We start from the raw sequence: 90,622 nt of genomic DNA, 5'->3' as shown, positions 1-90,622 counted from the left end.
GGGCATCGGCGACACCATCCGCGTCTCCCTGTCGGCCCCGCCCGCCGAGGAGGTCAAGGTCGGCATCCAGATCCTGGAGTCGCTGAACCTCCGCCGGCGCGGCCTGGAGATCGTTTCCTGCCCGTCCTGCGGCCGGGCCCAGGTCGACGTCTACAAGCTCGCCGACGAAGTCAATGCGGCGCTGTCCGGCTTCCCGGCGCCGCTGCGCGTGGCGGTCATGGGCTGCGTCGTCAACGGCCCCGGCGAGGCCCGTGAGGCCGACCTGGGCGTGGCATCGGGCAACGGCAAGGGGCAGATCTTCGTCAAGGGGGCGGTCGTCAAGACCGTCCCTGAATCGAAGATCGTCGAAACACTGATCGAAGAGGCCATGCGTATCGCCGAGGAGACGGGGATCGACCCCCTCGGCAGCGAAGGCGTTCCGGGCTAAGAAACCTGAGGGGGAAACATGCCGTCTGCACCACGCCGAATCCTGCTCGCAGAGCCGCGCGGTGCCTGCGCCGGTGTGCACAGGGCCGTTGAGACCGTGGAACGGTGCGTCGATTCGGAGACCGAAGTACCGGGCCAGAACCGGCAGAACGCGGTGAAGGCGATCGCCGGGCGCAGCGACCTTGTGCTCATCGTCGGGTCGGCCGACTCGAGCGACTCGGTCCGGATGGTGGAGATCGCGCAGGCCGCCGGAGCGCAGGCCCGGCTGTTGTCCGACCCGGACCAGCTGAACCCCGAGTGGCTGGCCGACGTCCGTACCGTGGGGTTGGGCTCCGGCGAGGGCGTGCCCGAGGTGCTGGTCGAGCAGGTCGTCGAGCGGCTCGGGACCCATGGTTTCACCGACATCGAAACCGGGGCAGCCGCCACCGAGGACGTCGTGTTCAAGCTGCCGCCGGAGTTTGAGCGGCCGGCGCAGAGCGGTGCCGGCGACGGCGATGCCGACGAAGCCTGCGCCAGGTTGCTCGCCCGGGCCAGCGCGCTCATCGACGACCTGCTGAGCGCCGAGTCCGCACGCTGGGGGGCCGTCGACGCCCGCGTGGCGGTGCCGGTCGAGGCGATCGCGGAGCTCGTCACGGCGGGCGGCAAGCGGCTGCGCCCCACGTTCTGCATCAGCGGCTATCTGGCGGCCGGCGGTGCGCTGGACGATGACGCGGTCGTCGCCGCGGCTGCCGGGCTGGAACTGCTGCACGCCTTTGCCCTTATCCACGACGACATCATGGACAACTCGCCCACCCGGCGTGGGGTGCCGACCGTGCATGCCAAGCACACCGGCCTCCATGCGGAGCGCGGCTGGGCCGGTGAGCCCCGCCGGTACGGAGAGGGTGTCGCCATGCTGGCCGGCGACCTGGCGCTCGGCTACGCCAACCGGCTCACCAGCAGGCTGCCCGGCCCGGCCATGGAGATCTGGACGGACCTGGTCACCGAGATGATCATCGGCCAGCAGCTGGACATCGCCCTTGCCGCCGAGCTGGTGCCGGACCCGGACCTTGCCCGCTGGGTCGCGGTCTGCAAGTCCGGTCGCTACACCATCCACCGGCCCCTCGCACTCGGAGCGTCCCTCGCCGGGCGGCCCGAACTGCAGGCGCCGTTCGAGGAGTACGGCATCGCGGCGGGCGAGGCGTTCCAGTTGCGCGACGACCTGCTCGACGCCTTCGGCGATTCCGCGGCGACCGGCAAGCCCGCCGGCCTGGATGTCAGTGAACACAAGATGACCTTGCTGATCGCCCTGGCGGCGGCCAAGGACTCCCGGGTGGCCCGCCTGGTGGCTAACGGCCGGAACGGCGACTGGAACCCGGCCGAGTTGCGCGACGCGTTGCTCGCCTCCGGCGTACGCCAGGAGGTCGAGGAGCAGATCGACCGGCTCGTCACGACTGCCCTTGCGGCACTTGAGAAGGCGCCACTCGCGGACGACTGGCAGCAGCGCCTGGGCAAGATGGCGGAGCAGGTCGCCTACCGCGACCACTGACGGCACGACGGGATTACGCGGTTGCCCGGCGCCGCGTCAGACGGGGTCGGACCTTTTCGGGTCCGACCCCGTTTTCATGGCGGTGCTCAGAGGCCGCCGAAGTCGGTGCTAGTCCACAAACCGGATGTCGACCACCGCGGGGTCGTCCTCGGGGCGATCGGGGTCGGCCGGGCGGGGCGCGGACAGGACATAGTTGAGCCGGCTGACGTTCAAATGACCCGCCCAGTTGGCGATGGTCACGGCGGCGACCGCGTTGGCGATCAGGTTGGTGACGGCCCGGGCCTCCGACATGAGCCGGTCGATCCCGACGAGCAGTGCGACGCCCGCCATCGACGGGGCATGGGTGATGGACACCGTGGCCACGAGCGTGACGAAGCCCGAACCTGTCACGCCCACCGCGGTCTTGGAGATGATCATGGCCAGGACCAGCAGAAGCATTTGCTCACCGAAGGCCAGACCGTCACCGGTGATCTCCGCGATGTACGCGGCCGACATGGTGAGGTAGATGCACGTGCCCACCAGATGCAGCGAATATCCGCCCGCCAGCAAGGGCGCACCCGTCGCACGTGGCACACCGGCCAGTTCGAGCTTGCGCAGCACCCGCGGAAAGACGGGTTCGGAGGACGAGGTGGCGACCGTGATCAGTATCTCGTGGCGCAGGAACCTGACCAGCTTGAGCAGAGAGAACTGGTTGGCGCGGGCGAGCAGTGCCAGTCCCACGAAAACCACCAGGGCGCAGACCAGATAGAAAGCGACGACCAAGTACAACAGGGCGCTCAGCGGCACGAGTCCGAAACGGCCGATGGTGTAGGCGGCGCCGCCGAAAGCGGCCAGCGGCGCACCGACGGCCAGGATCCGCACCGCGCAGAAGAGTACGTGTCCGAGCCGTTCGAACTGGTCGATCAGCGGGGCACCCCGTTCCCCCGAGCGCATCAGCGCCGCGCCGAAGAGAACGGCCACGACGAGGACTTGGAGCGGATGGCCACCCGTGAAGGCGGACACGAAGCTGTCGGGGACAAAGCCCTGGATGCTCAGCGCATCGTTCCGGGCCGACTCGGCCTGCTTCATGATCGGCCCCAGGTCGGCGGAGCCGTTGGTGAGATGACTGCCCGAGGGTGACAGTCCCAGCAGGTCACCGGCGAGGAGTCCGACGCCGAGTGCGAGGGTCGTGGTCAGCTCGAAGTAGACGAACGCCTTCACGGAGAGGCGACCGAGGCGGTGGACACTGCCGACGGTGGCGATCCCGGTCACCACCGTCACGAAGATGATCGGGGTGACCAGCATCGACATGAGTGAGATGAAGGCGTCCGAGAGGAAACCCATCCGCGCCGCGTCCTTGCGGTCGACCAGCCCGAACGCGGCGCCGGCCAGGAGGCCGCACACCACCCAGAGGGTCAGCCTGCCGCGGAGTGAGTTCCGACGCGATTCCCTCGCCACTGTGTCCTCCACGTCGATCCGGGGAAGCACGCGTCGCTCCCAACTGCCCTTGTAACAGTGGAACAAGATTAGACATTGTCATCCAAAGGACTGTGCCGAGATTGACAGGGAGACGTGAGGACTCTTCAAAATCGATCCTTGTCCGCCAACAACTTTCACATAAGATGACGGAGCCAACGCGCAATGCGGAAGTTGCATTAGCAAGGCAACATGAGCAACGGGGGAGATTTTGAAGGCATTGCTCGTAGAGGACGACCCTGACGTCGCCAGCGCGCTGATGGAGAGCCTGGAGCAGTACGGCTGGGACGTGGAACACTCCAGCACCGGCGGCAGCGCACTGTATTCACAGCCGACTTGGGACATCGTGCTGCTCGACCTCAACCTGCCGGACATGGACGGTCTTGAGGTGTGCCAGCGACTGCGCTCGTCGCACGAGGTGCCCATCATCGCCGTCACGGCGCGCTCCGACCAGATGGACAAGGTCCTGTGCCTGCGCCTCGGCGCCGACGACTACATCGTCAAGCCGTACCAGATCCAGGAGTTGCTGGCGCGAATGACCGCGGTCATCCGGCGCAGCGTGCCGCAGCAGACCCCGCCGGCGGCGCCTGCGGAGAGCATTTCCGAGGGGCAGATCGTCATCGACCGGCGGACGCGCAGGGTCAGCGTCGCGGGCCGCGATCTCGCACTCACGCGCAAGGAGTTCGATCTCCTGGTGGTGCTCGCACGGGCCCCCGGCCGGGTGTTCACCCGTGACCAGCTGTTCGCTGCGGTGTGGTCGGAGACCTGGGGCGGTGCCTCGCGCACGCTGGACACCCATGTCGCCTCTCTGCGAAGGAAGTTAGGCAGTTCGAACTGGATCAGGACGATCCGTGGAGTCGGCTTCAGCTTCGAGCCGAAGCGCATGGACTGAGAGCCTGGTCAAGACCGATGCGCCCGTTCCACACGGTGATTCTCGCTGCCCTGTGCGGTGCAGTCCTGACCGCCTTGTTGGTGCTGACCGGCTGGCTGTTCGAAGAGCGCGCCGCACAACAGGCGCGGACCCATCTGGTGTCGACTCTCGTGACGGCGCAAGGCCGGCTCTCCGCGTCGCTCGACGACATGCCGACGCACCGGCTGCGCAGCCAACTCAACACCCTGTCGAGGGAGTTGGACGCCGACCTCTATGTACGCCTGCCGGACCGCGCCGTCGTGACCTCCGGCACCCCTTCGGCGAGCGTGACCGACAAGCTGGCCCGGTTACCCGTTTCGGCGGACACCACCGGTGTTCAGGTGACGGCTCCCGCACGACTGCCCGACCTCGGCGACCACTTGAGTGCCTGGACGACGGTGCGCGGGAAGGACTCGCGCACCTCGGTGCTGTGGGTGCGGGAGCCCGCCGACCGGTGGCGCGAGAGCGTCCTGACCTCCTGGGGACTGCTGGCCGCCGCCGAGCCCGTCGGCCTGGGGCTGTGCGCGCTGCCCCTGCTGGTCATGAGGCGCCGTACGCGCTTCGCCTCCGACCAGCTCAGCGGCGTCCTGCGGTCGCTGGCCGACGGGGAGTTCCACGTCCGGGCCGACCCCCCGCTCGGCGGGTACTACATGGACCAGCTCGCCGAGGACATCAACGTGTTGGCCGCGTCCGTGCAGACCACGATGGAGAAGCAGCGCAGGTTCCTCGCCGACGTGGCCCACCAGCTGCGCAACCCCATGGTCGCGCTGCGCCTGAGGGTGGAGAACCTCCGCCCTCACCTGCCCGAGGCGGCTGTCGAACGGCAGGCCCGCATCCTGTCCGACGTGGACCGGCTCCACCGCACCCTGACGGACATGCTGGAGCACGCGCGTTCCGTGCCCGCCGACCACAGGACCCAGGTCGTCGACGTGTGCGCGGTGGTGGAGGAACGCGTCCAGGGCTGGGCCCCCGTGGCCGAGCAGCGGTGCGTTCAGCTGAAGGTCAGCATGCCGCGGCATGCCTGGGGGCTGAGCCGCTCCGGCGCCGTCGAGCAGGCGCTGGACGTCCTGCTCGACAACGCGCTGAAGTACTCGCCGACGGGGAGCGCGATCCGTATCCAGGTCATGACGGAAGATAACCGGCTGCTGATCCAGGTGCGCGACGAAGGCCCCGGCCTGCCCGACAAGGACCGCGAAGCGGCCCTGCAGCGCGGCTGTTCCGGCCCGTCGTCGAAGAAGGGCGGCGGCATCGGCCTGTCCATCGCCCGCCAGCTCATCGAGTCGTCCGGTGGCCGCCTGGAGCTGCTCCCCGGCACACCCGGTGGCCTCATCACGAGGCTCCATCTGCTCGGCGGCGTACCGGTCCAGTCCTCCGCCGGCCGCACCGCCACCGCGTCGAACACGCGAAACCGCGTCCCGAGCGGCAGCCTGCCCAGGAATCCCACGAGCAGCCCGGTCACGTGCCCGCCCGACGAGGCACCGAGTTGAAGAGGCAGTTGGAGAGGCAAGCGATGACGATCTACAATCTTCCGCTCGATACGCAGCCGGACGAATGCGATCCGATCCGTACGGCCCGGTGGCTGGCCGACGGGTCCGGCCGGGACGTGTTCTGCTACTGGAACCGCCCCGCCCTCGACGAACCCGTCCTCCAGGCTCTGCGCGGACCGGACCGGAGCAAGTACGTCCGGATCGCCTTCCCCCTGTCGTACGACCCTGGCGCCCAGGCCACGTACGCCGACTGGCAGCACAGCGGCGCCCAGGTGAGGCAGAGCCACCGACTGCCGCCGGGCGCCCTGATGCTCACCAACCAGGGCGCACTGATGACGACGCGCTCCCACTCGGGCCTCACCTGGGCGCGCACGGAGGACCCGGGCACGCTGGCCGCCCTGCGGATCCTGGCCCAGACCCTCTGGCAGCAGGCGGAGCCCCTCGCGCAGCCCCAGGTGGTGCTGAGCGAGGCCGAACAGCAGATCCTCTCCGCGCTGTTGCAGGGCCTGACCGACCAGGCCATCGCCCGCCGCCTGAACACGTCCGACCGCACGGTGCGCCGCATGGTCGCCCAGCTCATGGAACGCCTGGGCGCCCAGAGCCGCTTCGAGGCGGGGGTACGAGTGGTCGAACGCCGCTGGATCTGACGTCACCGTCCCAGCAGCGGCACCTCACGGGGCCGCGGAGCCGAACCGGACGTCGGCGCCCGCGCCCTGCTCGACGGCCCTGCGGTAGAGCAGGTGGCACGTGAAGGCGTCCTCCAGCGGGATGCCCACGGACTTGAAGAGGGTCGTCTCGCTGTCGTCGCGGCGGCCGGGGTGCCCTCCGCCGAGCAGGTCGGCCAGTTCGACCAGGGGAGGAGCGTCCGGAAGCACGCCCTCCGTGATGGGGATGAGCAGGTCGCCGGCCTCACGGAGCACGGCTTCCGCGGACTCGACGAACACGGTGGAGCGCGCCACGAGGGCGGAAGGCAGCTCCCGGCGCTCCCTGCCGTACGCGCCGACCGCGCTGATGTGCACGCCTTCCGGCGCCACCGCCGAGTCGTCGAACAGCGGCTCGGGGGACGACGTCACCGTGCAGATGACGTCCGCGCCGGCCACCGCCGCCTCGGCGCTGTCGCACACCGTCACGTCGAGTCCGGGGCCGTCGGAGGCGGCCCACTCGGCGAGCCGGTGCGCGCGGCGCGGATCGCGGCTGTAGAGCCGCACCTCGTCCCAGGGCCGGATCGGGGCGAGGCCCTCCAGGTGCCCGCGGCCTTGGACGCCGGCCCCGATGACGGCCAGCGTGCGGGCGTCCCTGCGCGCCAGTATGTCCGTGGCGAGGGTGGTGACCGCGGCCGTACGCAGCTCGGTCAGCGCCTGCGCGTCGATGAGGGCGGTGGGCGCGCCGGACCGGGCGTCGAAGACAGCGACGAGGCCCTGGACCGTGGGCAGGCCCCGGGCCCGCGCGCTGTCGAAGAGGGTGATGAGCTTCACCGACAGCGCCGACGCGTACGCCGCCGGCATCAACAGCAGATCCCCCTCGCCGGTGTGCACGGAGCTGCGGGTGAAGTCGGCCCCGGCGCCGTGCTGTTCGGTGAACACGGCGCCGATGGCGCAGGCCAGGTCGTCGACCGAGAGCACGTGCCGGACGGTGTGCGCGTCCAGGAGCTTCAACACAGCGGGCCTTTCCGTCGGTCAGCGGGTGCGCGCCGCGCGCAGGGCGTCGGAGAGAAGGTCGCACAGCATGTCGACCTGCTTGTCGCTGAGGCCGGGGTGGCAGGGCAGGTTGACCTGCTCGTGGAACCACACCTGCTCGGCCGTGGGGCACTCCCCGTAGTGGTGCCCCCGCGAGCGCCACTCCGGGAGCAGATGGAGGGGGAAGTAGCGCAGCGGCGTCTGCACGCCGCGTTCGTCGAGTTCGTGCAGCAGCCGGTTGCGGTTGAGCAGGTCCGGCTCCCGGACGAAGAACGCGAACAGGTGCTGGGCGTGCACGACGCCCGCGGGCTCCTCGCACACGTCGACCATCCCGTCGAAGGCGCGCAGCGTCTCGCGGAGCCGGACCGCGATCATGCGCCGCCGCCCCACCAGCTCGGGCAGCACGGCCAGTTGGGCCGTGCCCATCGCGGCGGCGGCCTCCCCGAGGGTCGCGTTGGTGCCGTGGCGCAGCATGGCCACCATGTCGTGGGTGTACGCGCTGCCCGGGTAGAGGGCGCCGGGCAGGGGCTCCTTGGAGTCCCCGAAGGTGTGTTGCCGGGCCACGAAGCGCGCGTCCACCTCGTTGCCGCGCAGCCGGTCGAGGCGCTCGGCCCAGCCCTCGTCGGCGAAGGTCACCATGCCGCCCTCGCCGAGCGTGGTGATGTTCTTGCTGGCATGGAAGCTGAAGCACCCGATGTCGGCCAGCGAGCCGGGGCGCTCGCCGTGGTAGGAGGCGCCCAGCGCGTGCGCGGCGTCCTCGATCACCAGGGCGCCGTGGGCCCGGGCGATGTCCGTGATCTCGCGCATGTCCGCCGGGTGACCGCCGTAGTGGACCAGGATGACGGCTCGGGTCTTCGGCCCGATCAGGCGCTCCAGGCAGCGCGGGTCCATGTTGAGGGTGTCGTTCCGTATGTCGCAGAACTTCACCGTGACGTCGGGGTACTGGAGCAGCGGCTGGATCGTCGCCTGGTAGGTCTGCGGCGTGACGATCACCTCGTCGCCAGGGCGCAGGCCCAGGAGGTGGGTGGCCAGTTCCAGGGAGACCGTGCCGCTGGTCGTGCTCATGGCGTACGGCGTTCCCACGTACGCCCGGAAGTCGCTCTCGAACCGCTCCCGCCAGGGCCCGCCGGACAGCGTCTCGCCGGAACTCATGGCTTCGGTGACCGCCGCGATCTCCGGGGCTCCGACGGTGCTTCCCAGGGGCAGATAGGGGACCTCGTAGATCCTGGCCGGCTTCCTGAAGGCCCCCAGCTTGGGTATGTCTCCGATGGTCATGGCGTCTCCAGAGTGCATGGAAGTCGTGAGGGGGCAGAAACGCCCTGGACGACACGGAATCGGCGGTCCGCCCTGCGGAGCCGGCCGCCGTTCATGTACGAGGTGTCCCGGCCGCCGGCGCCGGGACGGCCGCGCCGCCGAGCCGCCATGCCATCTCCACCAGCGCCCGGCACAGCGAGCGCAGCCGGTCGTGGGCCTCGGCCGCGCTCAGGACTCGGCTGCCCTCGGCAGTGCGCGCGAAGTCCCCTGGAACAGTGACCAGTTGCTCCGGCAGTGCGATGCCCCGCATGGCCCGTACGACGGTGCGCAGCGCGTCACAGGCCTGGACGGCGGACAGGTTCTCGCCGTGGGTGAGCAGCCCGACGGGCTTCCCCGCGAAGGGCGTGACGTCCAGGTGGTCGAGCGCGTTCTTGACCGCGCCCGAGAAGGAGCCGTGGTACATGGGCGAGGCGATGACGAAGGCGTCCACCTCCGCCGCCAGCTGTCCGAGCTTTCGGGCGTACGGGTCCGCGTAGAGCTCGGGCCGGCCGTGACAGCTGGGGTCGACGATGGGCAGGGGCTGGGTCGCCAGGTCCCACACGAGCGGGTCCGCGCCCAGCTCGGTCAGCATCAGGGCAGCGGCCTCGATGACGGCTGTGGTGTGTGATCCGGTGCTCGGGCTGCCGCCGAGCAGCAGCACGACCGGCCGCTCCGCCGTTGTCCCGGCTTTTCTGTCTGTCCAGCGCTGGATCGGATTCAACGGTCTACCTTTCGCGCGCCGATATGAGTGGGCGGCCGAGACGGTCAGCGGGTGTCATGCGCAACGGGGACACGATGGCCGAACTTTGCTTCGTAGACGGGCAGTTGTCCGCTCACCGACGGACGCTGTCGTAAAGCGGCGGACTGTCAGAGCGGGTGGCGCGCATCGCGCTTGGCCCTGCCCGAGGTCTTGTTGAACCACCCGCGCCGGGCGGCGAGAGCGCCCGCCTCGAACCGGCTCTGGGCGTTGAGCTCCTGCATCATCCTGCTGACCTTGCGGCTCACCGTCCGCTTGGAGACGTCGAGCGAGGCGGCGATCTGTTCGTCGGTGTGGCCGCTGGCCAGCAGCCGGAGCACGTTCTGGAACTGGCCGTCGTCGGGGGCGTGACCGCCGGCCGACCGCGGGGTGCCCTCCTCCCACAGGCTGTGAAAGACGTAGCGCAGCATCCCCGTGGTCTCGGAGCAGTCGGACGTGGTGGCCGATCCGCTCAAACCGCCCTCGCTACCGGATTCCTGGCACACCACCGACGTTTGGTTGTCCAGCAGAGCGAAGGTGACGGGGGCCCGGGCGACGCACCGGGTCCGGATCCCGGAGCTGGCCTGCCACGAGGCGTAGGACGCCAGGTGAGGGGCGGTGAGCGCCCGCTCGTCCCAGATCACGGAGACCTGCACCCAGCGGTGCAGCAGCTTCGTGAGGCTGAGCTTGTCCTGCTGGACCACCGTCGGGGTGAGTCCCTGCCCCGTGTAGACGATCGCCACGTCGTGGCGGGCGGACTCGAGCGCGGCGTGGAACGGCGATCGCGAGCGGTGCCGCTCGGCCTGCCTGGTGGGGGCGTTTCGGACCGGGGACTGGGTGACGGCCGCGGTCGTGCTCATGTTTCTCGTACTCCTTCCGCTCGACCGCTTCGTGAGGGATCAAATGGGATGCAGTACCACGGAGTTGGGAGTCGCCCGAGTTCATCGGCTCGGCAGCTCCTCCGGTGAGACTAGGAGGGCTGCGTCAAATTCCCGCACGCGCAGGTATGGGGAATGTCAGCTCTATGTGAGTTTCCTGCGGACGCCCTCATACCGGACGAGGGTCGATAGGTGTGGCCTATCGAATTCATGCACACGATCACTTGGAGTACTTGCGACTCTTGCCCCTACCATCGATTTTCATGACTCTGGCTACGCGTACGAGTCCGTCGAGAACGCGTCTGGTGTGGGACTCGACGGTGGGCAAGAAAGCGGTCATGGCCGTGAGTGGCCTGGTGATCGTCGGCTACCTCGTGGTGCACTGCATCGCGAATGTCAAGATCTACTTCGGTGCGGCCGATTTCAATGCGTACGGGGAGTGGATCCGCACGCTGGGCGACCCGTTCCTGCACCGGATGTGGTTCATCTGGAGTGCGCGCGTGGTGCTGCTGGCCTCGGCGATCGCGCACGGAATCTGCGCGTACCAGCTCAGCCGCCGTGACATCAAGGCCCGTCCGAGCAAGTACGTGCACCAGAAGGAGCGTCCGAGCTACGCGACGCGCACGATGCGCTGGGGCGGGGTGATCCTCGGCCTGTTCATCGTCTGGCACATCCTGGACATCACGACGGGCACGGTTCACCCGGGCTTCCAGCCCGGTCACCCCTACCAGAACGTGGTGGCGACCTTCTCGCACTGGTACGGCAACGTCATCTACATCGTCGCGATGCTCGCGTTGGGCCTGCATCTGCGGCACGGGATGTGGAGTGCCGCGCAGACCCTCGGTGTGAGCAGCAAGGCGGTCGACCGGACTTTGAAGATCACGGCGAACGGGCTGGCGCTGCTGCTGACGGCGGGCTTCATCTCCGTGCCTGTGGGCGTCATGACGGGAGTGGTGAGCTGAGTATGGGTGAGTATGCCGAGTACGTGACCGGGGAGCCGGTCACCGACACGAAGGCGCCGACGGGGCCGATCGCCGGGCGCTGGGACACGCGGCGCTTCGAGGCGAAGCTGGTCAACCCGGCCAACCGGCGCAAGCACACGGTGATCGTCGTCGGCACCGGCCTGGCCGGCGGCAGCGCCGGTGCGACGCTCGCCGAACAGGGCTACCACGTCGTCCAGTTCTGCTTCCAGGACTCCCCGCGCCGCGCCCACTCGATCGCCGCCCAGGGCGGTATCAACGCGGCGAAGAACTACCGCAACGACGGCGACTCCGTCCACCGGCTCTTCTACGACACCGTCAAGGGCGGCGACTTCCGCGCCCGCGAGTCCAACGTCCACCGCCTCGCGCAGATCTCCGTCGAGATCATCGACCAGTGCGTCGCCCAGGGTGTGCCCTTCGCCCGTGAGTACGGCGGCCTGCTCGACACCCGCTCCTTCGGCGGCGTCCAGGTCTCCCGCACCTTCTACGCCCGCGGCCAGACGGGCCAGCAGCTCCTCCTCGGCGCCTACCAGGCGCTCAGTCGGCAGATCGCGGCGGGCAACGTCGAGTTGCACGCGCGTACCGAGATGCTCGACCTCGTCGTCATCGACGGGCGGGCGCGCGGCATCGTGGCGCGTGACCTGGTGACCGGGAAGATCGACACGTATGTCGCGGACGCGGTGGTGCTGGCCTCCGGTGGCTACGGCAATGTCTTCTACCTGTCGACGAACGCGATGAATTCCAACGCGACCGCGATCTGGCGGGCGCACCGGCGGGGCGCCTACTTCGCCAACCCCTGCTTCACGCAGATCCATCCGACCTGTATTCCGCGTACCGGCGACCACCAGTCGAAGCTGACGCTGATGAGTGAGTCGCTGCGCAACGACGGGCGTATCTGGGTGCCGAAGGCGAAGGGTGACACGCGTCCGGCGAACGAGATCCCCGAGGACGAGCGCGACTACTACCTGGAGCGCATCTACCCCTCGTTCGGCAACCTCGTGCCCCGTGACATCGCTTCGCGTGCTGCGAAGAACGTGTGTGACGAGGGGCGTGGTGTCGGGCCCGGCGGCCAGGGTGTGTACCTCGACTTCGCGGACGCCATCCAGCGGATGGGCCGGGGGGCGGTCGAGGCCAAGTACGGCAACCTCTTCGACATGTACCAGCGGATCACCGACGAGGATCCGTACAAGGTGCCGATGCGGATCTACCCTGCCGTGCACTACACGATGGGCGGCTTGTGGGTCGACTACGACCTCCAGACCACCATCCCGGGCCTGTTCGCGATCGGGGAGGCCAACTTCTCGGACCACGGCGCCAACCGGCTCGGCGCCTCCGCGCTGATGCAGGGCCTGGCGGACGGCTACTTCGTGCTGCCGTCCACGATCAACGACTACCTGGCGCGCAACCCCGGGCAGGGCGAGGTGGGTTCGGACCACCCCGTCGTCAAGGAGGTCGCGGCCGAGACCGAGGCGCGGCTGGCAAAGCTGCTGGCCGTGGACGGGGACCGTACGCCCGACTCCTTCCACCGCGAGGTCGGCGAACTCATGTGGGAGTTCTGCGGGATGGCCCGCACCGACGAGGGCCTGCGCAAGGCGCTCGACCGGATCCCCCAGATCCGCGAGGAGTTCTGGCGGCGCATCAAGGTTCCCGGCACCGGCGAGGAGTTCAACCAGTCGCTGGAGAAGGCCAACCGCATCGTCGACTACCTGGAACTCGCCGAGCTGATGTGCCTCGACGCGCTGCACCGCGCCGAGTCCTGCGGCGGCCACTTCCGCGAGGAGTCCCAGACGCCCGACGGCGAGGCGGCCCGCAGGGACGAGGAGTTCTCCTACGCGGCGGCCTGGGAGTTCACCGGCACCGGCGCCTCGCCCGTCCTGCACAAGGAAGACCTGGCCTTCGAGTACGTCCACCCCACCCAGCGGAGCTACGCATGAAGCTCACCCTGCGCGTCTGGCGCCAGAAGAACGACACCGCGCCGGGCGCGATGGAGACCTACGAGGTCGACGGCATCTCCTCGGACATGTCGTTCCTGGAGATGCTCGACACTCTCAACGAGGAGCTCATCCTCAAGGGCGAGGACCCCGTCGCCTTCGACCACGACTGCCGCGAGGGGATCTGCGGGGCGTGCTCGCTGGTCATCAACGGCAACGCGCACGGCCCGGAGCGCACCACCACCTGCCAGCTGCACATGCGGTCCTTCAAGGACGGCGACACGATCGACATCGAGCCGTGGCGGGCCCGCGCGTTCCCGGTGATCAAGGACCTGGTCGTGGACCGCACGGCCTTCGACCGCATCATCCAGGCCGGCGGCTACATCACCGCGCCCACCGGTTCCGCGCCGGAGGCGCACGCCACGCCGGTGCCCAAGCCGGACGCGGACTACGCCTTCGAGCACGCGGAGTGCATCGGCTGCGGCGCGTGCGTGGCCGCGTGCCCGAACGGCGCCGCGATGCTGTTCACCTCCGCCAAGGTCAACCACCTCAACGTCCTGCCGCAGGGCGCCCCCGAGCGCGAGACCCGCGTCCTCGACATGGTGGCGCAGATGGACGAGGAGGGCTTCGGCGGCTGCACGCTCACCGGTGAGTGCGCGACGGCCTGTCCCAAGGGCATTCCGCTCCCCTCCATCACCGCGATGAACAAGGAGTGGCTGCGCGCCGTCCGCAAGGCGAAGCAGCCCGCTTCGTAGGACTCCGTACGACGTGGGCAGCGCCCAGCGTTGGGACCGACCCGGGCCGATGGCCCGGGTCGTTTTCGTGCAGCGACGGCGGTCCTGGCCGCTGGGCGACAGCGGGTGTCGTCTTGCTGTCACACGGTTGTTTCCGTAAAGGGCCCCGGCAAGCATTGTTGAACGTGATCCCGCACCGCGGCACGGAGTGAGCCTCCGCAGTGCGCCGCGAGCCGTTCTTCATGCGGCTCGCTTCTTCGCAGAGCATTCCACGCGCCCTACGAGTGCGCCCCGAGTGCGCCGTCCACCTATGCCCGGGAGGTACCCATGCAGTTCATGATCCTGGCCCGTTACACGCAGGACGTCGTCAAGACGATCCTCGAGGACCCGCGGGCGGTCATCGCGCGCGACGAGCACGCCTTCAAGTTCTACGGGGCGCTCGGCGGCACTGTCGTCAACTACTGGTTCACCCGCGACATCGAGTACAACTTCGCGGTCGTCGTGGACTTCCCGGACGTGGAGGCGGCGCACGCGGCCGTGCTGACCGGCTACTCCACCGGCGCCTTCGAGGAGGGCAAGGTCATCCCGCTGGCCTCGGCGGAGGAGATGGTGGGCGCGCTCAAGCGCGCCGCCCCGGCGGTCGAGCTCTTCTACCCGCCGCAGTCGCCGGAAGTCAACTAGTCCTCAACCCACCCTCGAAGCCGGAGCGGTCACGGGCACCGCGCACGGCGGTTCCGGTGTCACGGCGAGGCGGACCCAGTCGCCGTGCACCGGCATCTTCTGATGTTCTGAGAGAGGAAGACGTGAGCGGTAATCCCCAGTCAGCGCCGTCGGACGTGCCGTTCCGCACCCTGGTGGACCTCCTCAGGGCGCGGAGCGAGGACAACGGCCGGCAGGTGGCGTTCAGCTTCCTGCCCGACGGCACGGCCGTCTCGCAGGAACTGACGTTCGCCGACCTGGACGTGAGGGCCCGGGCCATCGCGGCCCGCCTCCAGGAGATCGCCTCGCCCGGCGACCGCGTCCTGATGCTCTACCCCTCGGGGCCCGAGTTCGCCGTGGCCTTCTACGGCTGCCTCTACGCGGGCATGGTCGCCGTCCCCGCCTACCCGCCGCGCTCCGACAAGCACGCCGCGCGACTCTACGCGGTCGCCGAGGACTGCGGTGCCGCGGTGATCGCGGCACCGGGCGCGCTCCACGACCAGCTGGCCGCGCGCGGCACGGACATGGCCCCCGCCACGTCCGCCCGCTGGATCGCCACGGACTCCATCCCCTCCGAGGCCGCCGACGACTGGCGCCGCCCGGACCTCGATGCGGACCAGCTGGCCTTCCTCCAGTACACCTCCGGGTCCACCGGCAACCCCAAGGGCGTGATGCTCACCCACGCCAACCTGCTGCACAACCTCGGCATGATGGCGCACGCCATGGACCACGCCGAGCGCCCGGTCCTCGTCTCCTGGCTGCCCCTCTTCCACGACATGGGGCTGATCGCCAACCTTCTGCTGTCCCTGTACTGGGGCGCCCGGCTGGTGTACATGCCGCCCGAGGCGTTCCTCCAGGACCCGGTCCGCTGGCTGCGCGCCCTGTCCGAACACGGCGGCACCTTCACCTGCGCCCCCAACTTCGCCTACGACCTGTGCGTGCGCCGCACCCGCCCCGAGGACCGCGAGGGCCTGGACCTCAGCGGCTGGCGCATCGCCCTCAACGCCGCCGAGCCCATCAGGGCCGACACGCTCGACCGGTTCGCCGGCCTGTACGCCGCGCACGGCTTCCGTGCGAGCTCGTGGTACCCGGCGTACGGACTGGCCGAGAACTCCGTGTTCGTCACCTCCGGCCTGGCGGGCGAGGGCGCGCGCGTCCACCACCTCGACGGCCTCGCACTCGAGCAGGACCGGGCCGTCCCGACGGAACCCGGTGCGCCGGGTGCCCGCGTGGTGCTCGCCTGTGGCCGCGCCCACCTCGACCAGCGCCTCCTCATCGTCGACCCCGACACCCGGATGCCGCTGGAGCGGGGCTCCGTCGGCGAGATCTGGCTGAGCGGGCCGAGCGGCGGTCAGGGCTACTGGCAGCGGCCGGAGGAGAGTGCCGAGGCGTTCGGCAACACACTCGCCGAGGATGCCGCGGGGGCCGACGAGGCGGCCGGCTCGCTGCCGTGGCTCGCCACGGGCGACAAGGGATTCGTCGACGCCGACGGGCAGCTGTGCATCACCGGGCGCATCAAGGACCTGATCATCGTCCGCGGCCGCAACCTCTATCCGCAGGACCTCGAGCGCACCGTCGAGGACGCCGACCCGGCGTTCAGGCCGGGCTGCACCGCGGCCTTCGCCGTCGAGGCGGAGGACCAGGAGCGCGTCGTCGTCGTGCAGGAGGTCCGCCACGACGAGGTGGACGCCGAGCGGATCGGACCGGCGGTCGCCGCCGCACTCGCGGCCGAGCACGAGGTGACGCTGGACGCGCTGGTCCTGCTGCGCACCCGCGCCATCCCCAAGACCTCCAGCGGCAAGATCGCCCGCCGCGCCGCCAAGCAGGGCTACGTGAACGGCACCCTCGACACTGTCGCCGTCTGGCGCGCTGCGCGGCGGGCACCCGTGGCCGCCGACGCCGCCCGGCGGGCCGGCGCGGGGGCGGCGCGGGCCCTCCCGTACGTCGACGAGGTGATCGCCGTCGTCGCCGAGCACCTGGGCGTCGACCCGCGGGACATCTCCCCCCGCGAGAACTTCGCCGCCTACGGTGTGGACTCTGCCTCCGCGGTCGCCATTTCGGGCACGCTCCAGCGCGCCCTCGGCCGTCGGCTGCCGGCGGGTCTGCTCTACCAGCTGCCGACGGCCGAGGACGTCGCCCGGTACCTCGCGGGCGAGGAGCGTTCCGCGCCGACGCAGGCGGGGGAGCGGGCGGGAGCGCCGTCCGCCGACGAGCCGATCGCCGTCGTGGGCATGGCCTGCCGCTTCCCGGGGGCCGAGGACGTCGGGGCGTTCTGGGAGCTGCTGCGGGACGGCAAGGACGCCATCACGGAGGTGCCCGCCGACCGCTGGGACGCCGCCGCGCTCTACGACCCGGAGCTGAAGCGGCCCGGCTCCATCAGCACCCGGTGGGGCGGATTCGTCGGCGACGTCGCCGGATTCGAGCCCGAGTTCTTCGGCATCTCACCGACCGAGGCCGCCGCCGTCGACCCGCAGCACCGGCTGCTCCTCGAGGTCGCCTGGGAGGCGCTGGAGAACGCCGCGATCCACCCGGAGTCCCTGGCGGGCACCGCCACCGGCGTCTACGTCGGCATCAGCAACAACGACTACACGCGCCTGACCGCGGGCGCGGATTCCGCCCTCGACGCCTACTACGGCACGGGCAACGCGCTCAGCATCGCCGCGGCCCGGCTGTCGTACCTGCTGGACCTGCGCGGCCCCAGCCTCGCGGTGGACACGGCGTGCTCCTCGTCGCTCGTGGCCGTGCACCAGGCGTGCGAGTCGCTGCGGCGCGGCGAGAGTGCGGTGGCCCTCGCCGCGGGCGTCAACCTCATCCTGTCGCCGGAGATGACGTCGGTCTTCTCGCGGGCCAACATGATGGCCGCCGACGGCCGTTGCAAGGTCTTCGACGAGCGCGCCGACGGGTACGTGCGGTCCGAGGGCTGCGGTGTCGTGGTCCTCAAGCCGCTGTCCCGGGCCCTGGCCGACGGCGACCAGGTGCTCGCCGTCGTCTCCGGCTCCGCCGTGAACCAGGACGGCCGCTCCAACGGGCTCACCGCCCCGCACGGACAGGCGCAACAGGACGTCCTGCGCGACGCCTGGGACGCGGCCGGGCTCGACCGCGACCGCCTCGGCTACGTCGAGGCGCACGGCACCGGCACCGCGCTCGGCGACCCCATCGAGTTCGAGTCGCTCACCGGCGCGCTGCGCGAGGGCCGGGACGGGGACGTCGCGCCGTGCTACGTCGGGTCGGTCAAGGCCAACATCGGGCACACCGAATCGGCCGCGGGCATCGCCGGGTTCATCAAGGTGGTCCTCGCCCTGCGGCACGGCACCATCCCCGGCCAGATCCATCTGAACCGCCTCAACCCCCACATCGCGGACCTCGACACCCCGCTGACCGTTCCGACAGCCGCGCAGGAGTGGCCGCAGGACCGGCGCACCGCGGGCGTCAGCGCCTTCGGCTTCGGTGGGACCAACGCGCACGTGGTGCTCACCGAAGCCCCGGCCACCGCCGAAGCCCCGGCCACCGCCGAAGCCGCGGACGCCGAACCGCCCACCCCCGAGGTGCTGGTCCTGTCCGCCCGCACCCCCGACACGCTGACCGCCCTCGCGAGGCGCTACGCGGACGCTCTCGGCACCGCCGACCCTGTCGCCCTCGGCGACGCCGTCCACACCGCCGTCACCGCGCGCACCGTCTGGCCGCACCGGCTCGCCGTGACCGCCGCCGACGCCGAGGAGGCCCGGCGGACGCTGCTCGACTTCGCCGGGCGGGGCAGGGCGCAGCAGGACGCCGCCGTGGGCCGCGCGCCCCGCCGGAGCGGGCCGCTCGCCTTCCTCTTCACCGGGCAGGGGGCCCAACGGCCGGGCATGGGTTCCGAGTTGTACCGGACCGAGCCCGTCTACCGCGAGGCGTTCGACGCCTGCGCCCGCATCGTCCAGGACCACTTCGGCTGGGACCTGCGCGACGTGGTCGACGACGCCGAGGCGCTGGCGCGCACCGAGTACGCACAGCCCGCGGTCTTCGCAGTGGAGTACGCGCTGGCCGCCCTGTGGCGCGCGTACGGGGTCGAGCCGGACACGATGCTCGGACACAGCGTGGGCGAGTACGTCGCGGCCTGCCTGGCCGGGGTGTTCGAACTGGAGGACGCGCTGTTCCTGCTCGGGACGCGAGCCCGGCTGATGCAGGGCCTTCCGGCCGGCGGCGCCATGCGCGCGGTACGGGCCGGGGAGCCGGTGGTCCGCGAGGTGCTTGCCCCGTACGCCGACCGCGTGGCCGTCGCCGCGGTGAACGGCGCCGACGAGGTCGTGATCTCGGGCGCCGCGGATGCCGTGGACGCCGTGGCCGAGGCCCTGCGGGAGCGCGGGCACAGCTCCGCATCGATGCATACGTCGCACGCCTTCCACTCGCCTCTCGTCGACCCCGTGCTCGACGAATTCCTCGGCGTCGTGGAGCAGGTGACGCTGCGTCGGCCGAAGGTGCCGCTGGTGTCCTCGCTGACCGGGCGGCCGGAGGACGCGCTGCCGGCCACCCCCCAGTACTGGGTGGACCAGCTGCGGCAGGCCGTCCGCTACGCCGACGGCATCGCCGCGCTCGTGGAGAGCGGCTGCACGAGGGGCATCGAGATCGGACCCGACGCCGTGCTCGCCCCGCTGGCCCGGCGCCTCACCCGGGGCGTCGACGGGGCACGCTGGATCCCCTCGCTGCGTGGTGGCAAGCCCGACCGGCGCTCGCTCGCCCAGGCGCTTGCCGCCTCCTGGACCGTGGGCGTGCCGGTCGACTGGCAGGAGGTACGCCGGGGCCGGGGCGGCAGCCGCCGCGCACTGCCCGGCTACCCCTTCCAGCGGCGCCGGTTCTGGCTGCCGGACCAGCTGTCCGGCAGGGGAGCCGCCGTGGCGGGCTCCTCCGCGCAGGCCGACCGGTCGGCGTGGCACCCGCTTCTCGGACGGCCGTTGCAGCCGGTGGCGGCGGAGCCCGGGCGGCACGTCTGGCAGCGGGTGCTCGCCCAGGGCCAGGTGGCGGTGCTCGACGACCACCGCATCCAGGGGCGCGTCGTCGCGCCGGGAACCAGCTACATCGAGATGGCGCTGGCCGCCGCCCGCGAACTGGACCCCGGGGCCCGTTACGTGCTGCGGGACGTGCGCTACCACAGCATGCTCAGCGTCCCGCCGGACGGGGCGCGCGTCGTCCAGGTCAGCCTGCACGGCTCGCCGGGCGGTGAGCTGGCCTTCAGCGTCCACAGCCAGGACGAGGCCGGTGGCTCCGACTGGACCCAGCACGCCAGCGCGCAGCTGGTCGGCGTCGGCCACGGGCCGGCGGACGGCGGCGGCCCGCGCGGCACCACGATCAGCGGCCCGCGCGGCACCACGGGCAACGGGGAGGGTGAGGCATGAAGTTCAGCCTGATGTTCTTTGCCAGCGACGAGAACTCCCTGACAGGGGCGGACCGTTACGACCTGCTCGTCAAGAGCGCGCGCTTCGGCGACGAGCACGACTTTCTCAACATCTGGGTGCCGGAGCGCCACTTCACGCAGCTCGGCTCGCTCTACCCGAACCCGGCCCTGCTGCACGCCGCCCTCGCCCGCGAGACCCGGCGCATCGGTCTGCGGGCGGGCAGCGTCGTGGCACCGCTGCACGACCCGCTGCGGGTCGCGGAGGAGTGGGCGGTCGTCGACAACCTGTCCGGCGGCCGGGTGGGCATCTCGCTGGCCTCCGGCTGGAACCCGGGCGACTTCGCGTTCTTCCCCGAGCGCTACGCCACCCGCAACGCCTACCTCAGCGAGGCCGTGACGACTCTGCGGGCCCTGTGGCGCGGCGAGCAGGTGCCCGCCACCAGCGGCACCGGCGACCCCATCCGCGTACGCACCTATCCGCGTCCCGTCCAGGCCGAGCTGCCGCTGTGGCTGACCGCCGCGAGCTCGCCCGCCAGCTTCACCAAGGCGGGCGCGTCGGGCGCGAACCTGCTCACCCACCTCCTGGACCAGGGCGTGGAGGGGCTCGCCGAGAACATCGCCCTGTACCGCGCGGCGCGCGCCGAGGCGGGCCTCGACCCCGCCGAGGGCCGGGTCACCGTCATGCTGCACACCTTCGTGGGCGAGGACGCCGACGACGTGACGCAGCTGGCCAAGGACCCCTACTGCAGGTACCTGAAGGGCAACCTGGGCCTGCTCAAGGGCCTGGCCCGCAGCCGGGGGCACGGCAACGACACGGACATCAGCACGCTGCCCGACGAGGAGCTGAACCGATTCGTCTCCTTCCTCTACGACCGGTTCGCCGCCGAGCGGTCCCTGATCGGCTCCCCGGACTCGTGCCTGCCCCTGGTCCGCCGCCTCGCGGCCGTCGGCGTCGACGAACTCGCCTGCCTGCTGGACTTCGGCCCCGCGGCCGACGAGGTGCTCTCCGGACTGCCGCACCTGGACCGGCTGCGCTCGCTCGCCGAGACGGACACCGAGGTGCTGGCCGTCATGGCGGACCGTACGCATGGAGACGTTTCCGCTCCCGTCGTACGGGCGGCTGTTGATTTCGGCCCCGGGGCGCCCGCAGCCGGCTGGGACGATGCCGACGCCGTGATCGCCCGCAGCGTCACCGAGGTCGGCGTCGAGGACTTCTTCGCCCGCATCGAAGCGGCCGGTGCCGCTTACGGCCCCGAGATGCGCTGTCTGGAACAGCTGTGGCTCGGCGAGCGCGAGGTCCTCGGCCGGCTGACCGTGCCCGGCGATCCGGCACAGGGCGCGTACGAGTTCCATCCGGCTCTGCTCGACAACGCGTTCCTGCTGCTCGGCGCGCTCGCCCCGGGCGCCCTGACCGGTTCGGAGGCGCTCGCCCTGCCCAACGGCGTGCGGACCTTCGAGACGCTGCGCCAGCCCGAGGGCACCGTGTACTCCCACGTCCGGCGCACGCCCGGGGCGGAGCAGGAGGGCGAACTCGTCGCCGACGTACGGCTCTTCGACGCGTCCGGCACCGTCGCCCGCGCCGAAGGGCTGCGGATGCGCCTGGTGGAGGCCGGCGACGAGCACCGCGACCCGGGCGCGGAGCTGGCCTACCGCACCGACTGGACCGAAGTGCCCCAGCCCCCTGCCGCGACGGACGGCGCGGCCCCGGGGCGCTGGCTGGTGTTCGCCGACTCCCTGGGTGCCGGTGACGCGCTGGCCGCCGAACTCACCGAGTCGGGGCACCAGGTGGACGTCGTCGGCACCGGGGCGGCCCCGGACGCCGTGGCGATCCGCCGCGCGCTGTACCAGGCGGTCGCTGCCGGGCCGCTCGACGGTGTCGCGTTCCTGTGGCCGCTGGACACCCCCGAGCCCGCGGACGGCGACGCCACGACGCAGTCGGTCGAGGACGCCCAGGCGTATGGCGGCGAAGCGGTCCTCGCGCTGATCCGCGCCGGACTCGAGCTGGACGACCCCACACGCTGCGGGCGGCTCTGGCTCGTCACTCGGGGCAGCCAGCCCGCCGCCGACGGTGAGGTCACCGCGCGCGGCGTGCTCCAGTCCCCGGTGTGGGGCCTCGGCCGGGTGCTCGCGGTCGAACAGCCCGACCTGTGGGGCGGGCTCGTCGACCTCGACCCGGCGCGGGAACCGGACCGCGCGACGGCACGGCTGCTGGCGTCCGCGCTGCTCGGCCCCCGCGACGGCGCGGAGGACCAACTCGCCGTACGCGGAGACAAGTTGTTCGCCCCGCGTCTGGTACGCGACGCGGCCCTCGCCCACCCCGCCGACCCGCTGCCCCGGCTCGACCCGGCCGGCACCTACGTGCTCACCGGCGGCCTCGGCGACCTCGGGCTCGTCATCGCCCGGCGCATGGCCCGGCGCGGCGCCCGCCACCTGGTCCTCACCAGCCGCGGCGGAGTGCGCACCGACGCCCAGCGCGAGGCGGTGGACGAACTGGCCGCCCTCGGCGTCCGGGTCCACACCACGGCCATGGACGTGGCGTCCCTCGCCGCTGTCCGGGCGCTGCGCGAGGAGCTGGCCGTCGCCGGCCTTCCCGACGTCGTCGGCGTGGTCCACCTCGCGGGCCTCGTCCGCGGGGCGCTCCTCGGCGACCTGGACACGGAGCGGCTGCGCGAGGTGGCCGCGCCCAAGATCGCCGGTTCGTGGAACCTGCACCAGGTCTTCGGCGACGCGCGGATGTTCCTGCTCGTCTCGGCGCTGCCCGCGGTCTTCGGCCCCGTCGGCGTCGGCGCCGCCAACTACGCGGCAGCCAACGCCTTCGTCGACGCCCTGGCCCAGCACCGCCGGGCCCGGGGCGCGGCCGGCTGCGCCCTCGGCTACGGCCCGTGGAACCACGTGGGCATGGCCGTCCGGGAGGAGGGCCTCGACCAGCTGGCCCGGGTGGGCGTGGGCAGCATGACGCCCGCGGAGGCACTGGAGATCCTCGACCGGGTCCTCGACAAGGACCCCCGGCAGACCACGGTCGCCCGCCTGGACTGGGCCGGCGTCTTCGAGGCCTTCCCCACCGTCCGGCACACCCGCCAGTTCGCGGGCTTCCTCGCCGAGGCCGGCGACGCGGGCTCTGCCGAACTCCTTGCGAAGTGCGCCGGAGCCGATGCCGCCGAGCGCACCGGGATCATCTCCGGCTACCTCACCGACCGCATCGTGGCCGTCCTCGGCGTCGACGCGGCGGACCTCGACCCGCAGCAGCCCATCACCGAGCTGGGCCTCGACTCCCTGATGTCCCTGGACATGCGCAACCGCATCAAGACCGACCTCGGAGTGGTCGTACCGATCGTGCGCTTCCTGGAAGGCGTCAGCGTCGAGCAGCTGACCACGCACGTGCTCGACCTGCTCGCCGACGTACTCGACGAGCTGGACGACACCGCTGAACGAGAGGAGATCACGCTGTGAACGGGGGACAGCGGCCCTCCGGGGTCTACGAGGACCTCGCGGGCCTGTTGGACGACGTGGACGCCGCCCGCATACGGCTCACGGTCGACGGCGGCGAGCTGCGGGTTTCGGCGGCCAAGGGCGCCCTCACGCCGCAGCTGCGCGAGCGGCTCACCGACCTCAAGCCGGAGCTCGTCGCGCACCTCAGCGCCCGCGCACGGGCCGCCGAACCCGTCGTCGCCCGGCCGCGCGACGGCCGCACCTTCCCCCTGTCCGCCGGACAGGAGGCGCTCTGGCTCCTCGACCAGGTCGAGGGAGGCGAGTCGACGTACGTGATCAGCGGCGGCGTACTTCTGGAAGGGCCGCTGCGGCACGAGACGCTGATCACCTGCCTCTCCCAGGTGGCCAACCGGCACGAGGCGCTGCGCACCGGGTTCCGCACCGGGCCCGACGGGACGCCCCACCAGGTCGTCCTCGACCCGGCGCCGCTGGCCGTACGCCAGGAGGACCTCAGCGGGCTGCCGCAGGAGGAGCGGGAGCGGGAGCTCGTCCGCATCGCCCGGCAGACCGGAAGCGAACCCTTCGACCTGGCCGCGGGACGGATGCTGCGGGCCACCCTCGTGACGACCGGGCCGCAGGAGGCACACCTCGTCCTGGCCGTCCATCACATCGCCGCCGACGCGGCGTCGCTGTCGGTGCTCTTCCGCGAACTGTTCGTCCTGTACGAGGCGGACGCCGAGCCCTCCGCGCTGCCGCCCCTGTCCCTGCACTACGCGGACGTCGCCGAATGGCAGCGTGAGGCGCTGTCCCCGTTCACCGCACACCAGCAGATCACCTACTGGAAGCGGCAGCTGGACGGTGCACCGCCCCTGCTGGAGCTGCCCGCCGACCGTCCCCGGCCCAGCCGCCAGTCCTACCGTGGCGACCTCGTCGAGTTCTCCCTCGGCCCCGGCACCGCGGCCCGCCTCGCCGAGGTCGCGGCCCGGGCCCGCGTCACCCCCTACGTGGCGCTCCTGGCCGGCTGGGCCGCCGTGCTGGCCCGCCTCAGCCGTGCCGACGAGGTGGTCGTCGGCACCCCGGTCAGCAACCGCGACCACCCGCAGACCGCGTCCCTGGTCGGCTTCTTCGTCAAGACCCTGCCGCTGCGCGTCGACCTGACCGGCACCCCCACCTTCGAGGAGCTCCTGGGGCGCGTCCATCGCGCCTTCCTCGAGGGCCTCGACCACCTCGACGTGCCGTTCCAGCGCATCGTCGCCGAGACCAGCCCCCAGCGCTCCCTCAGCCACAGCCCGGTGTTCCAGGCCATGCTGACGCACTACGAGGCCCCGTTCGCCACGCTGGAGTCGGGGGGCGTCAGGGTCAGCCGGTCCGACGTGCACAACGGCACCGCCAAGTTCGACCTGACGCTGTTCGCCGAGGACCGGGGCGAGGAGCTGGCTTGCTCGCTGGAGTACGCGCAGGACCTCTTCGACCGGGCGACGGCGCAGCGCCTCGCCGACGCGTTCCAGGAGTTCCTCGGCGCGGCCCTCGACGACCCGGGGACCGAGCTGTCCCGGCTCCCGCTGCTGAGCCCCGTGCAGCTCCAGGAGACCGTGGCCGCCGCCGAAGGCGCGGCCCGCACCGTGGACCTGGACCGGCCCGTGCAGCAGTACGTCACGGAACAGGCCGCGCTGCGCCCGCACGCGCCCGCCGTGACCTTCGCCGGAGAGTCGCTGACCTACGCCCAGCTCGACGAGGACAGCACCAAGCTGGCGGCCCTGCTGCGCGCCGGAGGGGCGGCGCCCGGCGTGCTCGTCGCAGTCCACGCCCACCGCTCGCTGCGCCAGATGGTGGCGCTGCTCGCCGTGCTGAAGTCCGGCGCCGCGTTCCTGCCCCTCGACCCCGACCAGCCGGCCGAGCGCATCCAGCAGATACTCGACGAGGCGGGCCCCCGCCTCGTGCTCAGCGACACTGCGCTGGACCTCCCCGAGTCCGGCGGCCCCGCGCTGCTGCGCCTGGACGAGCTCGACTGGTCCGCCGAGCCGGGCGACCGACTCGCCCCGGTGACCGGCCGGGACGACCTGATCTACGTCCTCTACACCTCGGGCTCCACCGGCCGCCCCAAGGGCATCGCCATGCGGCACGGCCCCCTCGCGAACCTGCTGGCCTGGCAGACCGCCGCCTTCCCCTTCACGCCGGACGACCGGGTGCTGCAGTTCAGCCCGCTGCACTTCGACGTCTGCATGCAGGAGCTGTTCGGCACCTGGGCGGCGGGCGGCACCGTCGTGCTGGTCGACGCGGACACCCGTCGCGACGCGATGCGGCTGCTGCCCTACCTGCGGGAGCAGGACGTCAGCCGCCTGTTCCTGCCGTTCGTGGCGCTGCAGCAGCTCGTGGAGGTCGCCGCCGCCCGCGACCTGTGGCCGACGACGCTGCGCGATGTGTTCACTGCCGGTGAACAGCTCCAGGTCACCGAGGAGTTGCGCACGTTCTTCACCCGGACCGGAGCCGGACTGCACAACCAGTACGGTCCCTCCGAAGCGCACGTGATCACCTCGCACACCCTCCAGGGCCCGCCCGGGGAGTGGGAGCCGCTGCCCGCGGTGGGCCGCCCCGTCGACAACGTCCGCGTCCACGTGCTGGACCCGCACGGCGTACCCGTCCCCCAGGGCGTGGCCGGCGAGGTGTGCGTGGCCGGGCCGTGCCTCGCCCGGGGCTATCTGCACCAGGACGCCCTGACCGCCGAGGTGTTCGTCGCCGACCCCTTCACCGAGGGTGAGCTGATGTACCGCACGGGCGACCTCGCCCGCTACCGCGCCGACGGCACCCTGGAGTACCTCGGGCGGATGGACCACCAGGTGAAGGTGCGCGGCTTCCGGGTCGAGCCCGGTGAGGTCACGGCGGTGCTGATGGGCCACCCGGGTGTCAAGGAGGCTGTCGTGGAGGCCCGCGGCAGCGGCGTTGCGCAGGCGCTGATCGCCTGGGTGGTGCCGGGCGGCGACCTGCCGGGCACCGAGGAGCTGCGCCGCCACTGCGCCGAGCGGCTCCCCGAGTACATGGTGCCCACCGTCTTCGTACCGCTCGACGCCCTGCCCCTGACCATCGCGGGCAAGGTGGCGCGCAAGCTGCTGCCCGAGCCCGAGCGCGCGCAGCCGACGGGGCGCGAGCCGGACACCCCGCTGGAGAAGTCCGTGGCCGCCGTCATCGCCGAGGTACTCGGCGTCGAACGCGTCGGCTGTGACGACGACTTCTTCCAGCTGGGCGGCCACTCGCTCGCCGCCACCCGGGTCGCCCTGCGGCTCAGCGCCGAGCACGGCGTCGAGCTCACGGCACGGGCCGTCTTCGCACGGCCCACCGTCGCCGGGCTCGCCGAGAACGTGGAAGTGCTCCTGTGGGCCGCCGCACAGCCGGCCGCCGACACCGATGGGGACAGGGAGGAAGGGGAGCTGTGACCGCGCCCGCCGATTTGCTCACCGAGCTGCGCGCCCGCGACATCCGCCTCTGGGAGGAGGACGGGCGGCTGCGCTTCAGCGCCCCCGCCGGCGCGCTCGACGACGCGTTGCGCAGCCGCGTGCGAGAGCACCGCGACGCGCTGATCACGCTGCTCAAGGAGGCCAGGGGAGGCCGCGCCAAGGCGACCCGGCCGCCGATCGGCCCGGCAGCCGTGGAGAACGGCCGACTGCCGCTGTCGTACGGGCAGGAGCGCATGTGGGTCATGTCCGAGATGCTCCCGGACAGCGGCTCGGCCGCCTACGTGCTGTCCGGCCGCGCCACGCTGGAGGGGGACGTCGGCCCGGCCGCCGTGGCCGCCCTGCGGCTGGCCCTCGCCGACCTCGTACGCCGCCACGAGGCGCTGCGCACCGTGGTACGGGTCGAGGGAGACCAGCCCTACGGTCACGTCGTCGAGGACTGCGAAGTGCCGCTGTCCGAGCTGAACCTGGCGGAGGACCGGACGATCGAGGAGGTCGCGGCCGAGGAGGCGCGGCGGCCCTTCGACCTCGCCCACGCGCCCCTGCTGCGCGCGGCCCTCGTCCACGAGCGCTCCGGCCGCGCGCACCTGCTGCTCTCGGTCCACCACATCGCGGTGGACGCCTGGTCGCTCGGCGTGCTCTACCGCGACCTCGCCGCGCTCTACGCGACGCGGGTCGGCGACGCCCCGGCGCCGCCCGAGCTGACGGTGCGCTACGCGGACTACGCCGCATGGCAGCGCACCCACCTCACGCCCGAGGCGCTCGGCCCCGAACTGGAGCACTGGAGCGCCGCGTTGGCCGATGCCCCCGGCCTGCTGGAGCTCCCCGCGGACCGCCCGCGTCCGGCCGTCCAGTCCTACCGCGGCGCCGCCGTGCCGTACCATCTGCCCGCCCCGCTCATGGAGCGCGTGCGAGACCTGGCGCACCGGCACGGCTGCACCCCGTACATGGTGCTGCTCGCGTCCTGGTCGGCGCTGCTGTCGCGGCTCAGCGGCGCGGACGACCTCACCGTGGGCACCCCGGTCGCCGGGCGGATACGTCCCGAAGTGGAGCCGCTCATCGGCTTCTTCGTCAACACGCTGGTCCTGCGGGTGGACGCGAGCGGCGACCCCGCGTTCGAGGACCTCCTCGGCCGCGTCCGCACCACGTCGCTCGGCGCCTTCGACCACCAGGACCTGCCCTTCGAGCGGCTGGTCGACGTGCTCCAGCCGGAGCGCACGCTGAGCTACAGCCCGCTCTTCCAGCACATGTTCATCCTCCAGAACGCCACCACGGAGATCCTTCAACTCCCTGGCCTTCAGACGCACTTGGAGGAGGTGCACACCGGTACCTCCAAGTTCGACACGACGCTCATCGCCGAGGAGGGGCCGGACGGCCTGCACGGCGTCCTGGAGTACGCGACCGACCTGTTCGACGCCGCGACGGCCCGCCGCTGGCTGGGCCACTGGCGCACCTTGCTGGAAGCAGCCGTGGCCGCCCCGGACACCGCCCTGTCCGCGCTGCCGCTGCTGGAGGAGGACGACCGGCACCTGATGCTGGAGCGGTGGAACGACACCGCCCTCCCGGTCGAACACACCACTGTGCACGCCCTGGTGGAGCGGCAGGTCGCGAGGACCCCGGAGCGCGAGGCGGTCGTCCAGGGCGACGCGTCCCTCACGTACGCGGAGCTCGACGAGGCCTCGGACCGGCTCGCGGCCCTGCTGCGCGAGCGCGGCGCCGGAGCGGGGGCGCTCGTCGGGCTCTGCCTGCCGCGCACGCCCGACCTGGTGGTCGCGCTTCTCGCGGTCCTCAAGTCCGGTGCCGCGTATGTGCCGTTGGACCCGGCGGCCCCCGCGGAGCGGAACGACTACATTCTGCGCGACGCCCGGGCCCGCCTGCTGGTGACGGTCTCGGCGCTGCGGCCCACGCTCAGCTGCCCCGAGGACACCGGGATCCTGTGCCTCGACAAGCCCGACGAGCCGTACGGGACAGGGGAGCGGCCCGAGCCGGGCGCGGACGCCCGGCCGGAGGACCTGGCCTACGTCATCTACACGTCGGGCTCCACCGGCCGCCCCAAGGGCGTCATGGTCGAGCACCGCAATGTGGTCAACTTCTGCGCCGCGATGGACGAGGAGTTCGCCGCCGGCGGGGTCGGCACCTGGCTCGGCGTCACCACCGTCTCCTTCGACATCTCGGTGCTCGAACTGGTGTGGACCCTGACCCAGGGCTCGACCGTGGTCCTCCAGCCCGACGCGGCACGGGCTCACGCACGCCGCCCGGGCAAGGTCGCGGACCTCAGTCTGTTCTACTTCTCCAGCTCGACGGAGACCGAGGGCCAGGCGAAGCCCGGCGCCTACCGGCTGCTCCTCGAAGGGGCCAAGTTCGCGGACACGCACGGCTTTGAAGCGGTGTGGACGCCGGAGCGGCACTTCCACGCATTCGGCGGCATCTACCCCAACCCCGCCGTCGTCGGCGCCGCGGTCGCCACCGTCACCGAGCGGGTCGCCGTGCGTGCGGGCAGCGTGGTCCTGCCGCTGCACAACCCGCTGCGGGTCGCGGAGGAGTGGGCGGTCGTCGACAACCTGTCCGGGGGCCGGGTGGGCCTCTCCCTGGCGTCCGGCTGGCAGGCCGACGACTTCGTCCTCGCCCCGGACAACTACGCCGACCGCAAGCAGGTCATGCTCGACGGCATCAGCACGCTGCGCTCCCTGTGGGCGGGCGAGGCGGTGGAGCTGTCCAACGGGACGGGCAAGGCGACGGCCGTCAGGACGCTGCCGCGTCCCGTGCAGCGCGACCTGCCCATGTGGATCACCGCGGCCGGCAGCGAGGAGACGTTCCGGGCGGCCGGCGAGTCCGGCTGCAACCTCCTGACCCACCTGCTGAGCCAGGACCTCGACCAGCTCGCCGAGAAGATCGCGATCTACCGGCGGGCGCGGGCCGAGGCGGGCCACGAGGGACCGGGCCGGGTCACGCTCATGGCGCACACGTTCGTCGGCGAGGTCCCGGAGACGGTCCGGGACACGGTGCGCGGCCCGTTCCGCGACTACCTGGCCTCGTCCCTGGGTCTCATCGGCAACCTCGCGCGCGCCCTGGGCCTCGGCGACGACCTGAAGAACCTCGCCGCCGACGACCTCAAGGTCCTGCTCGACCACGCCTTCGAGCGGTACTACGGCACCGCCGCGCTCTTCGGCACCCCGCAGCGGGTGGCCGAGCTCCTGGACGCCATCGCCGACATCGACGTCGACGAGGTGGCCTGCCTGATCGACTTCGGCGTCGACGACGACGCGGTGCTCGACGCGCTGCCGCTGCTCGGCACGGCGCGCGAACTGCACGCCGACCGGAACGCCGCCCCGGACCTCACCGTGCCGGAGATCATCGAACGGCACGGCGTGACCAAGCTGCAGTGCACGCCGTCCCAGGCCGCGATGATCCTCGACGAGACGGGCGGCCCGGAAGCCCTGGCCAAGCTGGACCTGCTGCTCCTCGGCGGCGAGGAACTGCCGGCCCGGCTCGCCGAGCGCATCACCGCGGCCACCGGGGCACGCGTGCAGAACATGTACGGGCCGACCGAGACCACCATCTGGTCGAGCACGCACCGCGTGGACGCGACGGGCACGGTGCTCATCGGCAGGCCCATCGCGAACACCGCGCTGTACGTCCTGGACGCGCACGGCACTCCGGTGCCGGTGGGCGTCCCGGGCGCACTGCACGTCGGCGGCGCCGGCGTCACCCGGGGCTATCTGGACCGGCCGGAGCTGACGGGGGAGCGGTTCCTGCCCGATCCGTACGTGGCCGACCCGGAGGCGCGCCTGTACAACACCGGCGACCTCGTCAAGTACCGGCCCGACGGCTGCCTGGAGTTCATCGGCCGCACCGACCACCAGGTCAAGGTGCGCGGCTACCGCATCGAACTGGGCGAGATCGAGGCGGCGTTGGGCTCGCACCCGGACGTCGCGCAGGCGGCGGCGACGGTCCACGGGACCGGGGCGGAGCGGCGGATCTCCGGTTACGTCGTGGCCCGTCCGGGCGCCGCTGTGAGCGGGGCAGCCGTGCGCGGACACGTCGCGGCACGGCTGCCCGGGTACATGGTGCCGTCGTCGGTGCAGACGCTCGACGAGCTGCCCTACACGCCCAACGGCAAGATCGACCGCAAGGCGCTGCCCGCGCCGTCCCGCTCCGCCCGCCCGGACCAGGGCTTTGTCGCCCCGCGGGGACTCACCGAGATGCGCCTGGCGGCGCTCTGGGGGAAGGTGCTCAAGGAATCGTCCATCGGCATCCACGACAACTTCTTCCAGCTCGGCGGGAACTCGGTGCTCGCCGTGGGTCTCCTGGCGGAGATGGAGCGTCAGTTCGGCCGCCGCCTGTCGCTGGCCACCCTCTTCCAGGGGCCCACCGTCGCGGAGCTGGCGGTCGCCCTCGCCCGCGGCGAGGACACCGCCCGCCAGTCCCTGGTGCGGCTGCGCCCCGGCGGCGACGTCCCGCTGTACCTGCTGCCCGGCGCGGGCGGCAACCTCATGTACTTCCACGAACTGGTCAGTTCCCTGCCGGAGCAGTTCGCGGTGTACGGACTCCAGCCGTCCTTCGGTGAGGACGTCGAGGCCTCGTCGCTGGTGCACGAACTCGCCGATCAGTACCTGCCGCTGGTGCTCAAGGAGCAGCCCGAAGGGCCGTACCGTTTCGTCGGACATTCCTTCGGCGGCCACGTCGGGATGGAGCTGGCCCGGCGGCTGCGGGCGTCGGGCCACGAGGTCGCGCTCGTCGGCCTGCTGGACACCGCGGCCCCGCTGCCCGAGCGAGCCGAGCACTTCGAGGCGTGGGACCAGGCGACCTGGCTGGCCACGCTGGTGCGCGTCTTCGAGCGCCTCTTCGGCTGCTCCCTGGACGTCACCCATGCGGACCTGGTCGCACTGCCGGACGAGGAGCAGATCGCACACCTGCGCCGGGCGCTGACCGAACGGCAGGTGCTGCCACCGGAGTTGGACGACGACGTCCAGCTGCGCGGCTTCGTCCGCACCTACATCGCCGACCAGCGCAGCCTGCACACACCGTCCGAGCCGTACGACGGAATCCTGACCTTCTTCCGCGCCGCCCAGCTGCACCAGGACAACGTGCCCCCCGAGGCCCTCGCCTGGATCCTCGACGATCCAGCGCGCGGCTGGGGCAGGTTCACCTCAAGCCCGGTGGCGGTGCGGGAGGCTCCGGGCGATCACCTGACCATGCTGACCAGGCCTTATGTCGCCGACCTGGCCAAGAGCATCGGCGACGCCGCAGACATCTGACATCCGCGTCCAACGAAGGAGAAACGACGCATGACCGCATCGCTGGTGGACCTCCTGGCCTGCCCCGTGTGCTCGGCCGGCCTGGAGCAGCGCTCGTCCTCGGAGATCGCCTGCACGTCCTGCGGCCGGCTCTCGCCGGTCAACGACGGGTACGTCGACATGATCCAGGAGCCCGGCAAGCCCGACCCCGCGGCACCGACCACGGCGCAGGCCCTCATGGAGAGCAAGGCCTTCGTGCGCCTCTACGAGACGGTCATGCGGCCGTTCTTCGCACGGCTCTTCGCGGGGTTCGGCAGCAATGTCCCGGGCTACGCCGAGGAGTTCCAGGTCTACCACGACTGGCTGAAGCTGAACGAGAGCCGCCAGGGCGCCTGGCTGGACCTGTCCTGCGGCGCCGGCTACTTCACCGACCGTCTCGCGGGGGCGGTGCCGGACGCGACGGTGGTCGGCCTGGACATCTCGGTGGCGATGCTCCGCAAGGCAGAGCAGGAGACCGTCGGCCGTCCCAACGTCCGTCTCGTCCGCGGTGACGTGCGCGGGCTGCCGTTCAAGGACGGCGTGTTCGACGGTGTGAGCAACCCCGGCTCGCTGCACCTGTACGCGGACCCGGAGGCGGCCTACCGGGAGGTGTTCCGTCTCCTCAAGCCCGGCGGCGTGTACACGGCGAGCACCTTCGCGCTGAACGACTACGTGAGCAGCAGGATCGGTGTGAAGATGACCGGTATCCGCCGTACCGACCTGTCGACACTTCCTGAGCATCTCGAGAAGGCAGGGTTCGTCAACTACCGCCTGATGAAGTTCGGTTCGGCGTTCATCTTCGCAGTCACAAAGCCCTGACACCTCCTGACCGGTGCCACGGCGGCGGGAGGCGGCCTGACCGGCCGCCTCCAGCCCGGGGGACCGAGGAAGGTGTCGCGGAACAGGCCCAGGTCGCGGGGGATCGCGGCCTGGGCCCTTTTCGGTGCTTCTTCGTCATGGACGGTTCGTGGAGTGGCCGTCGCCTCCGGCCGGAGGGCTCGCCGTGGTGTCGAGAATGAACCGGGCCACGGCCTCCGGCGCGTCGTGCATCGGCAGATGACCGCACCCCGCCAGGACGTGCGGCACGGTGCCCGGCGGAAGCTCGTCGAGGAACCGCGCCTGTCCCGCGCGCAGGACCACGTCCCGGGAGCCGAACGCGACCCGCACCGGCACGCCGATCTCCCGTCCGCCGGTGAACCGCGTCGCGCTGACGGCCCGCCAGGTGGCCTCGAAGCCGCGGGCGCCGGCCATGTCCTGGGCCGCGGCCCTCGCGTCCCGGTACGGCATCCGGACCGGACGGCCGTAAATGCCCGCGAGCAGCGCCGCCCGCGTGGGTGCCGTACGCAGCAGGGGCGCCGCCGGTCCGGCCAGCCACGGCGCGGCCAGCCGGCACGAGCGCAGCAGCAGCCGGGTGGTCCACGGGGTGCGGTCCTGCCACAGGCCGGCCGGGGACAGCAGGCTCAGGGTGCGGACCCGGCCGGCCAGGGCCAGTTCCAGGCCCACCCAGCCGCCGAGCGAGTTGCCGGCGATGTGCGCGGTCGCGATGCCCTGCGTGTCGAGGAAGCGGGCGACGGCCCCGGCGAGCGCCCGTGCGGTGGGCTGGACGGGCGACGGCAGTTCGGGACTGTCGCCGAAGCCGGGCAGATCGACGGCGAGGACCTCGTGCCGGGCGGTGAGCAGCCCGGCCACCGGTTCCCAGCACCTCCTGCCGCTGCCGATGCCGTGCAGCAGCAGGAGGGGTTCGCCGGAGCCGTGCCGGGAGTGGGCCAGGGCCGGGGCCGGCCGAGGTGCCGCGGCGGTCATGCCGCCGCCCGGTCGTGGGCGGCCACTGCCCGGTCGGCCAGGTGCGCGGCGGCTCCGAGGTAGTGGGCCGGGTCGAGGAGGTCGCTCAGCTGCGCCGGGCTGAGACGGCGGGTGACCTCCGGGTCGGCCGCGAGGACCGTGCCGAGGTCCGTGCCGCGCCGGGCCGCCTCGTGCGAGGCGGCCGTCAGCAGAGCCCTCGCCTCGCCCTTGCCCAGCAGCGGGGTGAGCACCGCGGCGACGCGTTCGGAGACGATCTGGCCGCCGGTCAGGCCGAGGTTGGCGCGCATGCGGTCGGCGTGGACGGTGAGGCCGGCCAGGAGTTCCGCAGTGGAGTGCGCCGCGCCGCCGGCCAGCCGCAGGCACTCGCGCAGCGGCTGCCACTCCGCGTGCCAGGCACCGCCGGAGCGCTCGTCCTCCGCGAGCATCGTGCCGAACAGCCCGGCGGCGAGGTGCGGTACCTGGAGCGCGGCCGAGCGCACGAGGGTGGCGAGCACCGGGTTCCGTTTGTGCGGCATGGCCGAGGACGCGCCCCGACCGGCCACGGCGGGTTCGGTGACCTCGCCGACCTCGGTACGGGCCAGCGACTGCACGTCGACGGCGATCTTGCCCAGGGCGGAGGTGAGGAAGGCGCACACCGCTCCCGTGTCGGCGACGGGTGTACGCAGCACGTGCCAGGGCAGCACGGCCGGGGCCAGCCCGGTCTCCCGCGCGTACTCCTCCACCAGGCGGTCCGCGTAATCACCCGCGGCGGACGCCGGGGTGGTGCCGTCGTGGCCGTGGCCGGCGTGCTCCAGGTAGCCGGCGAGCGTTCCGGCGGCGCCGCCCAGCTGTACCGGCAGGGCGGCGGCCAGGTCGTCCACGCGGCGCCGGGCCTCGGTCACCAGGTGCAGCCAGCCTGCGGCCTTCAGCCCGAAGGTGGTCGGCACGGCATGCAGCGTCAGGGTGCGGCCGGCCATGGGGGTGGCCCGGTGGGTGCGGGCCAGCGTGTCCAGCGCGGCCACGCACCGGTCGAGGTCGGCGCGGATCAGGCGGGCGGCCCTCCGTACGACCAGCATGGTGGCCGTGTCCAGGATGTCCTGGCTGGTGGAGCCGCGGTGCACGTACTCGGCGGCGTCCGGGTCGTGGGCGGCGACCACGGCGGTCAGCGCCTTGACGAGTCCGACGACCGGGTTGGCCGTCTCCCGGGCCGCGCGGGCCAGCGCGACGAGGTCGAGCCGCTCGGGGCGGGCCGCCTCCCCGATGGCCCGCGCGGCCTCCTCCGGTACGGTGCCCAGCCGCGCCTGCGCTCGGACCAGCGCGGTCTCGGCCTCGACCATGGCCCCCAGCCACGCCGCGTCGGACACCGCCGCCTCCACGGGCGTTCCCGCCCGCACCGGGGAGAGCAGCCCGGAGTCCGCCCCGGCAGCATCCGCAGGCGCGGCCGGCGTTTCCTCCGCGGGGGCCGGTACGGCAGGTGACGGAGCCGTCGGCTCCGGGGTGAGGGGGGCTCGGGGCGGCGTCAGGTCGAGCATGGGTGTCCTCCTCCGATCGTGGTCAGGAGCGCTGGTCATGAACGAGGCCGGGAGACCGGGTGGCCGGTCAGGCGGCTGTCTGCCGGGGAGTGCCGTTATCGTCCAGCACCTCCCGCAGTGCCGCTTGGGCGATGGCGTCGGAGTCGGTCAGGGTGACCGAGTTGACGCCCGGACGGATGCCCGCCGCGGTGACCCAGTGGACCGACTCGGTGGGCACGCCGAAGGCGAACCGGCGTGGATGGGGTTGCCGGGAGGCGTCGAGGACCTGGAAGGGACGGGGCGTGACCGCGAGCCCCTCGGTGTGGGTCCAGGTGCCGTCGGGGGTGGCGATCCGGTGCGTGGTGCACTGGCCGGTGTCCAGCAGGTGCCGCAGCAGCGGATCCTCGGTGCGGTTCAGCGTGATGTCGGGCAGCCGGGCCTCGATCAGCACCTCGGTGCTGACCCGGGAGCCGGGCACCGACGGCGAGTGGGCGTGGAAGCCGTGGCGGTCGACGCCGACGTGCAGGCCGGGGCCGACGATGTGCAGCACACCGGCCTCGATCAGCGCGGCCATCTCCTCGATCCGGGACGCGGGCGGCCCGATCGAGAGGAACGCGTTGAGCGGCGTGTACCAGCGGTCCAGGTGCTCGCGGTGGGAGTCGCCGTGCAGCCCGCCGTGGTCGACGACCAGCCGGATCTCGTTGCGCAGGTCCCGCAGCACGTCCAGCGCGGCCTTCAGCGGTCCGCTCACGTTGCCCCGGTGGGCCTCGGCGACGTCCTCGCGCAGATGATCGAGGAGCCAGGCGGTGAAGTCCTCGGGGCTGCCGAACTCCTGATTGTGTTGGGGGTGGGCGATCCGGTCCCAGTCCCAGCGGTCCTTCTCCCCGATCTCGTACACATCCAGTACGGCCTCCTCCGCGGGCGTGCCCGGCAGCGCGTCCAGGAAGTCCCGCTGGAACGCCTCGGCGCGGTCGGCCCGGCCGTTGGAGACCAGCAGCGTCCGGTAGTAGACGGTCTCGACCTCCTTCGCGATCAGCGGCCACACGTCCCGCAGGAAGTCGGTGCCGTGCGAGGAGCGCAGCCGGTCGATGAGGGCGGGGGTGAGCAGCAGCGGCTCGTGCCGGCCGTGCGGCCCCTTCTCGTTCTCGCCGCGCGCCTGGTAGGGCACTCCGCGCCGGGAACCCGCGTACAGACGGGGTTCGCGGCCGGAGGGCACATAAACCAGACGCCCACGGTCGCGGGTGAAGGTGCCGCCGCGGCCGGCGGTGAGGAGAGCCATGTAGTCGAAGAAGTTCAGCCCGAGCCCCCGCAGCAGGACCGGCCGGCCGGGCCGGATGACGTCGAGGTCGACGTCAGCGGGGTTGGCCGGGGCGATGAGGGTGTGGCCGTGGTCGTGGGCGAGCCGCACGAACTGCTCCTCCGCGGCCGTGGGCCGGGCCGGCAGGTGTCCCTGGGCCAGGACGACCGCGTCGAGCTGTTCCAGGAGGGTCCCGTCGTCGAGGGTGACGGTCTGGTGGGGCGGCTGTCCGGGCGTCCGGGGGCCCGCCCCGTCGTCCAGGGCGACGGCGTAGGTCTGGTGCATGGTGACGGTCACGCATTCCGGCGCCCCCGCGACCGTACGGTCGAAGGCCCAGCGCAGGTAGTGGCCGTAGAAGGCCCGGGTGGGGTAGGTGTCCGGCCCTGTCGCCCTGGCCTCGGCGAGGACGGCGTCGGGGTAGTGCCCGGGAATGTCGCCGGCGGCCAGGGCCTCGGCCCAGCCGTGCAGGCTGGGGCCCGGTTCCAGGGGGCCGGCCAGATCGACGCTCTCGTCGGTGAACACCGAGATCTGCCCGGCCACCGTGTTCATCAGCAGGTGCGCGGACTGATCGGTGCGCCAGACCTGGCCGGCGCCGGGGGCCTGCGGGTCGACGACGTGGATGCGGAGGGCGGTGCCGGGGGTGGCGGAGCGAGCGGCGGCGCAGAGCCGCTCGACCACGGAGAGCCCCCGCGGTCCCGCTCCGATCACGCACACCGTGTGCTGTTTGATGGTCATGTCTGCTTTCCGTCCTGGCGAATGCGGGACTGGACACGGAGTTCGGTGCGGGGCCGGGGACGGGAGGTCCGGCGGCCGGAGCCGGAGCCGGAGCCGGTCGGCCGGGGCAGGGCGACGGCCGCGACCATGCGGCTGCCCACGACCGCGCAGCGGCCCTCGCTGCCGGGCACCGGGCCGCGCACGACGCGCAGCCGGACCGGTTCGCCCGGTGCCTGCCCGGTCGGCGGTTCGTCCCACTCCAACTCCACGGACTGGAACAACAGGCCCCGCTGGGCGTCGGACGGCAGAGCCTTGTAGAGGGCCTCCTTGACGCAGAACAGCCGGAGCAGGGCGCGGGCCGGGTCGGCCGCCGCGGCCAGGCGGCGGCGCTCGTCCGGGGTGCACACGTAGTGCACGGCGGTCAGCAACTCCTCTCCCGTCTCCAGGGGTTCGATGTCGATGCCGAATCCGGTGCCGTGGTCGGGTCCGGTCACGCACAGGGCGACCCGGTTGGTGTGGCTGAGCGAGCCGGACACCCCGTACGGCCAGCGCGGCGCCCCCCGGGCGTCGGCGCTCAGCCAGCGGGGCGTGCCGGTCAGCGCCGCGGTGGCGCGGGCCGCGGCGAGCCGGCCCGCGGTGAAGGTCGCGCGGCGCAGCGGCGCGGTGTAGCCGCGCAGCAGCTCCCGGGCAGGCGCGGGCAGCTCGGCGAAGTCCAGCTCGCCGGTGTGGGCCTGGGCCGCGATGACCGGTGGCTCGAACAGGGCCGCGACCGCGGCCAGGTCGACGGGCTCGGGGGTCCCGGCCGCCGGCACCGGGGCCGGGAGCCGAGCGCTCATCGTGAAGCCCCGATCGGGGGCCGGGTCAGGCGGGCGACCGCGTTGTGCACGACGAGACGGCCGGTGCGCCCGGCGTACGTCATGATCGACTCGGGGTGGAACTGGACCGCGGCGAACTGGTGGCGCGGTGCCTCGACGGCCATCGCGACCCGGCCGTCCTCGGTGGCGGCCGTGACCCGCAGGCTCTCGGGCAGTTCGGCCGGGTCGGCGTAGAGCGAGTGGTAGCGGCCCACGGTGAAGTCCTTGGGCAGCCCGTCGAGCAGCAGGGAGTCCGCCTCGGTGCGCCGGACCCGGGACGGCTTGCCGTGGACGGGTTCGGGCAGGACGTCGAGGGTGCCGCCGAGGTACTCGACGATGCCCTGAAGGCCCAGGCAGACGCCGAACACCGGGATACCGAGCCGCTCGGCCTCGGCGAGCGTGGCTCCGACGGCGAAGTCGGACGGGGTGCCCGGGCCCGGGGAGAGCACGACCAGGTCCGGCCGCTGCTCGGCCAGCAGCCCCAGATGGCCGCCGCTGCGGTAGGTGCCGACGTCGGCGCCGGTCTCGCGCAGATAGCCGGCCAGGCAGTGCACGAAGGAGTCGCGGTGGTCGACCAGCAGGATCCGCCGCCCGGAACCGGGCCGTTCGTCGACCGTGAGCCGGGGCGGCCGGGCCGCGGGCACGGCAGGCTCGTCCAGGACGGCGAGCAGCGCCTTCGCCTTCAGCTCGGTCTCCAGCTCCTCGTCCTCGGGCGTCGAGTCGTGCAGCAGGGTCGCGCCCGCGCGGACCGTGGCCACGCCGTCGTGCACGTGGATGGTGCGCAGGGTGAGGACGGTGTCCAGGCCGCCGTCGAATCCGATACGGCCCACCGCCCCGCCGTACCAGCGGCGCGGGGAGCGCTCGTTGCCTTCGATGAACTCGATCGCCGACAGCTTGGGCGCCCCCGTGACGGTGACCGCCCACAGGTGGGCGAGGAAGGCGTCCAGGGCGTCCCGGTCGGGCCGCAGCACCCCTTCGACCCGGTCGACGGTGTGGATCAGGGTGGAGTAGGTCTCGATCCGGCGCCGCGCGGTGACCCGCACGCTGCCGGGCAGGCAGACCCGGGACTTGTCGTTGCGGTCGACGTCCGTGCACATGGTCAGCTCGTGCTCGTCCTTGGACGAGTTGAGCAGGGTACGGATGCGTTCGGCGTCCTCCAGCGCGTCCCGGCCGCGCGCGATGGTGCCGCTGATCGGGGAGGACTCGACCAGCGCCATCGGCCCGCCGGGGCCGGTCCGCGGGGTGACCCGGACGAACATCTCCGGCGAGGCCCCGACCAGGTACTCGCCCTCGGCGAGGTTCATCAGCAGGCTGTGCGGGGCCGGGTTGCACTCGCGCAGGGCGCGGAACAGCTGCGCGGGGGTGCGGTGGACGACGCGGTGGAAGGACTGGCTGGGTACCACCTCGAACAGGTCGCCGGAGCGGAACAGCGGCCGTGCCGTCTCCACGACCCGCGCGTACTCGCCGGGCGCGTGGTCACGGTCCGGGGCGTGGGCGGCGGGTACGAACGGCAGGGAGGACGTCGTACGGTCCAGGCCGTCCGTGCGGGAGGCGCCGACGCGGAACTCGTAGGCGTGCCGCACCGCCTCGTCGCTCGCCAGGTCGAGCTCGTACACGGCGTCGGGGAGGTGCAGCACCATGTCGCGGTCGCCGGGCGAGCGTCGCTGAAGCAGCGGTAACGGGTCCACCTGGAAGATCAGGTCGTAGCCGAAGGCGCCGTACAGGCCGAGCAGCGGATCGTCGGGGGTGGCCAGGCCCTGGACCACGGACCGGATCGCGGCGAACACGCCGACCTGGCGGGTGCGGTCCTCCTCCGCGAAGGTGCCGTCCGGCATGCCGCCGCGGACCCGCAGGGTGTCGCCATCCGCCTCGGCTTGGCCGGCGGGTCCGACCGCGGCGGAGAACAGGGCCAGCAGGGTGGGGAGCAGGACACGGCCGCGCTCGTTGAGGGCGGTGGCGCGTATCTCCCGTCCGGTCGCGGTGATCTCCAACGGCGGGTCGATGTAGCCGATGATCCGGCCGGGGCCGCGGAAGAGCAGCATGCCGCGGCGTTCGTCGAGAACGTCCTCCAGGGCGGCGCGGGTGGCGGCGGCGCCGCCGAGGTGCTCGGTGGTGCGGACGACCTCGACTCCGGCAGGTGTTGTCCACCGCCCGGGCGGGGCTGCCAGGCCGATATTCGGCCGGGTGGTTTCCAGCAGGGGCATGCGCCAAATTCCTTTCTCGGCCCCGGTGGTGTCCCGGGGCTGGGAAGTGGTCGGCCCGCGCGTCAGGGGCGGCCCGGAACGGGGTTGTCGTGGCCTGGTCGGAAACACGGGCCAGCGGCGCCGGAACGGTCAGGCGCCGGTGGTCCACACGAAGTCGGCGCGGCCGGAGCGCACATGGGCCCAGCCCTGGCTCAGCTCGGCCGGGCGGCACACGTACGCGGTGCAGGTCCCCGCCGCCGTCAGCCGTTCGGTGAACGCCGATCGGGCCGTGCGGTCGGCGGCCGGCTGCTGCGCACCGGGTGCCACGGCGACGACGTCGAGCGGGACGGACCGGGCGAGCGCGCTGAGGGCGGTGACCGCGCGGGCCACGGGCTCCTCGGCCGGTGCGGGTGCCTCGACGAGCACCCCGAGGGCGGCCTCCGGACGTTCCGCCCGCAGCTTCCGCAGCTGCTCCCCGGCGGCCTGTACGGCCTCGTCGTCGGCGGTCGCCGCGACCAGCAGGGGTCCGCTGTGCCCGGCGGGGGGCCGTGCTCCGGGTGCGAGGAGCAGAGCGTCGCCGGGACCGGCGGGCCGGTCGGACGGCACCACCGCGGGGACCGGGCCCTCGGGCAGAGCGGTCACCCCCTCGCCGATCTTGGCCAGTTGGGGATCGAGCCGCAGCAGGACGTCGGCGGACGACTGCCCGGTGCGGGTGAGCAACCGCAGCATCAGCGTCGCCGGGTCCAGGGCGTGGTGCTCCTCGGGGTGCGTCCACATCCGCATACTGGCCCAGGCGGCCTGCTGCACGGACTCCACGATGGGCCGGCGGGTGGCCTCGTAGGCGGCGAGCGTCGCGTCGAGGTCGTCGCCGTCGGCGTGCTCGGCGAGCCGCCGGGCGAGTTCGACGGCGTCCTCCAGCGCCATGGTGGTGCCCGAGCCGACCGAGAAGTGCGCCGTGTGGACGGCGTCGCCGAGGCCCACCACACGGCCGGTGGACCAGCGGGCGCTGGTGATCTGGGGGAACTCCAGCCAGCGCGAGCCGTTGCCGAGCAGCCGGGCACCGGCGAGCTGCTCGGCGAACACCTCGGCGCAGAACTCCATGGCCTGCTCGTCGTTCCAGCCCGGGGGCCGGGTGTGGCCCTCGATGAACCCCGCCCGCTCCCAGGTTCGTTCGCCGACCTCGACCAGGAATGTCGAACGGTCAGGGCCGTAGGGGTAGACGTGGGCGCCCAGCGGGCCGTGGGGGCTGTCGGCGAACAGGAAGGTCATCGCGTCGAAGGCGCGGTCCACGGCGAACCAGGCGTAGCGGTTGCGGGCCGGGGTGACGCGGGCCTCGAACTCCGTGGCCAGGGCCGTCCGGGTGCGGCTGCCGGCGCCGTCGGCGGCGACCACGAGGTCGTAGCGCCCGGCCAGGTCGGCCGCGTCGACCTCGGTGTTGAAGTGCAGCCGGGCGCCCGCCTGCTCCGCCAGCCCGTTCAGCGCGGTCAGCAGGGCGTGCCGTTCCACCGCGGCGAAGCCGTGGCCCGAGGAGCGCACGCACTCGCCGTCCCGGCGCACCTCCACGTCGTCCCAGCGGGCGCCGCGCTCCAGCAGGGCAGCCACCACGTCGGGAGCGGCACGCCGCAGCCGGGCCAGGCTGAAGCGGGAGAAGACCACGCCGAAGCCGTAGGTGGCACCGGCCGGACTGCGTTCGAAGACGTCGACCTCGTGGCCGCCGAGGCGGCGCAGCAGCAGGGCCAGCATGAGCCCGCCGGGGCCGGCGCCGATGCATGCGACTCTCATGGCGCTCACACTCCCCGGTCCCCGGGAGGCATCGGGGCGGCCCCCGGCATCCCGTCGGCGAAACGCTCCCGCAGCTGGCGGCGGAGGATCTTGCCCGCGGCACTGCGCGGGATCTCGGCGACGAACTCGATACGCGCCGGCCGCTTGTAGCTGGCGAGTTCGCTGGCGCAGGCCTTCAGCAGACCCGCCGCGGACACGTCCTCGCCCTCGGCGACGACGAACGCCACCGGCACCTCGCCCCACTCCTCCGAGGGCGCGCCCACGACGGCCGCGTCGGCGACGCCGCGCTGGGCGCCGAGGACCCGCTCGATCTCGGCGGGGTAGACGTTCTGGCCGCCGCGGATGAGGACGTCGTTGATCCGGTCGACCAGGTAGAGGTAGCCGTCGGCGTCCGCGTAGCCGAGGTCGCCGGTGCGCAGCCAGCCGTCGCGCAGGGTGGACTCGGTGGCCGCGTGGTTGTTCCAGTAGCCGTTCATCATGCCGTCGCCACGGACGCAGATCTCGCCGATCTCCCCGGCCGGCAGCGCCTCGCCGTTCTTGTCCTGGACCTCGATGTGGCAGCCGGGCAGCATCCGGCCGGCCGACCGCAGGCGCAGTTCCCGGGCGGCGGCGTCGGCACCGTGGTCCTCGGCCCCGCCGAAGACGACCGTGGCGATCGGCCCGCCGCCCTCGGTGATGCCATAGATGCCGCGGAACGGGCAGGGGAAGCGGTCCAGGGCCTCGCGCAGCAGCTCCTCCGGCATGGGGGCGCCGCCGAACATGACGTCGACGAGGGTGGACAGGTCGGTGGTGTCGAACGCCTTGGTGCGCAGCGCGAAGCGGACCATGGACGGCACCAGGAAGGCGCGGGTCGCGCCGCGCCCGGCGGCCTCGGCGAGGAACCGCTGCGGGGCGAACTCCCTTTGCAGCACCAGGGTTCCGCCGGCCGCGAGCAGGGCCAGACCGATCACCATGGAGCCGTGGAACAGCGGGCACGGATTGAGCATGACGTCGTCCGCGGTGAACCGGGCCTCGGCGGCCAGCGCCGTGTAGCAGGCCGACACGGAACGGTGGGTGACGGCGACGCCCTTGGCCCGGCCGGTGGTGGCCGAGGTGTGCAGGATCGCGAAGAGGTCGTCCTGCCGCGGCAGCGGCAGCGGCCGTCGCGCGGTGGCGAGCAGTTCCTCGTACGCGGGGCTGTCCAGGGCGATGCGCCAGCTGTCGCCGAACGCGTCGCCGAGCCGGTCGAGGACCCCCTGTTCGGCGATCACGCCGCGCGGCGCGGAGTTGGCGACGACGTGCTCGACCTCCGGAGCCGGGAAGGAGTGGTTGACGGGGCAGACGATCACCCCGGCCTTGCCGGCCGCGATGTACAGCTCCAGTACCTCGACACGGTTGGGCGAGCTGACCACCAGCCGCTCACCGGGCGTGAACCCGCGGTCCAGCAGACCGGCGGCCAACGCATCGGTGCGCTCGTCGAGTTCGCGCCAGGTGAGCGAGATCCGCTCGTCGGCGACGGCTATGGCGTCGGGGCGCTGCCTGGCGTGTCGCCGGACGAAGTGGGCCATCCACATCAGCGGGCCTCGTTCACGGAGTGGGAACGCGCGGTGAGCACCTGGTCGATGCCTTCGATGGTGTGCAGCGCGGTGAGTTCGTCGTCGTCGAGCGGACTGCCGGTGCGCTCCTCGATGGCGAGGGCGAGCCGGATCAGGTCGCCGGAGTTGAGTCCGGCCGTGGTCAGGTCGTCGTCCCTGCCGATGCCGTCAAGGAGTTCGGGCAGGTCAACGAACTCCAGCAGGAGCGCGTGGCCCGGGGTGAGCTGGTCGGACATGGGTGTTCCCCTCGGGTTTCGAATGGGCGTTTCGCTGGTGCGCGGGTTCGGCCGGCGGGGCCCCGGTGGCTGTGAGGCCCCGCCGGCGGAAGGGGTTGTGAAGCCGGCCGCGTCAGCGGTCGACGTCGTTGGGCGTGCGCCCGGCGGGCACGGCGGTGCCCTCGCCGGCGAGCGCGGAGGCCGGGGCGTCCTCGCCCTCGCTCAGGCCGTAGCGCTCGTAGATCCGGGCCAGCGGGCGCGGCGCCCACCAGTTGTAGCGGCCGGCCATCCGCATGAAGGCCGGTACCAGCACGCCCCGGACGAGCGTGGCGTCCATCAGCACGGCCAGGGCGAGACCGAGGCCGAGCAGCTTCATGTACGTGATGCCGGAGACCAGGAAGGAGATGAAGACCAGGGCGATCAGCGCGGCAGCGGCGGTGACCAGGCCGCCGGTGCGCTGCAGGCCCAGGGCGACGGCGCGGGTGTTGTCGCCGGTGCGGTCGTACTCCTCCTTGATGCGCGACAGCAGGAAGACCTCGTAGTCCATGGAGAGGCCGAAAGCCACGCAGAACATCATGATCGGGGTGGTGGCGACGATGCCTCCGGTGACGGTGAAGTCGCCGGTCAGCCACTTGAGGTTGCCGTCCTGGAAGACCCAGACCATGGCGCCGAAGGTGGCGGTGAGGCTGAGCAGGTTGAGCACGAAGGCCTTCACCGGCATCAGCACGCTGCCCGTCATCAGGAACAGCAGCACGAACGTGGAGACGGCGATCAGCAGCAGGCTCCACGGCATGCGGTCGGTCAGCGAGTTCATGGTGTCCTTGAAGGCGGCGGCGGTGCCCGCGACCTTCACATCGAACGGCGCCTTCGCCTCCCGGACATCGTCCACCAGGTGCTGGCCGGCGCTGCTGTAGGAGCCGACCTCCGGGATCACCGACAGCCAGGTGCCCTCGCCCTTGGCGTAGCGCTCGTTGATCGCGCCGGCCGGCGCGATCTGCTTGCCGTCGCTGTAGGAGCCGGTCACCGCGTCGACACGGGCGACGTGGTCGAGCTTCGACAGCTGTTCGGCGTAGGCCGCGACGCGCGCGTCACGGGTGGCGGCGTCGCCGGCGTGCTCGGCGACGACCATGAGCGGTTCCATCTCACGGGCCGAGTAGTCCTCGACCAGGACGGTGCCCACCTGGTGGGCCTCGGCGTCCTTGGGCAGGGTGCGCTCGTCGGCGAGGTTGAGATGGATGTTGAGGAACGGCGAGCCGAGCAGCAGCAGAATCGCGATGACGCCGGTGGCCATCGGCAGCGGACGGCGCATGACCAGGGTGGCGAGCCGGTGCCAGAAGCCGCTCTCGACGTTCTGTTCGGCCTTCTTGCGGTTCCAGGACCACTTGTTGATGCGGGTGCCGATGACGGCGAGCAGCGCGGGCAGCAGCACCAGCGCGGCGAGTACCGCGAAGGCGACGACCGCGATGCCGGCGTAGGCGAAGGAGCGCAGGAAGTACATCGGGAACAGCAGCAGCGCGGACAGCGACAGCGCCACGGTGATCGCCGAGTACAGCACGGTACGTCCGGCGGTGCGCAGGCTGCTGGCTATGGCGTCGTTGACGGCGGCACCCTTGCGCAACTCCTCCCGGTACCTGCTGACCACGAACAAGCTGTAGTCGATGCCGAGGCCGAGGCCCAGGCCGGTGGTGAGGTTCATCGCGAACACCGACACGTCGGTCAGCTCGACCAGCACCCGCAGCACCGCCAGGGCGCCGATGATGGCGACGATACCGACGGCCAGCGGCAGCAGGGCCGCGATCACCCCGCGGAAGATGAAGACCAGCAGGATCAGGGTCAGCGGCAGCACCAGGCTCTCGGCGAGCGCCAGATCCTTCTGGGTCTGCTCGTTCATCTCCCGGTAGGCCTCGGCCCGGCCGCCGAACTTGACCTGGAGGCCCTCGAAGCCGTCCTTGAAGTGCGGGCGCAGCTTGGCCAGGTGGTCGTCGACCTGGTCCTCGTTGCCCTTGAGGTGGGCGAGGAGGAGGACGGAGTCGGACTTCTTGGCGCGCAGCGAGGGCGCCTTGTCCAGCGTCCAGTAGGAGGCGGCCTCCTCGACACCCTCCTCCGCCGCGAGCTTCTTGGTCAGTTCGGCGCCCTTGGCGGCGGTGGCGGGGTCGTCGGGGCCCTTCGGCGTCTTCACCAGCAGGACGAGGTTGGGCTCACCGGTGCCGAAGCGCTCGCCGAGGATCTTGTTCGCCTGCGTCGAAGGCGCGTCGGGCACCTCGTAACCACCGGAGGAGAGCTTGGCGTTGACCGCGCCACCCAGTCCTCCGGCCACGACGCAGAACAGCAGTCCTAACCAGAGCACCAGCTTTCGGCGGCCGGTCGCCAGAGCGGCCAGCTTGTTGAACATACATTTCCTCCATGAAGCCCCGATGGGGGGTGCGTCCGCCCGTTGATCAGGCGGCGGTTCGGGGGGCGGGGAGTTGGCGGCAGTCGACGCGGACATGTCCGCCGGTGGGGCAGTGGTGGTCGGCCAGCGAGTCCTCGACGGACCGGTCCCAGGCCAGGAGCCGGTTGTGCACCGAACCTCGGGTGAAGTCGGCGAACTCGGGGTGGGTGGTCTGATGACGGGAGCCGAGGTAAGCCAGCACCGGGTCCAGGGGCAGCCAGCGGCCCTCCTCGAACACCTCGGTCCAGGCGTGCTCGACCCCGACCAGGCCGAGCAGGAATCCCCGGCGGGTACGGGCCCGCAGTCCCGCTTCCTCGGCCCACTGCTGCATCTGCCAGGCGGCGACGACGCAGTCCACGGTGCGGTGCGCGATCGCGGTGGCGGGGCGGGCCCGGAGTGATTCGGGCACCCAGCCGTACTGGTACTCGCCGGAGACCAACCGGTCGAGCAGGTCGTCGTGGATGCGGCGGACCGCCTCGGTGTGTGGGGTGTCCCGGTGGCCGCGGGTGGTGACCGTGGCCAGCATGGAGCCGGGCTGTCCGTCGCCCCGGGACCATTCGGTCAGCTGCCCCTCGAACAGATCGGGCGAGGGAGCGGCCGGCTCCGCGGTGGCGGTGCAGCCGGGGGCCGAGCAGGTGGCGGTGAGCCGGATCCGGGTGACGCGCTCGGTCAGCCACTGGTCGGGCGTGCCGGCGGCCAGCCGCATGCACTGGCGTTCGCCCAGCTCGGCCAGGGAGCGGCCGGCGCGGGACTGGAGCCCGAGGTTCATCACGTCGTGGTAGTCGTAGCGCAGGCCGTCCGGGGTGTTCTCGGCCGGGAAGCCGGCGCCCACCAGGTGTTCCAGGAGGTCCTCGTCGATGCCGAGCTCGCGGGCCGCGTCCTCGTGGGGGAGTTGGGCGGAGCGGAACGCCTCGGGGACGGCGACGAGACGTTCCACCGCCGGGAGCCAGCTCAGCCAGAGTTCCTCGGCGGTGGTGCCCCGGCGCGACGGAGCCGTGGTCATCGTTCCTCCCCTGCCGACGCCAGCACCGGCAGGTCACCGGCGGCCAGCAGGCGCTTGACCTCCAGCCGCTTGACCTTCCAGGTGGCCGTGTGCGGGATGTCGTCCCACCGGCACTGCACGGGCGGCGCGAGTTCCGGCAGCCCGGCGACCGTGCGCTTCCAGGCGGCGAGGTCCAGTGGGGCGTCGCCGCGGGTGACCACGAGCGGGATCGCGGGGCCCTCGTCCATGGGGATGATCACTGCCTCGGTGAGCTGCGGCAGGCTTTCGAGGATGTCGTCTTCGGCCGCCAGCAGGCTCTCCATACCGCTGCCCCGGTCCACGATCCGGTCGTAGAGGTGCAGACAGCCACGATCGCTCATCAGGCCGTAGTCACCCATGGCCCACCAGCCGTCGACCCGCTGGTCGCTGGCGCCCAGATAGCTGGGGGTGATTCCGGAGGAGCGGGCGAAGATCTGGCCGGGGGTGCCCTTGCGGGCCCGGTTGCCGTCGTCGTCGAGGACCCGGATCCTGGTTTGCCCGGGGAGGGGCCGGCCCACGCAACGACCGTCCTCGCAACGGCTCTTCAGCCGGTGCGACTTGACGGTCACCGGTCCGGTCTCGGTCTGGCCGTACGCCTGGAGGTAGCGGGCGTCCGGCCGGGCCGCGGTCAGCAGGGTGCGGATGGTGCGGGGGTGGGCGGCGTCGAAGGAGCTGACGAACAGCCGTACCTGTGCGAGTAGTTCGGGCTGCTGCTCGGCCACCTCCTCCCAGCGGATGAAGGCGTTCGGCACGGTCTCCACGACGCCAGGCCGTACCGCGGCGAGCAGCTCGGCCGCGTTCTGCGGTGCCGGGTCGGTGAGGAAGCCGAGCGGGAGACCGAGCGCGAGGACGGCCAGCATCCCGGACATGCAGCGGGCGTGCACCGGCGACATGCACATCAGGTACGGGTCGCGCACGCGCAGGGCCCGGCCGATCAAGACCTGCGGGCGGGCGTGGCCGGCGAAGCTGTGCACGGAGTGCAGCACCAGCTTGGGCACCCCCGTGGTGCCCGAACTGTGGGTGACCAGCGAAGGGGTGTCCTCGCGCGGCACCTCGGCGGCCGGGACCGCACTGCGCTCCGCGTCGAGCAGGGAGGACCCGTGCTCGCCGCGCGGGCCGACGTACCAGCGCGGGATGCCGGTGTCGACACTGTCCAGCACTCCGGCCGCCTCCGTCACGGCGTCGGTGAGGACGGCCGCCGGGGCGGCCCGCTCCGTCATGACGCCGAGCGGCTGGCTGCCGACGGCCGAGTGGACCAGCACCGGTACGGCGCCGATGCGGGCGCAGGCGAAGGCCAGCAGGGTGATGTCGAAGTTGGGCTGCTTGACGATCATGATGCGTTGGCCCGCCGTGACGCCCGCCCCGGCGAGCAGGGCGGCGGCCTGCTCGACCAGGTCCGCGAAGGTGGCGTAGTCGAACGCCCGGCCCGCGTCCGGGAAAAGGTCGAGGGCCCGGTCGAGGCGGATGGGCACCGAGCCGTGGCGGCGGGCGGCCTCGGCGGGTGCGGTGGCCAGCGCGAGCCGGCGGTTCACGCGGGCCATCACACGCCTTCCGTGGCCGCGCCGGCCCGGCGGCCGAGGTGGTCGACGATGTGGGCCAGCAGCCCGTCGTAGGACGAGAACGCCTCCGTCGGCTCGTCCAGGTCCCAGGCGAGGCCGAAGCCGTCCTCGATGTCGGCGAGCAGGCGTATGAAGTCCGCCGAGGTGAGCCCCAGGTTCCACAGCGACGCCGCACGGGCCGCGGGGTCGTCCAGCGGCAGCGGAGCGCCGACCGCGTTCTCCAGCAGGCCGCGCAGCTGCTCCGCGACCGTCGTGCTGTCGTACATGTCTCCTCCAGTGACGGCCCGCGGTGGAACGCAGGCTCGGGGTCTTGTGACGGGCCGGATCAGACGGCGACCGGGTGGACGACCCGCTCGGAGCCGCTGTTCTCCTCGAAGCCGCGCAGGGTGCGCAGGTAGTAGAGGAGGTACTCGGCCACCTCGTCCTTTCCGAGGGGCGCATAGGACGCGTCGTCGCCGCAGACGGCGGCGGTGTGGGAGAGGTCGAAGCGCTTGTCGTAGCGCAGGTAGGAGCGGTAGAAGTCCATGCCGCTGTCGAGGGCCTCGTCGATCGCCGTGAAGCTGTCGCGGTCGTCCACCCACAGCGGTTCGCGCAGGCCGATCAGCTCGAAGACCTTCGTGACCAGATCGTGGACCGTTACTCCCCCGGAGTTGCCGAGGTGGAAGTAGGTCTCCGGCGAGTCGGACAGGGCGATGGCGACCGCGTTGCGGGCGACGATGTCGACCGGGACGAGGTTGACGAGGGTGTCGGGGTCGGCCAGCAGCCGGACCCGGGCGTGCGACAGGTAGGTGCCGAACTTGCGGGTGGCGGTCTTCTTGAAGATCAGCACCTGGCGGGAGAAGCCGTACAGGCCCGACCAGTTCAGTCCGTGCCGGTTGGCGCTGTGGCCGATGACGACGGTGGGCCGCATGATGCGCACCCGCATGTGCTCGGCGGCCTCCGCGACGAGTGCCTCGCCCTGCATCTTGGTCTGCTCGTAGCAGTTGTTGGCCAGCGACTGGTCCGTCACCGGACCCTCGGCGATCCGGCCGGTGCTCGAGCCGGCGACGTAGGCGGTGCTGACGTGGTTGAAGGTGCCGGCGCCCAGCTTGCGGGCCAGGCCGAGGACGTTGGCGGTGCCCTGGACGTTCTGCTCCTCGATCTCGGTGCGGTACTCCTCCTCGTAGCGCAGCGAGGCGGCGCAGTGCCAGACCTCGTCGACGGACGGCAGCGTGGTGAGGTCGACGCCGCAGCCGTCGACGGTCATGTCGCCGTGCACGGCCTTGGTCCGGCGCAGGATCTCCGGGCGCAGGTCGGACCGGCCGTAGCCGTCCGCCATGCCCGTGAGCACGTCGTGCAGGCGCGACGTCGCCTCCGCGTCGTCCTTGCCGCGGACCAGTGCGATGACGGGCTCGTCGGTCTTGTCGAGCAGTTCCAGGACGATGGCACCGCCGACGAAGCCCGTGGCCCCGGTCAACAGACGTGTTCTCATGGGTGATTCTCTCCAGCGTCGGGATGTGATGTGCGTCGGTCGGGTGCTGCTGTGACGCAGCGGGATGCGATATGACGGGCGGGCGGTGCGGGGGAACCGGGCGGGTCCGGGATCGCCGGACCCGGGTCTCGCCCCGTGCTGCCCGCCCCTGCTAGGCGGCGCCGCCGACCGTGGCGGCGCGTCGCGCCTCCAGCTCGTGCACGAACTCGGAGACGCCCTTCTGGAAGCCCTGCGGGTCGTCGAAGAACGGCACGTGGCCGGCGTGCTTGAGGGTGATCGCCCGGCTGTCCGGGATCCGCGCGAGGGCGTCCTCGGTGACGGACTCGCTCCAGGCGAAGTCGCCGTCGCCGTTGATGATCAGCGTGGGGGCGGTGATGCGGCCGAGCGCCTCGGGGTCGTCCTCGATGTCCAGGGAGGCCATCAGGTTCTCCCGGATGGAGCTGACGGAGAGCAGGCTCAGGAAGTTGTCCTTCAGCGCCAGGTAGGCGGCGGTGCCACCCTGGTGGATCATCTGGTCCGGGAAGACCAGCGGGTAGAGGTGGTTGAACAGCTGCTGGGTGCCGCCGGATTCGAGGCTGGCCAGCCAGGAGCGGCTGATCAGCTTGCGGCGCAGGGAGCCGTTGGGCGAGAACGCCGGGCCCATCAGCACCAGACCGGCCACCCGCTCCGGGTACTTCAGGGCGAACTCACGGGCGATGAGCGTCGAGATCGACGAGCCGACGAGGTAGGTCTGCTCGATGCCCAGGTGGTCCAGCAGCGCGCGCAGGTCCTCGACGTGGTCCATGAACGAGACCGGCTCCGGGCCGGGGTTGGAGGCCCCCTGGTTGCGCAGGTCGTAGTGAACGAGCCGGAAGTCGTCGGCCAGCGCGGTGGTGAAGTTCCGCCAGATCGGGCTGACGATGTAGAAGTTGTTCAGCAGGGTCACCGCCGGGCCCTCTCCGCTGTCCTCGTAGTACAGCTCGCCGCCGCCGGGCAGAGCGAGCGCCGAGTGGTTGAGGTAGCGGACGTCGAGCTGGCCGAACTGCTGGTCCGTCATGGGGTCTCCTTGGCTGTTTCGTTCGGTCGTGCGACGGGAAGCGATCCGGGCGGGCAGCCGTCGCCGGTGTCCAGACTCGGCCAGCCCGTTCAACACCCGCGCAAGGAGCGTCCAAGGGTGGGAAAGAGGGCTGGTCAGGGCGGGTTTACAGAGAGGTCGGCGGGTGGCTCGTCCGGGCCCGGCCAAGAAAGGCGTACGCCCCCACCCGTCACGGGCAGGGGCGTACGCCGGGTGCCGGAATTACAACGCGCCGGCCGGCCGCACCGGGTACAGGGCCGGCCGCACCGGGCGGTCGCAGTCCGCCGGGGGCGGATCCGGGTACGTCCGGTCGGCCAACGGCACCACCCGCGCGCCCTCCACCGCGTGCGCGAGGACACCGAAGCGGATCAGCTCCGGAACCCGGAAAGTGGCCGCGTTGCCCGGCGGACCGCCGGCCAGGACCAGGACGTGCCGGTCCAGCAGCCGGCCCACGACCGACTGGGCGCTCCAGGTGTCGAGTTCCAGTACCTGCTTGACCTGTTCCGTGCCGAAGGGGCCGGGGCCCGCCGTGGCGAGCAGGAACACCGACCTGCGCAGCCAGGGCGCGAGCCGGGCCAGGGCACTGTCCGCCCGCGCCAGCGCGGCGCAGGCCTCGTCCTGAAGCTCGGCGACCAGCCGGTCGTCGTCGAGCAGGCCGGCGGCCAGGTCCGCGAGCGTCCACATGGGACGGGCCGCGTACATCTCGCCGACGGCACGCAGCATGAACGGATGGTTTCCCATGCGGGCGACTATGTGTTCGAGCGCCATGCGGTCCCCGGCGATGCGCTCCTCGCCGACCAGCCGGCCGAAGAACGAGGCCGCGTCCTCGGCGCCGAGCGGCCCGAGGGCCAGGCGCCGGGCGCCCGGCAGCCCGGACAGCCGGACCCGCGAGGTCACCAGGGTCAGGCAGGCGGCGCCGCCAGGCAGCAGCGGGAGCACCTGGTCGGTGCCGGCGGCGTCGTCGAGCAGCACGAGCAGGGACCGTTCCCGGGCGGCGGCCCGGAAGAGCGCGGCGAGCCCCTCGGTGTCCTCGGGCTGCCGTGGCCGGCCGATGCCGAGTCCGTCGAGCAGGGACCGCAGGACGGTCTCGGGAGTGCGCGGCCGGTCGGATCCGTCGTGCAGGGACGCGTACAGCAGCCCATCGGGGAACCGTCCGGCCAGCGCGCGGGCCGCCCGCACGGCGAGCGCGGTCTTGCCGACGCCCGCCGGCCCGAGCAGCGTGATCACCTGGGGACCGGGCGCGTCGAAGCGCTCGGCGATCTGCCTCAGTTCCTCCTCCCGGCCCACGAAGTCCCCAGTTTCCAAGGGGAGTTGGTCCACCGCGGGGAGGGAGGGCGCGGGCGGCGGTGCCGTGCGCGCCGTACGCCGTACCGCCGTCTGCTCCGGCGCCGCGGCCGACGGCAGCACCTCGCGCAGGACGTCCTGCTGGAGCTTGCGAAGCCGTTCGGACGGCTCGATGCCCAGCTCGTCCACCAACCGCTGCCGCAGCCGCAGATACGCGTCGAGGGCCGTACTGCGCTGCCCGGACCGGTTCGCGGCGATCATCAGCTGCGCGGTGAACCGCTCGTCGAGCGGATGATCCACCGTGAGCCGGCGCAGCTCCGCCACCAGCGCCTGGTGACGGCCGAGTTGCAGATCCGCCTCGATGCGCAGCTCCAGCGCGCCGAGCCGGGCCTCGCCGATCTGCGCGATCCGCGCGGTCAGCAGCGGACCGGCCTCCAGTCCGGCGAACGGCTCTCCGCGCCACAGCGTGAGCCCTTCGCGCAGCAGCTGGGCGGCGTCCTCGGGCGCGCCGGACGAGAGCGCAGTGCGGGCGCGGGCCACGCGCTGCTCGAACTCCCAGAGGTCCAGCTCCCCCGGACGTGCCGTCAGCCGGTAGCCGCCGGGTCCGGTCTCCAGGCGTTCCTGGGAGCCGGTCGTGCTGCCCTTGAGGACCTGACGCAGCTGGTAGATGTACGTCTGCACGGTCTTGCGGGCGAGCCGGGGCGGTTCCCCGTCCCACAGATCCTCGACGAGGGTCTGGGTGGACACCAGGCGGTTGGCGTCAAGTAGCAGTACGGCCATGGCCCGCCGCGCCATCGGCGCCGTGAGAGTGCGTTGCTCGCCCCCCACGTGGACCTCCAGGGGGCCGAGCACCTTGATACGCAGGCCCTGCGTGTCCCCGGCGGCTTCGCGGGCCGCGGGGGACGCGGGGGCCGCCGTCAGGCCGCTGCTCATGGGCCTCATGGTGACCTCCTCCGGCTCGGGGCCGAGGCCCGGTCCGGTACGGTCCCGCTCGCCGCCGCCCTGTGGTGCGTTACCGGTGCGGCGGGCAGCAGCCGGCCGGGGGAGGACACCTCCGGCGGCAGTCCGCCGGGCACGAGCAGGCCGAGGAAGTGTTCGACCGCTCCGTAGCGCGCCGTCTCGGCGGCGTTCGTACCCGCGGTCATGAACGGGCTCCGCAGCGCTCGGCGGATTCGGTGTGGAGACGGTGGTCCGCGGCGCGCCGCTCTTTGCGGAACTCGCTGGGAGTGACGCCGTAACGGCTGCGGAAGAGACGGCTGAAGTGGGACGCCCCGTACAGGCCGGCCCGTTCGCCGATCAGGGCGACGGGCAGGTGGTCGAGGGAGGGGTCGGCCAGTTCCGACCGACAGCGTGCCAGCCGCTCGTCGCGTATCCAGCGGGCCGGGCTGACGCCGTATTCCTGGAAGATCTTCTGTAGGTAGCGCAGGGAGATGTTGTGCCGGCGGGCGATCTCCACGGGACTCAGGCCGGGCTCCGCTAACCGCTTGCGCGCATGAGCCTGGATCCGCAGCATCAGAGCCTGGCGGGCGGCCTCGCCGTCCGTGGCGACCTCGCGCATCCGCTCGACGAAGAGCACCGCGGTCAGGCCGGCGACGCTGCCCCCGAGCAGATCGACGGCCGTTTCCACTTCCTCGCCGTGCCGGTCCAGGCCCTCGAGTAAGCTGCTCAGCAGGGCCGCAGCCCCCTGGTCGCCGCTCCAGGCGAGGGCGGTCAGCTGCCGGGTGTCGGCGGCGGTGAGGCCGACTAGCGAGTGCGGCACCATGACGTCGACCATGCGGAACTTCTCCGGCATGATCACCTTGAATGGGCGCCCGGTGTCGAAGCAGATGAGCTGCGGCGGGCGCACCGCAGCGTGGCGGCCGTCCTGGAACACCCATACCTCGCCGTCGAGCGGCCGGCACATGCGCAACCGGGGCTGCTCCCCGTCGTCTATCTGTCGACCGGACCGGACGAGCTCCCTGGGACCCCCCTGGACCAGCGAGACGGTCACCTCGCCGAAGCGGTGGCGCACCGCCGTCCCGTCCATTTCTTCATCGTGACTCTTGACGATCTGCACTCCGCCGCCCCCGGCGGGCGGATCGATTGTGCATGTGCGCGCCTGGCGCGGTTTCACACCGCTGACACTGTGCACGACTTACCCCCTGTTTGGCTCGAGCTTTCGATCAAGCCGTAACAGAGAAACATACCGGCATAGTGGTTTGCTACTTCGATCAAGAGTTCGGGCGCGCCGCGCGCGGGAAGGGTGGCGAGTTCCGGCCGCACCTCCCGCGCGCCGGTTCGTGCGTCGGGCGGGAGGAGGGCTCAGGCGGCCTCGGCCATCGGCAGGCGGATACCGGCAGGCACGGCGCGGTCCCCGTACAACTCCGCGACCTGGAAGGCGAGATCGAGCGCCTGGTAGCGGTTGAGCCGTGGGTCGCAGGCCGTCTGGTAGCGCCGGTGCAGGTCGGTGAGACTGATCGGGTCCCCGCCTCCGACGCATTCGGTCACGTCGTCGCCGGTCAGCTCGATGTGGATGCCGCCCGGGTGGGTGCCCAGTGCGCGGTGCACCTCGAAGAAGCCCGTCACCTCGTCGAGCACGTCGTCGAAGCGGCGCGTCTTGTGTCCGCTGGCCGCCTCGAAGGTGTTGCCGTGCATCGGGTCGCAGATCCAGGCGATCGGTGCGTCCGCGGAGCCGGCCGCCTCGACGAGTTCGGGCAGGACGTCGCGGACCTGGTCGCGGCCCATCCGGGTGATGAACGACAGACGTCCCGGCTCCCGTTCGGGGTCCAGCCTGTCGATGAGCGCGAGCACCTCGGCCCGGGTGACCGTCGGTCCCAGCTTGACGGCTACGGGGTTGCGCACGCTCGCGGCGAACTCCACGTGTGCGCCGTCGAGTTGGCGAGTCCGCTCACCGATCCAGATGAAGTGCCCCGAAGCGTCGTAGCGCCGGCCGGTGCGGGAGTCGGTCCGGGTCAGGGCCTGCTCGTAGTCGAGCAGGAGGGCCTCGTGGCTGGAGTAGAACTCCGCCAGGTGGAGCTCGCTGGGGTCGGCGCCGCAGGCGGCGAGGAAGGCCAGCGTGCGGTCGATGTGCCGGGCGAGGTCCTCGTAGCGCGCGCCGATGGGAGAATTGGCGACGAAGTCCCGGTTCCACTCGTGTACTTGGCGCAGATCGGCGTACCCGCCGGTGACGTAGGCGCGGATGAGGTTCAGGGTGGCGGCGGAGGCGTGGTACATCCGTTTGAGGCGCTCCGGATCCGGCCGGCGGGCCTCGGCCGTGAACTCCAGGCCGTTGACCGCGTCGCCCCGGTAGGCGGGCAGGGTGACCCCGCCGCGCACCTCGACCGGGCGGGAACGCGGCTTGGAGTACTGGCCGGCGATTCTGCCGATCTTCACCACCGGGACGGAGGAGGCATAGGTGAGGACGGCGGCCATCTGGAGCAGCGTCTTGACCTTGTCCCGCACCTGATCGGCGCTGATCCCGTCGAAGGTCTCGGCACAGTCGCCGCCCTGGAGCAGGAACGCCTCGCCCCTGGCCACCCGGGCGATGCGGCCCCGCAGTTGGTCGCACTCGCCGGCGAACACCAGCGGCGGGCAGGTCGCGAGTTCACCGAGGACGTCCCGGAGGGCGTCCGGGTCGGGCCAGTCGGGCTGCTGGGCGGCCGGAAGCAGGCGCCAGGTGTCCACATCCGTCATGCGTTGATCGGCATTCATGTCGGGCTGAGCCTCACTCTTGTCCGGGAAGGGCTGGTTCGGCGATCGGTGCCGTGCGGGTTCGCGGACCACGAGTCCGCGATCCGCGGGTACGGAGCGGCCCTCTCACCGTCGCTGGCGCCCGCCTCGCCGGGGGATGTGCGAGGGGGAGCGGTCGGCAGGAGGGCCGCGGCCAGAGGAGCGTGTGGACGCGGGCAGAGCGGTGTCACGCACGGGTCACGGCCCTCATGCCCGGCCGCTGTCCCGCCGTCCGGACCGTGTACAGCCCTGGACTCACCGCGATGACGGCGACTCTACGGACGCCCCTGCGGACCCGGTTGCCGCGCCGCGCACCGACCCTTGCCGAATCACGCGCGACCGCCGTTCGTCCGGAACCTCCGCTTCGGCACCCGCGGAACCCGCCCAACTCCCCTGGGACCGCAGGCCGCAGGTCCGCGCGCGACAACAGTGGTGCCGGCAAAAGGGCGTTGGCCGGACCGGTCGGTCGGCCCGTTCCTGCCACTTTCACGCAGAATCTCTTGCCCGTTCGCGTCCGGCGGCCGTCCCCGTCACGCCGCCGGGCGAAGGTGAGGGACGTATGGACACAGGGTCCCGCCGGAACCGAGGAGACATGAATGGCCCTGCACGGTGACGACGTACTGGTGACAGGTGTGGGTGCGGTGACGCCACTGGGAGCAACCGCCGCCGCGTCCTGGGACGGGCTGCTGGCCGGACGGTCGGGCGTCCGCGCGCTCGACGGCGACTGGCCCGCGGATCTGCCGGTGCGCATCGCCGGTACCGTGGAGTCCGACCCGGCCGAGGCCATCGGCCGCGTGCAGGCCCGCAAGCTGGACCGGGGCGAGCAACTGGCCGTGGTCGCCGCCCGCGAGGCATGGCTGGACGCGGGCCGCCCCGCGGTCGAACCGGAGCGGCTGGCCGTCGCGGTCGGCACCGGCATCGGCGGCGTGCGCAGCGCCCTGGGCCAGGACGACCTCTACGAGAGTTCGGGCATGCGGCGCCTGTCACCCTTCGCGGTGCCGATGCTGATGCCCAACGGACCGGCCGCGTGGGTCTCCATGGAACTGGGTGCCCGGGCCGGAGCCCGCACCCCGGTCAGCGCCTGTGCCTCCGGTGCGGAGTCCATCGCGCTGGGGCTGGACCTGATCCGGGCGGGCCGTGCGGACGTGGTGGTCGCCGGAGGCACCGAGGCCTGTGTGCACCCGTTCATTGTCGCGGCGTTCGCGCAGATGAAGGCGTTGTCCGTGCAGGACGGCGACCCGGCGGCCGTGTCCCGGCCGTTCGACGCGGCACGGTCCGGATTCGTGATCGCCGAGGGCGCCGCCCTGGTGGTGCTGGAACGCGCGGAGTTCGCCCGGGCGCGCGGGGCACGCGTCTACGGTGCGGTGGCGGGCGCGGCCGTGCACTCCAGCGCGCATCACATCACCGCGTCCGACGCGGAGGGCCAGGTGCAGGCGATGAGGACGGCACTGGCCGACGCGGGCCTGACAGCACGGGACATCGGACACGTCCAGGCACACGCCACCTCCACCCCGAGCGGCGACCTCGCGGAGGCCGAAGCGCTGACGAAGGTCGTCGGCGAGGAGGCGGCGGTGACGGCTATCAAGTCCATGACAGGTCACATGCTGGGCGCGTCCGGCGCGTTCGGCGCCGTCTCGGCGCTGCTGTCCCTGCACCACGGGGTCGTACCGGCGGTGCGCAACCTCCAGGAGCCGGATCCGGGGATCCGCCTGGACGTGGTGCGGGGCGAAAACCGCACCGGGCGGTGGGACGCGGCCCTCGCGAACTCCTTCGGCTTCGGCGGCCACAACGTGAGCCTGGTCATGACGCACGCCGCCTGAGGTGTGATCGCGGCTGTAGCGGGGAGAAAGTGCCTGGGTAAAGCCCGTCCCGGCCTCATGTCATCACATCGAGTGAATCTCTGGCCTTTACTTGCACGCCACAACCCACGGTTGCCAGTCTGTTGCTGTCTGTACAACCTGATGGGAGCGGCCAGTGACTTTCGGTGAGCAGCCGGCCTACCTGCGTGTCGCGGGTGATCTCCGCAAGAAGATCGTCGACGGTTCGCTGCCGCCCCACACCCGCCTGCCCTCCCAGGCCCGCATCCGCGAGGAGTACGGCGTCTCGGACACGGTCGCGCTGGAAGCCCGCAAGGTGCTGATGGCCGAGGGGCTGGTCGAGGGCCGCTCCGGCTCGGGGACGTACGTGCGCGAGCGGCCCGTGCCCCGGCGGGTCGCCCGCTCCGGGTTCCGCCCGTCCGGGGGAGCCACGCCCTTCCGGCAGGAGCAGGCCGACGCTTCGGCGCGCGGCACCTGGGAGTCCAGCAGCGAGCAGGCCGAGGCCGGCGCCGTCATCGCCGAGCGGCTCGCGATCCAGCCCGGCGACCGGGTCATGCGCACCAAGTACCTGTTCCGGGAGTCCGGCGAGCCGATGATGCTCTCCACCTCCTGGGAGCCTCTCGCCCTCACCGGCCGCACGCCCGTGATGCTGCCCGAGGAGGGCCCGCTCGGCGGCATGGGCGTGGTCGAGCGCATGCGCGCCATCGACGTCATCGTGGACAACGTCACCGAGGAGGTCGGCGCCCGCCCCGGCCTCGCCGAGGAGCTGCACCTCCTGGGCGGCGTCCCGGGCCATGTGGTCGTCGTCGTCCAGCGCACGTACTACGCCTCGGGCCGAGCGGTGGAGACCGCCGACGTCGTGATCCCGGCCGACCGCTACCGCGTCGCGTACCACCTGCCCGTGAAGTAGCGCACGCCATCGTGAGGTAGCGCACACCTGTACGGCGCGTACACCGGCCGTGCGGCCGTCCGGCCGGTCCCGTCCGCCGTTGCAATCCGGCCGTTTTCCCAGGTGACCCCCGGTGTGCCCGGCATGCCCCGGACCCCGGGCAGCCTCGTGCGCCGGGGCGCGTTCGGTATCGTGCGCCCCTGGCGTTCTGGCTGGTTGCGTACCTCTTTGTGAAAAGCCGTATTCGCTCCGTAAAGGTTGGGCGTACGCTCAGGCATATGCGTATTGCGGTTTCCTTGGGCGGGGTACGGCGGGGACCCGAGAGGGGAAGGAGCGATGGGGGCGGTGAGAGCCATGAGTGAGGGCACGGTCGCGTTGCCCTGGATCGTGATACGGCAGGACGACAACGGCAATCGCTACCGCGTCGGCCGGTACGCGACGCGGGCGGAGGCCCAGAAGATCGCCGACAGTCTCGACGACCACGGTCACAAGCAGGTCTACTGGGTCGAACGCATCGGCCAGAACGGCGACGGCGCGCGTACCTGAGCGGCCGTAGCGGGGATGGGGACAGCGCCCGGAACTGACCATCTGTGCGCTCCCGTAGGCTCCGTCGCATGACGGAACGGATCGTGGTGGTGGGAGCCGCCCTGCTCGACGAGGGCCGCCTGCTCGCCGCGCGCCGCAGCGCGCCCCCCGAACTGGCCGGACGCTGGGAGTTGCCCGGCGGCAAGGTCGAGCCGGGCGAGCTGCCCGAGGACGCCCTGGCACGCGAACTGCGCGAGGAGCTCGGCGTCGACGCCGAACCCGTCGAGCGCGTGCCGGGGGAGTGGCCCCTGAAGCCGCCGTACGTCCTGCACGTCTGGACCGCCCGGCTGCGCCCCGGCTCCGGCGCCCCGCAGCCCCTCCAGGACCACGACGAGCTGCGCTGGTTGACCCCGACCGAGGTCTGGGACGTGGCGTGGCTGGACCAGGACGTGGCAGCGGTGCGGGAGATCGAGTCACTGGCCGCGCTGCCGGCCGAGCGTGGGGGAGGGTGGGCCTAGACCGGGGTGCTCGCGTCGGCTGTGCGGGGTGCCTCGTACGCCGTTCGTGCCACAGTGCGCCCTCCCGCGCGGTACTGCGACCCGAATATCGGGTATGTGCCCATTAACCCCACGAAACCGGACATGGGGCGGGCTCGCTGTCCTGGGAAGTGATCGGAGTGATCGACACCGAAGGCGCCGGCGCCGGCGCCGAGTGGGTCTTTCCCGCGGAAGCCGGTGCCGTGCGCACCGCGCGGGCCGCTGTCCGGAGCCAACTGCACGGCTGGGACCTCGACTGCCTCTCCGACCTGACGGCGCTGCTCGTCAGCGAGCTGGTCACCAACTCCCTGCGGCACGCCACCGGCCCCATCGGCGTACGGCTCGTCTGCCCGGCCGGGCTCGAGGACACGCTGCTGGTGGAGGTCTCCGACCCGCTCCCGGACCCGCCGCGCGAGCGCGCCGCCCGCCCCGAGGACGAGAGCGGACGCGGACTGCAGCTCGTCGCAGGCTCCTCGCGCCGCTGGGGCACCCGGCCCGGCGCGACCGGAAAGACCGTCTGGTTCGAACTGGCGGTGCCCCGCTGATCCGGTAACGGGTGCCGCGGGGTGAGACGGGGGCGGGGCAGGCGCAGAGTGGGGGCACACCGGGGCACGGTGGGTGTACAGCGGCAACTTCGCCGTCCATCAGGCAACCCGCGCGCTCGGTTCACGTTCAAGTGCGTGATTCGAGGGCGTGTTCCCTGGTTAGAAGACTGGAAGTGTTTCCATGGCACGGTCCGAAAAGCACCTGGACCGAGCTGTGATCGTGAACACCGTGTCGTGCGGCGCCGTAGTGCTGGATACTGCGGGCAGCCGCCTCCGGTGACCGGTACCGGATGCGGTGAGCTGGAGGGGACGGTTCGCGTGAGCGAGATACCAGCGAAGGCCACGGAGTCGGAGGACCCGTCGGGCGGCGCGAGGAACCAGGCGGCGGAGGCTGCCGCGGTACCTGGCGATGCCATGTGGCAGAGCAGTCCGCCCGGCTCGATCTACGACTACATCAAGGTCGCCTCCTTCTCCATCAGCCCCGGCGGCCTGGTCGAGCAGTGGTCGCTCCGTGCCGAGCAGATCTTCGGCATCCCGGCCGAACACGCCGTCGGAATGGACCCCATAGAGGCATTCATCGACCCCGACCTGCGCGACCGCGGCCAGCGCAAGATGGTCGAGATCCTCGACGGGCGGGAGTGGACCGGGGTGGTGCCCTTCCGGATGCCGGACCGGCCCGACGGGACGCGCGGCGAGGAAGGGCTCGCCGAGGTCTACGTCATGCCCACCCGGACCGCCGAGGGCGACAAGGCCGCCGTGTGCATCGTCGTGGACGTCCGCACCCTGCGCAGCATCGAGACCGACCTCGCCGCCTCGCAGGCGATATTCGGTCAATCCCCTTTCGGTTTCCTGCTGATCGACGCCGACCTCAGAGTCCGCCGCGCCAACAACCGCTTCGCCTCCATCTTCGGCGGAACCCCGGACGACCACCGGGGCAAGGGAGTTCACGACTATCTCCCGCGCAACGAGGCGGAGCGGGTTCTGGCCACGCTGCGGCGGGTGCTGGAGACCGGCGACTCCATCACCGACATGCATGTCACGGGCTTCGTGCCGGGCTCGGAGGAGCGGCGGCACTGGTCCGTCAACCTCTACCGCGTGCACAGCGGCAGCGGCAGGCCCATCGGTATCGCCTGGCTCGGCACCGACATCACCTCCCGCCGCGCCGCCGCCCGCGAGGCAGCCGCCGCCCGCCGCAACCTCGCCCTGCTCAACGAGGCCGGCGCCCGTATCGGCAACTCCCTGGACCTGGAGACCACGGCCCGCGAACTCCTCGACGTGGTCGTCCCCGGCTTCTGCGACCTTGCCACCGTCGACCTCTACCAGGGGCTGCTGACCGGTGACGAGACCCCGCCGGGCCTCGCCGACGGCAGCGCCGCACTGCGCCGCGTCGCCTTCGCCAGCGCCGTCTCCGACCTTCCCTTCAACAGCGGCGCCGACCCCGTCCCCGTCGGCGCGATCCACCACTTCCCCTTCAACTCGCCCTGCGCGGACGCCCTGCGCACCGCCCGGCCGCGGCTCGATCCTCCCGAGGAGGGCGGGCTCGTGCACTCCGTGCTGGCCGTGCCGATGGTCGCCCACGACACCGTCGTGGGCCTCGCCCGGTTCGCGCGGACCAAGGGCAGCGAGCCGTTCGGTGACCGCGACCGCGACCTTGCCGTCGAGCTGGCGGCGCGCGCGGCCGTCTGCATCGACAACGCCCGCCTGTACCGGCGCGAACACGAACGCGCCCTGATACTGCAACGGTCCCTGCTCCCGCCCGGCGACCCCGAGGCATCCGGCCTGGACATCGCCTGCCGCTATCTGCCCGGCAACGCGGCGACCGAGGTGGGCGGCGACTGGTTCGACGTCATCGAACTCCCGGGCCACCGCACCGCGTTGGTGGTGGGCGACGTCATGGGCCGCGGTCTGCGCGCGGCGGTGGCCATGGGCGAACTGCGCACGGCAGTACGGACGCTGGCGCTGCTGGACCTGGAACCGGCGGAAGTCCTCTCCGCGTTGGACGAGATCGCCCGCGGCCTCGGCACCCCCGGGGGCGTCCAGCAGGCCACCCGCACGGCCAGCCGGCCCCGCACCGCCGACCTCTCCGAGGTATACCTCGCCACCTGCATCTACGCGGTCTACGACTCGGTCACCAGACGCTGTACGTTCGCCAACGCCGGCCATCTGCCCCCGGTGCTGGTGGAACCGGGTGAGCCGGCGCTGATGCTCGACGTGCCGCCGGGCATGCCGCTCGGCGTCGGCGGTGAGCCCTTCGAGGAGGTCGAGGTCGAACTCCCCGAGGGCGCGCTGCTCGCGCTGTACACCGACGGCCTGGTCGAGTCCCGTGACCATCCGCTCGACGAGGGCCTCCAGGCGTTCGTCGGGGCGCTCACCGACCCCTCCCGGCCCCTGGAGGACGTCTGCGACCACGTCCTCAACACCCTCGACACCCACCACGGCGAGGACGACATCGCCCTGCTGATGGCCCGGGTCCAGGGCCTGCCCGCCGAGTCCGTGGGCGACTGGACGCTGCCGCGCGAGCCGCGCAGCGTGGGCCGCGCCCGCGAGTACGCCCGCGCGCAGCTGCTCAGCTGGGATCTGGAGCCGCTGGTCGACACGACCGAACTGCTGGTCAGCGAGCTGGTGACCAACGCGCTGCGGTACGGCGAAGGGGACATCCGGCTACGGCTGCTGCTGGACCGCACGCTGGTGTGCGAGGTCTGGGACTCGGGCCTGGTCCAGCCCCGTCGCCGGCGTGCCCGGGACACCGACGAGGGTGGCCGGGGGCTGCAGCTGGTCGGGCTGCTCAGCGCGGCGTGGGGCTCCCGGCGCACGCCTCGCGGCAAGACGGTGTGGTTCGAACTGCCGTTGCCCGGCGGCGAACACGGCCTCACCGACCCGGCGGAGGCGTTGCTGAGCCTCTTCTGAAGAGCCGAATCGGTCACAACTGCATGCATGGCAGTGATCTTCGGTGACTCCTCGGGCTAGCCAAGCCGCCGGCGCCCCCGGGTCTCCGGGCCGCCGAAGCTCGCCGGTGGTCCGCCGTCCGGTTCCTCGGCGAGGAGTACGCCGCCGAGGACCGCGCCCGCGAGGCCGGTGGCGTGGCCGCCCTGGCCGGCGTACGGGTTCCCGTGCGCCCGTACGTCCCGTTCGGCCAGCTCGCGGGCGCGCCGGGCCACCGTGTCCGCCCGCTCGGCGTCCCCCGTGCCGAGCGCCCGTACCGCCTCCGCGAGCCGCGCCCGCGCCTCCGCCTCCACCGCCCCCCGGTGCACGGCCACGAAGTCCTCGGCCCCGGCGACCGCGTCGCGCGCCACGAGCAGCTCGGCGACGTCCAGCACGCCCGAGCGCCCTACCTCCAGCCGCGCAATCGCCCGCGCGATCCGGCGCAGCGCGTCCAGCGGGTCGTACGGCCCCTTCGTCAACTCCTCGCGTACGGCGGCCAGTACACCGTCGGCGTGGGCGAGCCGCGCGTGCAGCTCGCCGGTGGCCAGCGAGGGCACCTCGCCCGTGCGGGCCGCCGCGATCCGTGCCTCCGCGCCGGTCAGCGCGGCCGGTACCAGCGCGGCGGCCTCCCGCAGCCGGTCGTCCAGCCGCTCCACCCCGCCCACGAGGATCCCGGCCTGGGCGATGGCGCCCTCGGCGGCCCGCAGCTGCCGGGCCGCCCGCGCGGCGTCCTCCGCGTCGTCGGCCTGGCGGGCCAGGTTGAGATGGGAGGTGGCGAACACCAGCCGGTCCTTGGCCTGTTCGACGTACCCGGTGACCGATCCGACGGCCGCCGGCGTGTACCGGTCGTGCAGCGCCGCGAGCGTGCCCTGGGCCGTCGCCGTCCGCGCCGTCAGCTCCCGGAACCGGGCCTCGGCGACCCCCAGCGCCTCGCCCACACCCCGCTCCAGCCCGCGCAGTTCGTCCAGGTCCGGCGCCGCCGCGTCCAGCCGCCGCCCCGCCTCCGCGCACCGCCCGACCACGCCCACCAGGGCCTGCCGCCGGGCCGCCGGATCCTCGGGCACCCCCTCCTCGTACCGCCGCCAGATCGCGAACGCGGCCGACAGTTCGGTCTCCGCGGCCCGCACGGCGTGCTCGAACGGTTCGAGGTCCGCCGGTCCGAACCGCGCGGCCACGAAGGACAGTTCCTCCCGGCTGGTGTGCACACAGTCGTCGGCGAGGACCAGTGCGGCACGGGCCTGCCGCTCCGACTCGGCCGACGTGGGTGAAGGCGGCCGCGCGGACACCGTGGCGGGGGTCGTCCGGGTCCGTATTCGACGGGTGCGCCGCAGGTACCCGTACCCGGCGAGCACCCCGGCCGCGCCGGCCGCGACGAGCGGCATGATCAGGTCGGCCCCGGACGTCCCGTCCCCCCGTGCCTGGGCGGCACTCGCGACCGCCCCCGAGGGGGCCACGGGAACCGGATCATGGTCGTCGACCGTCATCACCGGCAACACCAGCCACCCGGTCCCGACCGCGACACCCACCACGGCATGCGCCACCCGCACACGTATGTGCCCCTTGGCGCGCCGAGGCCGGCCCCGGATCAGGGAGGACGTCACATTTCGGAGCGTATGGGCAGCTAACCGGCTCCGCGAGCGGTGCTGATACGGGTGGGGGACGAGCGGAACAGGGGGCACGATGGACGACGAGACGACTGCCGGGAGCGGAGACCGAACCGCACAGCCGACCCCGGACCACACCGGACCGAAAGCCGCCGACGGCGAAGCCGAGGGGAACCGCCGGCGCAGGCGCCGCCGCCGCACCCTCCTCGCCACCGCCTTCCTCCTCCTGCTCCTCCTCCCCCTCCTCGCTGCGGAAACAGCCCTCCGCATCAACTACACCGGCACCCCCGAACAGGGCACCCAGACCCGCCACCGCGACGCCCTCTGGCTCGGCCACGCCTGGGTGGACGGCCGTAAGACCGCCAAGGACGTCGAGGCGCTGGCCCACCGCCTGAAAGACACCGGCATCCGAGACCTGTACGTCCACGCAGGCCCCCTGGAACACAACGGCACCCTCCCCAAGTCGGCATATCCGAACGCCCGTTGGCTGATATCGGCCCTGCACGGCGCAGCGCCCGGCGTCCGCGTCCAGGCCTGGCTGGGCGACAAGCTGGCCACCGAGGGACCCGACGGACTACGGCTGGAACGCCCGGCCACCCGTGCCGCCGTCCTCGCCTCGACCCGCGAGATCCTCGCCGCCGGATTCCAGGGCGCCCACTTCGACCTGGAGCCCCTCCACTCCGGCGACCGCGACTACCTCGCCCTCCTCGACGACCTGCGCGCACTCACCCACGCCCGGCACGCCGTCCTCTCCGTCGCCGCCCACCAGATCGACCCGCTGCCCGCGTTCCACTCCTTCTGGGGCGCGACCACCGGTCACCCCAAGTGGTGGTCGCAGACGTACTTCGGCCAGGTGGCCCGCCGCGTGGACCAGATCGCCGTCATGTCGTACGACACCATGCAGCCCTTGGACAGCCTGTACGGCGGCTACGTCGCCCAGCAGACGAGCCTGGCCCTGGAGGTCACCCCGGACACCACCGACCTCCTGATGGGCCTGCCCTTCTACCACGAGAACCGTTTCGGCCACTGGGCGCACGCCGAGACCGTCCCGGCCGCCGTACGCGGCGTCCGCCTGGGCCTGTCCCGCACGGACGCCGACCGTGCCCGCTTCGGCGTCGCCCTGTACGTGGACTTCGCGGCCACGGAGGCGGACTGGCAGGCGTACCGGGAGGACTGGACCGGGAAGGCCGGTCCGTACGACGCCGCCCGAGCCCATCCCTGACGCAATCCATACGCGCCATCGCCGAGTACAGCTGGCGCGAACTCGACCCCGGTGGGAGCATTTTCGTCATGCACATGTACCTGGTGATCGCGGACCTGCTGGTCGTGACGCTGATGGTGGGTTCCGGTATCGCGAGCATCACGACCGGCTGGGTGGTCCCGTTCGGCCGGCACCGGGTCCTGCGGCCCAAGCTGTGGGGTTACGGCCAGCTGACGGGCGCGGTCGGGCTGTCCCTGTGGACGTTCCTCGGGACGATCCCCGGCAGGGCCGATCCGCTCCCGGCCCTCGGCTGGTTCGTGTTCCTGGCGGGCATGGTCATCCAGCTGCTCGCCCAGAGTCCCGGCCGCACCCCGAAGACCGGCAACCCGCAGAGCGGCGCTACGAAGTCCGCCTCCTGATCTTCGAGCCCAGCCACACCAGCGGGGCGTACTTGCGGTCGACCGCCGCCTCCTTCATCGGGATCAGGGCGTTGTCGGTGATCTTGATGCCCTCCGGGCAGACCTCGGTGCAGCACTTGGTGATGTTGCAGTAGCCGAGGCCGTGGTCGTCCTGGGCGGAGAGCGCGCGGTCCAGGCCGGTCTCGGCGGCCGAGTCCAGCGGATGCATGTCCAGTTCCGCGACCCGCATCAGGAAGCGCGGGCCCGCGAACGCCTGCTTGTTCTCCTCGTGGTCGCGGACCACATGGCAGGTGTCCTGGCACAGGAAGCACTCGATGCACTTGCGGAACTCCTGCGAGCGGTCCACGTCCTCCTGGAACATGCGGTACTCGCCGGGCCCGACCCCCGCCGGCGGCACGAACGCCGGAACCTCCCTGGCCTTCTGGTAGTTGAAGCCGACGTCCGTCACCAGGTCGCGGATCACCGGGAAGCCGCGCATCGGGGTCACCGTGATCGTCTCGGCGCGGTCGAAGACCGACATGCGGGTCATGCACATCAGCCGCGGACGGCCGTTGATCTCCGCCGAGCACGAACCGCACTTGCCCGCCTTGCAGTTCCAGCGCACGGCCAGGTCCGGCGCCTGGGTCGCCTGGAGACGGTGGATGATGTCGAGCACCACCTCGCCGTCGTGGACCTCGACCGTGAAGTCCCCCAGGCCGCCGCCCTCGACATCGCCCCGCCACACCTTGAAACGGGCCTCGTAGCTGCTCACTCGTACAACTCCTCTTCGGCGAAGTACTTGACCAGCTCCTCCTTCTCGAAGAGGGCGAGCAGGTCCGGGCGGACGGGTTCGGTGGTCTCACGGGCGAGGCGGATCTGGCCGCGTGCCGGGTCGGTGGCCGCGAGGCCGCCGGTGGGGTCGGCGAGCGCGCACAGGAGGTTCACGTTGCGCCAGGCGCGGTCCATCGCCGGCCGGTCCTCGCGGGTGTGCCCGCCGCGCGACTCGGTGCGCTCCAGCGCGGCCCGTGCCACGCACTCGCTGACCAGCAGCATGTTCCGCAGGTCCAGGGCGAGGTGCCAGCCGGGGTTGAACTGGCGGTGTCCTTCGACGCCGGCCCGGCGGGCCCGTACTCGCAGCTCGGCCAGCTTCGCCAGCGCGTGCTCCATCTCGCCCTCGCGGCGGATGATGCCGACCAGGTCGTTCATGGTCTGCTGGAGTTCCTGGTGCAGGGAGTACGGGTTCTCCGGCGGGCCCGCCTCGCCCTCCGACTCGGCGGAGAAGGGCCGCAGCGCCTCCGCGGACGCCGTGTTGACCTGGGCGTCGTCCACGGCCGGGCGGCCGGCGGCTAGGCCCGCCGCGTACTCGGCCGCGTGCCAGCCCGCCCGGCGCCCGAAGACCAGCAGGTCGGAGAGCGAGTTGCCGCCGAGCCGGTTGGAGCCGTGCATACCGCCGGCCACCTCACCGGCCGCGAACAGCCCCGGTACCCCGCGCGCGGCGGCCGTGTCGGAGTCGACCGCGATGCCGCCCATCACGTAGTGGCAGGTCGGCCCGACCTCCATCGCCTCCGCGGTGATGTCGACGTCCGCCAGCTCCTTGAACTGGTGGTACATGGAGGGCAGCCGGCGCCGGATGACCTCGGCGGGCATACGGGTGGAGACGTCCAGGAAGACCCCGCCGTGCGGGGAGCCGCGGCCCGCCTTCACCTCGGCGTTGATCGCCCGGGCCACCTCGTCGCGGGGGAGCAGCTCCGGCGGGCGCCGGTTGTTGTCCGGGTCGTCGTACCAGCGGTCGCCCTCCTCCTCGGACTCCGCGTACTTCTCCTTGAAGACGTCCGGGACGTAGTCGAACATGAACCGCTTGCCCTCGGAGTTCCGGAGCACCCCGCCGTCCCCGCGCACGGACTCCGTGACGAGGATGCCCTTGACCGACGGCGGCCAGACCATGCCCGTCGGATGGAACTGCACGAACTCCATGTTCAGCAGCGGCGCACCCGAGAGCAGGGCGAGGGCGTGGCCGTCGCCGGTGTACTCCCACGAGTTGGAGGTCACCTTGAAGGACTTGCCGATGCCGCCCGTCGCGACCACGACCGCGGGCGCCTCCAGGACGAAGAAACGGCCGGTCTCGCGGTCGTAGGCGAAGACCCCGGAGACACGGCCCGCACCGGAGCCGCTGTCGGATGCGGTGTCCTTGAGGATGCGGGTGACCGTGCACTCCTGGAAGACCTTCAGCCGCGACTCGTAGTCCCCGGTCTCCTTGAAGTCCTCCTGCTGGAGGGCGACGATCTTCTGCTGGAGGGTGCGGATCAGCTCCAGGCCCGTACGGTCGCCGACGTGCGCCAGGCGCGGGTACTCGTGGCCGCCGAAGTTGCGCTGCGAGATCCGGCCGTCCTTCGTACGGTCGAACAGCGCGCCCCAGGTCTCCAGCTCCCACACCCGGTCCGGGGCCTCCTGGGCGTGCAGCTCGGCCATCCGCCACTGGTTCAGGAACTTGCCGCCGCGCATGGTGTCGCGGAAGTGGACCTGCCAGGTGTCGTGCTCGTTGACGTTGGCCATGGCCGCCGCGATGCCGCCCTCGGCCATCACCGTGTGCGCCTTGCCGAACAGCGACTTGCAGATCACCGCCGTACGGGCGCCCCGCTCGCGCGCCTCGATCGCGGCCCGCAGCCCGGCGCCCCCGGCCCCGACCACGACGACGTCCCACTCCTGCCGGTCCACCACGGACATCGATCAGTCCCTATTCACTAGGTTCACTGGATTCACTAGAAGAAGCGCGGATCGTCGAAGACGCCGGACGCGACCAGGTACACGTAGAGGTCGACGAGCGCGATGCTCACCAGCGACGTCCAGGCGAGCAGCATGTGGCGGGCGTTGAGCCTGCCCACGAACTGCCAGGCCTTGTAGCGCACCGGGTGTTTGGAGAAGTGCCGGAGCTTGCCGCCGACGATGTGCCGGCAGGAGTGGCAGGAGAGGCTGTACGCCCAGATCAGCACGGCGTTGACCAGGAAGAAGACGGTGCCGAGGCCCATGTGGCCCCAGCGGTCGCGGGTGTCCCGGAAGGACAGCACGGTGTCGTAGGTCAGCACGCCGGCGATGAGCACGGCCGCGTAGAAGAAGTACCGGTGGACGTTCTGCAGGATCAGCGGGAAGCGCGTCTCGCCGGTGTACGTCCGGTGCGGCTCGGCCACCGCGCAGGCGGGCGGGGACGCCCAGAAGCTGCGGTAGTAGGCCTTGCGGTAGTAGTAGCAGGTCAGGCGGAAGCCCAGCGGGAAGATCAGGATGATGATCGCGGGGGACAGCCCCCACCAGCTTCCGAAGACGTCGGCGTTCGGGCCCGCGTGCATCGGCTTGCAGTTGTGCGCCAGGCACGGCGAGTAGAACGGCGAGACGTACGGCGCCGCGTAGTAGTCCGCGTTCGCGAAGGCCCGCCAGGTCGAGTACACGACGAAGACGAACAGACCGGCCGCGGTGGCGGCGGGGGCCAGCCACCAGCGGTCGGTGCGCAGATGCGGGGCGGCGATCGCGGCGCGCGTACCGGTGCGTACGCCGCCGCGGCTCTGTTGAGGTTCCGTACCAGTGGCCAAGGGATGCTCCGCTTCCGAGGCTCTGTCGGTTCGGGGCGGACGGGGTCGGGGTCGGCTGGATCAGGGCGCGTGGCGGTCGCGGGCGCCCAGACCCTCGTCGTCCGAGTCCGTCCACAGGCTGATGTCGTACGGCTTGTCGGAGATGGTGACGAGGTCGGGACGGCGCGGAGCGCTCGAGCCGGCGGTCGACTCGCGCAGCAGCGCCATGCTTTCGCTCAGATGGTCGGCGTCCATCCGGACCCGGCGCATGTCCAGGCCGGTGGTGCCGAGGTGCTGTTCCAGGTGTCCCAATGACCGCTGCAGGTCATCGAGGCAGCGCTGGACCGAGGTGATGTCGTCGTACACGGACATGACGTGACCTCACTTCCACGGGTCCTTCGGGCCCTGGCGGCGACGTTCATGCGCCTGCGAGTCTTGCGCGTCCCACCTGTCGCTGTGAAGGCATGTGCAGCGATTGGCGGAGGTGTGTCGGTGTGCCTCCGCCTATGTTGCGCCGCACGGGTGGGCTTACCGTCCGTCGTCGCCGTGTCGCCCGCTGTTGACTGATTGTTTCCACTTCAGTGGCCGCAATAGATCTGATCAGCTTCATATACAGCCAAAAGTGATCATAACGCCCGCGGCTTCCCGGAGGTACCAGAGATGTCCCACGACGCTGTCAGCTCGCGCGCGGTGATGCGCTCGGTCGCCTTCCTCGCCGCGGGTGCGCTCGCGGTGCCCTTCCTCGCCGGCTGCGGCTCGGACGACGAAGAGGCCAGCATCCGCCTCGCACCGCAGGACATCGCCGCCGTCGCCCGCAGCAAGGTCGCCGACGGCGGCACCGTGAAGTGGGCCGTGGACGCCGTACCGGAGACCCTGAACGTCTTCCAGGCCGACGCCGACGCGGGCACCACCCGGATCGCCCAGGCCGTGCTGCCGTCGATGTTCCGGCTCGATGCGAACGGCCGGCCGGTGGCGAACCCCGCCTACCTGGAGTCGGCCAAGGTCATCGAGACCGAGCCGCGCCAGGTCGTGCAGTACAAGCTCAACCAGCAGGCGGTGTGGAGCGACGGCCGGGAGATCGGCGCCGCCGACTTCGTCGCCCAGTGGCGTGCCCTGTCCGGCAAGAACAGCGCCTACTGGACCGCCCGCAACGCCGGCTACGACCGCATCGCCAAGATCGAGCGCGGCGCCAACGACCTCCAGGTCCAGGTCACCTTCAGCCGCCCCTACGCCGACTGGAAGTCGCTGTTCTCCCCGCTGTACCCGAAGGACGTCATGGGCACCCCGGACGCCTTCAACGACGGCGCCCGGCGCAAGCTGGCGGTCACCGCCGGCCCGTTCGAGGTGGCGAAGATCGACACCGCCGCCAAGGATGTCGTCCTCGAACGCAACCCGCGCTGGTGGGGCCTGCCCGCCAAGCTGAACGAGATCGTGCTGCACGCCGTACCCCGCGACAAGCGGGCCGACGCGCTCGCCGACGGCAGCGTGGACCTCGCCGACATCGACCCCACCGAGGCCGAGCGGATCGGCCTCGCCGGCCGCGCGAAGGGCACCGGCACCCCGCTGCAGGGCGCCGGGAAGACCTCCGCCAAGAAGCTGCGGGGCTGGGCGCTCGCGCACGGCTTCGGCTCCGACGAGGTCAAGGCCGGCCGGAAGAAGCTGGCCCAGGCGGTCAGCCGGTACCTGGAGGAGCAGGAGGCGCTGAGCGACGTCGACGTCCGCAGGTCGCTGGAGCCCGCCTACACCCAGCTCGCCCTCAACGGCTCCGCAGGCCCCCTCGCCGACGAGCGCGTGCGGCGGGCCGTCGCCCGCGCCATCAACCGCGAGGAACTGACCAGGCTGGTGCTCACCCCGCTGGGCCTGCCCGCCGTCCCGGTCGGCAGCCACCTCGCCCTGGCCGGGCAGACCGACTACGCCGACAACAGCGGCGCCCTCGGCGGCCAGGACACCAAGGAGGCACAGGCGCTGCTCACCGACGCCGGCTGGGTGGCGGGCGGGCACGTCACCCCGCCGCCGCCGAAGACCGAGCCGAAGAAGGGGCAGAAGGCGGCCGGCCCCGAGAGCCGGAACGAGAAGCCGTCCGACGGCGGCAAGGACGGCGAGTACATCGTCGGCGAGGACAACAAGAGGGGGGACAACAAGAGCGGGGACGACAAGAGCGGGGACGACAAGAGCGGGGACGACCGGGGTGGGCGGCACGCGCCGGCCGACGACCGGCAGGAGAAGGGCGACGAGGGCGGCAGACACCTCGCGCAGGAGGGCCGCAACGGCGGCGCCCCGGGCGCGTACGCACCCAAGGGCACGGCCGCGCCGGCCGGCGCGAAGGTGGCGCCGCTCGCCAAGAACGGCAAGGCGCTCGCCCTGCGTTTCGTGCTCCCCTCCGGCCCCGGCTCGGAGACCCTGAACGCCGTCGCCGGGCGGATCGCGGCGATGCTGGAGAAGGTCGGCATCAGCACGACGATCACCAAGGTCTCGGACGCGAGCTACTTCAAGGACCACATCGCCGCCGGCGACTTCGATCTCGCCCTGTACTCCTGGCCGTCCTCCGCCTTCCCGGCCACCGACGCCCGGCCCGTCTACGCCAAGCCGGCACCGGCCGCCGACGGCTCGGTGAACATCGAGCAGAACTACACCCGGGTCGGCACGGACCAGATCGACCAGCTCTTCGACGAGGCCGCCGCCGCGCTGGACGAGGACGAGGCCCGTGACCTGATCCGCAAGGCCGACTCCCGGATCTGGGTCGCCGCCGGCTCGATCCCGCTCTACCAGCGCCCGCAGCTGGTCGGCGCCCGGAAGAACCTGGTCAACGCGGGTGCGTTCGGTTTCCAGACCCCGATCTACGAGGACATGGGCTACCTGAAGAAGGGTGCGAAGGTGGCGCCGGGTCCCAAGCCGAGCTGACCGGCCGGACCGACCGGCAGTACTACCCCCCCGGACCTGCGGAAACGACCCTGAGGAAGCCGACACCCTCAGGGCCACGTAACATGGGGTGAGGCCGTGGCATGTCAAGCCCGGCAGGCCCGCGTCACACGGACGTACCAGCAGGGCCTTCTCACCACTCCGGGAGTACGCCGCAATATGGCCACGCGCCACGACATCCGCAACGTCGCCATCGTCGCCCACGTCGACCACGGCAAGACCACCATCGTCGACGGCATGCTGAAGCAGGCCGGTGCCTTCGCCGCCCATCAGCTCGAAGGCGTCGACGACCGCATGATGGACTCGAACGACCTGGAGCGTGAGAAGGGCATCACGATCCTCGCCAAGAACACGGCGGTCAAGTACCACCCGAAGGACGGCGGGGACCCGATCACCATCAACATCATCGACACCCCCGGCCACGCCGACTTCGGTGGCGAGGTCGAGCGTGGTCTGTCGATGGTCGACGCGGTCGTGCTGCTCGTCGACGCCTCCGAGGGTCCGCTTCCGCAGACCCGCTTCGTGCTGCGCAAGGCGCTCCAGCAGCGCCTGCCCGTCATCCTGTGCATCAACAAGACGGACCGCCCGGACTCCCGCATCGACGAGGTCGTCAACGAGACGTACGACCTCTTCCTCGACCTGGACGCGGACGAGGAGCAGATCGAGTTCCCGATCGTCTACGCCTGCGGCCGCGACGGCGTCGCCTCGCTGACCAAGCCGGAGGACGGGACCGTTCCGGCCGACTCCACCAGCCTGGAGCCGTTCTTCTCCACGATCCTGGAGCACGTCCCGGCCCCGACGTACGACGAGACCGCCCCGCTTCAGGCGCACGTCACCAACCTGGACGCCGACAACTTCCTCGGCCGTATCGCGCTGCTCCGCGTCGAGCAGGGCGAGCTGCGCAAGGGCCAGACGGTTGCCTGGATCAAGCGTGACGGCACGGTCCAGAACGTCCGCATCACCGAGCTGATGATGACCGAGGCGCTCACCCGAAAGCCCGCCGAGGTCGCCGGCCCCGGTGACATCTGCGCCGTCGCCGGTATCCCGGAGATCATGATCGGTGAGACCCTCGCCGACCCCGAGAACCCGATCGCGCTGCCGCTGATCACGGTCGACGAGCCCGCGATCTCCATGGTCATCGGTACGAACACCTCGCCGCTGGTCGGCCGTGGTGCCACCGGCAAGGGCGCGGACGCCAAGGCCGTGGTCAAGGACCGCAAGGTCACCGCCCGCCAGGTCAAGGACCGCCTCGACCGCGAGCTGATCGGTAACGTCTCCCTCCGCGTGCTCGACACCGAGCGCCCGGACGCCTGGGAGGTCCAGGGCCGTGGTGAGCTCGCGCTCGCCATCCTGGTCGAGCAGATGCGCCGCGAGGGCTTCGAGCTGACCATCGGCAAGCCGCAGGTCGTCACGAAGGAGGTCGACGGCAAGACCCACGAGCCCGTCGAGCGCATGACGATCGACGTGCCCGAGGAGCACATGGGCGCGGTCACGCAGCTCATGGGTGTCCGCAAGGGCCGCATGGACAACATGTCCAACCACGGCTCCGGCTGGGTCCGCATGGAGTTCGTCGTGCCGTCCCGCGGTCTGATCGGCTTCCGTACCGAGTTCCTCACCCAGACCCGTGGCACCGGTATCGGTCACTCCATTCACGAGGGCTTCGAGCCCTGGTTCGGCACGCTGCAGACCCGTAACAACGGCTCGCTCGTCGCCGACCGCTCCGGCGCCGTCACCGCGTTCGCGATGACGAACCTCCAGGAGCGCGGCGTGCTGTTCACCGACCCCGGCACCGAGGTGTACGAGGGCATGATCGTCGGCGAGAACTCGCGCTCCGACGACATGGACGTGAACATCACCAAGGAGAAGAAGCTCACGAACATGCGGTCGTCGTCGGCCGACTCGTTCGAGGCGATCGTCCCGCCGCGCAAGCTGTCGCTGGAGCAGTCGCTGGAGTTCTGCCGCGACGACGAGTGCGTCGAGGTGACCCCGGAGGCCGTTCGCATCCGCAAGGTCGTGCTCGACCAGCGTGACCGTGCCCGCACCGCGAGCCGCGCCAAGCACGGCTGATCCGCCGGCTGATCCAGCCGATCCGAACCCGGGTGTCCCCAAGGATGGGGGCACCCGGGTTTTTTGCAACCGGTTTTCCGGCCCCAGGCCCGCCCGTGGTGTCCGGAATGCGGAGAACCTCGCACGATAGCCATGTAACGCGTCCGTTTCGCGGCTTCTCTCGCCGAACGGTTTGTCCACTTATTGGAAGTTCCCCGTGTGAGCTGTGACTGAATTGAGATTTTAGAACGGTGGTCGCCACCTGACTCATGCCAGATAGTTAGCCGCGTAGCGCTCGGGTCAATGGGTCTCGCGCACTGTGGGGACAGTGTGCCGACTCACGAGCACCAGGGGGTGTCTGACCCTCCGTCAGGGGTGTCGGAGGGAAGACGGAAGCCCTCTCCTGTTGGTGAACACGTGTAGTCATGAGGAGGAACCCCCATGCGCGGTGTCACGAGCACCAAATGGGTCAGTTCGTCGCTTCCAGCAGTGTGAACCGGTCGTAGAACTACGCGCGTCCTTCAGGGGTTCCGCGCGTCCTCGGAGTACCCGGGTACCACTCACACTCATACCTGTGAAACGGACGAACCGTGACAAGTCCTATCGACATTGAGGGCGGCGGGAGTTCGGTCGTCGTCGGCGGCACGCCAGGGCCGACGGCGGCGAACGAGACCGTCCAGCTCGAAGGCCGGTCCCCCGGCCAGCTGATGTGGCTGCGCTTCAAGCGCGACCGCACAGGTGTCATCTCGGCCTACGTCGTGGGCTTCTTCTTTCTGATCGGCCTGCTCGCCCCGCTGATCGCCAAGCTGTACGGCAAGGATCCGTACACGGTGTACGCGGACGAGCGGCCCGAACTCTTCGACAGCGCCGGTGTGCCGGTGCACCCCAACGGCGGTATCAGCGGCGACTTCTGGTTCGGCCTCGAACCGGGCAACGGCTACGACGTCTTCACCAAGTTGCTGTACGGCATCCGCACCTCGCTGATGATCTCGGTCGCCGTCACCATCGCGGTGGTGGTCACCGGCATCCTGCTCGGTGTCGCGGCCGGCTACCTCGGCGGCAGGGCCGACTACGCCATCGGACGGGTCATCGACTTCCTGCTCGCCTTCCCGGCCCAGCTGTTCTTCATCGCGAGCATGCCGGTCGTGGTCTCACTCTTCGTCAGCCCGCGCGACGAGACACCGACCTACGTCCGCGTGGTCGCGCTCATCCTCGTCCAGTGGTTCCTGGGCTGGATGGGGCTCGGCCGCATCCTGCGCGGCACCGCACTCTCCCTGCGCGAACGGGAGTTCATCGAGGCGGCCAAGGTGAGCGGGGCCTCCTCGTGGCGGATCATCCGCAAGGAGATCCTGCCGAACGTCGTCACCCCGCTGCTGGTGCAGGCGACGTATCTGCTGCCCGGCTTCGTCACCGCCGAGGCCGGCCTGTCCTACCTGGGCGTGGGCATCGTCGAACCGACCCCGGACTGGGGGCAGATGTTCGCGAAGGCGTCCACGGAGCTGGTGATGCGGAACGACATCACCTACATGTTCTTCCCCGGCATCTCGATGATCATCTTCATCGTCGCGTTCAACCTGCTCGGGGACTCGGTCAGAGACGCCTTCGACCCCAAGACCGCGCGCTGACCAGCACTCGCACATCAACTGCACTCGCACATCAACTGCACGGAAAACAGGGGCAGTTCTTCCGCACTGGTGACACTTCGATCGCACTGGTGACACACAGATGGGTGGGAATCTTCGTGATGAGTAGGGGCGGACGCCACGTCTACGGCGCACTCTCCATGCTCGCGGCCGGAGCTCTTGTGCTCACCGGTTGCAGCAAGGGCGGCAGCGACAGCGGCGGCGACACCAAGAAGGACAAGCAGAACGCCAAGCGGCAGCAGGCGTCCATCAAGTTCGGTGACGCCGCCGACTCCACGGGCCCAGCGCCGGACGTGCCCGGCGCCAAGCCCGGCGGGACGATGGAAGTACTCCAGCGCGACAGCTACGCCCACCTCGACCCGGCACAGATCTACGTCTCCGACGAGGGCTCGCTCGCGACCCTGCTCCACAGAGGCCTCACCGGGTACAAGGCCACCACCAACGACGGCAGCGGCCACGAGGTGGTCGGCGACCTCGCCACCGACTCCGGCACCACCACCGACGGCGGCATGACCTGGAAGTACACCCTCAAGGACGGCATCAAGTTCCAGGACGGATCCCCGATCACGTCCAAGGACGTCCGGCACACCATCGAGCGGCTCTTCGCGCCGTTCATCAACCAGGGCCCCACCTACGTCCAGCAGTGGCTGGCCGACACCCCGGGCGCCAAGTACCGCAGCCTCCTCAAGGGCGGCCCGTACAAGGGCAAGCACCTGCCCAACTCCGTCCTGGAGACCCCGGACGACAAAACGATCATCTTCCACTTCAAGAAGGCGCGCCCCGACCTGCCGTACGCGCTGGCCATGGCGGGCTACGCCGTCGTCTCCCAGAAGGGCGACACCAAGGAGCGCTACGACAAGGCGCCGCTGGTGACCGGACCGTACAAGGTCCAGTCGTTCAAGTCCGGCAAGTCCATGGTGCTGGTGAAGAACCCCAACTGGGACCCGAAGACGGACCCGATCCGCCACCAGTACGTGGACCAGTTCAACTTCACCTTCAACCAGCAGTTCGAGACGTCCACCAAGGCGCTCCTCGCCGACACCGGCGCGGACCAGACCGGCATCAGCTTCAACAACCAGGTCGACGCGGGCAACCTGTCCCAGGTGCTGCGCGACCCGAAGATGAAGTCCCGCACGGTCTCCGGCTACCAGCCGTACGTGGGCCAGATGAACATCAACATGAGCCACCCGGCCATGCAGGACAAGAACGTCCGCGAGGCCATCGCCTACGCCCTGCCGATCACCCCGTTCGTGCGCGCCTACGGCGGCACCGACGCCATGGAGGTCGCCGGCGGTCTGATCTCCCCGACCGTCTCCGGCTACAACGCCGCCTTCGACCCGTGGGGCAAGAAGAAGAACCCCGCCGGTGACCCGGCCAAGGCCAAGGCCATGCTGCAGAAGGCCGGCAAGCTCGGCATGAAGCTGACCTTCGGCTACATCAACACCCCCGAGGGCCAGCAGTACTCCACCGCCATGGCCGCGGGCCTGAAGAAGGCCGGCTTCAACGTCCAGCGCCAGGAGATCCCGGCCGAGACCTACTACGACCAGGTCTCCAAGCTGAACAACAACTACGACATCTTCCACACCGCGTGGGGTGCCGACTGGCCGTCCTCCTCGACCGTGATCCCGCCGCTGTACGACGGCCGGGTCATCGCCGACGGCGCGCAGAACTACTCGCAGGTCAACGACCCGAAGGTCAACAGCGGGATCGACCGCGTCAACACGATCACCGACCCGGTCAAGTCCGCGGCCGAATGGGAGAAGCTCGACGAGTACCTGGTCAAGGACGTCGTCAACGTCGTCCCGACCGCGTACTACAAGCAGACGCAGATCGCCGGTTCCCGGGTCGGCGGCCTCGTCTACGACGACGTGATCGGCGGCGTCGACCCGCGCCGTCTCTTCATCAAGTAACCGTCCCCGTCCGGTACCCGGCGTGTCCGCCCGCCTTACGGGGCGGCGCGCCGGGTACCGTCCGGACCGTCGACGTCAAAGGCTGCCACCTGCCATGCTGCGCTTCCTCGTCCGCCGGACCCTCGGTGCCGTCGTCATCCTCTTCCTGCTGAGCATCGTCGCGTTCCTGCTCTTCTTCGGGGTGCCCCGGGACCCGGCGCTGCTCATGTGCGGCAAGACCTGCAACCCGGACAGCATCGCCAACATCCACCATGTGCTCGGCCTCGACAAGTCGATCCCCGAGCAGTACTGGATCTTCCTGCACAACCTCGTCGTGGGGAGCAACGACTTCGCCCAGGGCCCCTGCCCCGCCCCCTGTTTCGGGTACTCGTACCACACCAACGAACAGGTGTGGAGCACGCTGATGGACCGTCTGCCGACCACCGTCTCGCTCACCCTGGGCGGCGCGGTGTGCTTCCTGATCATCGGCCTCGGCACCGGACTGCTCGCCGCCTGGCGGCGCGGCACGCTGATCGACAAGGCGGCCACGGCAGGCGCCATGGTGATCAGCTCCATGCAGATCTACTTCCTGGGCCCGCTGGCCCTGGCCGTCCTCGTCTACCAGACCCACTGGTTCGACAAACCGGCCTACAACGAGTTCACCCACGACCCCGTCACCTGGTTCACCGGCCTGATCCTCCCCTGGGTCGTCCTCTCCACGATCTTCGCCGCGCAGTACACCCGTATGTCGCGCTCGTCGATGATCGAACAGCTCCAGGAGGAACACGTCCGCACCGCCCGCGCCAAGGGCATGTCCCGGCGGTACGTCTTCTTCCGCTACGCCTGGCGCGGTTCGCTGATCCCGATCGTCACCATCTTCGGCATCGACCTCGGCTCCCTGCTCGGCGGCGCCATCATCACCGAGTACACCTTCGGCCTGCCGGGCATCGGCCAACTCGCCGTCCAGTCCGTCTTCTTCAGCGATCTCCCGCTGCTGCTCGGCGTGATGCTGTTCTCCGCCACCATGATCCTGCTCTTCAACATCATCGTCGACGCCGCCTACGCGTTCATCGACCCGCGCGTGCGGCTGGCCTAGGCCGGGTAATAGGAGAACTGCCTTGACCACATTGACCAAGGAGGCCGGTGCTCCCGTCCCGGCCGGTACGGGTCCGCTGCTGTCGGTGCGGGACCTGCACGTCAGCTTCAGGACCGAGGACGGCGTCGTACGGGCCGTGGACGGCCTCTCCTTCGACGTGGAGCGCGGCAAGACCCTGGGCATCGTGGGGGAGTCGGGCTCGGGCAAGTCGGTGACCAACCTGACCATCCTCGGCCTGCACAACCCGATGTTCGCGACGGTCGAGGGCGAAATCCTCCTGGACGGCCAGGAGTTGACGACCGCCCGCGAGTCCGAGCTGGAGAAGCTGCGCGGCAACAAGGTCGCCATGATCTTCCAGGACCCGCTCACCGCGCTCTCCCCGTACTACACCGTCGGCCGCCAGATCGCCGAGCCGTACATGAAGCACAACCGCGCCTCCAAGAAGGAGGCCTGGGAGCGCGCGGTGGAGATGCTCGGCAAGGTCGGCATCCCCAACCCCAGGGAGCGGGCGCGGGACTACCCGCACCAGTTCTCCGGCGGTATGCGGCAGCGCGCGATGATCGCCATGGCCCTGGTCTGCGACCCGGACCTGCTGATCGCCGACGAACCGACGACGGCCCTGGACGTGACGGTCCAGGCGCAGATCCTGGATCTGCTCAAGGACCTGCAACAGGAGTTCGGCTCGGGCATCGTCTTCATCACCCACGACCTGGGGGTGATCGCCGACATGGCCGACGACATCATGGTGATGTACGCGGGCAGCGCGGTGGAACGGGGCACGGTGAACGAGGTGCTGCGGGCGCCCCAACACCCGTACACCTGGGGCCTGTTGAACTCGATGCCGCGCCTCGACTCCGACCTCGGCGCCCCGCTGGCCCCGATCCCGGGCACCCCGCCCTCGCTGCTCACCCCGCCGTCCGGCTGCCGTTTCCACCCGCGCTGCACCTTCCAGAACAGGGTGGAGGGCAGGGGCCGCTGCGTGAACGACCGCCCGCTGCTGGCCCCCGACCGGGCCTCGGCCTGCCATCTCACCACCGAGCAGAAGCGGGCCATCTTCATCGAGGAGATCAGGCCCCGGCTGGGCTAGGTCGCCATAGGTCTTTATAGGAGGAGTCCGTCATGAAAGAGGACCTGGTCCTCCCGGTCCCCCGGGAGCAGGCCGCCGGCTCGGACGGGGAGCCGCTGCTGGAGGTCTCCGGGCTGACCAAGCACTTCCCGGTCAAGGGCGGCTTCCCGATCCGCCGCACGGTCGGCCATGTCCAGGCCGTGGACGGCATCGACCTGACCGTGCACGCCGGCGAGAGCTTCGGTCTGGTGGGGGAGTCGGGCTGCGGCAAGTCGACCACGGGCCGGCTGATCACCCGCCTGCTGGAGCCCACGGCCGGTTCGATCACGTACCGCGGCCGGGACATCAGCCATGCCACGCGCAAGCAGCTGGCGCCCATCCGCTCCGAGATCCAGATGATCTTCCAGGACCCGTACTCGTCCCTGAACCCCCGCCAGACGGTGGGCAAGATCATCTCGGGCCCGATGGAGATCAACGCGATCGAACCGGAGGGCGGCAGGGAGAAGCGAGTCCGCGAGCTGCTGGAGATCGTCGGCCTCAACCCCGAGCACTACAACCGCTTCCCGCACGAGTTCTCCGGCGGCCAGCGCCAACGCATCGGCGTGGCAAGGGCGTTGGCGCTGGAGCCGAAGCTGATCGTGGCCGACGAGCCGGTGTCGGCCCTGGACGTCTCGATCCAGGCCCAGGTGGTGAACCTGCTCCAGCAGGTGCAGCGGGAGCTGGGCATCGCGTTCCTGTTCATCGCCCACGACCTGGCGGTGGTCCGCCACTTCTCGCAGCGCGTGGCGGTGATGTACCTGGGCAAGATCATCGAGGTGGGCGACCGCAAGTCCATTTACACCCGCCCCCGCCACCCCTACACCCACGCCCTGCTCTCCGCCGTCCCCGAGGTGAACCTCACGGACGACGACGCACCGGCGCGCGAGCGCATCCGCCTGGCCGGTGACGTCCCGTCCCCGATCAACCCGCCCTCCGGCTGCCGCTTCCGCACCCGCTGCTGGAAGGCGGCGGAGAAGTGCGCGACGGAGGCCCCGCCGCTCAACCAGCTGTCCGGCAACCATGTCGGTCACCTGACGGCCTGCCACTTCCCGGAGGACCCGACGACGGAGGCCCGGGACGAGGACATCGTGCTGGACCCGGCGCTGGCGGCACTGGAGGAGTCCTCGGACGACTAGGGTCTTTCGTTTGGATCAGCCCGGCGTGATCCAAACGAGAGGCCCTAGGGGGACTAGGAGGCCACCGCGGCGACGGTGATGATCTCCGGGCTGGCGGGGGTGAGCGGCCCCCGCCCCCAGTCGCCGTACTGCTCCACGACGGTCAGCCCGGCCTCGGCGAGGAAGCCCTCCAGTGTCTCCGCGTCCAGGAAGCGCAGGACACTGTGGCTGACCCGCGGGGCCGGCCAGCCGTCGCCCTCGAAGGTCTCGGTGAAGCGCACCCGGCCGCCGTACGGGCCGTCGCCCTGGACCTCGTGCCACACCCGGACCGGAGTGCCGTCGGCGTCGGTGATCTCGTGGACCCGCTCCGGGGTCCAGCTCTCCCAGGCGCGGGCGGCGGGGTTGCGCGTCTCGAACGCGAACCGTCCCCCGCCGGCGAGCGCCGCACGCACCGCCCGCAGACAGCCGCGGATCTGCTCGTCCGTGACCAGCGCCTGGAAGGCGTGCCCGGTCATGACGGCGAGCTCGAACTCCCCCCGCCAGTCCCGCACCCGGGTGTCCCCGAGCACCCACTCAACCTCCGGGGCGGCCCGCCGGGCCTGCACGAGCATGGCGGCAGCGGGATCGAGCCCCACCAGCCGGCCCTCATGCCCCTCGGCCCACGCCTGCCGCAGCAACCGCCCGGTGCCACAGCCGATGTCCAGTACGGAGGGGGCCTGCCTCACCAGGCCGAGGTAGAAGTCGTCACACGCTGCCCAGGGATTGAGGCGGTCGTACAGCGTTGCGAGCGAGAGATCGGCGTACGAGTGATCTACCACCGAGGCAGTCTGACACGATTCTGATCACCGTGTCAGGGGCATCGTCACTTCTTGAACTGCTCGCCATGTCAGGGGCGTTGAACGTCCGAGCTTAAGCGTTGGTGACGGCCGGCGACCAGGGGTTCAGCTCGTGCGCAGTTCGTCGAACCCGAGCAGCATCGCATCGACAGCGAAGGCGAAGCGCTCCTTGTCGTCCACGCCTGCTCCGTCGCGCGCGGCCCTGGCGATGAGCGGATAGCGCTCCGCCTCCAACTCGGCCAGCCAGCCCGTGCCGCCCGACTCGCGCGCGTCCACGACAAGCTGCGCTTCCATGACGGCGTGCCCGATCGCAAAGACCGACAGCGCGTTGAGGGCGTGCAACGCACGACCGAGTGGAAAGCCGTTGTCCGTCAGCATGCGCAGGCATGCCTCGATGTCGTCGAGCGTCGCCTGGGTGACCGCAGGGCGGGAGGCGGCGAGCGGGAGGATGGCCGGGTGCCGTAGCAGACCCTCGCGCAGTGCCTTCGCGTACTCACGCAGTGCCTCCTGCCAGTCGGCGGCCCCGTCCATCGCCGGTGCGGCAGCTCTGAACACCTGCTCCACCAGTCCGTCGAGCAAGGCGTCCTTGTTCGGGACGTAGTGATAGAGCGTCATCGCCTCGACATCGAGCTGCTGGCCGAGTGAACGCATGGTCAGGGCCTTGAGCCCCTTGCGGTCCACCAGGTCCAGTGCCGCGTCAAGGATTTGCTGCCGGCTCAGTCCTGCGCGCTCGCCACGTCCGCGCCGTGCACCCGGTTTCTCGGTCGTCATGCTTCGCCCTTTCTCTGCACCCCCGAGCGGTTGACTTTCTTACAAGGTAAGGCAAGAATCGACCCCCAGTGAAACTTACATTGTAAGAATGAATCCGAGTCGCTCCCGACACTGCAGGAGTAGAGATGTCCTCCGTCACCGCCATCAGCAGCACCAAGCAGGTCGTCCATGGCTTCATCGCCGCGCTCAACGACAGCTCGAGCCAGGACTGGGTGCAGTACCTCGCGCCGGATGTGATCGACCACAACAAGATCATCTTTGGTGAGGAGGAGGCACCGGGCGCTGCGATAGAGGGCTTCCGGCAGCAGCTCGCCGCGTTCAGCACCGAGCACCCGGACGACGGCTTCCGCGCGGAACAGCTCATCGCCGAGGATGACGAGGTCGTGGCACGGCTTCGGGTGCGCGGCGTCCACACCGGATACCACCCCCGGATGCCCGAGCCGACCGGCCGGCGTTGTGACGTCGAGCAGATCTGGATCTTCACCGTACGCGCAGGCAGGATCGCCGAGATCCGTGCCGTGAGCGACCGTCTCGGAATGTTCCTCCAGCTCGGCTGGGCTTGGCCGAGCGAGGACTGAAGGAGCGGCACGGTTCCAGGTGGGCCTCCCTCGCCAGGCCGAGGCAGAAGCTGTTACCCGTCAGCCGTGCAACCTGGCCGAGTCGCCGACCGAGGAGTGCGGCTTCTTCAGCGCTTCGATGAAGGGGGTGAAGGCTGTGGTGGGGAAGGCAAGGGTTGCTCTGGCGGGGGCCTTTGAGTCGCGGATGGCTATGTGGGTGTCCAGGTCGGCGACTTCGACGCAGGCGTCGCCCTGGTCGCCCCCGGAAAAGGAGGACTTCCGCCAGGTGTTGGAGGCCAGCATGCTCACAGCTCCTTCGACAGCCCGTGGATGAAGTCACGCGAACGGTCGGGGTCGAGTGACACTGCCTCCACCCTACGGAATCGGGTTCGATACCGATCGAGCTGGGCTTCGGCATCGATGAACACCGGACCGCCTGGGCCGTCACGAACCACGGTGTCCAGCTTGGGGACAGGGCCGCCCGCGTACACCATCGCACTTCCCGCCCCGCCGAAGCCGTCGAGGTCGAAGGGGATGACGCGTACGGTGACGTGGTCCACTCCGGAGATTTCCAGGATGCGGGTGAGCTGGGCCCGTGCCGTGGGCCGGTCGCCGACCCTGATGCGCAGGGCCGCCTCGTGGATCACCGCCTCGTACGGGACCGGGTCCGGGCGCTCTATGATGACCCTGCGCTTCATCCGGTGATCGACCCACCGCTCGACATCGACCTGGGGAAACTCCGGGTTCACGTACGAGAAGAGGGACCGAGCGTAATCCGGAGTCTGAAGAAGCCCCGGGACATGCAGGAACTCAACGTCCCAGCGGAAGTGGGCGTGGTGCTCCAGCTCGGGCAGATCCATGAACGGCGTGGGCAATTGCTCCCGGTACTCCTCCCACCAGCCCTGTGTCCGGTCGGCGGCGATGGTGACCAGTCCGTCGATGAACTCATGTTCCAGGCAGGCGTAGTTGGCCGCCATGCGACGCAGTCGCTGCTCGCTCACTCCTGAAGTGCCGGCCTCGATCTGGCTGATCTGAACGGAGTTCACGCCGAGCAGCGCAGCTGCCTCACGGGAGCTGAGTCCGGCGGCCTCGCGGAGCCTACGCAGTTCCACGGCCAGCCGCATCTGACGCGCTGTGGGCTCACGCTTGGTCCCCATCTGCCGCTCCTTGGTTCAACCTGCCTGTTCATGCGACTCGTTCGGGCTCAGATTACGGGATCGACTTGCCCGCCCTTAATTCTAAGGTCTACCGTCGGTGACGTAGCGCACACGCAGCGGAAGCGCACCGCTCCGCCATGTCATGACGGCTGCGGCAATGCCACCGCGTGCGAAATTCCCTCCCTCTGAACGGAGTTGACGCATGCCCGAAACCTGGGACTACACGCTCTACGTTCCCAACGATCTGAGAGCGGTGACGATCTGCCGTCGGACGCTGCGTCTGATCCTGACGATGCACGGGTTGATCGGGCTGGCGGACACTGCGGAGCTGCTGGCGGCGGAGTTGGTGTCGAACGCGGTGCGGCACACGAAGGGGCCGGCGGCGCTCAGGGTCAGGCGCAATCCGGAGGGGGTGGTGTGGATCGGGGCGTGGGACACGGATCCGGAGCCGCCCGAGCCGCCGGGGCCGTTGGAGCAGGCCGTAGATCTGGAGGAGGGGCGGGGTCTGGGGCTGGTGGCGGCGTGTGCGGAGTACTGGGGGTGGCAGCCGTCGGCTCGGTTCGGGAACCGGGGGAAATACGTCTGGTGCGAACTTGTGGCGGCGTAGCTCGTTGATCACGTCGTACGGAAAGGAGAGCTGATGGTCGGCTCGTCGCATGAGGCGTTGCACCGGATCTTCCAGAAGGACCCGGCGCTGCTGACGAGGGCGTTACAGCGGGTGCTGGACGTGCCGTTTCCGGAGCCTCGGGAGATCGCGGCGCTGAACGTGGACCTCACCGAGATCGAACCGGTGGAGCGGCGTGTGGACACGCTGCTGCGGGCGGAGACGGACGAGGGGACGTATCTCCTCGTGGTCGAATCACAGGGGAAGGCGGACGAACGCAAGCGGGGGAGCTGGCCGTACTACCTCTCCTACCTGTACGAGAAGTACCGCTGCGAGCCGGTGCTCATCGTCATCACCCAGAGCAGTGCCACGGCGCGGTGGGCATCACGGCCCATCCGGTTCGGCCTCCCGGGCTGGGAGTCGTTGACGGTGCGTCCGCTGGTGCTGGGCCCGGACAACGTGCCGGTGATCGCGGACGAGCGGCAGGCGGAGCGAGACGTACCTCTTGCGGTGCTCTCGGCCATGACACACGGGCGTGGACCGCAGGCGGTCGCCATACTGGAGTCGCTGGCTTCCGCCCTGCGGACCATCGACCCGGACAGTGCCGCGGTCTTCGTGCAGTTCATCGACTCGTGCCTGGCCGATCCCCAGGCGAAGCAGATGTGGAGGGACTTGATGACGGCGATCCAGTACTTCTGGCGACACCCCCTCGCTGAACAGGTACGCGAAGAAGGCCGGGAACAGGGCCTCGAACAGGGCCTCGAACAGGGCCGTATCCAAGACCGCCGCGAGATGACTCTCCGCATTCTTGAGTGGCGCGGCATCCCAGTGCCTGCCGATGTCCGTGAGCGGGTGGAGGCCTGCACGGACCTGGACCAGCTGGAGGTCTGGGCACAGCGAGCGGTGCACGCCACGGACGCGGCGGAGCTGTTCGCCGGGGAGTGAGTGAGCGGGGTTGGGAGCGTGGCCGTAGGGGCCGCCCGCTTCTCGGCAGTGTCGTGCTTCCGCGAGGCGAGTTCAAGGGCGCTCCCGTTCCGCTGCGCTCCACTCCCGCGTCGCCTGGCGGCGATGGCCCTTCGGGCCACCCTTGACACGCCTCGCTCCAGCACGGGGAAGAAGCGAGCGGGCGGCCGGGGGAGCAGTGGGCGGCTTGGCTTTGTCGGCCCCTGGGTGGATTGCGTTCGTGCCGTTGGCTGAGGGGCGCGGTCGCGTCTCGTTTGCACGCCGGGTGGGTTTGGCGTCTTGCGGCCGGTGGGCTGGGGGTGATGGCCGACGGGGAAGCGGCAAGTGGAAGATTTGGGCCAGGTGGGTCTGGAAAGACCGCAGGTCAGGCGGGTGGCTGTGGTTTTCGGGTGGAACAGATCTGCCAATCACCACCCTCGTGTGACGGGAGAGGCTTACGACGCAGCCTCTTTGGGCGGCACCGGCCGTGTCCGCGGACGGGCTGCGGACGGCACTTTCAGCCCGGTTTCGCCCTGGCCTGCGGTACAGATGAGGCGTGTCGTGAAGAGCCGTTCCGGCGTCCGCCCTTCGGACCATCGACCCCGACAGTGCCGCGGTCTTCGTGCAGTTCATCGACTCGTGCCTGGCCGACCCCCAGGCGAAGCAGATGTGGAGGGACTTGATGACGGCGATCCAGTACTTCTGGCGACACCCGCTGGCCGAACAGGTACGCGAGGAGGGGCGCGAGCAGGGCCTGGAACAGGGGTTGGAGCAGGGTCTGGAACAGGGCCGGGCCGAGGCGAAGGCCGAGATGACCCTCCGCATCCTGGAATGGCGCGGCATCGAGGTGCCCGAAGCCGTTCGCGAACGGGTGGAGGCCTGCACGGAGCTCGACCAGCTGGAGGCCTGGGCCCAGCGCGCGGTGCACGCCACGGACGCAGCGGAGCTGTTCGCCGACGAGGTCTCCTGAAAGCTGCCCCACCAGATGGCGAAGGCCCGCGCCTCGGGAGGTGCGGGCCTTCTTCCCCTGGAGCGGACGTTCAGGGCTCGGGTCAATGGGCCGGAGAAAGTCCGTTCCGCAGGCGGCGGCTGACGGAAAAGGGGTGTGTCAGGCCGCCGTCTTGGGGTCCTTGGAGAGACGGGGGGCCGGAACGGTGTCCGCCGTCTCCGGGTAGTGGCAGGCGGTGAGGTGGCCGGGCTTGTTGCCCTCCACCTGGACGAGCGGCGGGGCCTCCGTGGCGCACTTCTCCGTCGCCTTCCAGCAGCGGGTGCGGAAGCGGCAGCCGGAGGGCGGGTTGATCGGGGACGGCACGTCGCCGGTCAGGCGGATGCGCTCACGCTGCTCCCCGTCCACCGTGGCCTCGGGCACGGCGGAGAGCAGGGCCCGGGTGTAGGGGTGGCGCGGGTTGCCGTAGAGGTCCTCGCGGTCGGCGATCTCCACGATCTTGCCCAGGTACATGACCGCGACGCGATGCGAGAAGTGCCGCACGATCGCGAGGTCGTGGGCGATGAACACGAACGCGATGCCGAGTTCCTTCTGGACCTCCTGGAGGAGGTTGACGACCTGCGCCTGGATCGAGACGTCCAGGGCCGAGACCGGCTCGTCCGCCACGATCAGCTTCGGGTTCAGGGCGAGTGCGCGGGCCACGCCGATGCGCTGCCGCTGGCCACCCGAGAACTCGTGCGGGAAGCGGTTGTAGTGCTCGGGGTTCAGGCCGACGATCTCCAGGAGTTCGCGGACGCGCTTCTCGCGGCCACCCTCCGGGTTGATGTCGTTGATCTCCATCGGGCCCGAGATGATCTTGCCGACCGTGTGCCGCGGGTTCAGCGAGGCGTACGGGTCCTGGAAGATCATCTGGATCTCGGACCGGATCGGCGCCAGCTGCTTGCGGTTGGCGTGCGTGATGTCCTGGCCGCGGTACTTGACCGAACCGGCCGTGGGCTCCAGCAGGCGGGTGATGAGCCGGCCCGTGGTCGACTTGCCACAGCCGGACTCGCCGACCAGGCCGAGGCTCTCGCCCTCGGAGACCTGGAAGTCGAGACCGTCGACGGCCTGGACGGCACCGACCGTACGGCGGATCGGGAACCCGCCCTTGATCGGGAAGTGCTTCGTCAGCCCGGAGACGTCCAGGAGGGGAGTGGTGCTGCTCATGGTGGTGAAATCCCGTCTCTTGTACGTCAGTGCTTGCCGGCGACCGCGTCGGCGAGGAACTCGGCGCGCTGCTCGTCGGTCAGGTGGCAGGCGTTGCCGCGTCCGTCCTCGATCTGCAGCACCGGGCGCTCCTTGGAGCACTTGCCGCCCTCGACCTTCTCGGCGAAGGCGCAGCGCGGGTGGAAGCGGCAGCCGGACGGCGGGTTCAGCAGCGAGGGCGGCGAGCCCGGGATCGGGTTCAGCGGCACGTCGACCGGGCCCTCCAGGCTCGGCATGGAGCCCAGCAGACCGTAGGTGTACGGGTGCTGCGGGGTGCGCAGCACCTCCTCCTTCGGGCCGCGCTCCACGCACCGGCCGCCGTACATCACCAGCACGTCGTCGGCGATGTCCGCGATCACACCCAGGTCGTGGGTGATGAAGATGATCGAGGTGCCGAACTCCTGCTGGAGGTCCTTGAGCAGGTCCATGATCTGGGCCTGGACGGTCACGTCGAGCGCCGTCGTCGGCTCGTCCGCGATCAGCAGCTTCGGGTCGCAGACCAGGGCCATGGCGATCATCGCGCGCTGGCGCATACCGCCGGAGAACTCGTGCGGGTAGTTGTCCACCCGGCTGTCCGGCTGCGGGATGCCCACCCGCTTCAGCATCTCGATCGCCCGCTCCCGGGCCTCCTTCTTGGAGGCGCCGGTGTGCTTGCGGTACACCTCGCCGATCTGCTGGCCGATGGTGTGGTACGGCGACAGCGAGGCCAGGGCGTCCTGGAAGATCATCGCCATCTTGTTGCCGCGCAGCTTCTCGAGCGTCCGCTCCGACGCGCCGTTCAGCTCTTCGCCGTCCAGCTCGATCGAGCCCTCGACCTTGGTGCTGTCGGGGTTGTGCAGGCCCAGGATGGTCAGGTTGGTGACCGACTTTCCGGACCCGGACTCACCCACGATGCCAAGCGTCTTGCCGCGTGCGAGGTCGAAGGACAGACCGTCGACGGCCTTGACGATGCCGTCCTCGGTCGAGAAGTGCACCTTCAGATCCTTGATGGACAGGAAGGGCTGCGAATCGGTGCTCGTCACGGGGACGCTCCAGAGGGGGTGATGCGGGGTAGCTGGT

General features: G+C 71.0%; 66 protein-coding genes and 1 pseudogene. 33 read left to right on the top strand and 34 right to left on the bottom strand.

All coding sequences use genetic code 11. The features are described from left to right. Together ACWD35_RS16900 and ACWD35_RS16895 are read left to right on the top strand one after the other, a co-directional pair. Positions 1 to 427, top strand: a 427-nt coding sequence (locus ACWD35_RS16900) for a flavodoxin-dependent (E)-4-hydroxy-3-methylbut-2-enyl-diphosphate synthase (protein ID WP_451351997.1), incomplete at its 5' end; no start/stop codon positions are given. An 18-nt stretch (positions 428 to 445) separates the two neighbouring features. Continuing rightward, the gene (locus tag ACWD35_RS16895) at positions 446 to 1,951 is read left to right on the top strand and encodes a polyprenyl synthetase family protein (protein ID WP_451351996.1); all 1,506 of its coding nucleotides are present in this window, start codon (positions 446 to 448) and stop codon (positions 1,949 to 1,951) included. Between the two features lie 108 nt (positions 1,952 to 2,059). Here the strand turns inward: ACWD35_RS16895 and ACWD35_RS16890 are convergent, their stop codons facing one another. Further along, positions 2,060 to 3,337, bottom strand: coding sequence for a cation:dicarboxylate symporter family transporter (locus tag ACWD35_RS16890; RefSeq protein ID WP_451352011.1), 1,278 nt, complete (start codon positions 3,335 to 3,337; stop codon positions 2,060 to 2,062). Positions 3,338 to 3,626: 289 nt separating this feature from the next. On the opposite strand from ACWD35_RS16890, the gene ACWD35_RS16885 reads away from it, so the two are divergent. Genes ACWD35_RS16885 through ACWD35_RS16875 form a run of 3 tightly spaced genes read left to right on the top strand, consistent with a single transcriptional unit; the run spans position 3,627 to position 6,450 of the window. Beyond that, the gene (locus ACWD35_RS16885) at positions 3,627 to 4,298 is read left to right on the top strand and encodes a response regulator transcription factor (protein WP_451351995.1); all 672 of its coding nucleotides are present in this window, start codon (positions 3,627 to 3,629) and stop codon (positions 4,296 to 4,298) included. A gap of 35 nt (positions 4,299 to 4,333) precedes the next feature. Next, positions 4,334 to 5,803 (top strand): ATP-binding protein, encoded by a 1,470-nt coding sequence (locus ACWD35_RS16880; protein ID WP_451351994.1) that lies wholly within the window; start codon positions 4,334 to 4,336, stop codon positions 5,801 to 5,803. Positions 5,804 to 5,826: 23 nt separating this feature from the next. After that, a complete protein-coding gene (locus ACWD35_RS16875) occupies positions 5,827 to 6,450 on the top strand; it encodes a response regulator transcription factor (RefSeq protein WP_451351993.1) in 624 nt (207 codons plus the stop codon). A 24-nt stretch (positions 6,451 to 6,474) separates the two neighbouring features. On the opposite strand, the gene ACWD35_RS16870 is transcribed toward ACWD35_RS16875, so the two are convergent. The 4 genes from ACWD35_RS16870 to ACWD35_RS16855 all read right to left on the bottom strand — a co-directional run bounded on the left by ACWD35_RS16870 (position 6,475) and on the right by ACWD35_RS16855 (position 10,368). Next, on the bottom strand, positions 6,475 to 7,461 hold the full coding sequence (locus tag ACWD35_RS16870; RefSeq protein ID WP_451351992.1) for an ornithine cyclodeaminase family protein: 987 nt from the start codon (positions 7,459 to 7,461) through the stop codon (positions 6,475 to 6,477). An 18-nt stretch (positions 7,462 to 7,479) separates the two neighbouring features. Then, on the bottom strand, positions 7,480 to 8,754 hold the full coding sequence (locus tag ACWD35_RS16865) for a DegT/DnrJ/EryC1/StrS aminotransferase family protein (RefSeq protein ID WP_451351991.1): 1,275 nt from the start codon (positions 8,752 to 8,754) through the stop codon (positions 7,480 to 7,482). A gap of 91 nt (positions 8,755 to 8,845) precedes the next feature. Beyond that, a complete protein-coding gene (locus ACWD35_RS16860) occupies positions 8,846 to 9,493 on the bottom strand; it encodes an NADPH-dependent FMN reductase (RefSeq protein WP_451351990.1) in 648 nt (215 codons plus the stop codon). A 146-nt stretch (positions 9,494 to 9,639) separates the two neighbouring features. Further along, a complete protein-coding gene (locus tag ACWD35_RS16855; RefSeq protein ID WP_451351989.1) occupies positions 9,640 to 10,368 on the bottom strand; it encodes a response regulator transcription factor in 729 nt (242 codons plus the stop codon). Between the two features lie 281 nt (positions 10,369 to 10,649). Here ACWD35_RS16855 and ACWD35_RS16850 point away from each other — a divergent pair, with 281 nt between their 5' ends. The 9 genes from ACWD35_RS16850 to ACWD35_RS16810 all read left to right on the top strand — a co-directional run bounded on the left by ACWD35_RS16850 (position 10,650) and on the right by ACWD35_RS16810 (position 33,074). Beyond that, entirely contained in the window at positions 10,650 to 11,348 is a 699-nt protein-coding gene (locus tag ACWD35_RS16850) for a succinate dehydrogenase cytochrome b subunit (protein WP_451351988.1), read from the top strand. A gap of 2 nt (positions 11,349 to 11,350) precedes the next feature. Next, positions 11,351 to 13,300: a fumarate reductase/succinate dehydrogenase flavoprotein subunit gene (locus ACWD35_RS16845; RefSeq protein WP_451351987.1), complete on the top strand. Its 1,950-nt coding sequence runs from the start codon at positions 11,351 to 11,353 to the stop codon at positions 13,298 to 13,300. Beyond that, the gene (locus tag ACWD35_RS16840; RefSeq protein ID WP_451351986.1) at positions 13,297 to 14,052 is read left to right on the top strand and encodes a succinate dehydrogenase/fumarate reductase iron-sulfur subunit; all 756 of its coding nucleotides are present in this window, start codon (positions 13,297 to 13,299) and stop codon (positions 14,050 to 14,052) included. Before ACWD35_RS16845 ends, ACWD35_RS16840 begins: the two co-directional genes overlap by 4 nt. 306 nt (positions 14,053 to 14,358) lie before the next feature. Beyond that, entirely contained in the window at positions 14,359 to 14,712 is a 354-nt protein-coding gene (locus ACWD35_RS16835; protein ID WP_451351985.1) for a GYD domain-containing protein, read from the top strand. 122 nt (positions 14,713 to 14,834) lie between these two features. Then, a complete protein-coding gene (locus ACWD35_RS16830; protein ID WP_451351984.1) occupies positions 14,835 to 20,102 on the top strand; it encodes a beta-ketoacyl synthase N-terminal-like domain-containing protein in 5,268 nt (1,755 codons plus the stop codon). Further along, the gene (locus tag ACWD35_RS16825) at positions 20,099 to 23,551 is read left to right on the top strand and encodes a MupA/Atu3671 family FMN-dependent luciferase-like monooxygenase (RefSeq protein ID WP_451351983.1); all 3,453 of its coding nucleotides are present in this window, start codon (positions 20,099 to 20,101) and stop codon (positions 23,549 to 23,551) included. Before ACWD35_RS16830 ends, ACWD35_RS16825 begins: the two co-directional genes overlap by 4 nt. Then, the gene (locus tag ACWD35_RS16820; RefSeq protein WP_451351982.1) at positions 23,548 to 26,961 is read left to right on the top strand and encodes an amino acid adenylation domain-containing protein; all 3,414 of its coding nucleotides are present in this window, start codon (positions 23,548 to 23,550) and stop codon (positions 26,959 to 26,961) included. The genes ACWD35_RS16825 and ACWD35_RS16820 overlap by 4 nt, the downstream gene beginning before the upstream one ends. Further along, complete coding sequence (locus ACWD35_RS16815; protein ID WP_451351981.1) at positions 26,958 to 32,237, top strand: MupA/Atu3671 family FMN-dependent luciferase-like monooxygenase; 5,280 nt, start codon at positions 26,958 to 26,960, stop codon at positions 32,235 to 32,237. The genes ACWD35_RS16820 and ACWD35_RS16815 overlap by 4 nt, the downstream gene beginning before the upstream one ends. A gap of 30 nt (positions 32,238 to 32,267) precedes the next feature. Next, positions 32,268 to 33,074 carry a methyltransferase domain-containing protein gene (locus ACWD35_RS16810; protein ID WP_451351980.1) on the top strand — a complete coding sequence of 269 codons (807 nt, stop codon included), beginning with the start codon at positions 32,268 to 32,270 and terminating at the stop codon, positions 33,072 to 33,074. Positions 33,075 to 33,209: 135 nt separating this feature from the next. On the opposite strand, the gene ACWD35_RS16805 is transcribed toward ACWD35_RS16810, so the two are convergent. The 18 genes from ACWD35_RS16805 to ACWD35_RS16720 all read right to left on the bottom strand — a co-directional run bounded on the left by ACWD35_RS16805 (position 33,210) and on the right by ACWD35_RS16720 (position 56,659). Further along, positions 33,210 to 34,058 (bottom strand): alpha/beta fold hydrolase, encoded by an 849-nt coding sequence (locus ACWD35_RS16805; protein ID WP_451351979.1) that lies wholly within the window; start codon positions 34,056 to 34,058, stop codon positions 33,210 to 33,212. Then, complete coding sequence (gene pcaB / locus ACWD35_RS16800) at positions 34,055 to 35,569, bottom strand: 3-carboxy-cis,cis-muconate cycloisomerase (RefSeq protein ID WP_451351978.1); 1,515 nt, start codon at positions 35,567 to 35,569, stop codon at positions 34,055 to 34,057. Before pcaB ends, ACWD35_RS16805 begins: the two co-directional genes overlap by 4 nt. 67 nt (positions 35,570 to 35,636) lie before the next feature. Beyond that, a complete protein-coding gene (locus ACWD35_RS16795; protein ID WP_451351977.1) occupies positions 35,637 to 37,580 on the bottom strand; it encodes an FAD/NAD(P)-binding protein in 1,944 nt (647 codons plus the stop codon). Further along, the gene (locus tag ACWD35_RS16790; protein WP_451351976.1) at positions 37,577 to 38,395 is read right to left on the bottom strand and encodes a 4'-phosphopantetheinyl transferase superfamily protein; all 819 of its coding nucleotides are present in this window, start codon (positions 38,393 to 38,395) and stop codon (positions 37,577 to 37,579) included. The genes ACWD35_RS16795 and ACWD35_RS16790 overlap by 4 nt, the downstream gene beginning before the upstream one ends. Further along, a complete protein-coding gene (locus ACWD35_RS16785; RefSeq protein ID WP_451351975.1) occupies positions 38,392 to 40,617 on the bottom strand; it encodes an anthranilate synthase component I in 2,226 nt (741 codons plus the stop codon). The genes ACWD35_RS16790 and ACWD35_RS16785 overlap by 4 nt, the downstream gene beginning before the upstream one ends. Before the next feature lie 129 nt (positions 40,618 to 40,746). Further along, entirely contained in the window at positions 40,747 to 42,378 is a 1,632-nt protein-coding gene (locus tag ACWD35_RS16780; RefSeq protein WP_451351974.1) for an FAD-dependent monooxygenase, read from the bottom strand. Positions 42,379 to 42,383: 5 nt separating this feature from the next. Then, positions 42,384 to 43,925, bottom strand: a complete 1,542-nt coding sequence (locus ACWD35_RS16775; RefSeq protein ID WP_451351973.1) for a class I adenylate-forming enzyme family protein — start codon at positions 43,923 to 43,925, stop codon at positions 42,384 to 42,386. Between the two features lie 5 nt (positions 43,926 to 43,930). Next, entirely contained in the window at positions 43,931 to 44,188 is a 258-nt protein-coding gene (locus ACWD35_RS16770) for a phosphopantetheine-binding protein (RefSeq protein WP_451351972.1), read from the bottom strand. Positions 44,189 to 44,300: 112 nt separating this feature from the next. Next, entirely contained in the window at positions 44,301 to 46,559 is a 2,259-nt protein-coding gene (locus tag ACWD35_RS16765) for an MMPL family transporter (protein WP_451351971.1), read from the bottom strand. Positions 46,560 to 46,605: 46 nt separating this feature from the next. Beyond that, positions 46,606 to 47,601, bottom strand: coding sequence for a transglutaminase domain-containing protein (locus tag ACWD35_RS16760; protein ID WP_451351970.1), 996 nt, complete (start codon positions 47,599 to 47,601; stop codon positions 46,606 to 46,608). Next, positions 47,598 to 49,160: a class I adenylate-forming enzyme family protein gene (locus ACWD35_RS16755; protein ID WP_451351969.1), complete on the bottom strand. Its 1,563-nt coding sequence runs from the start codon at positions 49,158 to 49,160 to the stop codon at positions 47,598 to 47,600. Before ACWD35_RS16755 ends, ACWD35_RS16760 begins: the two co-directional genes overlap by 4 nt. Beyond that, entirely contained in the window at positions 49,160 to 49,444 is a 285-nt protein-coding gene (locus ACWD35_RS16750) for a hypothetical protein (protein ID WP_451351968.1), read from the bottom strand. Before ACWD35_RS16750 ends, ACWD35_RS16755 begins: the two co-directional genes overlap by 1 nt. Positions 49,445 to 49,503: 59 nt before the next feature. Continuing rightward, complete coding sequence (locus ACWD35_RS16745; RefSeq protein WP_451351967.1) at positions 49,504 to 50,649, bottom strand: SDR family oxidoreductase; 1,146 nt, start codon at positions 50,647 to 50,649, stop codon at positions 49,504 to 49,506. A 151-nt stretch (positions 50,650 to 50,800) separates the two neighbouring features. Then, entirely contained in the window at positions 50,801 to 51,685 is an 885-nt protein-coding gene (locus tag ACWD35_RS16740; RefSeq protein ID WP_451351966.1) for an alpha/beta fold hydrolase, read from the bottom strand. 240 nt (positions 51,686 to 51,925) lie between these two features. Then, entirely contained in the window at positions 51,926 to 53,920 is a 1,995-nt protein-coding gene (locus ACWD35_RS16735; protein WP_451351965.1) for a BTAD domain-containing putative transcriptional regulator, read from the bottom strand. Positions 53,921 to 53,925: 5 nt separating this feature from the next. Beyond that, the gene (locus ACWD35_RS16730) at positions 53,926 to 54,132 is read right to left on the bottom strand and encodes a hypothetical protein (RefSeq protein ID WP_451351964.1); all 207 of its coding nucleotides are present in this window, start codon (positions 54,130 to 54,132) and stop codon (positions 53,926 to 53,928) included. Next, positions 54,129 to 55,013 carry a helix-turn-helix domain-containing protein gene (locus ACWD35_RS16725; protein WP_451351963.1) on the bottom strand — a complete coding sequence of 295 codons (885 nt, stop codon included), beginning with the start codon at positions 55,011 to 55,013 and terminating at the stop codon, positions 54,129 to 54,131. Before ACWD35_RS16725 ends, ACWD35_RS16730 begins: the two co-directional genes overlap by 4 nt. Positions 55,014 to 55,288: 275 nt before the next feature. Next, entirely contained in the window at positions 55,289 to 56,659 is a 1,371-nt protein-coding gene (locus tag ACWD35_RS16720) for a class II 3-deoxy-7-phosphoheptulonate synthase (RefSeq protein ID WP_451351962.1), read from the bottom strand. Positions 56,660 to 57,291: 632 nt separating this feature from the next. Here ACWD35_RS16720 and ACWD35_RS16715 point away from each other — a divergent pair. The 6 genes from ACWD35_RS16715 to ACWD35_RS16690 all read left to right on the top strand — a co-directional run bounded on the left by ACWD35_RS16715 (position 57,292) and on the right by ACWD35_RS16690 (position 63,914). Continuing rightward, positions 57,292 to 58,515, top strand: a complete 1,224-nt coding sequence (locus tag ACWD35_RS16715) for a beta-ketoacyl-[acyl-carrier-protein] synthase family protein (RefSeq protein ID WP_451351961.1) — start codon at positions 57,292 to 57,294, stop codon at positions 58,513 to 58,515. Between the two features lie 154 nt (positions 58,516 to 58,669). Beyond that, the gene (locus ACWD35_RS16710; RefSeq protein ID WP_451351960.1) at positions 58,670 to 59,422 is read left to right on the top strand and encodes a GntR family transcriptional regulator; all 753 of its coding nucleotides are present in this window, start codon (positions 58,670 to 58,672) and stop codon (positions 59,420 to 59,422) included. A 333-nt stretch (positions 59,423 to 59,755) separates the two neighbouring features. Next, the gene (locus ACWD35_RS16705; protein WP_451352010.1) at positions 59,756 to 59,947 is read left to right on the top strand and encodes an SPOR domain-containing protein; all 192 of its coding nucleotides are present in this window, start codon (positions 59,756 to 59,758) and stop codon (positions 59,945 to 59,947) included. A 68-nt stretch (positions 59,948 to 60,015) separates the two neighbouring features. Then, positions 60,016 to 60,444, top strand: a complete 429-nt coding sequence (locus ACWD35_RS16700) for a (deoxy)nucleoside triphosphate pyrophosphohydrolase (RefSeq protein ID WP_451351959.1) — start codon at positions 60,016 to 60,018, stop codon at positions 60,442 to 60,444. A gap of 149 nt (positions 60,445 to 60,593) precedes the next feature. Then, positions 60,594 to 61,007 carry an ATP-binding protein gene (locus tag ACWD35_RS16695; RefSeq protein WP_451351958.1) on the top strand — a complete coding sequence of 138 codons (414 nt, stop codon included), beginning with the start codon at positions 60,594 to 60,596 and terminating at the stop codon, positions 61,005 to 61,007. Between the two features lie 318 nt (positions 61,008 to 61,325). Then, entirely contained in the window at positions 61,326 to 63,914 is a 2,589-nt protein-coding gene (locus tag ACWD35_RS16690; protein ID WP_451351957.1) for a SpoIIE family protein phosphatase, read from the top strand. Positions 63,915 to 63,970: 56 nt separating this feature from the next. On the opposite strand, the gene ACWD35_RS16685 is transcribed toward ACWD35_RS16690, so the two are convergent. Then, a complete protein-coding gene (locus ACWD35_RS16685) occupies positions 63,971 to 65,530 on the bottom strand; it encodes a hypothetical protein (protein WP_451351956.1) in 1,560 nt (519 codons plus the stop codon). A gap of 79 nt (positions 65,531 to 65,609) precedes the next feature. Here ACWD35_RS16685 and ACWD35_RS16680 point away from each other — a divergent pair, with 79 nt between their 5' ends. Next, positions 65,610 to 66,755, top strand: coding sequence for a hypothetical protein (locus tag ACWD35_RS16680; protein ID WP_451351955.1), 1,146 nt, complete (start codon positions 65,610 to 65,612; stop codon positions 66,753 to 66,755). A gap of 68 nt (positions 66,756 to 66,823) precedes the next feature. Further along, complete coding sequence (locus ACWD35_RS16675; protein WP_451351954.1) at positions 66,824 to 67,153, top strand: hypothetical protein; 330 nt, start codon at positions 66,824 to 66,826, stop codon at positions 67,151 to 67,153. Here ACWD35_RS16675 and ACWD35_RS16670 read toward each other — a convergent pair. From ACWD35_RS16670 to ACWD35_RS16655, 4 genes are read right to left on the bottom strand one after another with little or no spacing between them, the layout of a single operon-like run. Further along, positions 67,134 to 67,904, bottom strand: a complete 771-nt coding sequence (locus ACWD35_RS16670) for a succinate dehydrogenase/fumarate reductase iron-sulfur subunit (RefSeq protein ID WP_451351953.1) — start codon at positions 67,902 to 67,904, stop codon at positions 67,134 to 67,136. The genes ACWD35_RS16675 and ACWD35_RS16670 overlap by 20 nt on opposite strands. Further along, on the bottom strand, positions 67,901 to 69,856 hold the full coding sequence (locus ACWD35_RS16665) for a fumarate reductase/succinate dehydrogenase flavoprotein subunit (protein ID WP_451351952.1): 1,956 nt from the start codon (positions 69,854 to 69,856) through the stop codon (positions 67,901 to 67,903). Before ACWD35_RS16665 ends, ACWD35_RS16670 begins: the two co-directional genes overlap by 4 nt. Before the next feature lie 35 nt (positions 69,857 to 69,891). Next, positions 69,892 to 70,713, bottom strand: coding sequence for a hypothetical protein (locus ACWD35_RS16660; RefSeq protein ID WP_451351951.1), 822 nt, complete (start codon positions 70,711 to 70,713; stop codon positions 69,892 to 69,894). A gap of 60 nt (positions 70,714 to 70,773) precedes the next feature. After that, positions 70,774 to 71,064 carry a hypothetical protein gene (locus tag ACWD35_RS16655; RefSeq protein WP_451351950.1) on the bottom strand — a complete coding sequence of 97 codons (291 nt, stop codon included), beginning with the start codon at positions 71,062 to 71,064 and terminating at the stop codon, positions 70,774 to 70,776. A gap of 288 nt (positions 71,065 to 71,352) precedes the next feature. Between ACWD35_RS16655 and ACWD35_RS16650 the strand changes: the two genes are divergently transcribed. The 7 genes from ACWD35_RS16650 to ACWD35_RS16620 all read left to right on the top strand — a co-directional run bounded on the left by ACWD35_RS16650 (position 71,353) and on the right by ACWD35_RS16620 (position 82,526). Next, a complete protein-coding gene (locus ACWD35_RS16650; RefSeq protein ID WP_451351949.1) occupies positions 71,353 to 73,593 on the top strand; it encodes an ABC transporter substrate-binding protein in 2,241 nt (746 codons plus the stop codon). Positions 73,594 to 73,770: 177 nt separating this feature from the next. Then, positions 73,771 to 75,678 carry a translational GTPase TypA gene (typA, locus tag ACWD35_RS16645; RefSeq protein ID WP_451351948.1) on the top strand — a complete coding sequence of 636 codons (1,908 nt, stop codon included), beginning with the start codon at positions 73,771 to 73,773 and terminating at the stop codon, positions 75,676 to 75,678. 569 nt (positions 75,679 to 76,247) lie between these two features. Further along, complete coding sequence (locus ACWD35_RS16640) at positions 76,248 to 77,282, top strand: ABC transporter permease (protein ID WP_451351947.1); 1,035 nt, start codon at positions 76,248 to 76,250, stop codon at positions 77,280 to 77,282. A 119-nt stretch (positions 77,283 to 77,401) separates the two neighbouring features. After that, complete coding sequence (locus ACWD35_RS16635) at positions 77,402 to 79,210, top strand: ABC transporter substrate-binding protein (protein ID WP_451351946.1); 1,809 nt, start codon at positions 77,402 to 77,404, stop codon at positions 79,208 to 79,210. Positions 79,211 to 79,304: 94 nt separating this feature from the next. Beyond that, positions 79,305 to 80,285 carry an ABC transporter permease gene (locus tag ACWD35_RS16630; protein WP_451351945.1) on the top strand — a complete coding sequence of 327 codons (981 nt, stop codon included), beginning with the start codon at positions 79,305 to 79,307 and terminating at the stop codon, positions 80,283 to 80,285. 22 nt (positions 80,286 to 80,307) lie between these two features. Next, entirely contained in the window at positions 80,308 to 81,372 is a 1,065-nt protein-coding gene (locus tag ACWD35_RS16625) for an ABC transporter ATP-binding protein (RefSeq protein WP_451351944.1), read from the top strand. 32 nt (positions 81,373 to 81,404) lie between these two features. Next, entirely contained in the window at positions 81,405 to 82,526 is a 1,122-nt protein-coding gene (locus ACWD35_RS16620) for an ABC transporter ATP-binding protein (protein WP_451351943.1), read from the top strand. Between the two features lie 53 nt (positions 82,527 to 82,579). Here the strand turns inward: ACWD35_RS16620 and ACWD35_RS16615 are convergent, their stop codons facing one another. Together ACWD35_RS16615 and ACWD35_RS16610 are read right to left on the bottom strand one after the other, a co-directional pair. After that, positions 82,580 to 83,323: a class I SAM-dependent methyltransferase gene (locus ACWD35_RS16615; protein ID WP_451351942.1), complete on the bottom strand. Its 744-nt coding sequence runs from the start codon at positions 83,321 to 83,323 to the stop codon at positions 82,580 to 82,582. Between the two features lie 123 nt (positions 83,324 to 83,446). Continuing rightward, positions 83,447 to 84,112 carry a TetR/AcrR family transcriptional regulator C-terminal domain-containing protein gene (locus tag ACWD35_RS16610; RefSeq protein WP_451351941.1) on the bottom strand — a complete coding sequence of 222 codons (666 nt, stop codon included), beginning with the start codon at positions 84,110 to 84,112 and terminating at the stop codon, positions 83,447 to 83,449. A gap of 125 nt (positions 84,113 to 84,237) precedes the next feature. Here ACWD35_RS16610 and ACWD35_RS16605 point away from each other — a divergent pair, with 125 nt between their 5' ends. Further along, positions 84,238 to 84,690 (top strand): ester cyclase, encoded by a 453-nt coding sequence (locus ACWD35_RS16605; protein ID WP_451351940.1) that lies wholly within the window; start codon positions 84,238 to 84,240, stop codon positions 84,688 to 84,690. Between the two features lie 60 nt (positions 84,691 to 84,750). Here the strand turns inward: ACWD35_RS16605 and ACWD35_RS16600 are convergent, their stop codons facing one another. Then, positions 84,751 to 84,972 (bottom strand): DUF397 domain-containing protein, encoded by a 222-nt coding sequence (locus tag ACWD35_RS16600; RefSeq protein ID WP_451351939.1) that lies wholly within the window; start codon positions 84,970 to 84,972, stop codon positions 84,751 to 84,753. A gap of 2 nt (positions 84,973 to 84,974) precedes the next feature. Then, positions 84,975 to 85,826 (bottom strand): helix-turn-helix domain-containing protein, encoded by an 852-nt coding sequence (locus ACWD35_RS16595; RefSeq protein ID WP_451351938.1) that lies wholly within the window; start codon positions 85,824 to 85,826, stop codon positions 84,975 to 84,977. A 202-nt stretch (positions 85,827 to 86,028) separates the two neighbouring features. Here ACWD35_RS16595 and ACWD35_RS16590 point away from each other — a divergent pair, with 202 nt between their 5' ends. The 3 genes and pseudogenes from ACWD35_RS16590 to ACWD35_RS16580 form a co-directional block, all read left to right on the top strand. Beyond that, positions 86,029 to 86,433: an ATP-binding protein gene (locus ACWD35_RS16590; RefSeq protein WP_451351937.1), complete on the top strand. Its 405-nt coding sequence runs from the start codon at positions 86,029 to 86,031 to the stop codon at positions 86,431 to 86,433. Between the two features lie 33 nt (positions 86,434 to 86,466). Then, positions 86,467 to 87,375, top strand: a complete 909-nt coding sequence (locus ACWD35_RS16585) for a hypothetical protein (protein ID WP_451351936.1) — start codon at positions 86,467 to 86,469, stop codon at positions 87,373 to 87,375. A 574-nt stretch (positions 87,376 to 87,949) separates the two neighbouring features. Next, positions 87,950 to 88,342 (top strand): annotated as a pseudogene (locus ACWD35_RS16580) (hypothetical protein); the annotation flags it as partial. A 138-nt stretch (positions 88,343 to 88,480) separates the two neighbouring features. On the opposite strand, the gene ACWD35_RS16575 reads toward ACWD35_RS16580, so the two are convergent. Next, positions 88,481 to 89,524: an ABC transporter ATP-binding protein gene (locus tag ACWD35_RS16575; RefSeq protein WP_451351935.1), complete on the bottom strand. Its 1,044-nt coding sequence runs from the start codon at positions 89,522 to 89,524 to the stop codon at positions 88,481 to 88,483. 26 nt (positions 89,525 to 89,550) lie between these two features. Then, positions 89,551 to 90,585, bottom strand: coding sequence for an ABC transporter ATP-binding protein (locus tag ACWD35_RS16570; protein ID WP_451351934.1), 1,035 nt, complete (start codon positions 90,583 to 90,585; stop codon positions 89,551 to 89,553). Positions 90,586 to 90,622: the final 37 nt, after the last annotated feature.

Source organism: Streptomyces sp. NPDC002671 (genome assembly GCF_053592475.1).
This window is presented reverse-complemented; position numbering and strand designations above follow the sequence as displayed.

Bases quoted from the DNA above. Each gene is read 5' to 3' on its own strand.
- ACWD35_RS16895 (WP_451351996.1), top strand. From the start codon at position 446: ATGCCGTCTGCACCACGCCGAATCCTGCTCGCAGAGCCGCGCGGTGCC.
- ACWD35_RS16875 (WP_451351993.1), top strand. From the start codon at position 5,827: ATGACGATCTACAATCTTCCGCTCGATACGCAGCCGGACGAATGCGAT.
- ACWD35_RS16865 (WP_451351991.1), bottom strand. From the start codon at position 8,754: ATGACCATCGGAGACATACCCAAGCTGGGGGCCTTCAGGAAGCCGGCC.
- ACWD35_RS16855 (WP_451351989.1), bottom strand. From the start codon at position 10,368: ATGAGCACGACCGCGGCCGTCACCCAGTCCCCGGTCCGAAACGCCCCC.
- ACWD35_RS16850 (WP_451351988.1), top strand. From the start codon at position 10,650: ATGACTCTGGCTACGCGTACGAGTCCGTCGAGAACGCGTCTGGTGTGG.
- ACWD35_RS16845 (WP_451351987.1), top strand. From the start codon at position 11,351: ATGGGTGAGTATGCCGAGTACGTGACCGGGGAGCCGGTCACCGACACG.
- ACWD35_RS16840 (WP_451351986.1), top strand. From the start codon at position 13,297: ATGAAGCTCACCCTGCGCGTCTGGCGCCAGAAGAACGACACCGCGCCG.
- ACWD35_RS16835 (WP_451351985.1), top strand. From the start codon at position 14,359: ATGCAGTTCATGATCCTGGCCCGTTACACGCAGGACGTCGTCAAGACG.
- ACWD35_RS16825 (WP_451351983.1), top strand. From the start codon at position 20,099: ATGAAGTTCAGCCTGATGTTCTTTGCCAGCGACGAGAACTCCCTGACA.
- ACWD35_RS16810 (WP_451351980.1), top strand. From the start codon at position 32,268: ATGACCGCATCGCTGGTGGACCTCCTGGCCTGCCCCGTGTGCTCGGCC.
- ACWD35_RS16805 (WP_451351979.1), bottom strand. From the start codon at position 34,058: ATGACCGCCGCGGCACCTCGGCCGGCCCCGGCCCTGGCCCACTCCCGG.
- pcaB (WP_451351978.1), bottom strand. From the start codon at position 35,569: ATGCTCGACCTGACGCCGCCCCGAGCCCCCCTCACCCCGGAGCCGACG.
- ACWD35_RS16795 (WP_451351977.1), bottom strand. From the start codon at position 37,580: ATGACCATCAAACAGCACACGGTGTGCGTGATCGGAGCGGGACCGCGG.
- ACWD35_RS16790 (WP_451351976.1), bottom strand. From the start codon at position 38,395: ATGAGCGCTCGGCTCCCGGCCCCGGTGCCGGCGGCCGGGACCCCCGAG.
- ACWD35_RS16785 (WP_451351975.1), bottom strand. From the start codon at position 40,617: ATGCCCCTGCTGGAAACCACCCGGCCGAATATCGGCCTGGCAGCCCCG.
- ACWD35_RS16780 (WP_451351974.1), bottom strand. From the start codon at position 42,378: ATGAGAGTCGCATGCATCGGCGCCGGCCCCGGCGGGCTCATGCTGGCC.
- ACWD35_RS16775 (WP_451351973.1), bottom strand. From the start codon at position 43,925: ATGGCCCACTTCGTCCGGCGACACGCCAGGCAGCGCCCCGACGCCATA.
- ACWD35_RS16770 (WP_451351972.1), bottom strand. From the start codon at position 44,188: ATGTCCGACCAGCTCACCCCGGGCCACGCGCTCCTGCTGGAGTTCGTT.
- ACWD35_RS16765 (WP_451351971.1), bottom strand. From the start codon at position 46,559: ATGTTCAACAAGCTGGCCGCTCTGGCGACCGGCCGCCGAAAGCTGGTG.
- ACWD35_RS16760 (WP_451351970.1), bottom strand. From the start codon at position 47,601: ATGACCACGGCTCCGTCGCGCCGGGGCACCACCGCCGAGGAACTCTGG.
- ACWD35_RS16755 (WP_451351969.1), bottom strand. From the start codon at position 49,160: ATGGCCCGCGTGAACCGCCGGCTCGCGCTGGCCACCGCACCCGCCGAG.
- ACWD35_RS16750 (WP_451351968.1), bottom strand. From the start codon at position 49,444: ATGTACGACAGCACGACGGTCGCGGAGCAGCTGCGCGGCCTGCTGGAG.
- ACWD35_RS16745 (WP_451351967.1), bottom strand. From the start codon at position 50,649: ATGAGAACACGTCTGTTGACCGGGGCCACGGGCTTCGTCGGCGGTGCC.
- ACWD35_RS16740 (WP_451351966.1), bottom strand. From the start codon at position 51,685: ATGACGGACCAGCAGTTCGGCCAGCTCGACGTCCGCTACCTCAACCAC.
- ACWD35_RS16735 (WP_451351965.1), bottom strand. From the start codon at position 53,920: ATGAGCAGCGGCCTGACGGCGGCCCCCGCGTCCCCCGCGGCCCGCGAA.
- ACWD35_RS16730 (WP_451351964.1), bottom strand. From the start codon at position 54,132: ATGACCGCGGGTACGAACGCCGCCGAGACGGCGCGCTACGGAGCGGTC.
- ACWD35_RS16725 (WP_451351963.1), bottom strand. From the start codon at position 55,013: ATGGACGGGACGGCGGTGCGCCACCGCTTCGGCGAGGTGACCGTCTCG.
- ACWD35_RS16720 (WP_451351962.1), bottom strand. From the start codon at position 56,659: ATGACGGATGTGGACACCTGGCGCCTGCTTCCGGCCGCCCAGCAGCCC.
- ACWD35_RS16715 (WP_451351961.1), top strand. From the start codon at position 57,292: ATGGCCCTGCACGGTGACGACGTACTGGTGACAGGTGTGGGTGCGGTG.
- ACWD35_RS16705 (WP_451352010.1), top strand. From the start codon at position 59,756: ATGAGTGAGGGCACGGTCGCGTTGCCCTGGATCGTGATACGGCAGGAC.
- ACWD35_RS16700 (WP_451351959.1), top strand. From the start codon at position 60,016: ATGACGGAACGGATCGTGGTGGTGGGAGCCGCCCTGCTCGACGAGGGC.
- ACWD35_RS16680 (WP_451351955.1), top strand. From the start codon at position 65,610: ATGGACGACGAGACGACTGCCGGGAGCGGAGACCGAACCGCACAGCCG.
- ACWD35_RS16675 (WP_451351954.1), top strand. From the start codon at position 66,824: ATGCACATGTACCTGGTGATCGCGGACCTGCTGGTCGTGACGCTGATG.
- ACWD35_RS16665 (WP_451351952.1), bottom strand. From the start codon at position 69,856: ATGTCCGTGGTGGACCGGCAGGAGTGGGACGTCGTCGTGGTCGGGGCC.
- ACWD35_RS16655 (WP_451351950.1), bottom strand. From the start codon at position 71,064: ATGTCCGTGTACGACGACATCACCTCGGTCCAGCGCTGCCTCGATGAC.
- ACWD35_RS16650 (WP_451351949.1), top strand. From the start codon at position 71,353: ATGTCCCACGACGCTGTCAGCTCGCGCGCGGTGATGCGCTCGGTCGCC.
- typA (WP_451351948.1), top strand. From the start codon at position 73,771: ATGGCCACGCGCCACGACATCCGCAACGTCGCCATCGTCGCCCACGTC.
- ACWD35_RS16635 (WP_451351946.1), top strand. From the start codon at position 77,402: ATGAGTAGGGGCGGACGCCACGTCTACGGCGCACTCTCCATGCTCGCG.
- ACWD35_RS16630 (WP_451351945.1), top strand. From the start codon at position 79,305: ATGCTGCGCTTCCTCGTCCGCCGGACCCTCGGTGCCGTCGTCATCCTC.
- ACWD35_RS16620 (WP_451351943.1), top strand. From the start codon at position 81,405: ATGAAAGAGGACCTGGTCCTCCCGGTCCCCCGGGAGCAGGCCGCCGGC.
- ACWD35_RS16610 (WP_451351941.1), bottom strand. From the start codon at position 84,112: ATGACGACCGAGAAACCGGGTGCACGGCGCGGACGTGGCGAGCGCGCA.
- ACWD35_RS16605 (WP_451351940.1), top strand. From the start codon at position 84,238: ATGTCCTCCGTCACCGCCATCAGCAGCACCAAGCAGGTCGTCCATGGC.
- ACWD35_RS16600 (WP_451351939.1), bottom strand. From the start codon at position 84,972: ATGCTGGCCTCCAACACCTGGCGGAAGTCCTCCTTTTCCGGGGGCGAC.
- ACWD35_RS16595 (WP_451351938.1), bottom strand. From the start codon at position 85,826: ATGGGGACCAAGCGTGAGCCCACAGCGCGTCAGATGCGGCTGGCCGTG.
- ACWD35_RS16590 (WP_451351937.1), top strand. From the start codon at position 86,029: ATGCCCGAAACCTGGGACTACACGCTCTACGTTCCCAACGATCTGAGA.
- ACWD35_RS16585 (WP_451351936.1), top strand. From the start codon at position 86,467: ATGGTCGGCTCGTCGCATGAGGCGTTGCACCGGATCTTCCAGAAGGAC.
- ACWD35_RS16575 (WP_451351935.1), bottom strand. From the start codon at position 89,524: ATGAGCAGCACCACTCCCCTCCTGGACGTCTCCGGGCTGACGAAGCAC.